The 83,213-nt window shown below is 63.2% G+C and carries 85 protein-coding genes and 1 pseudogene; 45 read left to right on the forward strand and 41 right to left on the reverse strand.

The annotated features are described in order from the left end of the window. Nucleotides 1-135 precede the first annotated feature (135 nt). A complete protein-coding gene (locus NKI49_RS24345; RefSeq protein ID WP_352606530.1) occupies nt 136-630 on the reverse strand; it encodes a YegJ family protein in 495 nt (164 codons plus the stop codon). Nucleotides 631-1,074: 444 nt separating this feature from the next. Here NKI49_RS24345 and NKI49_RS24350 point away from each other — a divergent pair, with 444 nt between their 5' ends. After that, nucleotides 1,075-1,317 carry a DUF1344 domain-containing protein gene (locus NKI49_RS24350; RefSeq protein WP_352606532.1) on the forward strand — a complete coding sequence of 81 codons (243 nt, stop codon included), beginning with the start codon at nt 1,075-1,077 and terminating at the stop codon, nt 1,315-1,317. Nucleotides 1,318-1,639: 322 nt separating this feature from the next. Continuing rightward, nucleotides 1,640-3,262, forward strand: coding sequence for an FAD-binding oxidoreductase (locus NKI49_RS24355; RefSeq protein ID WP_352606534.1), 1,623 nt, complete (start codon nt 1,640-1,642; stop codon nt 3,260-3,262). A 103-nt stretch (nt 3,263-3,365) separates the two neighbouring features. On the opposite strand, the gene NKI49_RS24360 is transcribed toward NKI49_RS24355, so the two are convergent. The 3 genes from NKI49_RS24360 to NKI49_RS24370 all read right to left on the reverse strand — a co-directional run bounded on the left by NKI49_RS24360 (nt 3,366) and on the right by NKI49_RS24370 (nt 5,591). Then, on the reverse strand, nt 3,366-3,872 hold the full coding sequence (locus NKI49_RS24360; RefSeq protein ID WP_352606536.1) for a hypothetical protein: 507 nt from the start codon (nt 3,870-3,872) through the stop codon (nt 3,366-3,368). Nucleotides 3,873-4,019: 147 nt separating this feature from the next. Beyond that, the gene (locus tag NKI49_RS24365; protein WP_352606538.1) at nt 4,020-5,150 is read right to left on the reverse strand and encodes a hypothetical protein; all 1,131 of its coding nucleotides are present in this window, start codon (nt 5,148-5,150) and stop codon (nt 4,020-4,022) included. A gap of 6 nt (nt 5,151-5,156) precedes the next feature. After that, a complete protein-coding gene (locus NKI49_RS24370) occupies nt 5,157-5,591 on the reverse strand; it encodes a hypothetical protein (protein WP_352606540.1) in 435 nt (144 codons plus the stop codon). 837 nt (nt 5,592-6,428) lie between these two features. Between NKI49_RS24370 and NKI49_RS24375 the strand changes: the two genes are divergently transcribed. Further along, nucleotides 6,429-7,367 (forward strand): diacylglycerol/lipid kinase family protein, encoded by a 939-nt coding sequence (locus tag NKI49_RS24375; RefSeq protein WP_352606542.1) that lies wholly within the window; start codon nt 6,429-6,431, stop codon nt 7,365-7,367. A gap of 90 nt (nt 7,368-7,457) precedes the next feature. Here the strand turns inward: NKI49_RS24375 and NKI49_RS24380 are convergent, their stop codons facing one another. Genes NKI49_RS24380 through NKI49_RS24390 form a run of 3 tightly spaced genes read right to left on the reverse strand, consistent with a single transcriptional unit; the run spans nt 7,458 to nt 11,196 of the window. Beyond that, the gene (locus NKI49_RS24380; protein ID WP_352606544.1) at nt 7,458-8,375 is read right to left on the reverse strand and encodes an NAD(P)-dependent oxidoreductase; all 918 of its coding nucleotides are present in this window, start codon (nt 8,373-8,375) and stop codon (nt 7,458-7,460) included. Next, a complete protein-coding gene (locus tag NKI49_RS24385) occupies nt 8,372-9,583 on the reverse strand; it encodes a mandelate racemase/muconate lactonizing enzyme family protein (RefSeq protein WP_352606546.1) in 1,212 nt (403 codons plus the stop codon). Before NKI49_RS24385 ends, NKI49_RS24380 begins: the two co-directional genes overlap by 4 nt. After that, a complete protein-coding gene (locus NKI49_RS24390) occupies nt 9,580-11,196 on the reverse strand; it encodes a GMC family oxidoreductase (protein ID WP_352606548.1) in 1,617 nt (538 codons plus the stop codon). Before NKI49_RS24390 ends, NKI49_RS24385 begins: the two co-directional genes overlap by 4 nt. A gap of 205 nt (nt 11,197-11,401) precedes the next feature. On the opposite strand from NKI49_RS24390, the gene NKI49_RS24395 reads away from it, so the two are divergent. The 3 genes from NKI49_RS24395 (at nt 11,402) to NKI49_RS24405 (ending at nt 13,133) form a co-directional block, all read left to right on the forward strand. Beyond that, nucleotides 11,402-12,343: a phosphoribosylaminoimidazolesuccinocarboxamide synthase gene (locus NKI49_RS24395; RefSeq protein ID WP_352606550.1), complete on the forward strand. Its 942-nt coding sequence runs from the start codon at nt 11,402-11,404 to the stop codon at nt 12,341-12,343. Nucleotides 12,344-12,430: 87 nt separating this feature from the next. Beyond that, entirely contained in the window at nt 12,431-12,826 is a 396-nt protein-coding gene (locus tag NKI49_RS24400) for an acyl-CoA thioesterase (protein ID WP_027024525.1), read from the forward strand. Nucleotides 12,827-12,929: 103 nt separating this feature from the next. Further along, on the forward strand, nt 12,930-13,133 hold the full coding sequence (locus NKI49_RS24405; protein ID WP_352606552.1) for a hypothetical protein: 204 nt from the start codon (nt 12,930-12,932) through the stop codon (nt 13,131-13,133). Nucleotides 13,134-13,268: 135 nt separating this feature from the next. On the opposite strand, the gene NKI49_RS24410 is transcribed toward NKI49_RS24405, so the two are convergent. Then, entirely contained in the window at nt 13,269-13,637 is a 369-nt protein-coding gene (locus NKI49_RS24410; RefSeq protein WP_027024527.1) for a winged helix-turn-helix transcriptional regulator, read from the reverse strand. Nucleotides 13,638-13,741: 104 nt separating this feature from the next. Here NKI49_RS24410 and NKI49_RS24415 point away from each other — a divergent pair, with 104 nt between their 5' ends. Together NKI49_RS24415 and NKI49_RS24420 are read left to right on the forward strand one after the other, a co-directional pair. After that, nucleotides 13,742-14,347: an NADPH-dependent FMN reductase gene (locus tag NKI49_RS24415; RefSeq protein ID WP_352606554.1), complete on the forward strand. Its 606-nt coding sequence runs from the start codon at nt 13,742-13,744 to the stop codon at nt 14,345-14,347. A gap of 319 nt (nt 14,348-14,666) precedes the next feature. After that, entirely contained in the window at nt 14,667-15,545 is an 879-nt protein-coding gene (locus tag NKI49_RS24420; RefSeq protein WP_502899600.1) for a DMT family transporter, read from the forward strand. 27 nt (nt 15,546-15,572) lie between these two features. On the opposite strand, the gene NKI49_RS24425 is transcribed toward NKI49_RS24420, so the two are convergent. Together NKI49_RS24425 and NKI49_RS24430 are read right to left on the reverse strand one after the other, a co-directional pair. After that, nucleotides 15,573-16,883: a hemolysin family protein gene (locus NKI49_RS24425; protein WP_352606558.1), complete on the reverse strand. Its 1,311-nt coding sequence runs from the start codon at nt 16,881-16,883 to the stop codon at nt 15,573-15,575. Nucleotides 16,884-16,958: 75 nt separating this feature from the next. Then, on the reverse strand, nt 16,959-17,873 hold the full coding sequence (locus NKI49_RS24430) for a LysR family transcriptional regulator (protein WP_352606560.1): 915 nt from the start codon (nt 17,871-17,873) through the stop codon (nt 16,959-16,961). 124 nt (nt 17,874-17,997) lie between these two features. Here NKI49_RS24430 and NKI49_RS24435 point away from each other — a divergent pair, with 124 nt between their 5' ends. Further along, complete coding sequence (locus tag NKI49_RS24435; protein ID WP_352606562.1) at nt 17,998-19,020, forward strand: zinc-dependent alcohol dehydrogenase family protein; 1,023 nt, start codon at nt 17,998-18,000, stop codon at nt 19,018-19,020. 6 nt (nt 19,021-19,026) lie between these two features. On the opposite strand, the gene NKI49_RS24440 is transcribed toward NKI49_RS24435, so the two are convergent. After that, on the reverse strand, nt 19,027-19,734 hold the full coding sequence (locus NKI49_RS24440) for an LssY C-terminal domain-containing protein (RefSeq protein WP_352606564.1): 708 nt from the start codon (nt 19,732-19,734) through the stop codon (nt 19,027-19,029). A gap of 268 nt (nt 19,735-20,002) precedes the next feature. On the opposite strand from NKI49_RS24440, the gene NKI49_RS24445 reads away from it, so the two are divergent. After that, complete coding sequence (locus tag NKI49_RS24445; protein WP_352606566.1) at nt 20,003-20,512, forward strand: SgcJ/EcaC family oxidoreductase; 510 nt, start codon at nt 20,003-20,005, stop codon at nt 20,510-20,512. Nucleotides 20,513-20,558: 46 nt separating this feature from the next. Here NKI49_RS24445 and NKI49_RS24450 read toward each other — a convergent pair whose 3' ends face one another. The 3 genes from NKI49_RS24450 to NKI49_RS24460 form a co-directional block, all read right to left on the reverse strand. Further along, nucleotides 20,559-21,365 carry an extensin-like domain-containing protein gene (locus NKI49_RS24450; protein ID WP_352695795.1) on the reverse strand — a complete coding sequence of 269 codons (807 nt, stop codon included), beginning with the start codon at nt 21,363-21,365 and terminating at the stop codon, nt 20,559-20,561. A 119-nt stretch (nt 21,366-21,484) separates the two neighbouring features. After that, the gene (locus NKI49_RS24455; RefSeq protein ID WP_352606570.1) at nt 21,485-22,609 is read right to left on the reverse strand and encodes an extensin family protein; all 1,125 of its coding nucleotides are present in this window, start codon (nt 22,607-22,609) and stop codon (nt 21,485-21,487) included. A 54-nt stretch (nt 22,610-22,663) separates the two neighbouring features. Further along, complete coding sequence (locus NKI49_RS24460; RefSeq protein WP_352606572.1) at nt 22,664-23,089, reverse strand: DUF3775 domain-containing protein; 426 nt, start codon at nt 23,087-23,089, stop codon at nt 22,664-22,666. 143 nt (nt 23,090-23,232) lie between these two features. On the opposite strand from NKI49_RS24460, the gene NKI49_RS24465 reads away from it, so the two are divergent. Next, nucleotides 23,233-23,766 carry a tetratricopeptide repeat protein gene (locus tag NKI49_RS24465; RefSeq protein WP_352606574.1) on the forward strand — a complete coding sequence of 178 codons (534 nt, stop codon included), beginning with the start codon at nt 23,233-23,235 and terminating at the stop codon, nt 23,764-23,766. A 275-nt stretch (nt 23,767-24,041) separates the two neighbouring features. Then, the gene (gene greA, locus NKI49_RS24470; RefSeq protein WP_008877613.1) at nt 24,042-24,515 is read left to right on the forward strand and encodes a transcription elongation factor GreA; all 474 of its coding nucleotides are present in this window, start codon (nt 24,042-24,044) and stop codon (nt 24,513-24,515) included. 251 nt (nt 24,516-24,766) lie between these two features. On the opposite strand, the gene waaC is transcribed toward greA, so the two are convergent. Genes waaC through rfaD form a run of 3 tightly spaced genes read right to left on the reverse strand, consistent with a single transcriptional unit; the run spans nt 24,767 to nt 27,677 of the window. After that, nucleotides 24,767-25,750, reverse strand: coding sequence for a lipopolysaccharide heptosyltransferase I (waaC, locus tag NKI49_RS24475; RefSeq protein WP_352606577.1), 984 nt, complete (start codon nt 25,748-25,750; stop codon nt 24,767-24,769). Continuing rightward, the gene (gene waaF / locus NKI49_RS24480; protein WP_352606579.1) at nt 25,747-26,754 is read right to left on the reverse strand and encodes a lipopolysaccharide heptosyltransferase II; all 1,008 of its coding nucleotides are present in this window, start codon (nt 26,752-26,754) and stop codon (nt 25,747-25,749) included. The genes waaC and waaF overlap by 4 nt, the downstream gene beginning before the upstream one ends. Next, the gene (rfaD, locus tag NKI49_RS24485; protein ID WP_352606581.1) at nt 26,727-27,677 is read right to left on the reverse strand and encodes an ADP-glyceromanno-heptose 6-epimerase; all 951 of its coding nucleotides are present in this window, start codon (nt 27,675-27,677) and stop codon (nt 26,727-26,729) included. Before rfaD ends, waaF begins: the two co-directional genes overlap by 28 nt. 143 nt (nt 27,678-27,820) lie before the next feature. Here rfaD and NKI49_RS24490 point away from each other — a divergent pair, with 143 nt between their 5' ends. The 5 genes from NKI49_RS24490 to gmhB all read left to right on the forward strand — a co-directional run bounded on the left by NKI49_RS24490 (nt 27,821) and on the right by gmhB (nt 31,908). Next, nucleotides 27,821-28,057 (forward strand): type II toxin-antitoxin system Phd/YefM family antitoxin, encoded by a 237-nt coding sequence (locus NKI49_RS24490; RefSeq protein WP_352606583.1) that lies wholly within the window; start codon nt 27,821-27,823, stop codon nt 28,055-28,057. Between the two features lie 355 nt (nt 28,058-28,412). Next, nucleotides 28,413-29,042, forward strand: coding sequence for a LysE family translocator (locus tag NKI49_RS24495; RefSeq protein WP_352606585.1), 630 nt, complete (start codon nt 28,413-28,415; stop codon nt 29,040-29,042). A 140-nt stretch (nt 29,043-29,182) separates the two neighbouring features. Next, nucleotides 29,183-30,676: a D-glycero-beta-D-manno-heptose-7-phosphate kinase gene (gene rfaE1 / locus NKI49_RS24500; RefSeq protein ID WP_352606587.1), complete on the forward strand. Its 1,494-nt coding sequence runs from the start codon at nt 29,183-29,185 to the stop codon at nt 30,674-30,676. Between the two features lie 7 nt (nt 30,677-30,683). Next, nucleotides 30,684-31,256 (forward strand): D-sedoheptulose-7-phosphate isomerase, encoded by a 573-nt coding sequence (locus NKI49_RS24505; RefSeq protein WP_352606589.1) that lies wholly within the window; start codon nt 30,684-30,686, stop codon nt 31,254-31,256. After that, entirely contained in the window at nt 31,249-31,908 is a 660-nt protein-coding gene (gene gmhB / locus NKI49_RS24510) for a D-glycero-beta-D-manno-heptose 1,7-bisphosphate 7-phosphatase (RefSeq protein ID WP_352606591.1), read from the forward strand. Before NKI49_RS24505 ends, gmhB begins: the two co-directional genes overlap by 8 nt. Before the next feature lie 4 nt (nt 31,909-31,912). On the opposite strand, the gene NKI49_RS24515 is transcribed toward gmhB, so the two are convergent. Continuing rightward, nucleotides 31,913-32,707 carry a glycosyltransferase family 2 protein gene (locus tag NKI49_RS24515; protein ID WP_352606593.1) on the reverse strand — a complete coding sequence of 265 codons (795 nt, stop codon included), beginning with the start codon at nt 32,705-32,707 and terminating at the stop codon, nt 31,913-31,915. Nucleotides 32,708-32,963: 256 nt separating this feature from the next. After that, on the reverse strand, nt 32,964-33,443 hold the full coding sequence (locus NKI49_RS24520) for an Lrp/AsnC family transcriptional regulator (RefSeq protein ID WP_352606595.1): 480 nt from the start codon (nt 33,441-33,443) through the stop codon (nt 32,964-32,966). A gap of 236 nt (nt 33,444-33,679) precedes the next feature. Between NKI49_RS24520 and trxB the strand changes: the two genes are divergently transcribed. After that, nucleotides 33,680-34,654 carry a thioredoxin-disulfide reductase gene (gene trxB / locus NKI49_RS24525; protein WP_352606597.1) on the forward strand — a complete coding sequence of 325 codons (975 nt, stop codon included), beginning with the start codon at nt 33,680-33,682 and terminating at the stop codon, nt 34,652-34,654. A gap of 81 nt (nt 34,655-34,735) precedes the next feature. Continuing rightward, the gene (locus NKI49_RS24530) at nt 34,736-35,632 is read left to right on the forward strand and encodes a LysR family transcriptional regulator (protein ID WP_352606599.1); all 897 of its coding nucleotides are present in this window, start codon (nt 34,736-34,738) and stop codon (nt 35,630-35,632) included. 39 nt (nt 35,633-35,671) lie between these two features. On the opposite strand, the gene NKI49_RS24535 is transcribed toward NKI49_RS24530, so the two are convergent. Both NKI49_RS24535 and NKI49_RS24540 read right to left on the reverse strand, forming a co-directional pair. Beyond that, on the reverse strand, nt 35,672-36,169 hold the full coding sequence (locus tag NKI49_RS24535; protein ID WP_352606601.1) for a methyltransferase family protein: 498 nt from the start codon (nt 36,167-36,169) through the stop codon (nt 35,672-35,674). A gap of 730 nt (nt 36,170-36,899) precedes the next feature. Beyond that, nucleotides 36,900-38,951 (reverse strand): elongation factor G, encoded by a 2,052-nt coding sequence (locus NKI49_RS24540; RefSeq protein WP_352606603.1) that lies wholly within the window; start codon nt 38,949-38,951, stop codon nt 36,900-36,902. Nucleotides 38,952-39,267: 316 nt separating this feature from the next. Here NKI49_RS24540 and NKI49_RS24545 point away from each other — a divergent pair, with 316 nt between their 5' ends. Continuing rightward, entirely contained in the window at nt 39,268-39,663 is a 396-nt protein-coding gene (locus tag NKI49_RS24545; protein WP_352606605.1) for a (R)-mandelonitrile lyase, read from the forward strand. Between the two features lie 60 nt (nt 39,664-39,723). Here NKI49_RS24545 and NKI49_RS24550 read toward each other — a convergent pair whose 3' ends face one another. Beyond that, nucleotides 39,724-40,926 (reverse strand): pyridoxal phosphate-dependent aminotransferase, encoded by a 1,203-nt coding sequence (locus NKI49_RS24550; RefSeq protein ID WP_352606606.1) that lies wholly within the window; start codon nt 40,924-40,926, stop codon nt 39,724-39,726. Between the two features lie 217 nt (nt 40,927-41,143). Between NKI49_RS24550 and NKI49_RS24555 the strand changes: the two genes are divergently transcribed. The 3 genes from NKI49_RS24555 to NKI49_RS24565 all read left to right on the forward strand — a co-directional run bounded on the left by NKI49_RS24555 (nt 41,144) and on the right by NKI49_RS24565 (nt 43,647). Further along, nucleotides 41,144-42,043, forward strand: a complete 900-nt coding sequence (locus NKI49_RS24555; RefSeq protein WP_352606614.1) for an EAL domain-containing protein — start codon at nt 41,144-41,146, stop codon at nt 42,041-42,043. Continuing rightward, entirely contained in the window at nt 42,040-42,891 is an 852-nt protein-coding gene (locus NKI49_RS24560; RefSeq protein ID WP_352606608.1) for an EAL domain-containing protein, read from the forward strand. Before NKI49_RS24555 ends, NKI49_RS24560 begins: the two co-directional genes overlap by 4 nt. 144 nt (nt 42,892-43,035) lie before the next feature. Further along, nucleotides 43,036-43,647, forward strand: a complete 612-nt coding sequence (locus NKI49_RS24565; RefSeq protein WP_352606610.1) for a glutathione S-transferase family protein — start codon at nt 43,036-43,038, stop codon at nt 43,645-43,647. A 375-nt stretch (nt 43,648-44,022) separates the two neighbouring features. Here NKI49_RS24565 and NKI49_RS24575 read toward each other — a convergent pair whose 3' ends face one another. Then, nucleotides 44,023-44,223 carry a hypothetical protein gene (locus NKI49_RS24575; RefSeq protein ID WP_352606612.1) on the reverse strand — a complete coding sequence of 67 codons (201 nt, stop codon included), beginning with the start codon at nt 44,221-44,223 and terminating at the stop codon, nt 44,023-44,025. Between the two features lie 270 nt (nt 44,224-44,493). Next, entirely contained in the window at nt 44,494-44,706 is a 213-nt protein-coding gene (locus NKI49_RS24580) for a cold-shock protein (RefSeq protein WP_015316174.1), read from the reverse strand. A gap of 273 nt (nt 44,707-44,979) precedes the next feature. Here NKI49_RS24580 and NKI49_RS24585 point away from each other — a divergent pair, with 273 nt between their 5' ends. Next, on the forward strand, nt 44,980-45,309 hold the full coding sequence (locus NKI49_RS24585) for a hypothetical protein (RefSeq protein WP_352606963.1): 330 nt from the start codon (nt 44,980-44,982) through the stop codon (nt 45,307-45,309). Nucleotides 45,310-45,373: 64 nt separating this feature from the next. Here NKI49_RS24585 and NKI49_RS24590 read toward each other — a convergent pair whose 3' ends face one another. Further along, nucleotides 45,374-46,264 (reverse strand): LysR family transcriptional regulator, encoded by an 891-nt coding sequence (locus NKI49_RS24590; protein WP_352606961.1) that lies wholly within the window; start codon nt 46,262-46,264, stop codon nt 45,374-45,376. A 166-nt stretch (nt 46,265-46,430) separates the two neighbouring features. Here NKI49_RS24590 and NKI49_RS24595 point away from each other — a divergent pair, with 166 nt between their 5' ends. Further along, nucleotides 46,431-47,333, forward strand: a complete 903-nt coding sequence (locus NKI49_RS24595) for an MBL fold metallo-hydrolase (protein ID WP_352606959.1) — start codon at nt 46,431-46,433, stop codon at nt 47,331-47,333. A 139-nt stretch (nt 47,334-47,472) separates the two neighbouring features. Here NKI49_RS24595 and NKI49_RS24600 read toward each other — a convergent pair whose 3' ends face one another. Next, nucleotides 47,473-48,042, reverse strand: coding sequence for a methylated-DNA--[protein]-cysteine S-methyltransferase (locus tag NKI49_RS24600; RefSeq protein WP_352606957.1), 570 nt, complete (start codon nt 48,040-48,042; stop codon nt 47,473-47,475). A 181-nt stretch (nt 48,043-48,223) separates the two neighbouring features. Here NKI49_RS24600 and NKI49_RS24605 point away from each other — a divergent pair, with 181 nt between their 5' ends. The 8 genes from NKI49_RS24605 to NKI49_RS24640 all read left to right on the forward strand — a co-directional run bounded on the left by NKI49_RS24605 (nt 48,224) and on the right by NKI49_RS24640 (nt 55,190). Continuing rightward, nucleotides 48,224-49,171: a transglycosylase SLT domain-containing protein gene (locus NKI49_RS24605; protein WP_352606955.1), complete on the forward strand. Its 948-nt coding sequence runs from the start codon at nt 48,224-48,226 to the stop codon at nt 49,169-49,171. Between the two features lie 5 nt (nt 49,172-49,176). Continuing rightward, complete coding sequence (locus NKI49_RS24610) at nt 49,177-49,665, forward strand: GNAT family N-acetyltransferase (RefSeq protein ID WP_352606953.1); 489 nt, start codon at nt 49,177-49,179, stop codon at nt 49,663-49,665. Between the two features lie 148 nt (nt 49,666-49,813). Beyond that, the gene (locus tag NKI49_RS24615; protein WP_352606951.1) at nt 49,814-51,082 is read left to right on the forward strand and encodes an ABC transporter substrate-binding protein; all 1,269 of its coding nucleotides are present in this window, start codon (nt 49,814-49,816) and stop codon (nt 51,080-51,082) included. A 56-nt stretch (nt 51,083-51,138) separates the two neighbouring features. After that, nucleotides 51,139-52,095, forward strand: coding sequence for a carbohydrate ABC transporter permease (locus NKI49_RS24620; protein WP_352606949.1), 957 nt, complete (start codon nt 51,139-51,141; stop codon nt 52,093-52,095). Nucleotides 52,096-52,112: 17 nt separating this feature from the next. Continuing rightward, nucleotides 52,113-52,937 (forward strand): carbohydrate ABC transporter permease, encoded by an 825-nt coding sequence (locus NKI49_RS24625; RefSeq protein ID WP_352606947.1) that lies wholly within the window; start codon nt 52,113-52,115, stop codon nt 52,935-52,937. A 159-nt stretch (nt 52,938-53,096) separates the two neighbouring features. Further along, nucleotides 53,097-53,522 (forward strand): lysozyme inhibitor LprI family protein, encoded by a 426-nt coding sequence (locus NKI49_RS24630; RefSeq protein ID WP_352606945.1) that lies wholly within the window; start codon nt 53,097-53,099, stop codon nt 53,520-53,522. 140 nt (nt 53,523-53,662) lie between these two features. Further along, entirely contained in the window at nt 53,663-54,406 is a 744-nt protein-coding gene (locus tag NKI49_RS24635) for a DUF899 family protein (RefSeq protein ID WP_352606943.1), read from the forward strand. 232 nt (nt 54,407-54,638) lie between these two features. Continuing rightward, complete coding sequence (locus tag NKI49_RS24640) at nt 54,639-55,190, forward strand: DUF4142 domain-containing protein (RefSeq protein ID WP_352606941.1); 552 nt, start codon at nt 54,639-54,641, stop codon at nt 55,188-55,190. Between the two features lie 255 nt (nt 55,191-55,445). Here the strand turns inward: NKI49_RS24640 and NKI49_RS24645 are convergent, their stop codons facing one another. Continuing rightward, nucleotides 55,446-55,766 (reverse strand): DUF1476 domain-containing protein, encoded by a 321-nt coding sequence (locus NKI49_RS24645; RefSeq protein ID WP_027026735.1) that lies wholly within the window; start codon nt 55,764-55,766, stop codon nt 55,446-55,448. Between the two features lie 79 nt (nt 55,767-55,845). Between NKI49_RS24645 and NKI49_RS24650 the strand changes: the two genes are divergently transcribed. The 4 genes from NKI49_RS24650 (at nt 55,846) to NKI49_RS24665 (ending at nt 58,781) form a co-directional block, all read left to right on the forward strand. Then, the gene (locus NKI49_RS24650) at nt 55,846-56,307 is read left to right on the forward strand and encodes a DUF6644 family protein (protein ID WP_352606939.1); all 462 of its coding nucleotides are present in this window, start codon (nt 55,846-55,848) and stop codon (nt 56,305-56,307) included. A 71-nt stretch (nt 56,308-56,378) separates the two neighbouring features. Then, nucleotides 56,379-56,771 (forward strand): RidA family protein, encoded by a 393-nt coding sequence (locus tag NKI49_RS24655; RefSeq protein WP_140721848.1) that lies wholly within the window; start codon nt 56,379-56,381, stop codon nt 56,769-56,771. Nucleotides 56,772-57,041: 270 nt separating this feature from the next. Next, nucleotides 57,042-57,260: a DUF262 domain-containing protein gene (locus tag NKI49_RS24660; RefSeq protein WP_352695797.1), complete on the forward strand. Its 219-nt coding sequence runs from the start codon at nt 57,042-57,044 to the stop codon at nt 57,258-57,260. 72 nt (nt 57,261-57,332) lie between these two features. Continuing rightward, nucleotides 57,333-58,781 carry a hypothetical protein gene (locus NKI49_RS24665; RefSeq protein ID WP_352606934.1) on the forward strand — a complete coding sequence of 483 codons (1,449 nt, stop codon included), beginning with the start codon at nt 57,333-57,335 and terminating at the stop codon, nt 58,779-58,781. Between the two features lie 123 nt (nt 58,782-58,904). Here the strand turns inward: NKI49_RS24665 and carB are convergent, their stop codons facing one another. The 4 genes from carB to NKI49_RS24685 form a co-directional block, all read right to left on the reverse strand. Next, complete coding sequence (gene carB / locus NKI49_RS24670; protein ID WP_352606932.1) at nt 58,905-62,408, reverse strand: carbamoyl-phosphate synthase large subunit; 3,504 nt, start codon at nt 62,406-62,408, stop codon at nt 58,905-58,907. Nucleotides 62,409-62,627: 219 nt separating this feature from the next. Beyond that, on the reverse strand, nt 62,628-63,416 hold the full coding sequence (locus NKI49_RS24675) for an SH3 domain-containing protein (RefSeq protein ID WP_502899606.1): 789 nt from the start codon (nt 63,414-63,416) through the stop codon (nt 62,628-62,630). Between the two features lie 287 nt (nt 63,417-63,703). Next, nucleotides 63,704-64,459 carry a metallophosphoesterase family protein gene (locus tag NKI49_RS24680; RefSeq protein WP_352606928.1) on the reverse strand — a complete coding sequence of 252 codons (756 nt, stop codon included), beginning with the start codon at nt 64,457-64,459 and terminating at the stop codon, nt 63,704-63,706. 108 nt (nt 64,460-64,567) lie between these two features. Further along, a complete protein-coding gene (locus NKI49_RS24685) occupies nt 64,568-64,924 on the reverse strand; it encodes an ArsR/SmtB family transcription factor (protein WP_352606926.1) in 357 nt (118 codons plus the stop codon). Nucleotides 64,925-65,126: 202 nt separating this feature from the next. Here NKI49_RS24685 and NKI49_RS24690 point away from each other — a divergent pair, with 202 nt between their 5' ends. After that, nucleotides 65,127-66,305: an MFS transporter gene (locus NKI49_RS24690; RefSeq protein WP_352606923.1), complete on the forward strand. Its 1,179-nt coding sequence runs from the start codon at nt 65,127-65,129 to the stop codon at nt 66,303-66,305. Nucleotides 66,306-66,453: 148 nt separating this feature from the next. On the opposite strand, the gene NKI49_RS24695 is transcribed toward NKI49_RS24690, so the two are convergent. After that, complete coding sequence (locus tag NKI49_RS24695) at nt 66,454-67,053, reverse strand: LysE family translocator (protein ID WP_352606921.1); 600 nt, start codon at nt 67,051-67,053, stop codon at nt 66,454-66,456. Nucleotides 67,054-67,173: 120 nt separating this feature from the next. Here NKI49_RS24695 and NKI49_RS24700 point away from each other — a divergent pair, with 120 nt between their 5' ends. Beyond that, a complete protein-coding gene (locus tag NKI49_RS24700; protein ID WP_352606919.1) occupies nt 67,174-68,040 on the forward strand; it encodes a LysR family transcriptional regulator in 867 nt (288 codons plus the stop codon). Between the two features lie 57 nt (nt 68,041-68,097). Here the strand turns inward: NKI49_RS24700 and NKI49_RS24705 are convergent, their stop codons facing one another. The 3 genes from NKI49_RS24705 to NKI49_RS24715 all read right to left on the reverse strand — a co-directional run bounded on the left by NKI49_RS24705 (nt 68,098) and on the right by NKI49_RS24715 (nt 71,121). Next, the gene (locus NKI49_RS24705; protein WP_352606917.1) at nt 68,098-68,748 is read right to left on the reverse strand and encodes a dihydrofolate reductase family protein; all 651 of its coding nucleotides are present in this window, start codon (nt 68,746-68,748) and stop codon (nt 68,098-68,100) included. 119 nt (nt 68,749-68,867) lie between these two features. After that, nucleotides 68,868-69,710 carry a protein-L-isoaspartate O-methyltransferase family protein gene (locus NKI49_RS24710; protein WP_352606915.1) on the reverse strand — a complete coding sequence of 281 codons (843 nt, stop codon included), beginning with the start codon at nt 69,708-69,710 and terminating at the stop codon, nt 68,868-68,870. Nucleotides 69,711-69,756: 46 nt separating this feature from the next. Then, nucleotides 69,757-71,121, reverse strand: coding sequence for an Nramp family divalent metal transporter (locus NKI49_RS24715; RefSeq protein WP_352606913.1), 1,365 nt, complete (start codon nt 71,119-71,121; stop codon nt 69,757-69,759). A gap of 230 nt (nt 71,122-71,351) precedes the next feature. On the opposite strand from NKI49_RS24715, the gene mntR reads away from it, so the two are divergent. The 3 genes from mntR (at nt 71,352) to NKI49_RS24730 (ending at nt 74,547) form a co-directional block, all read left to right on the forward strand. After that, nucleotides 71,352-71,804 (forward strand): manganese-binding transcriptional regulator MntR, encoded by a 453-nt coding sequence (gene mntR / locus NKI49_RS24720; protein ID WP_352606911.1) that lies wholly within the window; start codon nt 71,352-71,354, stop codon nt 71,802-71,804. A gap of 236 nt (nt 71,805-72,040) precedes the next feature. Next, nucleotides 72,041-72,967, forward strand: coding sequence for a KPN_02809 family neutral zinc metallopeptidase (gene ypfJ, locus NKI49_RS24725; RefSeq protein ID WP_352606909.1), 927 nt, complete (start codon nt 72,041-72,043; stop codon nt 72,965-72,967). 320 nt (nt 72,968-73,287) lie between these two features. Next, entirely contained in the window at nt 73,288-74,547 is a 1,260-nt protein-coding gene (locus NKI49_RS24730) for a TCR/Tet family MFS transporter (protein WP_352606907.1), read from the forward strand. Nucleotides 74,548-74,569: 22 nt separating this feature from the next. Here NKI49_RS24730 and NKI49_RS24735 read toward each other — a convergent pair whose 3' ends face one another. Both NKI49_RS24735 and carA read right to left on the reverse strand, forming a co-directional pair. Beyond that, nucleotides 74,570-74,893: a helix-turn-helix domain-containing protein gene (locus NKI49_RS24735; RefSeq protein WP_352606905.1), complete on the reverse strand. Its 324-nt coding sequence runs from the start codon at nt 74,891-74,893 to the stop codon at nt 74,570-74,572. Between the two features lie 43 nt (nt 74,894-74,936). After that, nucleotides 74,937-76,142 carry a glutamine-hydrolyzing carbamoyl-phosphate synthase small subunit gene (gene carA, locus NKI49_RS24740; RefSeq protein ID WP_352606903.1) on the reverse strand — a complete coding sequence of 402 codons (1,206 nt, stop codon included), beginning with the start codon at nt 76,140-76,142 and terminating at the stop codon, nt 74,937-74,939. 277 nt (nt 76,143-76,419) lie between these two features. On the opposite strand from carA, the gene NKI49_RS24745 reads away from it, so the two are divergent. Further along, the gene (locus NKI49_RS24745; RefSeq protein WP_027026753.1) at nt 76,420-76,869 is read left to right on the forward strand and encodes a GatB/YqeY domain-containing protein; all 450 of its coding nucleotides are present in this window, start codon (nt 76,420-76,422) and stop codon (nt 76,867-76,869) included. Nucleotides 76,870-77,324: 455 nt separating this feature from the next. On the opposite strand, the gene NKI49_RS24750 is transcribed toward NKI49_RS24745, so the two are convergent. Continuing rightward, nucleotides 77,325-78,251, reverse strand: coding sequence for a LysR family transcriptional regulator (locus NKI49_RS24750; protein ID WP_352606901.1), 927 nt, complete (start codon nt 78,249-78,251; stop codon nt 77,325-77,327). Between the two features lie 101 nt (nt 78,252-78,352). Between NKI49_RS24750 and NKI49_RS24755 the strand changes: the two genes are divergently transcribed. After that, entirely contained in the window at nt 78,353-79,144 is a 792-nt protein-coding gene (locus NKI49_RS24755) for an alpha/beta fold hydrolase (RefSeq protein ID WP_352606899.1), read from the forward strand. Nucleotides 79,145-79,169: 25 nt separating this feature from the next. Here the strand turns inward: NKI49_RS24755 and NKI49_RS24760 are convergent, their stop codons facing one another. Beyond that, nucleotides 79,170-80,171, reverse strand: a complete 1,002-nt coding sequence (locus NKI49_RS24760) for a hypothetical protein (protein ID WP_352606897.1) — start codon at nt 80,169-80,171, stop codon at nt 79,170-79,172. Between the two features lie 384 nt (nt 80,172-80,555). On the opposite strand from NKI49_RS24760, the gene NKI49_RS24765 reads away from it, so the two are divergent. Then, nucleotides 80,556-81,272 carry a DNA helicase gene (locus NKI49_RS24765; protein WP_352606894.1) on the forward strand — a complete coding sequence of 239 codons (717 nt, stop codon included), beginning with the start codon at nt 80,556-80,558 and terminating at the stop codon, nt 81,270-81,272. Between the two features lie 267 nt (nt 81,273-81,539). Here the strand turns inward: NKI49_RS24765 and NKI49_RS24770 are convergent. Continuing rightward, nucleotides 81,540-81,671: pseudogene (locus tag NKI49_RS24770) on the reverse strand (MerR family transcriptional regulator); the annotation flags it as partial. Between the two features lie 167 nt (nt 81,672-81,838). Further along, nucleotides 81,839-83,023 carry an MFS transporter gene (locus tag NKI49_RS24775; protein WP_352606892.1) on the reverse strand — a complete coding sequence of 395 codons (1,185 nt, stop codon included), beginning with the start codon at nt 83,021-83,023 and terminating at the stop codon, nt 81,839-81,841. Nucleotides 83,024-83,213: the final 190 nt, after the last annotated feature.

Here is an 83,213-nt window from a genome sequence, read left to right on the forward strand (position 1 = left end):
TGTTTGCATCGGGGAATACCTCTGCTCAAGGTAAGTCTTTGTCGCAGAAGCATTTTCCTTGATTCGGAGCCCCGATGCACTTCAACTGTGTGAGATATCCGGGTTAGAGCAATTCCAGGAGAACCGTGAAGCGGTTCAGCACTCGAAGCCGTATTTGTCGCGCATGTAGTCGGCCTCTTCGTTCGACATTCGCTTGAACATCACACAGACGGTGAAGCTGCCGACCTGGCGCCCGTCGCTCGTATATCCCCAATCGGAAATATCGTCCCGTTTGAATTTAAAATTCTGGCCGAGGACGACGGTGTGCACTTCCTCCGGCTGGTTCGCCAGAATACCGACAAATCCCGTTTCGGTGCGGCGGAATGGTATGACCCAGAAGTGTTCGGTGACGTTCCCGTCCCGCACCTTGACCTTCAATTTGAACCTGTCGGTGCCGGCTGGCGGCGCTTCGGACAAGGCCAGGAATTCGTCGAGGCTGGCGAGCGCCTGCGCCGTCGCCGCCGCCATGTCGGGATCTCCCGGAGCGAAGATCATCGTTTTGTCGTCATCCGGATCGACACCTTGCGCGCCGGCCAATCCCGGAGCAAGCGCCAGGATCAGGGACATCGCGGTCCGGACTGCAAGTTTCATGGAAGGCCCCCCTTCATCATAGCTGTCGATACCATCCTGCATCCATTCCGGGTTTGCAACCGGAACGCGAGTTTCGTCCATTTCGAGGCGACGGTTGAGATGACCGAGGAAACAAAATTTGTACCGACGACCAATCAGCAGGCTGTTTCGTGATGCCGCCCAAGGCGGATTGCGGCGGCTGCGTGGTGGTCGAAAGCGGCCCGCCGCAATCCCGCTAAGGGACTCTTTTCGTGGAAGGAAGAGCGCCTGTCGAGGGAACCGAAGCGGCTTGACTTTGCGTCGGCCGGAAGCAATGTGTCAGAATTAAGCCACTGATTTCCTTTGCGAAAATTCATTGAACGTGATTTGCGGACGCCAGGCGTTTCGTTCCAGTTTCGGGTCGTTCGGCGCTGTCGTTTCCCACGTCGGCAGCCCGAAAAACCGAAACAGCACGGAGTGCACTCGATGAAAAAGACCCTCGCAACCACCGCCGCTCTGCTCGCCTTTCTCGGCACGGCCTATGCCGCGACCGTTCAGGGCACCATCCAGTCCGTCGACCCGACAACCAAATCGATCACTCTCGATGACGGCAAGATCTACCAGCTGTCGCCGGAAGCGGCGGTCGGGAAACTGAAGGTCGGCGCCAAGGTGGCGGTGACGGTCGATGACAAGACCGGCTTGGTGACATCGATCAAGAGGGCTTCGTAGGCGCGAGCATAAGTTCTGGCGCGGGCCGCAATGGTCAAGATCGGCGCCGCCCCTCATCCGCCTGCCCGTCCTCCGCAGCAGCTGCGGAGGGTGGACCGGCACCTTCTCCCCGTGAAGGACGGGGAGAAGGGACAAGCTCCAGCGTTGGCGTGCCCCTCTCCCCGTTCTTCACGGGGAGAGGGTAAGGGTGAGGGGCAGCGCCGACATTTGAGATAATCCGCGTCGTGCCGCTTCGCCACGCCGATGCGGCGAAGGTGGCTCATGCCGCCGCTATGGTTTTTACCGAAAGCCCGCGCTATCCCTTGGCCAATGGGGGATATTCATGGCCGAGGAACAAAAAGGTTTTCGCCTGTCGCGGCGGCTGCTGCTGGGTGCGGCCGTGGTCGGCGGCGCGGTGTTGTGGGGCGGCACCACGATGGCGCGTCTGGCGCGCGGACCTTCGGGGCCGAAGGATGCCGGGCGTATCGCCGATGTCGATGGCATCGCCCTGCCGCTGAAGCCGATAGCCAACCCGCCGGCCTTTGAGCCTTCGCTGCCATGGTCGGCCAAGGGCGGCGACATCAACGATGCCAGCGGCCTCTCGAGAACGCCGGTCTATGGCGTCGTCGAAATCGCCGACGATGACCAGATCGCCAAGGCGCTGGCGTTCGCGCGCGCCAACGGCTTGAAAGTATCGCTGGCCGCCATCCGCCACTCGATGGGCGGGCATGCCTTCGATGACAACGCGCTGGTGCTCGACTTCAGAAAGTTCAACAAGGTCACCGTCGACGCGGCGGCAAAAACCATGACGTTGCAGCCGGGCGCGCGCTGGCACGACATCCAGAGCATGCTGCATCCGCGCTTCGCGGTGAAGGCGATGCAGTCGACCGACATCTTCTCCGTCGGCGGCTCGCTGTCGGTCAACGCGCATGGCATGGACCATCAGGCGGGCTCGGTAGCCGGCTCGATCCGCTCGATGCGGGTGATGCTGGCCGATGGCTCGGTGACCACTTGTTCAGCGAGCGAGAACACCGACCTGTTCCGTCACGTCGTCGGCGGCTACGGCCTGTTCGGCGTGGTGCTGGAGGCGACGCTCGATATCGTTGATAACGCAGTCTACCGGACCTCGCGCGAGATCATCAAATCGGACGATTTTCCAAAATTCTTCGCCGAGGTGCTGGAGCCGAACAAGGAGATCGGCCTGTTCTACGGCCATCTGTCGACGGCGCCGGGCAATTTCCTCGAAGACATGATCGTCTATCGCTACGACAAGGTGGCCGACCAGTCGCCGGCCGACCAGCCGTTGCTCGGCGAACCGGACGGTGTCGGCCTCAAGCGGGTGATCATGAACATGGCGAAATGGGGCAGCGCCTTCCAGGAGCTGAAGTGGTTCACCGAAAAGACGCTGGAGCCGAAATTCGAGAGCTGCACGGTGGCGCGCACCTCGGCCATGGCCGAGGGCGAGGCCTGCCTCGTCACCCGCAACAATCCGATGCACGATTCGGTGCCTTATCTGTTCAACGACCTGCCTGGCGAGACCGACATCCTGCACGAATATTTTATTCCGCGTGCCGCCTATAATTTATTCATCACGGAGGCTCGCGAGATCCTGCGCAACCAGGACTTGCCGGTGCTCAATGCCTCGGTGCGCATCGTCCACAAGGAGGATGTCGCGCTGACCTATGCGCCGGAACCTGCATATTCGCTGGTGCTCTACATCAACCAGCCGACCGATGCCGACGGCAATGCCAGGATGCGGGCGCTGACACGGGCGCTGATCGACGTCACGATCAAGCATGGCGGGCGGTTCTTCCTGCCCTACCAGCTGCACTACACGGCTAGCGAATTGCTGGCGTCCTATCCCGAACTGCCGGCCTTCCTCGCCGCCAAGCGCCGATATGACCCGACGGAACTGTTTTCCTCGACGTTCTACCGTGCCATCAAGGCGCTGAGCGGAGTGGTGTAGCGGGGGCAGAACTTCATACGGAGCAGGTGGCACTCCGTAGAGTGCTTCGTTGACCCGTTCTGCCTGTCGCGTCCGCAGCCAGTCTTCGAGCCTGATCCCGGTCTTACAGCACCAATCCGGCCAGCCAGTTGGCGGATCGTTTCGCCATGTCGGCGGTGGCCGACGCGGCACGGCCAAGATCGGTCTTGACCACGGCGTAACCGTTTTTCGTGCGGTAGAGCACGCCGGTTCCGCCCTCGACCATCTGTTCATAGGCGACGGGCCGGGCGGCTGCTGCTTCCATGGCCGTCGTCGGCGAGCCGACCGGAACGCTCGGCCGGCGGCTCAGTTCAGGCGGCAGAGGGTTTTCAACGGCCCGGCTGGCCGGCTTCAATTCGGGGCGGGACGCGGTCGCGGCCAGTTGCGAGGAGGATGACGAGCCCTTCGAGCGGCAGATGCCGGAGACGAGCGGATAGCTGAAATTGCGCTCGTGCAGGATCTGGCTCTTCATCGCCGCTTCGCACTCCGCGACGGTCGACCATTTGGCCGGCGTCTCGCCGATATATTCGCACAATTTGGCGTCGCAGTCGCAGCCGACGATGGTCATGGCGACAAGGGCGGTCTTGATCACGGTCTCGTCCCTTCGAGATGCCCCCCGGCAGCTTATTCATGCAATACGCCATCGCGCGCGAACAAGGCGGGATTTGGCCGCGATTGTGGAATGAGCGTGACTGTACGCTCCAAACGCATGATCTCCGCCAGGCGTGGCCGAAAGGTCTCAGTAATCGTAGACGTGTTCGAGCCTGGCGCCTGCCTTGATCAACGCCGCCAGCACCAGATGCAGCTTGCGTACGGCGACGACCATGCCGGTGCGGCGCGTCGATAGGTCCGCCGGGAGCGGATAGCTGAACAGAATACGCATGCCCTCGGGAACGGCGATCGAGTCCGTGGACAGCACGGTGATCATGATTTCGTCATTGCCGCCGATCTCGACGAAGGAAACGCCCTTGTCGATCAGGCGCGGGATCATGTCGGTGAACACCTGATAGCGCTTGGTGACGAAGATGACGCCGTCGACGCCGTAGTCACGTTCGAGCAAAGTGTCGGGCTCGTTGTGCGTCGCTTCGCCGACCGGTCCCTTGGCCCAGACATGAATGTCGAGCAAGGCTGGGTCGGAGGTGGCGGCAAGCGCCCTGGTGATCAGGTCGGCATAGCCCTGCTTGATGGTGTCGGCGAGACCGAAGGCGAGCTTGCGTTCACTGGTGCGGATGGCGCTGTCGCCCGGCGCCGGCTGTACGGCGAACAGGCCGGCGCACTTTTCGGCATAGGGGAACTGGTACCACGGCACCTGGTCGAGAAAGCCTGCATAGTCCGCCGCCACCTTGGCCTGATAGATGTCGGCGGCGGTACGCTTGCCCGATATCGCCTCGGTGATGCGGCCGACCGTGTTCTCATAGGCCCACTGCAATATGTGTTCGATGCTGTGGCTGGTGCCAATGACGACGAGCATCTGGTGGTTGGCGAAGTTGAAGTTGTAGGGAGAACTGGCGCGGATCACGGTTGCATAGTCCTGCCAGAAGCGGCCGACGTAAGCGAAGTAAGGGAAGCCGCTCGGCTGGTCCTTGTCGACGAAGCCGGCATATTCGCGCGCGGCATAGACGATCGCCCATTCGGGGTAAGTGAGGAAGGTCGATTCCTCCGGCCGCTGATAGCCGGGGAGTTCGGCGCGGACCTTGTCGGCCAGCGCCTTGGGCGGCGCACCGTCGGCGATGCCGGGCAGCGGCGCCTTGTCGAGCGACGGCGTGGTCAGGAAGCCATAGGTCAGCCCGACGACCGGGACCAGGATCGCGATGACGATCAGCCAGAGGATCGCCTTCATGATGCGCTTCAGCCAGCGGAACAGGAACATGGCCGGTCAGGCAGTGGCGAGGTGGTCGTAGATGCGCTTCGACAACCAGAAGCCGACATAGACGGCGACGCCGCCAATGACGATGTGCGGCAGGTTGGCGAAGAAGCGGGCGGGGAATTCGATATCGTTGAGGGAGCGGAAGCCGTTGATGAAGATGCCGGCATCGAGGCAGCCGGAGCCGGTGACCAGGCCGAGCACGCCGTCGAACAGGTAGACCGAGCCGAACAGCTTGAAATAGAACACCGCCTGGCGGTGCGAGGTGAAGGCGGCGGCCAGCGCCCAGACGCCGGAGAAGGCGTGCAGCAGGTCGTCATACCATTGCAGCGAGAACAGGCCGAACAGATTGCCATTGGCATCGTTGAAGGCCGGTATGTAGCCGATCGCGACGACGGCGAAGAACAGGAACGCATAGGCGACGGCAAGCTTCTGGATCAGCGTCATGAAGTATCCCCCCTCGAAGGGTCCGTTTGCAAACGCCACTCTGCCGGCCGCCTGACGCGATTTTCCGCGCTTGCCTAAGCCCTCGGACCCAAATGTCCGCTGCGCTTCGGTTCTCGAAAACCACGCCATCCGTCACGGCAGAGCGCGTTATCAAGCGGACTCTGACCGGGCGATACTAACCGATTTTAGCGCGCGGTGAAGCCGCGGCCCAAAGATCACCGGCACGGACATTCAAGGGCCAGAAAGACAGTCGGCGCCGGGATTTCTCCCAGCGCCTCCCTGTCAGATCAGGACACGGTCGCGGCAGCAACTTCCGTAAAGTCGTCGCGCCATGCCGGCCTTGATTTTGACGGTCCTGCCAGTCCGCCACCCGAGAGTGGCGTCCGTTCGGGACCACGCCGGTCTACACCCTTGCGGGCTTTGCCCTGCGTGCCATCGAAGGTTTTTGCCGTCCTTCATGGCAGCATCGGTCCGCCGTCGGCGTTGGCACGCTTTCCGCGGCCCCGTAGGTCTCGGCATCCGTCCCTCGAACAGGCAAGCCTGCTTCCGCTTCGGGCCGTACGGGCCTCAGGAAATCCGCCTTTCGCTTTCGCCTTTCGGCTGGGCGATCGGTAGCCGCCTGAGATGGGTTAAACCTACGCCGGGTAAGGACCCTGGGGAATGGCATGGGCCTGTGGATAGTGGGGTTATCGGGGATCGATTTCCGCGACTCCGGGAATTTCGTTGCCGGTTGGCTTAGACAGCCTGCCCCGCTTTTCGGTGCTCGACCCCGCACCGCCCCTTGCTCTGCGGATGGGCGCGGGCTTCAATGCCGGTGCTTTGCGGGGGAGGTGCGTCTTGAAAGTCGGGGTGGTTCTCAATCCGATTGCCGGTGGGGGCTGGCTGAAACGGCATTGGCCCGACGTCGCCGCTTCGTTGAAGAAGCATTTCGGCGACTTCGAGCTGCGCGAGACGCAGGCCGCGGGCGATGCCGAACGGTTGGCGATCGACCTTGCCGCCAGCGGCTTCGACCTGGTGATCGCGGCCGGCGGCGACGGTACGGCCAGCGAAGTGGCCGACGGACTGCTGCAAGCGTTCGAGGAGAGCGGCCGGGCGACCGAACTCGGTCTGCTGCCTTGCGGCACCGGCATCGATTTCGCGCGCGGGCTCGGCCTGCCGAAGGCGGTGGATGCGACGTTGAAACGGATTGCCGGGGCGAAGGCGAGGGCAGTCGATGCCGGCCGCATCAGCTACATCGACGACCGTGGCGCGCTGGCCAGCCGGCACTTCATCAACATCGCCAGCCTCGGCCTGTCCGGCGCCACCGATCGCGCGGTCAACGCCGACAAACGCAAGGGCCGAATGTCAGCCAAGGCGCTGTTTCTCTGGCGCACCGTGGTCGAGTTCATCCGCTACCGTTTCCAGCTTGTCAGCATAACCATCGATGACGGCGCGCCGGTCGAGGCGCGCATGGCGCTGGTGGCGGTGGCCAATGGAAGATTCTTCGGCGGCGGCATGATGATCGCGCCGGATGCCGATTTGACCGACGGCCAGTTCGACATCGTCATCCTGCGCGCTGCCGGCAAGCTGAAGCTGATCTGGGACATCCGCCTGCTCTATGGCGGGCGGCATCGCAATCATCCGGCCATCACCATCCTGCGCGGCAAGAAAGTGGTTGTCGAACCGCTCGGCGACGTGGAAAAGAACGGCGCGCTGGTCGACATAGACGGCGAGTCGCCCGGGCGCATACCGGCGACGTTCGAGATCCTGCCCGGCGCGCTCATGCTCAGATATTGAATCAAGCGGCTGCGGCGTTGGATCAGGTCGCTCCGGTCCTGATTCCGGAGGCGCGCTCAACTATCTGAAACCGCTTGAAGTTTCCCGGATTCAGATTTCCAGTTTGGACGGAAAACCAGGCGCGCGCAGGTCGGCGCCGACCTCATCCTCGAGCAATTTGACGATCTGGGTCGACCAGGCGCCGCCGCCGTAAGCAGCCTTGCCTTGCTCGAAAATCGCGTTGACACGCGATGCCAGTTCCAGCGGCACGCCGAAATCCCGGCCCATGCCTAGCGCGAAGCCGAGGTCCTTCAGCGCCAGGTCCATGGTGAAGCCGATATCGTAGGAGCCGTTCAGGATGAGCTGGCTTTCGGTTTCGTGGACGAAGCTGTTGCCGGAGGACGCGACGATGGCTTGATAGGATTGGGCGAGGTCGAGACCACCTTGCCTGGCCAGCATCAGCGCCTCGCCGGCGGCGACGAGATGAACGAAAGCCAGCATGTTGGTGATGACCTTGATCACCGCCGCCGAGCCGATCGGCCCCATCAGGAACGACTTCGCGCACATTGCTTCGATGGCAGGACGATGGCGCTCGTAGAGATCGGCATCGCCACCGACCAGCGCGGTGATCTTTCCAGCCGCCGCCAGATGCACGCCACCGGTGACGGGGCATTCCAGTGTCTCGATACCCTTCGACGAGGCGAGGCCCGCGAGGCGCACGATTTCGTCGCGGCCATTGGTCGACATCTCGATCCAGGTGCCGCCGGCGGGGAGGCCGTTGAGCAGTCCATCAGGACCGGCGAGTACCGTCTCGCTGATCTTCGGCGATGGCAGGCAGGTTATGGCATTGCCCGCTCGTGCGGCGGCCTCGGCGGGGCTGCGGGCAGCGGTGGCGCCCAGCGCCACGAGGCGCTCGACGGCGGTGGGCTCGCGGTCGAACACGGTGACGGCAAAACCGTTGCGGATCAGGCTGGCGGCAAGGTTGCCGCCGAGATGGCCAAGGCCGATGAAGGCGTAGCGTTCGCTCACGGCATCAACGGCGTTTGCATCATCTGCAAATGCAGCTCCTTGCCGGTGTAGGGATGGGCCTCGCAGACGGCTTCGTCGAGTTCGACGCCGAGGCCGGGTTCCTTCGATGGGATGACGTTGCCGTCCTGCCACTCGATCTTCTTCTTGAGCAGCTCCGCGTGAAAACCGTCCCACTGCTTCAGCGATTCCAGGATGAGGAAGTTGGGCAGGGTCACCGCCAGCTGGATGTTGGCCGCGCCAACGATCGGCCCGCAATAGCAGTGCGGGGCTATCTGGATGTGGTAGGCCTCCGCCATCGCGGCGATCTTCTTGGTTTCCAGAATGCCGCCGGAGCGGCCAAGATCGGGCTGTAATATGGTCGCGGCGCGGTTCTCGATGACGCGGGCGAATTCGGACTTGGTCGTCAGCCGCTCGCCGGTGGCGATCGGGATGGAGGTGCCACGGGCCACCTGCGCCATCACCTCGGGCATGTCAGGCGGCACCGGCTCTTCGAACCACAGCGGATCGTAGGGCTCGATGGCGCGCGCCATGCGCAGCGCGCCCGATGCGGTGAACTGGCCGTGCGTGCCGAACAGGATGTCGGCGCGGGTGCCGACCGCCTCGCGGATGGCCTTGATCATGCGGGCGGAAAGGTCGATGTCGACAAGGCGCGGCTGGTGGCCGTCGAAGGCGGTGTAAGGGCCTGCCGGGTCGAGCTTGACGGCATTGAAGCCCTGCTCGACATATTCGAGGGCGCAGGCGGCCGCCAGATCTGGATCGTTGTAGACATTCTTGCCGTGCGCGTCCTCGGAATGGACGCTGCCGGTGTGGGGATAGAGATAGGTGTAGGAGCGCAGCGTCTCGTGCACCTGGCCGCCGAGCAGCTTGTAGACCGGCTTGTTCGCCTCCTTGCCGACAATGTCCCAGCAGGCCATTTCCAGCGCCGAGAAGCAGCCCATGCCGGACACGTCGGGGCGCTGGGTGAAGCCGGAGGAATAGGCGCGGCGGAAGAAGTTCTCGATGTCGTGCGGATCGCGGCCGACGAGATAGCGCTCGGCCATGTCCTCGACCATGCTGGCCGTCACATGGGCGGAGAAGGTGGCGTTGTAGGCCTCGCCATAACCGACCACGCCGCCATCGGTGACGAGCTTGACGAAGATGAAATACTTGCCGCCGATGCCGGGAGGCGGGTTGCCGACAACCCAGGTCTTGACGTCGGTGATCTTCATTTTTGATCCTCCAGAACCAGTTCGGCGCCCTTCCATCCGGTCACGACCGAGGCGGCATTGGTGTTGCCGGTGATGTTGTCGGGAAAGATCGAGGCGTCGATGACGCGCAGGCCTTCGAGACCATGCACCTTGAGGCGCGGGTCGACCACGGCGCGCGAGGGATCGGATCCCATGCGGCAGGTCGAGACCGGGTGATAGACAGTGCCGGAGCGCTTCCTGAAATCCTGAATCAGATCGGCGTCTGATTGGATCGACGGTCCCGGCAGGACTTCTTCCTCGATGATCTCAGCCATGGCCGGCATCGAGGCGATCTTGCGCACGAATTTCACCGCCGCCAGCATCTCGTCGACATCGGCATTGGTGGAATAGGCATTGGCGACGATTCTTGGATAATCCAGCGGATTGCTGGAACGGATCATGATCTCGCCACGGCTCGACGGGCGGCAGTTGGACAGACCGATAGAAAAGCCCGGCCACGGATCGGGGGTCAGGATCGGGCGCTCGCCGCTCTTTGGGATAACGGTCGAGAACGCCTGGAAATAGAGCTGCATGTTGGGACGCGAGAACGCCGGGTCGGTGCGGAAGAAGCCGCCGGCATTGTTCATCGACAGCGACAGCGGGCCGGAGCGGGTCAGGATATACTGCATGCCGACCAGCAGCTTGCCCCACCAGGGTCGCAGGATCTGGTTGAGCGTCGGCAGCCTGCCCTTGAAGGTGTAGTTGATACCGACGTGGTCCTGCAGATGAGCGCCGACATTTTCGTTGGCATGGATGACGGGAATGCCAAGCCCCTTGAGCAGGGCGGAGGGGCCGACGCCCGATAGCTGCAAGAGCTGTGGCGAATTGATCGATCCGGCGGAAAGAATGATTTCGCGGCCGGCACGCGCCGTCTTCGTCTCGCCATTCCGTAGATACTCGATACCGACGGCGCGCTTGCCCTCGAACAGCACCCTGGTCGCCAGCGCATTCGTCTCGACACGGACATTGCCGCGCTTCATCGCCGGGCGCAGGAAGGCGCGGGCCGCCGACATGCGGCGGCCATTGCGGGTCGAGATCTGATAGACGCCGACGCCTTCCTGATTGGCACCATTGAAATCGGGATTGAGCGGCAGGCCAGCCTGCTGGCCGGCGGCGAGGTAGCGCCTGGTCAGCGGGTGGACGGCGTTCGAGCAGTCGGTGACATGCAGCGGGCCGCCTGTGCCGCGCCATTTGTCGGCGCCGGCCTGATTGTCCTCGAGCGCCTTGAAGGCCGGCAGCAAGTCGTCATAGCCCCAGCCGGAATTGCCGGCGGCCCGCCAGTCGTCGAAATCCTCGCGCGCGCCCCTGATCCAGACCATGGCGTTGATCGAGCTCGACCCGCCGAGCAGCTTGCCGCGCGGCCAATGGTCGGCATTGCCCGCCAGGCCGGGGTCCGGTTCGGCCTTGTAGTTCCAGTTCACCGCCGGATCGAAGAAGGTCTTGCCGTAGCCGAGCGGCATCTGCACGTAAAAGCGGCGGTCGGTGCCGCCGGCTTCCAGCACCAGCACCGAGAAGCGGCCCGAGGCCGAGAGCTTGTCGGCGAGCACCGAGCCGGCCGAGCCGGAGCCGACGATGATGAAATCATAGGTCTGCATGATGATAGGTACGGCTCCGGAAAACTGGCGCCAGCCTAGACGGACCGGGTCCGCCGCGTCGCCGCGCCTTCCGGCATCGGTTGTGAAAAAAGCGACCGCCGATGTGCGGTTCGAATTGAAGACAACCAGATGGTCCCGCTTGATATGCAAGGGGTCGAAGGCTTATGCGATGGTATCAGCCAATCTCCGCAAGGCGGGAAATCACATGCGTACCCTGTCGGATGCCTTCATTCCCGAATTGCCGGGCCACTACAGCGGCAAAGTCCGCGAAAACTACGATCTGGCGGACGGCAGGCGCATCATCATCGCCACCGACCGTCTCAGCGCCTTCGACACCATCCTGACGTCGATCCCGTTCAAGGGAGAGATCCTCACGCAGACGGCCCGCTACTGGTTCGAAGAAACTGCCGATATCTGCCCCAACCATGTTCTCGAATATCCCGACCCCAACGTCGTCGTCGGCACAAGGCTCGACATTCTTCCGGTCGAGATCGTCGTGCGCGGATACCTGGCGGGGACCACCAGCACCTCGATCCTGACCCGCTACCGGCGCGGCGAGCGTGACATGTACGGAATGAGCCTGCCGGACGGGCTGCGTGACAATGAGAAACTGGCCGAAGCTGTCATCACACCGACGAGCAAGGCGGCGCATGGCGGCCACGACGAGCCGCTGTCCAGGGCCGAGATCATCGAGCAGGGCCTTCTCACGCAGGCGCAGTGGGATACGGTCTCGGATTACGCCTTGAACCTGTTCGCCCGCGGCCAGGCGCGTGCCGCGGAGCGCGACCTGATCCTCGCCGACACGAAATACGAATTCGGCATCGACAAAAACAGGACGATCATCCTGGCCGACGAAATCCACACGCCCGACAGCAGCCGGTACTGGATCGCGGCGAGCTATGAACAGGCGCTTGCGAGTGGCACGCGGCCCGAGAGCTTCGACAAGGATTTCATCCGGTCGTGGGTGTCGGCGCGGTGCGATCCCTACAAGGATCCGATCCCCGCCATACCCGACGAGATCGTCGAACAGGCCTCGCGGATCTATGCGCAAGCCTATGAGGCGATCACGGGCAAGGCATTCGTTCCCGACGTTTCCGGGGATACCGTTCTCGATCGTATCCGTTCGAATTTGGCGCGCTACTTCTAGCGGCCAATCGAAACTTTGCCGCGTTGACCTGTTGGCGCCGTGACGATACGGGATCGAGGGGGCAACCGGTCTCGAAGGATTTCTCGCATGGTGCATTACGCGGACGGGCGGCCGATCGGCGATCTGACGCTGCGCACGCTCGCCATGCCTTCGGACGCCAACGCGGCCGGCGACATCTTCGGCGGCTGGGTCATGGCGCAGATGGACCTTGCCTGCGGCATCCGCGCCGCGGAGCGCGCCAGGGGCCGCGTGGTGACGGCGGCGGTGAAGGAGATGTCCTTCGCAAAGCCGATGAAGATCGGCGACACGCTGTGCATCTACACCCATGTCGAGCGCGTCGGCCGCACCTCGATGACGCTCAAGGTCGAGGCCTGGGCACAGCGCTATCTCTCCGACCTGATGGAAAAGGTTACGCACGCCGATTTCGTCATGGTGGCGCTGGATAGCGACGGCAAGCCGAAGGCGGTTCCAGCGGAAAGCTGACGGGAGCCAATTCTCCATTTGTAACACGGCTCGCGCGGGGCGATGCCTTTCGAGACATCCGCTGGTTGCCTCCGTGGCCGATTCTACCGGCGTGGAGAAGACAATGCGTCAACACATGCTGAACGGCTGCCTCGTGGCAGCCCTGGTCGCGCTGGTCTGCCTGCTCGGCATGACCGCTTACGCGGAGGTGACGAAGGATGTCTCCTTCGCGGCGTGCACGCATGACCATCGGGCCCGCGGCGAGCGGGTCGCGCGGTGTGAGATCTGCGCAGCCGTTCGATGCGACAACAGCATCTCAGGAGCTTGAAGCGGCAGCGGCTAGAGGATCGGCACGAGGCATGCGAGCCGCGCAACAAGGCCACGATCCGAGCGGCCGAATTGGAACCTCGAACCAGCTCCAGCTGAAGTCACGCCGGGTGGCATCCCTTGCGGCACAAGGGTTTCAGCCATGCATGACGTCGAATTTTTCGCGTGCAGCCCGCACGCGCTGCGTGTTCCTGCGCGCCCATTCGCCGAGCGCGCTGACCGGAATCAGCAATTCATGGCCGAGTTCGGTCAGTTCATAGTCGACGCGCGGCGGAATGGTCGGGAACACGGTGCGGGTGACGAAGCCGTCACGCTCCAGCCCGCGCAAGGTGGTGGTCAGCATCTTCTGCGAGATGCCGCCGACAGCCGCGCGCAGCTCGTTGAAACGCAGGGGTCCGTTGCCGAGCTTGCCGACCACCAGAACGGTCCATTTGTCGCCGACGCGCTGCAGAATTTCCGAAACGGCGCGGCAGTCCTCGGTGTTAAGCGGGTTCCTCAGTAACAAAAAGGTGCCTCCTTGCGCTGCGAGTTGACAGTATCTCATATAGCGCCGGTATCCAAACGATACCAGCTTTAACTTGCCCCGGAATCGCTTGCTAGGAGAGCCCCATGTCAAAACCCAAGATCGCCATCGTCGTCGGTTCGACCCGCGCCGCACGCTTCGCCGATGTGCCGACCCAATGGATCGCCAAGATCGCCAAATCGCATGCCGACATCAATGTCGAGATTGTCGACCTGCGCGACTTCCCGCTGCCGTTCTTCGACGAGGTCGCGTCCTCCGCCTGGGTGCCGTCGACGAACGAGGTGGCGCAGCGCTGGCAGAAGAAGGTCGCCGAATATGACGGCTTCATCTTCACCGCCGCCGAATACAATCACGGCCCGACGGCCGTGCTGAAGAACGCGATCGACTACGCCGCCAACGAGTGGAACAAGAAGCCGGCCGGCTTCGTCGGCTATGGCAGCGTCGGCGGTGCCCGCGCCGTCGAGCAGCTGCGCCTTCATGCAGTCGAATTGCAGATGGCGCCGGTCAAGTCGGCCGTCCACATCGCCTGGGGCGATTTCCTCGCCGTCCGCCAGGGCGAGAAGAAGCTCGAAGACCTCGAGCATCTGAACGAGGCCGCCACCGCGCTGGTCAACGACGTCGCCTGGTGGGCCAAGGCCCTCAAGACCGCCCGTCAGGCGGACGTTCTCGCCGAGGAAATCAAGGCGGCCTGATCTTCGAAATCATCCTCCCAAGGATACGGGGCGGCGCTTGCGCCGCCCTTTTCAATTATCAGAGGCGCCGACATCATCTACGATACGGTGGGCGATGCCTTGGCAGCCGCACCTACACCACCTACAAAAGCAGGCTTGCGGCCACTGCGCCGATCAGGCGGGTCTTGAGCGCATGGACAAGGCGCAAAGGCCGGTTGGACTGCCATATGGGCGCGGCTGCCATCTGGCCCCGCCGTTTTGCCCTGATATGTCGGGTTGCATCCGTCACCTCGAGTGAGCCCGCGTGAAATCATCCAGCCTGGCCGGCGCCGTCTCCCCCATGATCCCGGTGCTCGTCTGCGCGCTTGGCATCTTCCTGCTGTCCGGCATGGATGCGGCGATGAAGGTGCTGGTCATCGCGGTCGGCGTCTACAATACAGTGCTTTGGCGCAGCATGCTGGCGACCGTGGTCGCGGGCGCGGGCTGGTTGGCGGGGTCGCGCTCGCTTCCTGCTTCCTCGGTGCTGAGGCTGCATGCACTGCGTGCGGTGGTTGTCGGCATTGTCCTGCTGTGCTTTTTTTGGGGGCTCGCAAGGCTGCCGCTCGCGGAGGCGATCGGGCTCAGTTTCGTGGCGCCGCTGTTTGCGCTCCTGCTGGCCGCGCTGCTGCTGGGCGAGAGGATACAGCGCAAGGCGATCTGGGCCTCGCTGGCCGGCATTGCGGGCGTCGCAATCATCGTGGCCGGCCAGTTCGGGCACACAGACTATGCCGGGGATGCCTTGCTCGGCACGGTGGCGGTGCTGGTGTCGACGGTGTTCTATGCCTACAATCTGATCCTCGCGCGGCAGCAGGCGCTGGTGGCCAAGCCGATCGAAATCATGCTGTTCCAGAACCTTTGCGTTGCCATCATGCTCGGGTTTGCAGCCCCTTGGCTCGCCATTGCCCTGCCGGGCAATCTCTGGCTTCCTCTGGCCGGGGTGACAGCACTGTCGCTCGCCGGCCAGTTCCTGATGAGCTGGGCCTATGCTCGCGCCGAGGCGCAATATCTGATCCCGACGGAATACTCGGCCTTCATCTGGGCGATCGCGCTCGGCTTTTTCTTCTTCGACGAGGCAGTGACCTGGACCACGCTGGCGGGAGCGGGCCTGATCGTGGCCAGCTGCCTGATCGCCGCGCGGTCGAATCCCAGACTTGCCGAGCCGATCGAAGTCGCGATTTGATCAGCCCGAACACTTACTCTCGAAAACTCAGCGCACCATTTCGCGGTGGCCGCCGGGCAGGCGGGTGGCGATCAGCTTGTCGATGCGGCGGCCGTCGAGGTCGACCACTTCGAAGCGCCAGCCTTGCGCGTCGACGCATTCGCCGGTCGCCGGCAGATGGTGCAAGTGCGACAGCACATAGCCGGCGACGGTCTCATAGTCGCGGTTTTCCGGCAGGTCGAAGCCGAGAACTTCGGCCATCTCGTCGGCCTGCATGTAGCCGGCGAGCAGCCATGAGCCGTCCTCGCGCTTGACGGCGTTCTCCTCCTCGCCGGCATCGAGGTCGGAGCGGAACACGCCGGTGATGGCTTCGAGAATGTCGGCGGGAGTGACGATGCCTTCGAAGTGGCCGTATTCGTCATGCACCAGCGCCATCGGCACGTCGGATTCCTTCAGCTTCTGCAGCACATCCAGCGCGTCGGCCTGGTCATAAACAATGGGAGCGGCGCGCACATGCTTGCGTGGATCGAGCGCGCGGCCGGCAAGCAGCGCCGCAAGCACGTCGCGGGTCTGGACGACGCCGATCATGACATCGACGCCGCCATCGCCCGCCGGCAGGCGCGAATGCTGGGTGTCCACCAAGAGCTTGCGGATCGCTGCCTCGTCGGTCTGCAAATTGATCCAGTCGACCTCGGTGCGCGGTGTCATCACCGCCCGTACGGCGCGGTCGCCAAGCCGCATGACGCCGGCGATCATGCGCCGCTCGTCGGATTCGATGGTGCCGTGATGCTCGGCCTCGGCGACCAGCATCTTGATCTCCTCGTCGGTGACCTTCTCCTCGCTTTCGCCGCGCTGGCCGAGCAGCCACAGTATGGCGCGGCCGGATATGTCGAGCAGGAAAACCAAGGGGGCCGAAACGGTGGCAAGGATGGTCATGGCTGGCGCCGCTCGCACCGCGACCCGCTCGGGATCGCGCAGTGCGATCTGCTTGGGCACCAGTTCGCCGATGATCAGCGAGCCATATGTGATGATAGCGACGACGATGCCGACGCCGAGCGGGTCGGCGACGCTTTCACGGATGCCGGTCGATGCCAGGAACTGCGCTAGACGCTGCCCCAGCGTGGCGCCCGAAAAGGCGCCGGAGAGCACGCCGACCAGCGTAATGCCGATCTGCACCGAGGACAGGAACTTGCCGGGATTGGAGCCGAGCGCCAGGGCGCGTCCGGCGCCCTTGACGTTACGGTCGATCATCGCCTTCAACCGGGCTGGTCGCGACGAAACGATGGCGAGTTCCGACATCGCCAAAAGGCCGTTTACGCAGATGAGGACGACCACGATGGCAATTTCGACGTATAGCATGAGGGCTCAATAGCATTGTGGCGCGGTCTTCGAAAATAGTCCGCCGGCATTTTTAGACAATGAGGGTCGCCTCGCTCACGCGGCGTCCCAGGGCGGCGCCGAAAAGTGCTCGACCAGGGCGTCGACGACGACGCGGACCTTCGGTGTCACTGCCCGTGTCACCGGCCATACGGCGTGGACGGCAATGTTTTCGACGAGGCGGTCCGAGAGGACCATTTCGAGCGCGCCGCTCTTGAGGCTGTCCGCCGCCAGCCATGTCGGCAGGAAGGTGATACCGCAGCCGGCAAGGGCGGCGTCGAGCATCGGCTCGCCATTGTCGAGGACCAGCCTTGCTCGCGGTGTGAACTTTCCGATATGGCCGTCGGCCTGCCTTATGGTCCAGGGATGGGCGATGCCGTTGCGGGTGTAGCCGATCAGCTCGTGGCCGGCGAGTTCCTCGATCGTCCGCGGCCTGCCGTGCTCGTCGAGATAGGCGGGGGCGGCCAATACGGCCGAGCGCTGGATGTAGAGCCGCCGCGCCGCGAGCGACAGGCTGTCGTCGAGCTCGCCCATGCGAATTACCAGGTCGATGCCTTCTTCGATGAGATCAACGCGGCGGTCGTTGAAGGAGATCTCCATCGCCAGATCGGGGTAGCGCTTGGAAATGTCGAACAACACAGGGGCAACGCAGCGCTGGCCGAAGGCCGACGGCAGGTCGACGCGAAGCCGGCCCGAGGGCACCTGCCGGCGCGAGGCAAGCAGCGACTGGGCAGCTTCGATTTCGCACAGTGCCCTGACGCAGGCTTCGTAATAGCTCAAGCCTTCGCTGGTCGGGCTCAGGCTGCGGGTGGTGCGGTTCAGCAGGCGAACGCCAAGCCGCTGCTCCAGCTGTGCGATCGATTTGCCAACCGCCGATTTCGTCACACGCAGCCGTTCTCCGGCGCCGGTGAAGCTGCCGGCTTCGATCGTTTGAACGAAGGCGACGATGCCTTGCAGATCGGCGGATTCCATGGATGTGTTCCAATTGTAGAGTAATGATCTCCAATTCGTTTCCGATTATGCCGCATGGAAGCACTTTTTTCCATAGTGAAATGACGTAAATATCTCGCCAGCCACCCCATCCGGAGCAGACGAGATGAACAGCGACATCAACAGATCCTGGCAGATGACCGGTTTCGGCTTGCCCAAGCTGCAACCGGCGCAGGGAAAAGTACCCGCACCCGGGTCTCATGAGTTGCTGGTGCGGATCAAGGCGATATCGCTGAACTACAAGGACCGGATGATCGTCGACGGCGTGCTGATCCCGGACCTCGCCTTTCCCTTCGTGCCGACATCGGATGCGGTGGGCGAGGTCGTGGCGGTCGGCGGCGGCGTCAGCCGTTTCCAGGCCGGGCAGCGCGTGCTGGGCCAAGTGATCGCCGACTGGCCGGACGGCGACGCGCCGCCGGTGCTCCACCAGCACACTCTGGGATCGTCACTGCCCGGCACCTTGTCCGACTATGTGCTCCTTCACGAGGATGCCGCCGTGCTGGCGCCGCCCTCGCTCAGCGACGCCGAGGCTTCGACGCTGCCGATCGCGGCGCTGACGGCCTGGTTCGCGATGGCCGAGGCGACCAGGCCGGTGCCCGGCCAGACCGTTCTCATCCAGGGCACCGGCGGCGTATCGCTGTTTGCACTGCAATTCGCGGCCGCTTTCGGCCTGCGCGCCATCGTCACTTCGAGCAGCGACGACAAGCTCGAGCGGGCGAGGAAACTCGGCGCCTGGCGGGTGATCAACTATCGCACCCAGCCGGCATGGGATGAAGCCGCGCGTGACCTGACGGGTGGGACCGGCGTCAACCATGTCCTGGAAATGGTCGGCGGCGACAATGCGCGGCGATCGCTCGATGCGCTGGCCGCAGACGGCCGCCTGTCGGTCATTGGCCTGCTGGGCAGCATGGAACTCAGCTTTCCGATCGTGCCGTTCCTGCGCAATCGGATCGTCGTGCAAGGCATATCGATCGGCCACCGCCGCGCCTTCGAGCGGATGAACCAGGCGATCGAGGTGCTCGGCATCAGGCCGGTGGTGGACAAGGTCTTCGGCTTCGAAGAGGTAGCGCAAGCCTTCCAGCATCTGGAGAAGGGACCGTTCGGCAAGGTCGTGATCGCCACGACCTAGCCCGCGTCACGGCAGTTGTTTCAAGGCGCCGATTTCAGCCTCGCCGTCGGTGAAGTAGGGATCGCCACCGCCATTGCGGCCGGTAGTCGTTGCGCCGATGCCTGCTATGTCGCTGATCGAGATCAGCATTCCGGCGGTCGCCAAGTCGTGCATCAAAAAATCGCGTTCGGTGTCGATGTCGGGGCCGATGTGATGGGTGATGGCGCCGGTGTCGTGGCTAAGGCCAACACCGCGATCGAAGCTGGCCGACCCCAACCACAGCGGCCGGCCGTCATCGCCGGTCGCAGCGGTCTGCCAGAAGCGGACATGATGACGCCGGTCGGCGCTGCCGCCGACCGGCTTTTCGAAGGCGAGATCCTGGGCGCGGCCCTCGAACAGCAGCCGGCTGACCGGCGCGTCGGGGTAGGGGTGGTCGAACAGGACGCTTTCACCGATCTCGATCGCGGTTTTCAAAGTGACGGCGTCGGCGGTGTCCCAGCCGGCGACGGCGAAGGCATGGACCACCTCCTTCCGCGTGCCGAGAAGGCCGACATTGATGGGATCGCCGGGAATGCCTTGTGACGTGTGCGTGACCAACTCGAAGCGCTGGCCGCGAAAGCCGCGATCCCTGAATGTCCAGAATTCCGGCGCCGCGAAATAGGCGAGCGCCAGATAGGCGGCCAGCAAGGCGGCCATCAAGTTGATTGTGCGCCCTCGAAGGCTTCGTTGGCTCATGAATGCCGCTCGATCTGTGCGATATCTGTTGCCTGACAGATCCTGGAAATCAATGGCCATCCGCGCTCCGCAGGTCTATCGTCGGCCGTTGTTTGCGCGGAGGCAGCAATGAAGCGGGAGCCGGCAGGCCAGAGGTCAATGGCGCTGACCGCCGATCTTGTCGCGAGGGTCGAGCGTGTCGAGCCGGACCCCGGTCCCGAACCTCAGTTTGAAATTTGAGCGCGCCGTCGTCGCGATCCGGCCCGAACGCCTATGAAGGAGACGTAGCGTGACGATTAGCAAGCCCGAGCATGTCGCTACTGCTTTTGCGGACACTTGGAACCGGCATGATATGAATGAGTTCGCGTCTCTGTTCGCTTCCGATGCCAGTTTCGTCAACGTGGTAGGTGTTTGGTGGAAGAACCGATCCGAAATCGAAGCGGCGCACCGAGCTACTCATGCTACCATGTTTCGGGATAGCCGATTGGAAGGCGAAGTCTCTTCGGTTGTGGAATTGGCTCCTGGGCTTGCTGCCGTTCACTACACTTGGACCCTAACGGGAGCATCTGCCCCGGACGGGGCCCCGGCCGGAGTTAGGAAAGGCATATTGCTTCTGATTGTCCAAGAAGGGCAGTCGGGGTGGCGCATCAAGGTGGCTCAGAATACGGATATCGTTCCTGGCAATCGCCCCAGCCGGCTCGAAAAGCTAACCCACAACTTCATTCGCATCCGCAAGACGCTGAAAATGTCGCCTGCGATCGCCCCTTACAAAAAGTCGGGCGCCGATATTTCAAATTGAGACATTACTCTTCCACCAGTAGCACTCAGCCTGCCTGCTCTTTTTCCTAGCGGCAGGCGCGGTAGCCGTTCTTGCGGTTCTTGATGTCGAAATGAAAATGGTTGCGGTGGTCGTAGTTGTAGCCGGGGCCGAGCACCGTGGTGAAATACTGGCAGCCGTCGGCGCGCACATTGTTGAGGAAGCCGCGCGTGCGAAAGGCGAACAGGCCGGGCTTGCGCACGTCGATGTCGTCGCCATTGTTGAGCTCGATGCTCATGACGTCGAGCGCATTGCCCTTGCCGTGCTCCGAAAGCACCCCTTCGCCGGCGATTTTGCGGCAGGAATAGCTGGAACCCTGGTGGATGGTCCTGACGCCGGAGAAATAACGCCAGCGGGCGGAAGGAACGAGTTCGTTCTTCGTCCAGCCGGCAAAGGTGGCGGCCATGTCGCAGGTCAGCGTCGCGGCCGGCTTCATCTGGATGCTGCCGATGGCCGAGACCTTGACCGGATAATCGATGCCGCACTGGCCTTCATGGATCGGCGCCAGGTCGGTATAGGCGACGTCGAGGCGCTTCAATTGCTGGCGGCAATCGGTCTCGCTGGCCGGCATCTGCTCGACCGGCGACATCGGCTCGTCCATGCGCGGGTAGGCGGCCTGCGTCATATAGGGATTGGAAGGGACGAGCTGCTGCATGCCCGTATATTGCGGCACGGCGGCAGTCTGCGACCCGACGTCGACGGCGGGCTGCAAAGACAGCACGCTGCCGGTGTTGCAAGCCGAGACGGCCGCGAGGGCAAGCAGGCCCGCCATTATCGTGAAAGGCTTCGGTCGGCGCATGGCAGCGGAAAAGACGGCGCGAAATTTGCCGGCCATTGGCGGAATCCCTGTCCCCAGATGTCCGGCATTTTAACGATCAAGGGTAAAGGAAAACTCAGCGGCCGCGTTCACGCCTGCGGCTGAATTGAGGCAAGCATTCTTTCAGCGGCGATTGCTCACTGGCAGAAGGTGCCGCCATGGCGGCGCGGCTCGAGGTCGAGATGGAAATGCAGGGAATGATCGGCGTCGGCTCCGGGTCCGAGCACGGTCTTGAACGGCCCGCAGGCGGCCTTGCGCACGGCGTTTAGAAACCTGCCCTCCTTTTCGGGCGGTACGGGGCCGACTTCAATCTTTTTGCCGTCGGACAGCGTGAAACCGGCGATGTCGAGCGCATTGCCGAAGGCATGTTCCGATAGTTTCCCGGCGCCGTGGCGCGGCCGGCAGACAAAGGCCGAGGCCTGGCCGATCGACTTCAGGTCGGCGCCGAATTCGGCTTTCGCCGCCGGCTGGACGATATCGGCGGCAAAACGCGCCGCCGCCTCGGCCATTGCGCAATTGAGTTCAGGGCCGGGGGCGATATCGATCGACTTGCCGAGCGTCTTCAACACGATGGGGTAGGGGATGGAGCAGCCGATTTCGGGATTGCTTTCGGCCTTGTGCTCCTCGAACTCGACGCCGAGCGTTTTCAGCCGCTCGCGGCAGGCAACTTCCCCGTCGGGCATCTTGTCGCCGGGCAGATCGGCCGAGCGCGGATCGGCGAGCATCTTCCCGGCGCCTGTGTCCGCCGGCTTTCGCGGCGGCTGCGGGGCGACGGCAGGCGGCTCGACGTCCGGTTCCGTGATGTCCGGTTTTGGCGTCGGCGCGGGCGCTACGGCCGGAGGCTCGGGTTCCGCGCCATCGGCCGGTTCGGGGCGTGCTTGCATCGTGCGACCGGATTTTTCTTCGTCGAAGCGATCTGACGCGCCGTTGCTCCCTGGTGTTTGCGTCACCCGGTCTTGCGTGCTTGGAGCGTCCGTGGGACGCGGTTCGGGCACCGGAACGTCGGCAGGTGTCGGGTCCAACGCTTTCTGCCGAGCCGGCTTCCGCTTGAGCCGATGCTTGCCGCGCGCTTCCAGCGGCTGGTCGACCCGCGGTGTCAGGGGCTGTTCGACACGCGATGTCGGGGGCGCGTAATGCCTGTGACGATGTCTGGCATCGGCCGGCGTCGCCAGCAGAGCGGCGACGGCCATGGTGGCCCATGCGATTCTGCATTTTCGGGAAAAGCTCAGCGTCGCCATTGCCTCCGAAAACGGCGCGGCCATGCCGAAGTTGCCTGGCAAGGCATTTCGGAGCGATCACAATCGGTTACCACTGCGTTACGCGCCGATCGCTTCCAGTCCCTGTTCCAGCCAATCGGCAAGCAGCGGCATGCCGAGCAGATACTTCGCCGTGCGCTTGTTGGTGCGCTCGCGCGCCGCGGCAAGCGCGTCCTCCCATTCGGAGCCGTCATAGTCGCCGCGGCCGACCCAGGCGAGCGCGACCAGATCGGCGGCCTCGTCGACATTGAGGTCGTTGATCAGCTCGCGAAGTTCCTCTTCGGTCAGGTTTTCGGAACTTTCCTCGGCCAGCCCGTCGTGGTGATGGTTGGCATGCGCCAGCCCATCGAGTTCGACCTCGTGCTCGGCGCCGTCGGCATAGTCTTCGTTGAGGGCGGCGCTGACCGCCTTGGCCTTGAGGATGAACAGGCGTACGGTGTCGGGGCCGATCGAAAGTTCCCAGTCCTTTTCAAGTTGCCGCTGCACGGGCCGTCTCCGTCAGTCGTTTGCCCGATGATAGCGGATTTGCGGCATCCGTCACCTGATGTTCTGCCGCACGCGTTTTTTCCGGGACGAAAAGCAAGCCGTCCGCCGTTAGTGTTCTATTCTCACCCCTCCAGGAGGCTTTGATGCAAAAAAGAGTGCTGATCCAGGCGGCGAGCGCGCTTATCGCTCTGCAGTTCCTTGCTGTTCCGGTGTTTGCCGCCGGCAGCGGTGGCGACACCAACACGACGACCCAATGTAAGAAGGGCATGGTCTGGGATAAGAAGAAGAAGAAGTGCGTCGCACCCCAGGAAGGCATGCTGGACGACGACAGCATCTACTATGCGGGCCACGATCTCGCGATGGCCGGTCGCTATGACGAGGCGATCGCCGTGCTCAGCCTTGCCGCCGACAAGCAGGATCCGCGCATCCTCAACTATCTCGGCTATTCGCACCGACATTCCGGCCGCGTTGCCGTCGGCCTCGGCTATTACGAGGAAGCGCTGCGCATCGATCCGAATTACACGCTGGTGCGCGAATATCTCGGCGAGGCGCATCTCCAGATCGGCGATCTGGCCGGCGCCCAGCAGCAGCTGATGGAGATCGAGAAGCGGACCGGCAAGGGCTCGCGCGAATACGGCATGCTGGCCGAGCAGATCGATCATTTCATGAGAAGCTGATCCGGCTCCTCCCAAGACTCTCGAAACGGCCGCGAGCCAATCGCGGCCGTTTTTTTGTCGCCGACTGCCTCGCTGGCAGCTCCACCCGCTGAAAGCGGGGATGATTTTTGCAAAACCGATTTTTGAGCGTGAAAAACCCGCGGAGATTGCTATATTCAGGGAAATTGCGGTGAAACGGTTCCGTTAGCCCGAGGCTGCCGGACCGTTTTCTTTTTATACCCAACGACAAGGCTTCCCCCGAAACGCGGGGGCGGTGGCAGGAAAGGTCAGGCATCATGAACAAGGTCCCGATGACAGGCGAGGGGTTCGCGTCATTGAAGGAAGAACTGCGTTGGCGCCAGCAGGAAGAGCGGCCTCGCATTATCGAGGCGATCTCCGAGGCGCGCTCGCATGGCGACCTGTCCGAGAATGCCGAATACCATGCCGCCAAAGAGGCGCAGAGCCTCAATGAGGGCCGTGTCAACGAGCTCGAGGACCTTATTGCGCGCGCCGAGGTGATCGATGTCACCAAACTCAGCGGCGACAAGGTCAAGTTCGGCGCTACCGTGGTGCTGGTCGACGAGGACACCGAGGAGAAAAAAACCTATCAGATCGTCGGCGACCAGGAAGCCGACGTGAAGTCCGGCCGCATCTCGATCTCCTCGCCGATCGCCCGCGCGCTGATCGGCAAGGAAGTCGGCGACGCCATCGAGGTCAATGCGCCGGGTGGCGCCAGGGGTTACGAGATCGTCCAGGTGCAGTTTATTTAGGATTTGAGGGGCGCTGATCTGCGTTTTTCAAGCCTGGATTGCGCTGCCCCTCATCGCCCTGCCGGGCACTTCTCCCCGTATAGTGACGGGGAGAAGGATGCTTTCATTGATGATTTCGCTAATTTTCAGCTTTGCAAACCAGGCGCCGACTTTGCGTTCAGCGCTCTTCTCCCCGTCACTATACGGGGAGAAGGTGCCGGCAGGCGGATGAGGGGCAGCACAACCCTTTCCGGTTGAATTAATTGATAAAATCAACTCTTGTCAGTCTGGGCAACAGCTTGGCGCTCCAGCAGCCTCTCAGCTTCCGCCACCACTTCCGCCGGTGTCACACGCCCATCCGCTGTGGCCAAAAGCGTCGACGCATATTGTCCGCAGGGGCCGGTGAGACCCGGCTCGGTCGCCAGGAATACCGCGACCGTCGGCAGGCCGAAAGCGCTGGCGAGATGGGTCAGCCCCGTATCGGCGCCGATCACCAGCGTCGAGCGGCCGAGAATGGCGGCAATGTCGGCCAGCGGCGATTTGGGCACCACGATTGTCGACGGAACAGCCCCGGCGATCGCTTCGGCGACTGCCTTCTCGCTTGCGTTCGACCAGGTGGTGACCGGCGTCATTCCCCTTTCAACCAGCAGGCGGGCGGTTCCGATCCAGTCTCCGACCGGCCACTTCTTGTCCTCGCGGCTGGTGCCGTGCAGCAGGAAGGCGGCTTTTCCGGCAATGGCGGCCAAAGTGCCGGATGGCGGGACAATGCCGGAGTTGAGCGTCGAAAGGTCAGGCTGATAGCCGAGCGCCAGCCCGAACAGCCGCCGCGTCCGTTCGATGGCATGCAGATCGCGCGGTACGGCGTACGTGACATCGTAGAACAGCGTCGCCGAAGGTTCGCGCGCGCTCGATCGGTCGAAGCCGGCAATCGCCGCTCCCGCCTGCCGTGCCACCAGGGCCGATTTCAGCAGGCCCTGCGCATCGATGACCAGATCGTAGCGGCACGCGCGCAACGAGCGGCGCAAGGCGGCTGCCTCGCGCCAGGTGCCGCCATTAAACAGTGCCTTGCGCCAGCGCCTGATCGCGACGGTATGAATCCTGCCGATCGCCGGATGCAGCGCCACGATGCCGGCGAACGCCTCTTCGACGCACCAATCGAAAGACACGTCCGGTCGGTTGAGGCTTGCATCCTCGACGGCCGGGAAAGTGTGGATCACATCGCCCATCGACGAGGTCTTGACGATAAGGACTTTCATGCCGCGGCCGGGAGGTCCAGCAGCCGGTCCGCCGCCGCGGCGACCTGCCCGACCTCGAGCGTTTTCAGGCAATTGAGATGGCCGAGCGGGCAGACCTTCTGGTGACATGGCGAGCAGGAGAGGCCGAGCCAGACCAGTTCGCGCCGATCGGCCAGCGGTGGCGTGTTTTCAGGCGACGTCGAACCGTAGACGGCGACGATCGGCGTGCCGACGGCGGCGGCGACATGCATCAGCCCGCTGTCATTGGAGACGGCCAGCCTGGCGGCTGCGATCAGGTCGATGGCATCTTCCAGACGCGTCTGGCCGGCAAGATCGACAATGCCGGGGGCAAGCGCTGCGATCTCCGCGGTCACATCGCGATCGTTCTTCGAGCCGAACAGCGCGACCTTGAAGCCCTTTCCCATGAAATCGCGGGCAAGGCCGGCATAGCTTTCGCTGGGCCAGCGCTTGGCCGGGCCGAACTCGGCGCCGGGCATCAATGCCATGAATTTCTGTGGCGCCAATCCAAAACGGTCGAGCAGGGCAGTCTGGTTTTTCGCGTCCACGGTCAAACTGGGCGCGCGAAAGCTCCCGCCTTGGGCGAGGCCGAAATAGGCCTGCGCGGTGCGCCGCTTCACAGCCTCGGGCAGCGGCACGATGTCGGTAAGCAAGCCATAGCGCATTTCGCGCAGATGACCGAAACGGCGCGGAATGCGGGCAAAGAACGGGATCAGCGCCGATTTCCAGCTGCCCGGCAGGATATAGGCCATGTCGTAGCGGCCGCGCAGCAGGCGACCGAAGCGGCGGCGATGGGTGAATTCCAGCGCGCCGGGCTTCAGCGGAAAGTTGATCTGCTGGCGGATTTCCGGCATGCGCTTGACCAGCGGTGCCGCCCAGGCCGGCGCCAGCACGTCGATCGCGGCGTTGGGATAGAGCTGCTTCAGCGCCGAGAACAGGCACTGCGCCATCACCATATCGCCCACCCAGCGTGGGCCGATCACGAGGATCGTTGGGCTTTCAGCCATTCGACATAGTCTCTGACGCCGGTTTCGACGGTTCGGAATTGGCCATTGTAACCGGCCGCGCGCAAACGGGACATATCAGCTTGCGTGAAGCTCTGGTAGCTGCCCTTGAGGTGGTCGGGAAATTCGACGAACTCGATCTCGCCCTTGCCCAACGCATCGATGACGGTTTCGGCGATGGCGCGGAAGGGCTGGGCGCGGCCGGTGCCACAGTTGAAGATGCCGCTCGAGCCGCGTTTCCACAGCCAAAGATTGACGTCGGCGACGTCGCCGACATGGATGAAATCGCGGCTTTGTTCGCCCGGCCCGAAGCCGTCATAGGCACCGAACAGTTTCGGGTTCTCACCGCGTTCGACCTGGTTGAACAAATGAAAGGCGACCGAGGCCATGGCGCCCTTGTGCGCCTCGCGGGGGCCATAGACGTTGAAGTAGCGCAGGCCCGCGACCTGCGAATGATCGGTATCGAAGACGGTGCGCCTGATATAATCGTCGAACAGTTTCTTGGAATAGGCGTAGACGTTGAGCGGCCGTTCCAGCGCCGGATCCTCGCGAAACTCGGCGCCGCCGCCGTAGACGGACGCGGAGGAGGCATAGAGGAAGGGCACGCGCAGCGCCTGGCAGGCATGCAGCAGCCGCTTCGAATAAGCAAAATTCACCTCCATCATGAACTTGCCGTTCCATTCGGTGGTGGTCGAGCAGGCGCCCTGGTGGAAGACGGTCTCGATGCGGCCGAGCTCGCCAGCTTCAAGCCGGGCCAGGAAATCGTCCTTGTCGAGATAGTCGGCGATCCTGAGATCGGCGAGATTGACGATCTTGTGGCCGTCGGTGAGGTCGTCGACGACGAGAATGTCGTCATGCCCCTCGGCATTGAGCGCGGCGACGATATTGGAGCCGATCATGCCGGCGCCGCCCGTGACGATGATCATGAAGGCCTCTGGTTGCTTGCGATTCCGGTCCTTATAGGGGAGGCTGACCGGGCTGTCGACAAAGCAGGCGATTGCCTTGTGCCCTTGTTTCCGTGCTTGTCTATTTTGTCTGTTTTGTCTATTATGCACAAAACGGAGTGGCTATGAAACACTATCCATCCACCGATCTGAAACAGAATCTTGGAGACGTGCTTGCGGCCGCCAGCCAGCAGCCCGTCTCCATCACTCGTCACAACAAACCGAGATACGTCCTGATGAGCATCGAGGCCTACGAGGCTCAATTCGCCAACGACAGCCGCCGCGCCTACGCGGCTAAGGACGCCGCGTCCGAACATGTCGAGATGCTTGAAGAATACGCTGCCGAGTTGGATCGTGATTAAACCCAGGCTCCTTTCCTCTCCCTCCCAAGGGGGGAGAGGTGACTCGGCGAAGCCGAGACGGAGTGGGGGAACCACCTGGCAACCGCTGCGAACGGACATAAGAAGGGCACCAGGCGCAAGGATCGCCTCGCCTTGCGCCCAAGGGTCGACCCCCACTCCGTCGAGCTTCGCTCGACACCTCTCCCCCGATCGACGGGGGAGACGAAGGGCTCCCTTCCGCAACTGCCGCGGAGGACGGGCAAGGGGCAGCGCCAACGCCTCGAAAGGCGATAGGACGAATTCGAAGATAATCTGTGCTATCGCCAACATGGAGCAAAGCGCAGTCTGTCAGGGACGCAATTACTAGGGGACAAAAATGCCGTCGACCGAATTGCTCATCGCGTTTTTCGCCACTACGGCGATCTTCGCCTATATTCCCGGCCCGGCCATGCTCTATGCAGCCGCGCAGACGATGGCACGTGGGCGCTGGTCGGGGCTGACGGCGGCGCTCGGCATTCATCTCGGCGGCTATGTCCATGTCTTTGCCGCCGCTGCCGGCCTGTCCGTGCTGTTTCACGCGGTGCCGCCGCTTTACATGGCGGTCAAGCTGATCGGCGCGCTCTACCTGGTCTGGCTCGGGGTTTCCTTGTTCCGCAAGCGTGAAGGCGCCACGGCGCTGCCGATGATCGAGCGGAAATCGGCGCGCCGCGCGTTTTTCGAAAGCATCGCCGTCGAGGTGCTCAATCCCAAGACGGCGATTTTCTTCATGGCGTTCCTGCCTCAGTTCATCGACGCCTCGGCGGCATTCCCGATCTGGCTGCAATTCGTCGTGCTGGGCACCATCGTCAACCTGATGTTCTCTTCTGCCGACGTCGTCTGCGTGTTCCTGGCCGGCGCGGTGATCGGCCGGCTGCGGCGTTCCAGCCGCGCGCAGCGCCTGATGCAGCGGGCCGGCGGCGCGGTGCTGGTCGGGCTGGGCGTCCACGTTGCCCTGCAGAAGAGCTGACAGCTCAGTCGTCGTAGTCATGTCCTGCCGTTGCGCTGTATGGATTTGCGGTATATCGGCTTCGCCATGAACGATCCGGCCCGTCAATTGATGATGACCAGCAAGATTGAGATCGACCTTTCCCGCGCGTTGCCAGTGACATGATCAAGCACAATCCACCTTCTCCCGAACCCCTGCACCGCGCCATTGCGCGGTTCGGGCAGGCCACCGTGCTGGTGGTCGGCGACATCATCCTCGATCGTTTCGTCAACGGCGTGATCGAGCGGATCTCGCCGGAGGCGCCGATCCCTGTGCTGCATGGGCGCGGCGAAAGCTCGGCCATGGGCGGTGCCGGCAACGTCGTGGCCAACATCATCTCGCTTGGGGCGCGTGCCATTCCGGTCTCGGTGATCGGCACCGACACGGCCGGCGACAGCCTGATGCGGATGCTCGGTGATCTCGGCGCCGACACGGCAGGCCTGACGCGGGAGCGCGACCGCATGACGTCGTCGAAGAGCCGCTTCAGCGCGCTGAACCAGCAGGTGCTGCGCTTCGACGAAGAAGAAATCAAGCCGCTCGGCGCGGCGGAGCGAGCGGGCCTGGTGAGCCATTTCCGCGCGGCTCTGACGCGCGCCGACATCGTCATCCTGTCCGATTACGGCAAGGGCGTCCTGCTCGACGGCGTCGCCGCCGAGTTGATCGCCATTTGCCGCGAGGCGGGAAAGCCGGTGCTGGTCGACCCCAAGGGCCGCGATTATGCCCGCTATTCAGGGGCGACCGCCATCACGCCCAACCGCAAGGAGCTAGGCGAAGCTGTCGGCCATGCGGTGTTCGCCGATGACGAGATCGTGGCGGCCGCGCGGGAGTTGATCTCGGCGCATGGTTTCGAGTTCGTCGTTGCCACCCGCAGCGAAAAGGGCATGAGCGTGGTCGATCCGGCCGAAGCGCGCCACATCGCCACCCAGGCGCGCGAAGTGTTCGACGTCTCGGGCGCCGGCGATACGGTGATCGCGAGCTTCGCGCTGGCACTGGCGGCGGGTGCCGATCCCGTCGCGGCGGCCTCGATCGCCAATGCGGCCGGCGGCGTGGTCGTCGGAAAACGCGGCACTGCGCGGCTGACGGTCGAGGAACTCTCCGGCGCGCTGTTCCGCTCGCATGGACCGACCACCCACAAGGACGCTATCCTCGATGCCGCATCGGCCGCGCGCATGGTGGCGGCGTGGAAGGAGGAGGGGCTGAGCGTCGGATTCACCAATGGCTGCTTCGATATACTGCATGCCGGCCATGTCAGCCTGCTGCACGCGGCGCGCAGCCAGTGCGACCGGCTGGTGCTCGGCCTCAACAGCGACGCCTCTGTGCGGCGGCTGAAGGGGCCAGGGCGACCGGTCAACGATCAGCATGACCGCGCCTGCGTGCTCGCGGCGCTTGCCTCGGTCGACGCGGTCGTGGTGTTCGAGGAGGATACGCCGCTGGCACTGATCGAAGCGCTGCTGCCCGACATACTGGTCAAGGGCGCGGATTATACGGTCGACACCGTGATCGGCGCGGACGTGGTGCAGAAGGCCGGCGGGCGCGTCGTGCTGGTCGATCTCGTCGCCGGCAAAAGCACCACCAGCACCATCGGCAAATTGCGCGCCGGCGGCACCACCAACTGAGGGTTTCATGTCTGAACTGAACGATTACCTGGTCAGCTCGGCGGCCGCGATCACGGCCATGGCCGAGCGCAACCTGACCGGCGAGATGGAGCGGGCGGCGAGCGCCGTCGTGACGGCGCTTTCGCAAGGCAAAGCTTTGCTGATCGCTGGCAATGGCGGTTCGGCCAGCGACGCCATCCACATCGCCGGCGAGCTGGTCGGCCGCTTCCTCAAGGAGCGCAAGGCCTACAATGTCATTGCGCTGCCGGCCAATGCCGCAGTGCTGACCGCCTGGGGCAACGACTACGGCTTCGACACGGTGTTTGCGCGCCAGGTCGAGGCGCACGGCTCGGCTGGCGGCGTGCTTCTGGCGATCTCGACCAGCGGCAATTCGCCGAGCATCCTGGCCGCCGCCGAGCAGGCGCGAATGATGAGCATGTCGGTGATCGGTCTGACCGGCGACACCGGCGGCAAGCTGAAGCCGCTCTGCGATATCCTGCTCAATGTGCCCTCGACCTCGACGCCGATCATCCAGCAAGGGCACCTATGTCTCTACCATCATCTCTGCGAAGTGGTCGAAGCGCGCCTCTCAAATGGCTGACAAGGCAGGGATGCAGCACCCGCTGACCGAGCCGGGCCTGTGGGTCGAGCGGGTCGGCGACCGGGTTTTCCCGGGACGCAAGCCGGCGCTGTTCCTCGACCGCGACGGCACCATCAATGTCGATACCGATTACCCCAGCGACCCCGCCGAGATTGAACTCCGGCCGCAGATGGTGCCTGCAATCGCGGCCGCCAACCGGGCCGGGATCCCTGTGGTCGTGGTGACCAACCAGTCCGGCATCGCGCGCGGCTATTTCGACTGGAGCGTCTTTGCCGCGGTGAACGGCCGCGTGCTCGACCTGTTGCGCGATCAGGGGGTGTTCGTGGACATGGTGCTTGCCTGCGCGTATCACGAAGCCGGCGTCGGGCCGCTCGGCGCATCCGACCATCCGATGCGCAAGCCCAATCCGGGCATGCTGATCGAGGCGGGCAAGCGCCTCGGCCTCGATCTCCAGCGGTCCCTTATCGTCGGCGACAAGCTGGCCGACATGCGGGCGGGCCAACGCGCCGGGCTGTCGCAGGGCTGGCTGGTCGATGGGGACGCGGCGGGCCAACCCGGCTTCGCCATCAAGCCCTTGCGCGACAGCAGCGACCTCGGCGGCCTGCTCGCCGCCATCGAAAAGCTTGGCCCGGATCGTAGTTCCCAGGCCTGACAAGTCACGCCGGATCGTTGTCTTGGGAGGCTTCGTAGAGTTTGGCCTCGGTGGCGAACGAATAGATCATCACCGACATCGAATAGACGAAACCATGCCGGCCGCACAGGAAGTAGCGCTTGGCCAGATAGAATTTCAGGAAGTTGCCGAGCGGCGAGAGCACCAGCCGCACCAGGCCAGGCTTCTTGCCCTTCTCGACCAGCGTGGCGACCTTGAGGCTGGAGTAGGTGTTGGCTCTCGCCAGATCCTCCGCCACGGTCACTTCGCGACGATGCAGGAGAACCCCACTGTCGATCGTGCGAGTTTCGCCGGGGACTTCGAACGATTCATGCACCCGCAAACTGAGATCCATGGTGGCCTTGTCACGACGGAAAAGGCGCAGCAGCCGGTTGTGCAGCACCCAGCGGTGCGCATAGCCGTAACCTTTCAACTTGTCTCTGCGTCTGATGTACCATCCGTCGACGGCGTCGTTGCCGGGTTGCGTGACGGCGATGATCGACTGCCGGAGCGTGTCGTCCACGGCCTCGTCGGCTTCGATCGCAAGGCACCAGGGCTGGCTGGCGTGGTCGAGCGCGAATTGCCGCTGGCGCGGGAAACCCGGCCACGCATTATGCAGCAGCCTTATTGGATAGCCCTTGGCGATGTAGCTTTCCACACAGGCGAGGGTGCCGTCGGTGGAGCCGGAATCGACGATGATGATCTCTGCGCAGAAGTCGATGCTCTCCAGGCACTGGCCGATCATGTCGGCCTCGTTCATGCAGATGACCAGCGCCGAAACCGGGCTAGAAAATCGAGTCATGGTTCCCCTTCCCATGCCATGTCGTCCTCGGGATTTACGCTGGCTGCGTCATCCCTTTCCCCAATCCCGGACGGAAAACCGTTGCACATTTTTTCTGGAATTGCTTCAGAAACCAACCAGACTGCCCGATTGAGCGGTTAAAGTCCGGACAGAGCGGTCCAGCCTTGTATCTCAGCGTCTGTCGGATACCAACGCGGCGGCGGTGTGGCGAAAGTCCGAAATTCGCATGGGCAGGCGTGTTGAAGCCCGACCGACCTCAAGTCCGCTCGAACGAGACCTGGCCTTCATCCTTGACCCGGCGGATGGTGAGCGCGGTGCGCACCGTGTCGACATTCGGCGTCGAGGTCAGGTCTTCGATGACGAAGGTCTGGAAGGTGCCGAGGTCGCTTGCCACGCAATGCAGCAGGAAGTCGGATTCACCCGACACCATCCAGGCGTCGCGAACGATCGGCCAGCCGCGTGTGCGCTCGGCGAAGGTGCGAAGCTCGGCATCTGCCTGGTGATGCAGTCCGACCAGGCAGAAGGCGACGACGTCGAGGCCGAGCGCCGGCGCGTTGAGCAGGGCGCGATAGCCGCGGATGATACCGCTTTCCTCCAGCCGTTTGACGCGGCGCAGGCAGGGCGGCGCCGAAATGCCGACGCGGTTCGACAATTCGACATTGGTCATGCGGCCGTCGCTCTGCAATTCGCGCAGGATCTTCCAGTCGATGGCGTCGAGGTCGGCCTTGAGCGGCATTGCGGGCTCGCGATGATCAGGGTGACGAAAGAATCTTGCGCGATTTTGTGATTAAACGACTTCGCTGTCCATTCCATCCCTCGCCAGGAATATTTCGCTGCATCCGCCGCGGCAAAGCTTTCCGGGGACGAATGTCAACTTGCCTTGCTGGCGTCGTGGGCAACACTTACATTACGCGCGACATCGACGAGTTTTTCCATGCCGCAATCGCCCGGCAGCCCTCGCAGAGGCTTTTCATGAACACCAAGCACGCGCCTGTTCTCATCATCGGTTCCGGCCCGGCCGGCTACACCGCGGCGATCTATGCCGCCCGCGCCATGCTGAAGCCGATGCTCGTCGCCGGCCTGCAGCAGGGCGGCCAGCTGATGATCACCACCGATGTCGAGAACTATCCCGGCTTCGCCGATCCCATCCAGGGCCCCTGGCTGATGGAACAGATGCTGAAGCAGGCCGAGCATGTCGGCACCGACATCGTCAACGACATCATTACCGAGGTCGACCTCAACGTGCGGCCGTTCCGCGCCAAGGGCGATTCCGGCACCACCTACACGGCCGACGCGCTGATCATCGCCACCGGCGCGCAGGCCAAATGGCTGGGCATTCCAAGCGAGCAGACCTTCATGGGCTTCGGCGTGTCCGCCTGCGCGACCTGCGACGGCTTCTTCTATCGCGGCAAGGATGTGGCGGTGGTCGGCGGCGGCAATTCGGCGGTGGAAGAGGCGCTTTATCTGTCGAACCTCGCCAAGAGCGTGACTGTCATTCACCGGCGCAGCGACTTCCGTGCGGAGCGCATCTTGCGCGAGCGGCTGTTGAGGAAGGACAATGTCCACGTCATCTGGGACACGGTGATCGACGAGATCACCGGCCGTCCCGGCAAGACGCCTTTGCCGCCCTCGGTCGAGGGGTTGAAGTTGCGCAACGCCGTGACCGGACAGGAAACGCTGCTGAAGGTCGACGGCGTATTCGTGGCGATCGGCCATGCGCCGGCGGTCGAGCTGTTTGCCGGCAAGCTGAAGCAGAAGCCGAACGGCTATCTGTGGACCGCACCGGATTCGACGCGCACCGACGTGCCCGGCGTGTTCGCGGCCGGCGACGTGACCGACGACATCTACCGGCAGGCGGTGACGGCGGCGGGGCTCGGCTGTATGGCCGCGCTCGAAGCGGAGAAGTATCTGGCCGGCATCGAGGTGCATCGTGAGGCAGCGGAATAGGGGCCGCTTGTGAAACGGCTTAGAAACGCCGTGTAAAAGCCTGATTTTTCATTCAGACGCCAAAGCGGAACGAGGGGTATCATGGCGTTGGACTGGGACAAGCTACGCGTGTTTCACGCTGCGGCGGAAGCGGGATCGTTTACGCATGCGGCCGAGACCTTGCATCTGTCGCAATCGGCGATCTCGCGGCAGGTCAGCGCTCTCGAGCATGACGTCGGCGTGCCGCTGTTCAACCGTCATGCCCGCGGCCTGGTGCTGACCGAGCAGGGCGAAATGCTGTTCCGCACGGCGCACGACGTGCTGATGAAGCTCGAGACCATCAAGTCGCGCCTGACCGAGACCAAGGACCGGCCGTCCGGCGTGCTCCGGGTGACCACGACGGTGGGGCTTGGCGCCGGCTGGCTGACCGAGCGGGTGCAGGAATTCATCGAGCTTTACCCCGAAATCAGCCTGCAATTGATCCTCGCCAATGAGGAACTCGACCTCACCATGCGCCAGGCTGATTGCGCCATCCGGCTGCGCCAACCGCAGCAGCCGGACCTGATCCAGCGCCGCCTGTTCACCGTGCATTTCCATCTTTACGCCGCCCCTTCCTATGTCGCCAAGCATGGCAAGCCGGCTTCGGTGGCAGAGCTGAAGGCCCATCGCATCGTCACCTTCGGCGTGCCGGTGCCGTCGCATCTGTCGGAGTTGAACTGGCTGGAGACGGTCGGCGATTTCGAGGGCGGCCAGCGCGTGCCGACCTTGCAGATCAACGACATCCTGTCGATCAAGCGGGCGGTGGAGGGTGGCGCCGGCATCGCCATGCTGCCCGATTATGTGATCTCCAAGGATTCCGGCCTGGTGCAGTTGCTGCCGGAGACGGAAGTGCCGTCTTTCGACACCTACTTCGCCTATCCGGACGCGATGAAGAACCAGGCGAAGCTGCATGTGTTCCGTGATTTCATCATCGCGAAGGCGCGTAGCTGGTCGTTTTGACCAGGCTGGCGCGGCCTTGCCTGTTCCTGACGTGTGTCTCTATCCCCGCCAGGGCGTCAGCCGCGGCAGCCAGCCGGGCACGTTGCGTCGATAGGTCTCGTATTCGGCGCCATAGCGGCTGGCGAGCGTCGGCTCCTCGTAGAGCCTGACGAAAGACCCCATGGCGATCGCACCGATGATGGCATAGGCGACCAGCGTCCAGCTCGAAAACAGCAGCGCCTGGCCGAGGATGATCGACGACACGGCGACATACATCGGGTTGCGGACATGGCGGTAGATGCCGCCGATCACCAGCCGCTCGGTCGGCGCGACCGGGGCGGGCGTCCCCAGCCCTTCCAGCGCGAATCGGGCGAAGGCATGCAGCAGTACGGCGCTCGCGGCGGCGACAAGGAGGCCGCCAGCGAGGACAAAGCCCGGCACCTGCGACCAAGGCAAGCTCCAGCGGTCGCTGAGCAGCCAAGGTACAAGTCCGGCGACCACGCCGGGTGCCGCAATCAGGAAAATGGCACTGCCGGCAATCGCTGAAAAAGGACGCATTGGCTATCTCTTGCGTGGATGCCTCACAATTGAACGGCTGTTGCCCGATTCCACGTCATTTGGTGTTTTGAATGTTTTGGAGCAAACTCGGCTGCGATTTGCATTTTAGCAGCCACAAATGTCCCATCGTGCCGCCCATTTTCCACGATTTTGCTGGTCCTATAGGCTCTCGAAGCGGGTTAGACCACAGCCTGCGTCTTTTTGCATGCGTGTGTTGCAAAATAGATGCTTGTTTCTTGGGCATGGTGAGCACATATATAGACCATCTCCTGGGCGCGTTCTCCTCCCATTAGCGCCCTAGAGTGTTCCCCTCTGGAGGTTAGCCTTAACAGGCACTTCCAATCAAACTCAGCCGGATCTTCATTGATCCGGCTTTTTTGTTGCCCGGATCCAGCCGGGCCAGCCGAAAAATTCACATGAATAGCCGCGTAACAGTGTCATGTAACATTTGGTAACATGACAAATGGCTCTTCCACTGGTAAGCAGACAGTAGGACGCGGTGTGGTTCGGACGGGAGATGGGGGCATCACTCGGACGACCCGGGCTCAGGCGGCTACCGCGTCCGAACCTTTTTTCGCCGAAGCTCGGCGACTGTGCATGCGGCGGACCTGCCGTTTCTCCTCCCAAGAAAACGGTCCGCAAACAAAAACGACGCCCGGCTCTCCGGGCGTCGTTTTCATTTTCGCCCGCCCTCGAACCAAGATTCGAGGCGGCATTGCACCGATGGCGATCAGGCTGCCTTGCCGCTGGCATTCAGCGCCTCGTCGGCGAGACGGCCGGTGAGTTCCGCCATGTGGTCGAAGACGGCGCGATAGCTGGCCACGCCCGCGGTTGCCGAACGCAACTCGACGATCAGGTCGCCGATCTCGGCCTGCGGCATGGTCGCCTCCACGACATCCCATCCCGGCCAGTCGGGCCGCGCGTCATAGCCGAGAATCTGGCCGCGCCGCTGCGGGATCAACGCGATGATCTTCGACGTCGCGTCGGAGGGCGTGACGATCTCGACCTTCATCACCGGCTCCAGAAGCACCGGCGAGCACGCCGCCATGCCTTCCTTCATCGCCAGCTTCGCCGCCATCTGGAAAGCCATGTCGGAGGAATCGACCGCATGGTAGGAGCCGTCCGACAGGTTGACGGCGACATCGACGACAGGAAAGCCGAGCGGGCCGGACTTCAGGTAATCGCGCACGCCGGTCTCGACCGACTGGATATAGGTCTTCGGTACGACGCCACCGGTGATGGTGTCGGTGAACTGAAAGCCGGAGCCGCGGGGCAACGGCTTGATCTCGATCACCACGTCGCCGAACTGGCCGTGGCCGCCGGACTGTTTCTTGTGGCGGCCGCGCTGCTGCACGGATTTGCGGATCGTCTCGCGATAAGGCACCGCCGGCGCATGGCCCTCGACCGGGATCTGGTTCTTGCCCTCCAGCCGCTCGCGCACGACGCGCAGGTGCATCTCGCCATGGCCCGACAGCACGGTCTCGGCCGAATCCTGGTTATGGTGCAGGCTGAGCGAGGGGTCTTCCTCGGCCAGGCGCTGGATGGCCGCCGACATCTTCACCTCGTCCTTGCGCTCCTTGGGGCGCAGCGCGAAGGCGAAGACCGGTTGCGGCGGTGCGCCATCGAACAACTGCTTGGTGCCGCCCTTGGCCGAAGTCAGCGTCTGGCCGGTCTTGACGTCGTCCAGCTTGCCGAGCGCCACGGTGTCGCCGGCTTTCGCGGCGGTAAGCTTGACCTGGTCCTTGCCGAGCATCCTGTAGATGCCGGAGACCTTGGCGGAACCGCCGCCGGGCAGCCAGAGTTCGGAGCCGTCGGCGACCTGACCGGACAGGATACGCGACACCGACAGCTTGCCGCCATGAGGCGTGTGGATGGTCTTCATCACCTGGACCACGGTGGCGTTGCCGTCGGCCGCGCCGAGCCGCTTGCGGGTCGCCTCGATATCGGGCGCGTCGTGGCGGATCGCTTTCAAGAGGCGCAGCACGCCGTTGCCCTTTTCGGCGCTGCCGATCAGCACCGGCGTCACCGCGCCCTCGCGCAGATCGGCGGCAAGATCGTCGAAGATGGCGTCCTTCGGCGGCTCGATCTCTTCCAGCAATTGTTCCATCAACTGGTCGTCATGGTCGGCCAGCGTCTCCAGCATGGAGAAGCGTGCCTCCAGCTCCCGCGCCTTATCGTCGCCCGGTATCTGGGCCACCTCGCTTTCGGCATACTCGCGGTAGATGTAGGCGCGCTCCAGCGCCAGGTCGATCGAGCCGATGACGACGCCGTCCTTGCGCAGCGGAATCTGGCGCAGGAGCAATGGCACCGAGCTTGCCGGCTGCAGCATCTTCAGTGTGTCGCGCACGCCCGCTGTCGCCTTGTCGACCTTGTTGAGGAACAGCAGGCGCGGCACGCCGAGATCGTCGAGCTTGCGCATGATGAGCTGCAGGGCGGGAATCTTCTTTTCGTCGGCCTCGGCCACGACAACGGCGAGGTCGCAGGCGGCCAGAACCGGTTCGGCTTCGAAGGAAAATTCGATAGAGCCTGGACAATCGAGGAAGGAGAACGGCTCGCCCATGAATTCGGTGGTGGCGATTGTCGCCTCGACGCTCATGGCATGGGCGCGCGCCTCTGGCGAATGATCTGAAACGGTATTGCCTGATGAAACGGGATTTTGTCGGGGAATTGCGCCCGTGCGGGCCAATATGGCTTCGAGAAGTGTCGTCTTACCGCTTGCGAAGGGACCGACTATGGCAATGCATTTCGGTCCCGTGCGTCGTCCTCCGGCGCGAGTACCCATGACTGACCTCCACTCAGGCGTTTCCCGTAGGACCGACTGGCATTCATGGTTCAGGCGTGGTCAATCGGTCCTGAGCGGCGGCCGGCCTGTTCGACCGTCGCGGGCGGGGTTCTTTTTCATGTCGCCACCTGCCCGAAACCATCGTCCCACTTGTTTGCCGGCAGGGCAAGGAAAATAGAAATCGGTCGCCGTGGCGTCATGCGTCGATCGGATGCGGAGCCACCGGCCGGAACCTGTTGCGCGTTGGCCGACATCGGTCGAAACTGAGGGCGAGCGATTTTATCCCCCATCTGCTTACGGCTTCGGGATCACCAGCATGAAGATCATTGCCTGCGGCAGCGTGCCGACCATCATAGCGCCGGAAAAATACTTCACCGGCCGGGTTCAGCAGACGCCGATCATCGAGAAGGAGGCACCGGCGCGGCTGCGGGCGACGCTGGTCAGTTTCGAGCCGGGCGCGCGCACGCATTGGCACACGCATCCGTTGGGCCAGACGCTCTATGTCACCTCAGGCGCAGGCCTTGCCCAGACTTGGGGCGGTCCGGTGCAGGAGATCAGGGCCGGCGATGTCATCTCGTTCGAGCCCGGGGAGAAGCATTGGCATGGCGCGGCGTCGAAAACGACGGTGACCCATATCGCCATGCAGGAGGCACTGGACGGCGTGCATGTCGACTGGCTGGAAGCGGTCACGCCGGCGCAATATGGCGGCTGAGCGCTGGGTCGAGCCCGTCAAAAACCCGGCGCTTGGCCGGGTTTTGACGATGAGTTCTGATCAGGTCAGCGATGCCGTGAAGCGCTGGATGCGCGTGCAGGCCTCCTCCAGCAGGGCCTCCGAGGTGGCGTAGGAGATGCGGAAGTTGGGGCCGAGGCCGAAGGCCGAACCGAAGACGACCGCGACGCCCTCGGCCTCGAGCAGTTCCGAACAGAAGACCTCGTCGTTGTCGATGACCTTGCCGGTTTTCGTCTTCTTGCCGATCAGCTGGGCGCAGGACGGGTAGACGTAGAATGCGCCTTCCGGCGACGGGCATGTGATGCCGCGCGCCTGGTTGAGCATCGACACGACGAGGTCGCGCCTGCCTTGAAAGATCGCCTTGTTCCTGGCGATGAAGTCCTGCGGGCCGTTGAGCGCTTCCACCGAGGCCCATTGCGCGATGGTGCAGGCCCCCGATGTCTGCTGGCCCTGGATCATGTCCATCGCCTTGATCAGCTGGACGGGACCGGCTGCATAGCCGATGCGCCAGCCGGTCATGGCATAGGCCTTCGAGACGCCGTTCATGGTCAGCGTGCGCTCATAGAGTTTCGGCTCGACCTCGGCGATGGTCTTGAAGACGAAGTCGCCATAGGTCAGGTGCTCGTACATGTCGTCGGTCAGCGTCCAGACATGCGGATGCTTCAACAGCACGTCGGCCAGCGCGCGCAATTCGGCTTGCGTGTAGGCGGCGCCGGACGGGTTCGACGGCGAATTCATCAGCAGCCATTTGGTCTTCGGCGTGATGGCTCTTTCGAGCACTTCGGGGGTCAGTTTGAAACCATTGTCGATCGAGGTGTCGGCGAACACCGAGTTGCCGCCGCAGATCGCTACCATTTCGGGGTAGCTGACCCAGTAGGGGCGGGGAATGATGACCTCGTCGCCGGGGTTCAGCGTCGCCATGAAGGCGTTGAACAGGATCTGCTTGCCGCCGGTGCCGACAATGGTCTGCTCGGGCCTGTAGTCGAGATTGTTCTCGCGCTTGAACTTTTTCGCGATCGCCTCGCGCAGCGGCGCGATGCCCGAAACCGGCGGGTACTTGGTTTCGCCGCGGCGGATCGCCTCGATCGCCGCGTTCTTGATGTTGTCGGGCGTGTCGAAATCCGGTTCGCCGGCGCCCAGGCCAATCACGTCACGGCCGGCATTTTTCAACTCGCGCGCTTTCTGCGTCACCGCGATGGTGGCGGAGGGCTTCACGCGGGAAAGTGTGTCGGCAAGAAAGGCCATGACCTTTTGTCTCTCCTGAAAGGATCGGCGCGGCCAGCAGCGGCCGCGGCGCTTCTCATGTCGCAACATTCCCGCCAGTGCAAGCTTTGTCGGCTGGGCCAGATCGGCGATGCGGTCAATGAGCCGTGATCGGCAACGATAAGTTTATTAACGGGCGGTAGAGGCTTGCATGGCAGGATCGCAGTCCATTTCCGCCAATTCGCGGAAGCGAGGAACCGTGTCGCGCAGCATCGGGCTTGCCCATATCATCCGTCATGATGACGGCACCTCCACAGGTGTCTGGGGCATCTACACGCTGCAAAGCGCCTTCCAGCCGATCTTCGCCTTCAAGGAAGGCAAGCTGTCGGTTGTCGCCTTCGAAGGGCTGATTCGGCCGTTTCGGGACGGCGAGCCGCAATCGCCGATGAGCTTCTTCAGCACGTGCCCGGCCGCCGATCGCCTGCATGTCGAGGCGCTGACCAGGACGCTGCATCTGCTCAATGCCGGCGCCTGCTTGCCTGAGGAGGCGTCGGTCTTCGTCAATTTCGACCCATCGGTGTTCACCGAGCGGGCCGTTGCCGACAATGCCTTGCGCGAAATGCGGCTGGTGCTGCATGAGGCCGGCATCGATCCCGGTCGCGTCGTGTGCGAGGTGACCGAGCAGAAATCGGCATCGCAGGAGACCCTGTACGGTTTCGTCGCCGCGCTCAGGGGCAATGGCTTTCGCATCGCCGTCGATGACTATGGCGCCGATGATTCCGACATCAGTCGTGTCAAGGAATTGAAGCCCGACATCGTCAAGTTCGACGCCTACTGGATTACGCAGCTGATGGAGTCCGGCGCCGGGTTCGCGCTGCTGACCACGATGGTGAAAAGCTTCGAGGAGCAAGGCATCCGCACGGTGTTCGAAGGCATCGAGGAAAGCTGGCAGCTGGAGCTCGCCGAGAAATCGGGGGCTTCGATGGTGCAAGGATTCGTGCTGGCACGGCCGGAACTGGCGCCGACCAGCTTCCGGGTTTTCGGCAACAGCAAGTCGGAGTCCGCCCCAGCTGCCGCCGGCAACGCGCCTGCCCATCTCTCCACCGCGCCGCATGGCGCGCGGCCGGTGAAAGCCTTCGGCCGCAAGGTAACGCCATGAGGGCCGAGCGGCGGCGCAATGTCGGCGATGCGATTTTCACCGACGAGATCGGCATCGTATATGGCGTCCATGGCGACTTCCGCCTGCGTAGCGCTTACCAACCGATTTTCGCCCCACGCGGCCGGGCCTTGCACGCGGTCGCGGTGGAAGCCCTGATCGAGCCGCACCGCGCCGGCCGACCAACGGCGCCGAGAACATTCTTCGAAGGCATCGCCGCGGCGGACCGGCTGTTTGTCGAGACCATGTGCCGGGTTCTGCATTTGAGAAATTTTGGCAACATCGGGGTCGACGACGGGCTCGACCTGTTCTTCAACTATAACCCGATGATCAACGACCATGCCGGGCGGGCGCTGGCCGAAATCCGGATGATGAGCAGACATCTCGGCGAGCTTGGCCTCGCTCCCGCCATGCTGGTCTGCGAAATCACAGAACAGGCGGCCGACGACGCGCTGCTTGCCCGGCTGGCGCGTGAAATGCGGCGCGACGGCATCCGCATCGCCATCGACGACTTCGGCACCGGCCACTCGACCGAGGAGCGGGTGAGCCTGCTCAAGCCCGACATCGTCAAGATCGACGGCGGCTGGTTCGCTGAGTTCTGCCGTCACGCCGCCGCCGAACGGTTCTTTCGCCCGCTGGTTTCCAGCCTGCACGACCGTGGCGCCAAGGTGTTGGTCGAAGGCATCGAGCAACCCACCCATCTGCGCGTCGCGCTCGAAGGCGGCGTCGACCTGCTGCAGGGTTTTCTTCTCGCCCGCCCGGCGCTGGCCGGCACGATTTTCGAGGAAAAGCCGTTGTCGGTCGACGCTCTGCTCGGCAGGGACAGCAAGGTCATTCCGCTGTTCGGGTAATTTCTACCGCGCCGTCACCGATGCTTCGCGATCGCCGCGCGCTTGTTATATATCAGCGGCGCTGATGGTCGCGCCAAAACAAATCATTGGTTGAGGACGCCACCGCTGCGATAATCGCCTCGGCCAATGCTCCGGGGAACATCAATGACCATACTGTACGGCATGATCGACAGCGGCAATTGCTATAAGCCGCGCCTGCTGATGGCCAAGCTTGGCCTTGCCTTCACCAATGTCGAGGTCAGCTCGCACACTGGCGACACGCGAAAAGCCGATTTTATCGCCAAGAACCCGAACGCCATGGTGCCTTTGCTCGAGCTCGACGACGGCCGGCGGCTGGCCGAATCCAATGCCATCCTGCTCTATCTCGCCGAAGGAACGCGGTTCCTGCCGGCGGACAGATATGAGCGGGGGCTAGCCTATCAATGGCTGTTCTTCGAGCAATACAGCCACGAACCCTACATCGCCGTGCGCAAGGCGCTGCTGACCTTTCCCGAAAGAGCCGGGGATGCGACGCCGGAGCGGTTGGCGGTGACGCTGGAGCGCGGCAACAGGGCGCTCGGCGTGATGAACAAATATCTGGAAGACAACGCCTTCTTCGCCGGCGGCGCGCTCAGCGTCGCCGACATCGCGCTCTATGCGTATACGCACACCGCGGAGCAGGGCGGCTTCCAACTCGACGCTTATCCCGCCGTCGTGGCCTGGCTAGAGAGAGTGGAGGCGGATCCGGGGCATGTGCCGATAGAGTGGTTGCCTTAATTTTGTCCTCACGCCGCCGCCGCTTCGCAGGCTGCTCCGGACGGGGCGCGCCAACAGGCGCGATGCCCCCGGGGTGGCTTGCGGCCTTCGGCCGGTGGCATGAATAGGCTGCCTGGGTGAGATTTGCTACTTCAAGAGATGGTCGTAGTCGGAATGGGTGCCGATCCAGAACCAGATGACATCATCATTGTCGCGGACCGCAACAGCCGATAGCTTTCGTCAACTGCGCCGACCAATAGCGTCCGACCTGCTTGAAATGCAATGATGGATGAAAAGGGTCGGAGTACAGTCTGGCAAAACGCCTGTCGGCCTTTGCTCTGATTGACGATGGTAGTTTTTCATAAGCCTCCCAGAATGATCGAGAGGCGACGTGATTCACAGCGGCCGGGTCTGGCCAGCGCGATGGTCGGCCAGTGCCTGTTCGGCGAGCTTGTCCAATCGGCCCAACTTCGCGTCGGCCTCGATCTGCCGATCCCACATGTCCGCCTGAAGTGCCTCGAACCAGGCGGCGAACGCCTTCAGTTCCTCGGGACTCAATTCGGCGACGGATTTTTCGATTTGCTCAAGCTTGCTCATAACTCAATAATACCACTACTCGGCCAAAAGTACCATGAGCGGTACCATTGGTCCGGCGGCATCTGAACCCCAGACAGCAAAAAGGCGGGACAAAATCCCGCCTTCCCATGCTTGGTAGCCTGATCGGGAGCGTCCGGTCCGGGCTGGCAGCTATCTGCTGATCCAGCTTGTCGGGTCTTTCCGCTCCGGCGCGCTTCTCACGCGACCGTCAGTACATCCGTGACTTGCCGCGCGCCCCGGGCTGTCGCCCGGCGCGCGCCATTCGCAAAATCAGGCTGCCTTGCTCAGAGACCCAGCGGACGACTTGCCGGTGCGGCGGTCCTGCTCGATCTCGAAGTTGATCTTCTGGCCTTCGACCAAGGTCGACAGCCCAGCGCGCTCAACTGCGGAGATGTGGACGAAAACGTCCGCGCCGCCGCTGTCAGGCTGGATGAAGCCGAAGCCCTTGGTGGCGTTGAACCACTTGACCGTTCCTGTTGCCATTTTGATAATCCTTCACATTTGCTTTAGTTTGACTGGACCGAAGTCCAGCCGGTTTGTATCGAGATTTTGGAGATAGACGTCAGCAAACGCGATTATCGCGAGGCCCGGATCGATCGGCCGAAATATCAATGAACCAGATATAGGCTGCTTCCGCACAAAAAACAAGACTGCGTGAGAAAGCCGTGATCGGAGGCCGCCAAACGGCCGCCCCAATCTGGTGAAACCACTATGGCAGATCGCGCTGTCCTTGGATAGCGGATCAGGGAGGGAAACATGAAAACCATTCTGCTTGCGGCCTGCCTGACGCTGGTGGCCGCCGAGGCGCAGGCGATCTCGCGCTACGACCCGACGCGCATGAGCTGCGATCGCGTCCAGGCGACGATCGCACGCCAGGGCGCCGTAATCCTGCGCTATCAGTCGACACGGGTAGCCGGTCTGCCGCTCTACGACCGCTATGTGCAGAGCCAGCAGTTCTGCACCATGGGCGAGGTGAGGACGCGCGCCTATGTGCCGAGCGCCGATACCAGGTCCTGTCCGGTCTATATCTGCAAGCGCCCGGACAATGACCGGCGTTTCCGCCGCCGGTTCTTTCACAACAACTAGGCCAGACATCGGCCACACACCGTTCGTTCAACTGAACAGCCGCGCCGCTCGGCGGCATGCGCTTTCATTCGCGGATCTGTTCCATGAGCATGGACACGAACCGCGTCACCTTCTGCGGGCGAAAGCGCCCGGGCGGGTAGACCACGTGAATGCCGCCGGAGGGCAGCGCCCAGGCAGGGAGCATATGGACGAGACGGCCCTGCGATAGATAGTCGGCGGCCAGATAGTCCGGCAGAACCGCCAGTCCGCCGCCGGCGAGCGTCGCTTCCAGTACGGCCGGTGTCGAGTTGATGCAGAAGGTCTCGCGCATGGTGACGGTGCGCCGCTCGAAATCACCTCGGGTGAAGCTCCAGGTGAACGGCTTGCGAAGGCCGGAATTGGCAACGAGCGGCAAGGAAGAGATATCTTCCGGTTGGTCCATCGTGACCTTGGCGGCAAAATCCCGCGAAGCCACCAGGATTTGCCGGAAGGTGCCGATGCGGCGCGCCTGCAGGCTGGAGTCCTCCAGCCAGCCGACCCGAATGGACAGGTCCATCTTGCTGCCGATCAAATCAATTATGGCATCGGAAATGGACAGTTCGACGCCGCAGGCCGGAAATTTCTGCCGAAAACGGGCGGCGATCGGAGCCACCACGATCGCTCCATAATCATTGGACGCGGAAACGCGCAGTACACCGGCCACTTCGGTGTTGCCCTCGCCGACCTCGGCGACTGCCTCCTCGACATCCCGCAGGATCATGACGCAACGTGCGTGCAGAAGGCGGCCTGCCTCGGTCGGCTCGAGCCTCCGCGTCGTGCGCACGACGAGCGTGGTCTGCAATTCGGCTTCAAGACGGGCGACCTGCTGGCTGACGACGGCCTTCGTGATGCCAAGCCACTGGGCTGCCCGCGTAAACGAACCCGCGTCGATGACGGTGGAAAAATAGGCGAGGCGGTTGAGGTTGATTGGCTCCACGGGAATGCCTTCGGTTGATTGTAAGCTTGCAGCATACAGTCTGTATTATTACAGGCAATTTATCAATCAATCCGGCGAGGCTACCTTCCCCACTGTTCTCTCAATCAGCGGTGGACCCGCGGATTGCCACCGCGACCCAATTCCATTCCATTCGAGGAGCTATTCCATGTTCACGAGAAGACAGATCATGAAGACCTCATTGGCCATCGGCGCAATCGCCGTCCTCGCTTCCGCCGGGCGCGGCCAGGCCGCCGGCAGCAAGCTTGACTGGAAACATTTCCCAGCGGGTCCGAACGGCTTCTTCCGCGCGCCGGTGCTGCTGTCCGGGCCGAGCGAGGCCCTGTTGATCGATGGCGGCTTCACCTATCCGGACGGCAAGGCGCTCGCGGACGCCATCAAGGCCACCGGCAAGAAGCTGACCACTATCCATGTCAGCCAGTCCGATCCCGATTACTACTTCAGCTTGAAGCCGGTGCGGGAAGCCTTCCCGGAGGCAAGGGTGATCGCCGCTTCAGCCACCCTGGAGGCCATCAAGGACAGTGTGGAGAAGAAGCTCGCGGTCTGGGGCCCGCAATTGAAGGAAAACGGCCCTCAGGCGCTGACCGACATCGTCCTGCCCGAGGCGTACGACGATGCAACGCTCACGATCGACGGCGAGACGATCGAGATCGTCAATGCAGAGGATGGACTCGCCAATCGCCGGTACCTGTTCGTGCCGTCGCTCAATGCCGTGTTCGGCGGCGTGATGATCTTCGCGGGTGTTCATGTCTGGACCGCCGACACGCAGACCAGGGAAAGTCGTGCCGCCTGGGTCAAGACGCTGGATGCCGTTGCCGCCCGCCACCCGGCCGTCGTGGTGCCTGGCCATATGACGCCCGATGCCGAGACTGGTCCTTCGGCCGTGGAATTCACCAAAACCTATCTCCTCGCCTTCGAGGAAGAGCTGAACAAGGCAGCCGACAGCGCGGCGCTGAAAACTGCCATGGAGGCGCGGTTCCCCGGCCTCGGCATGGGGGTCGCCCTCGACGTTGGATCCAAGGTCGCCAAGGGCGAGATGAAGTGGGGCTGACAAAGCGCCGACCCTCGATCCGATCCGCTAACCTTACGAAGGTACCTCCGAGGAGGGCGGCCGGGGATGCGCGATAGCCGATGCTCGCGCGCCTCACAACCCATGATCCAGGCCCCTGGCGCGCTGGCCCAACGCTGGTTCAGAACCCGAAGGAAACCTGCGCCGGCGGCGGCGGGCCGACGCGCACGCCTTCCATGGCCAGCATCTTTTCCTTGGTGACGGAGCCGCCCGGCGCCGAGAAACCGCCGATCTTGCCGCCGGCGGCAAGGATGCGGTGGCAAGGGATGACCAGCGGCACCGGGTTGGCGCCAAGGGCGGCCCCGGTTTCGCGCGGCAGGCCGGCATGGCCGGCTCGCTTGGCGAGTTCGCCATAGGTGGTGGTTTCGCCGAAGCCGAGTTTTCGCGCCTCGCCGTAGATGGCGAGGCGGAAATCGTCCACGCCGTCGAGATCGACCGGAAAGCCGGTGAAGTCGACGTCCTCGCCAGCGGCGTAAGCCTTGATCGCGGCGATCAGCTCGACCACCCATGGCGGCTGCGCGGTGGAGGCGGAAACACCGGCATGGCGCATCAGCCGCCGCTCCACCGCCTCGCGGCTGCGTTCGGGCAGGCAGAGCCGGATCAGCCCCTTTTCGCTCCAGGCGATGCCCATGAATCCGATCACTGTTTCTAACACTGTGTGGCCAGCTGTGATCGAAGACCTCGTTTCCATGATGCGCTCCTTTCCGCAAAGTGGCGAAAACCGGGATTCGCGCCGGTACATATCCGGAACAATATGGCATCAGGCCTCGAGCCTCGCCACCCGAAAACCACCTGGTGGCCCTGATTGCCGGTCATGAATCGCTGGTGTAAGGGAATTCTTAACGACCCGACAAACCGGACCCGAGCGCGGCTTGCCAGCAAAACAAACCCTTATCGCGATCGGCGTGATCGTGGCGACGGCCGGCATCAGCGGCTGTACCTCGACCTCGCAGATGAAGGCGGCGCCATCCCTGACCGAAACCGCGACTGTCGCCGGCGCAGACGCCGGCTTCACGTTGCCGCTGCCGGAGACGGTTGCGGTGCTGCCGGAATCGTCAGGCGTCGCACCTGTCCAGACGGCCGAGCAGGCGCCCGGCCCTGCCGGGCCGGCACTCGATCCGGCCGCGCAGCCGGCCGCAGTGACCGCCGCCTTTGCCGGATCGACCCCGGCTGCACCGGCTACATCCGCCGTGATGACCGCCAACGCCTGGCAGGCGCCGCCGCCAGCTAGGGCAGGTCTGCCGGCCAAGTCGGCCGAGACATATGCGACCGCGACCTATACGGAGGCCGGGCTTGTCGTGCCGGCAACCGCAAAGGGCGACATGAAACCCATGCCCGGTGTGCAGCAGGCCGCCTATGTCGTGCCGCGCAATCCGGCTGCCCTTGTGCAGTTCCCGGCTGCACCGGCCGAAGAGGAGCATGCGACCGGCGTGCGCGGCGACATCGACCGGCTGATCCAGAAATACGCCGCGCTCTACCAGGTGCCGGTGGATTTGGTGCGCCATGTCGTCAACCGCGAAAGCACCTACAATCCCAAGGCCTACAACAATGGCCATTGGGGGCTGATGCAGATCAAGCACGCGACCGCGCGCGGCATGGGCTACGACGGACCGGCGAGGGGCCTGTTCGACGCCGAGACCAATCTCAAATACGCGGTCAAATATCTGCGCGGCGCCTGGCTGGTGTCGGACGGCAATGCCAAGCGCGCCGACTGGCTTTACCAGACCGGTTACTACTTCGACGCCAAGCGTAAAGGCTTGCTCGATGCGACCGGCCTCGGCACGGACCGCCAGCGCCGCCGTCTGCAGCCCGACGCCTGAGCGCAATGTCTGAACCGCGCCCGCCGGCTCCGAATGACATCCGGCTGCGCAAGATCCTCGACGAGACGCTTGTCGCGCCGCATTGGCCGGAGGGCTTCGTCATGCGTTGCTTCGAGCCCGGCGACGCACTGCCCCTGCACGCGCTTTTGACCGAAGTTTTCGACGATGGCGCCGACGGCCCGTTCGACGAATGGTGGCCGCGTATATCAGGCGACCCCGAATTCGACCCAACGCTGTATTTCCTCGTCATCGACGCCAAGGGGCGGCTGGCGGCGGCGGCGCTGTGCCGGGCGAGCGCCTTCGTCAGGGATCTCGCCGTTCACCCCGAAGCACGCGGTCGAGGCGTTGCGGAAGCGCTAATGTGGCATGTCTTTGCCATCTTTCGCGAACGAGGCGCCGAGCGTGTCGATCTCAAGACCAACACGGTTGAGAACGCCGCCGCCGTCAGGCTCTACGAGCGGCTGGGGATGCAGCCCGTCGCCTGGGAAGGCTGAGGCCGCCGAGGCCCGGTCCATCGCTGCTCACCGGCTTGGTTCGGGAACCCAGAGCGCCGCTCCGCATTCAATGAACGGTGGAGGGGTCCGACGAGCTTCCGGCGCTTGGAAGGCTTGCGTCGCCGTTCCAGAGGAGATCCTCCGCGCCATGAGGCTCTTTCACGCATTTGCCGCGTTGGTTGCTGCCGCGATGATTGCGGCCGCCCCGGCGCGAGCCGTCGAGCTGTCGATCGTCTCGGGCGACACCGGCATCGGCATCAAGGTGCTGCGTGAAATCCTCGACCGCTATGAGAAGGACAGCGGCAACACGGTCAGCATCGTCGTCATGCCAGCATCCGGGACCGACCAGTTCGGCCAGTACCGGCTGTGGCTTGCCGCCGGCAACAGCGACATCGACGTCTACCAGACCGACGTGATCTGGGCGCCGCAGCTAGCCAGCCAGCTCGTCGACCTGACCGCGGCAACCAAGGATGTCGTCGGCGCCCATTTCCCCTCGATCATTCAGTCGCAGACTGTCAACGGCAAGCTGGTGGCGCTGCCGATCTTCACCGATGCGCCGGCGCTCTACTACCGCAAGGACCTGCTCGACAAATACGGCGCCAAGGTGCCTGCCACCTGGAAGGAGCTGACCGAGACCGCCAGGCTGGTCATGGACAAGGAGCGGGCTGCCGGCAACAAGGATATCTGGGGCTTCGTCTTCCAGGGCAATGCCTATGAGGGGCTTACCTGCAATGCGCTCGAATGGGTGATGTCGAACGGCGGCGGCCAGATCATCGAGCCGGACGGCACCATCTCCATCAACAATTCAAAAGCGGCGGCAGCGCTCGACATGGCCAGGGGCTGGGTCGGGACCATCGCGCCGCCCGGCGTGTTGGCCTATCAGGAAGAGGAATCGCGCGGCGTGTGGCAGACCGGCAATGCGGTCTTCATGCGCAACTGGCCCTACGCTTATGCGCTCGGCAATTCAGAAGGCTCGCCGATCAAGGGCAAGTTCGACGTCGCGCCGCTGCCGGCCGGCACCGGCGAAGGCGCGCGGGCGGCAGCAGTGCTGGGCGGGTGGAACCTCGCTGTGTCCAAATATTCCAGGCACCCGGATGCGGCGATCGGGCTGGTCAAGTTCATCGCCTCGCCCGCGATGCAGAAATACCGCGCGCTGAGGAACTCCAGCCTGCCGACCATCCAGGCGCTCTATGACGATGCCGACATCGCCAGGCAACAGCCGATCGTTCCGCGCTGGAAGCAGATTTTTCTCAGTGCGGTGCCGCGTCCCTCGGCCGCGGCCAAGATCAGGTACAACGAGGCGTCGAGCCAGTTCTGGAACGCCGTCCACAACACGCTGTCGGGCGATGGCGCCGCCGGCGACAATCTGGCCGACCTCGAGGCAATGCTGACCAGGCTGAAAGGTCGCGGCTGGTGACGCCACAACACGCCTCCATATCCCGCCCAGCGGGAGGGATGACAGAAGCGGAGCCGATGCCTGAAACCGCCGCGACGCGCCGCCCGCGCTCGCGGCTGATGCGCCAGCGCGTGCGCTCGGCCTGGCTGTTCCTGACGCCGATGCTCTTGGTGCTCGCCGCCGCCGCCGGCTGGCCGCTCGCCCGCACCGTCTATTTCAGCTTCACCGACGCTTCGCTGGCCGACCTCGACGCCCGCCAATGGGCAGGCTTGGCCAATTACTTCTCGGTGCTCCGCATGCCGAGCGGCCGCGTGCTCTACGACGGCGTGCTGGCCGACCCGGTCTGGTGGAACGCCGTGTGGAACACGGTGCGTTTCGCGGTGATCTCCGTGACCTGCGAGACGATCTTCGGCATGATCGTCGCGCTGGTGCTCAATGCCGATTTCCCGGGCCGCGGCATCGTCAGGGCGGCGATCCTCATCCCATGGGCGATCCCGACCATCGTCTCGGCCAAGATGTGGCAATGGATGCTCAACGACCAGTTCGGCATCATCAATGTGGTTCTGCTCAATCTCGGCCTGATCGACGACAAAATCGCCTGGACGGCCAACGCCGACACGGCGATGGCGGCGGTGCTGATCGTCGACATCTGGAAGACGACGCCGTTCATGGCGCTGCTCATCCTGGCGGCGCTGCAGATGCTGCCGCGCGAGATCATCGAGGTGGCGAAACTGGACGGCGCCAACCCGTGGCAGATCTTCTGGCGGGTGACCTTGCCGCTGATCCGCCCGGCAGTGATGGTGGCGGTGATCTTCCGCGCGCTCGACGCGCTGCGCATCTTCGACCTGATCTATGTGCTGACACCCAACAATGTGCATACCAAGTCGATGTCGGTGTTCGCGCGCGAGAACCTGTTCGAGTTCGACAAGTTCGCCTATGGCTCGGCCGCTTCGACGCTGCTGTTCCTAATTCTTGCCCTTCTCACCATGGCCTATATCCGGATCGGCCGGGTCAGCCTGGACGGAGGACGCTGAATTGGGGGGCCGCTGACATGTGGATCCTGAGGCGCGCGGCCTTCTACCTGCTGGTGCTGGCGATCGTCGTCGTCGCGGTGTTCCCGTTCTACTACGCCATCGTCACCAGCCTGAAATCGGGCACCGAGCTCTTCCAGCCCGACCTGTGGCCGCAGACGTTCAGCCTCGGCAATTACAGGAACGTGCTGACGGAAGGCGCCTTCGCGCACAACCTCGTGAACTCGCTGGTGGTCTCGGGCGCGGTCGTCGCGCTCTCGCTGTTCCTCGGCGTCACAGCGGCCTACGCGCTGGCGCGCGTGCGCTTCCGCGGCCGCTCGGCGCTGCTCTTCGCCATCCTGTCGGTGTCGATGTTCCCGCAGGTGGCGGTGCTGGCCGGGCTGTTCGAACTGGTGCGGACCTTCGGCCTCTACAACTCGCTGTTCGCGCTGATCTTCTCCTATATGATCTTCACCTTGCCGTTCACCGTCTGGGTGTTGACGGCGTTCGTGCGCGACCTGCCGGTCGAGGTCGAGGAAGCGGCGATCCTCGACGGCGCGACGCCGTGGATCATCATCACGCGCATCTTCCTGCCGCTGATGTGGCCGGCGCTGGCGACCACCGGAATCTTGGCCTTCATCGGCGCCTGGAACGAGTTCCTCTTTGCCCTGACATTCACCTCCAACAACGCGCAGCGGACCGTTCCGGTGGCGATCGCTCTGCTCTCCGGCAATTCGCAGTTCGAGATCCCGTGGGGCAACATCATGGCCGCATCGGTGATCGTCACGGTGCCGCTGGTGGTGCTGGTGCTGATTTTTCAGCGCAAGATCGTCTCCGGCCTTACCGCCGGCGGGGTCAAGGGCTGAGGCGCCTGTACTATGGACTGACATCCCAGGCCTGCTCCGGCAAGTAAAGGAAACGTCCACCAAGGCGGCAGGCCTGGTCTTGCCGGCAATAGTTCTGGCGTTAAGCTTCGGCCCCACAGCCTCGTGGGCGAGGGCTCGACCGAAACCGGAGAAAAAATCATGCGGCTGTTGCTTTCCAGAACCGGCCTGGCCACCTTGATCCTCGCCGTTCCGCTTTTTGCCGGCGCGGCAAGGGCCGATGACTGCGCCAACGCGCAGGACCAGACGACCATGAACGAGTGCGCGGGCAAGGCGTTCGAGGCAGCCGACAAGAAGCTCAACAATGCCTACAAGCAGATCGAGGGCCGGCTGAAGGGCGACGCGGCGTCGAAGAAGCTGCTCGTCGATGCGCAGCGCGCCTGGGTCGCCTTCCGCGACGCCGAATGCAGTTTCCAGGGCGGCCCGCGCGATGCAGCCGGGAGCATGTATCCGATGGTCGTTTTCGGTTGCCAGGAGACCCTCACCGATATCAGGCTGAAGGATTTTCAGCGCTACCTCGATTGCAAGGATGCCGACACGGATTGCCCGGTGCCGGCGGCGCAGTAGTTTTCTCGGCGCCTCTTCGGGAAAGGCGTGCTGCTTCATCGCCGCGCTGTGTGCGAAATGTCGGAGCCGGCCGTCGCGAACCGTCCTTGGGTCGTAGAGCAACCGCGCCGGGACGCCGGCCGTGACCCAGGGAGCCGATCATGATCACCTTTCCCAACGAATCCGCCAGATACCGCACCGCCCGCGAAAAGCTGCTGAAGAAGGAAATCGCGCTACGCCGCGCCATGGAGGACGTCGCCGAGGCGCGGCGCGCGCTGCCGCCGGGCGGGCTGGTGCCACAGGATTATGCGTTCGACGGGCTGGATGCCGATGGCAGGCCGGCGAAGATAAAACTGTCGGAGCTGTTCGCGCCCGGCAAGGACACGCTGATCCTCTACCAGATGATGTTCCCGCGCCATCCGCTGGAGAAGCGCGACGTGGCGACCAGCGGCGCCACGGCGAAGCTGGCGCGGCAGGACCAGCCATGCCCGTCCTGCACGGCGCTGCTCGATCAGTTCGACGGGGCCGTCGGACATCTGGAAGCCGCCGGCTTCAATTTCGCCGTGGTGGCGAAAACCGCGCTCGAAAACCTGGTTGCGTTCGGCCGCGACCGCGGCTGGAAGAACATGCGGCTGGTGTCGTCTGCCGCCAACGGCTTCAAGCGCGACTATAATGCGGAGGCGCCTGACGGTGCGCAGATCCCGCTGCTGTCGGTATTCCATCGCGATGGCGACGGCATCCGCCATTTCTGGTCGTCGGAACTGGGCTTCGCGCCGGCCGAGCCCGGGCAGGACCCGCGCGCCATCGGCACCTGCGAGATCCTGTGGAACCTGATGGATTTCACCCCGCAAGGCCGGCCGAACTGGAACGAGCAGCTGCAATATGGCGAGGCCTGCTGCCATTAGAGCGGTTCATCGTTTCACGGAAACGGTGAACCGCTCTAACTCTTTGTTTCAACGCAATTCCCAAGGGAAAGCGCTGTGCGCTTTTCCCGGGAAAACCGTTTCACACTTTTCCTGGAATTGCTCCAGGGTGCATGCATCGTCTCCCACGACGACAAGAGAGGGAAGCGCAACCTCGCCGCATCTGCCGCGTTTGCCTATCCGAGGGAACATGATCCGATCGGAGGATATGGAGATGAAAACGCTTCTGACCATGACAGCCGCGGCCTTGCTCGCCGGCGCGCCCGCCGCGCTTACCCAATCCACCGCCCAAACGACGCCGTTGGCGACCGACAGCAAGGTCGACACCCAGACCTTCGTCAAGACGGTGCCCAGCGCCAACGAGTTCGAGATCGAGTCGAGCAAGCTGGCCGAGCAGAAATCCGCCTCGGCCGACGTCAAGGCCTTCGCCAAACAGATGATCAAGGACCACACCAAGGCCGGCGAGGACTTCAAGGCGGCACTCGCCCAAGGCCAGACCACCGCCTCGACCAAGCCGGCCGGCCCCGCGCTGCAGGCGAATGAGCAGGGCCAGCTCGATGAACTCAAGGCCGCCAGCGGCAAGGACTTCGACGGCAAATACATCACCATGCAGGCCGAAGCCCACAAGGATGCCGTCGCCTTGTTCAGCACCTACGCCAAATCGGGCGACGACCCGGCGATGAAGGAATTCGCCAAGAAGACCCTGCCGACGCTGAAGATGCACGAGAAGCACGTGAAGGAACTGGGTGCCGCGCATCAGGGTTGAGGGGAGCCTGCTTCCGTTGAGATACGGCGCGCGCGTCAAAATAGCGGTGTTGGCGCCGCCCCTCATTGCCCTGCCGGGCATTTCTCCCCGTATAACGACGGGGAGAAAAAAGCCTGCGCCGATGATTTCGCCAATCTCCTACGTTGCAGAACCAGCGCCTGCGTAGCGGCCAAGTCCCTTCTCCCCGTCACTATACGGGGAGAAGATGGCGGCAGCCAGATGAGGGGCGGCACCGGCCTATCCAGGAACGCTTGCTCAGCTCGTTCTGATTTGCTCGACCGCGGTTGCCAGCAGGTCTTCCATGGCGGCGCGTATCTGGGAATCCGACTGGGCGATGCCTGCCGCGTCGAAATCGGCGCGTACCTTGCGGAACACATCGTTGTCGCCTGCCTCTTCGAAGTCCGCGTGCACCACTTCCTTCGCATAGGCGTCGGCGTCCGCACCGGATTTGCCGAGCTTTTCGGCGGCCCACAGGCCGAGCAGCTTGTTGCGGCGCGCCATGGCCCTGAACTTCGTTTCCTCGTCCATCGCAAACTTCTTTTCGAAACCTTCCTGACGGTCTTTCATACTGCTCATCGTCTGCCTCGGGATGTTCGGGTCCATCTTCAGCCGATTTCCGCGGGAGGAGCGGCCGGGAGAGGCAAGAGTGGCGCGCATGGATGTCATTAACAAGGCCGCCGGCATCGAGCAACTCGCCGTGGCGCGGTGGCTGAAGGGCTCGTCCTTCGCCTACCCGATCGTCAATGCGCTCCACATAATGTCGATCGGGGCGCTGCTGACCAGCGTCCTCCTCATGGATCTCAGGATCTGCGGCGCCTTCCGCTCGCTGCCGCGCGCGGCGTTCGTCGCGCTGCTGCGCCGCACCGCGCTGGTCGCGTTCGCGGGCGCGCTCGTCACGGGCTCGCTGCTGTTCTCAGTCAAGGCGAGCACCTATGCGGCGATGCCGATTTTCCTCGCCAAGATGGTGCTCATCCTTGTCGCCGGCGTCAACTTCCTCGCCTTCACGCGCTTCCGGCCCGTGACAGGCGGCGACGAGCCGGCAGGCGGGACCGTTCTGCTTTCGATGCTGCTGTGGACCTCCGTGCTTTTCGCCGGACGGTTCATCGGTTTTTTCTGACCAAACCACGCGCCGGCACTGGCCTTCCCAAGCCGGGCGGATAAGCTCCCCCAAACCCAGGGAGCATCACCATGAAAAAGGAAGTCATCGAAGTGCCCGTCATGTCGGACAAGGTGCGGGCGCTCGGCCTGCCCTGTTCGACGGCGGTAAGGGCCAACGGCTTCGTGTTCATCTCGGCGACGCCGCCGGTGGACATGGTGACCGGCGAGATGGTGCGCGGCGACATCGAGGTGCAGACCGAGGCGTCGCTGAAGGCGCTGAAACATTGCCTGGAAGCGGCCGGCACCTCGCTGGAAAACGTGGTGATGGTGCGCATCTACGCCGTCAATTCCGGCTTCTACAACGCGATCAACCGGGTTTATGCCAGGTACTTCAGCGTCAACCCGCCGGCGCGGAGTTTCGTGCCGGTGGCTTCGTGGCCGATGGAGTTTGATATCGAGATCGAGTGTGTCGCGGTGGGGTGAGGGCTGGGCTCTTCCTTGTTCTCTTATGGAGCAAGGTGTTGCCGGAGGTGGCGGATTGGCAGAACGCTTCGTTTCCTCCAGCCCCCGATCTCGTTACGCTCTACAAACGGAGGAGGTACTTCACGCCTTCCAGCGTAGACCGTACGATCTCCGCGCGCTTTTACAAATTTCAGAAAGCGCCTATCAATAAGAAAGTACAAGCAAATCGGGAGGCGCGGTCGCGTGGTTGAGAAAGCAGAAAAATGGGATTTGACAGTACGCGGAGATACCGTGGAGCGTCTGTTTGCAAATTATCGTGACAGGCAATTTCTGGTAAATAGGTCATACCAGCGTAAGCTAGTTTGGACCTTAGATGAGAAGCAATTCTTTGTAGATTCCATATCCAATAGATACCCTGTACCTATCATACTCCTGGCTGAAAAATCATCGAAAGACGCTAAGGGATACGAAATAATAGATGGTCTTCAACGACTGAATTTCATATTTTGATTCATTGAAAATGAATACCAAATCCCAGATGGCTATTTCGATCTTTCGTCAACTGCCTTTACTAAACAATTGATGGATGAAGGCGTTATTAATCAAAACGAGCCTATACTTGCACGTCAGACGAGTGTGAATATTGCATCGTATGATATTCCGCTGTCGATATTTGAGGCGGAAAGCGATGAGCAAATTGAAGAGGTATTTCGTCGGATCAATTCTGGGGGGCGAAAACTGTCGAGGCAAGATTTGCGGACAGCAGGCGCTCTAGGAAAATTTGCCGAGGTTGTGCGGCGTATATCGATCGAAGTTCGAGGTGATGTATCTAGCGAAGTCCGTTTACCTTTGAATGACATGAAACAGATCAGCATCAACTCAAAAGGTTTGAGTTACGGCCTAGCTATTGAAGATATTTTTTGGGTTAAAAATGGAATACTGACAAAAGACCAAATTCGAGAGAGTCGAGACGAAGAGATTGTTTCTGATCTTATTGCGTACATGATATCGGATAACCCCCCTCCGTCAAGAAGCGAGTATATTGACGATTATTTCTCTCCTAGAGACAATGAAGCTTCTAAGACGCGCTATAGCGACATGGAAAACTCCATCCTAAAGTATGGAGATGACAATATAGTTTCGGATTTTATTTTAGTTCTAAATGATATTAGGACTTTGATGGAAGATGCCGGACTCACGTTTTCAGAAATGATTTTTGGAAAATTCACAGAGAGGGCGCCTAGGTATTTCCAGGTTCTGTTTCTGGCCTTTTTCCAATTGTTGATTAAAAACAACAAGAAAGTTTCTAGCTACGCAGACCTAGTTGGCCGGCTTAAAGGCATAGGGGAGAAGATCAATATTCCTGAAGGAGGGCGCTGGGGAGCTGAGGACCGTCACAACGAGGTCGTGCGTCAAGTAGCTGTTCTTGAAAAATCCTTTGTCGATTTGGAAGAGGGCGATCCTACCCGCAGTCGCTGGCTTACGCAGTTTGAGGGTATCCTAACGGCTTCGAAAACAGAGCAAGCCGCCTACGACTTCAAAATAGGCTTCATCCGCCTGAATGGAGAGGACAAATGTGATGAAGGAAGTTTCGACAAGGTGATGGAGACCTTGGTGGCCATGGCCAATAACGCCCCGAACAAGAGGGGATATGTTATTATTGGTGTTGCGGATAAGGATGCAGACGCGGCTAGAGTTCTGGAATTGTATGGGGTTAAAGCTATCGAATTTGCCAATTTTAAAATTACCGGAATAGACCACGAACAGGGGTTTGTTGGAGGTAATTTAGACAAGTACCTGATGACAATAACCAATAAAATAAAGCAGTCCGGCCTGTCGGAGCCTTTGAAGACGTATGCTCAAAAGAATATTCGGCTTATATCATACTACAGTAAGCATATAATTGTTTTAACTTCTTCTGGTCAATCTGAAGTAAGTAACTTTAATGGAAATTATTTTGTAAGAGAAGGCAACAAGAATTCTTTGGTAGACCCAAAGTCGCTGGCTACATTTATTCGCGCGTATGGGTAGTCAGCGCGACGGATGAGGGATATCGGCCGGATCGCCAACGCTTCGTGCTTCCAGTACTCCTCATCCGTCGCGGCGCTAGCTCGACGATGCACCTTTTCCCACGAGAAGAGAGGGAAGTAGACTTCAAGCAAAATACTCCTGCAACGGCCTGACCTCCAGGCTCCCCGCCTTCAGCGCGGCAATCGCTTCCGCCACCGCGGCCGCACCCGACAGCGTCGTGTAATACGGCACTTTCTGCATCAGCGTAGCCCTGCGCAGCGACTTCGAGTCCGACACGGCTTTCTGGCCATCCGTGGTGTTGAAGACGATCTGCACCTGGCGGTTGCGGATGGCGTCTTCGATGTGGGGCCGGCCTTCGAGCACCTTGTTGATCTTTTCGGCGACGACGCCGTTTTCGGCGAGGAAGCGGGCGGTGCCTGAGGTGGCCATCACCTTGAAGCCGAGGCCGGCGAGGCGCTTGACCGCCGGCAAGATGCCTTTCTTGTCTTCGTCGCGCACCGAGACGAACAGCGTGCCGGAGCGTGGCAGGTCGACGCCGGCCCCTAACTGGCTCTTGGCGAAGGCAAGCGCAAAATCGCGGTCGAGGCCCATGACCTCGCCGGTGGAGCGCATTTCCGGGCCGAGCAAAATGTCGACGCCGGGGAAGCGGGCGAAGGGGAAGACGGCTTCCTTGACCGCGATATGGCCGGGGTTCCTGGGGTCGGGCATGGCGCCGTAATGGGCGAAGGCGTCTTCCAGGCTCTCGCCGGCCATGATGCGGGCGGCGATCTTGGCAATGGGCCGGCCGATGGTCTTGGCGACGAAGGGCACCGTGCGTGACGCCCGCGGGTTGACCTCCAGCACGTAGACCGTGCCGTCCTTGATCGCATATTGCACGTTCATCAAGCCGCCGACATTGAGCGCGCGGGCAAGGCTGGCGGTCTGGCGCTCCAGCTCGTCAACCAGATCGGAAGGCAGCGAGTGAACGGGGAGCGAGCAGGCGCTGTCGCCCGAATGGATGCCGGCTTCCTCGATGTGTTCGAGAATGCCCGATACGAAAGTCGCCTTGCCGTCGCAGAGGCAGTCGACATCGACCTCGATGGCGCCCGACAAATAAGTGTCGAACAGCAGCGGGTTCTTGCCCAGCAGCGTGTTGATCTGGCCGGTCTTGTCGTTGGGGTATTTCTGCTTGATGTCCTCCGGCACCAGGCCGGGCACGGTGTCGAGCAGGTAGGATTGCAGCATGCCCTCGTCATGGATGATCTGCATGGCGCGGCCGCCGAGCACATAGGATGGGCGCACCACCAGCGGGAAGCCGAGCTCGCCGGCGACGAGGCGGGCCTGCTCGACCGAATAGGCGATGCCGTTCTTGGGCTGGCTGAGGTTGAGCTTGTGCAGCAGCTTCTGGAAGCGGTCGCGGTCCTCGGCCAGGTCGATCATGTCGGGCGAGGTGCCGAGGATCGGGATGCCGGCCTTCTCCAGCGCGTCCGCCAGCTTCAGCGGCGTCTGGCCGCCGAACTGGACGATGACGCCGACCAGCTCGCCCGAGGCCTGTTCGGCACGCAGGATCTCCAGCACGTCCTCGGCCGTCAGCGGCTCGAAATAGAGCCGGTCCGAGGTGTCGTAGTCGGTCGAGACCGTCTCCGGGTTGCAGTTGATCATGATCGCTTCATAGCCGGCGTCGCGCAGCGCGAAGGCGGCGTGGCAGCAGCAATAGTCGAACTCGATTCCCTGGCCGATGCGGTTGGGACCGCCACCGAGGATGACCACCTTCTTGCGCGACGAGACCTGCGCCTCGTTTGCCAGCGCGCCGGCGAACGGCACTTCATAGGTCGAATACATGTAGGCGGTGGGCGAGGCGAACTCGGCGGCGCACGTGTCGATGCGCTTATAAACCGGATGAACGTCGAGCTTTTCGCGAGCCTTCTGAATCACTTCGGCGTCTGTCTTCGTCAGCGACGCGAGGCGGGCGTCCGAAAAGCCCATCGCCTTCAGCATGCGCAGATTGACGGCATCCTCGGGGATGCCGTGCTCGCGGATACGAGCTTCCATGGCCAGGATGCCGGCAATCTGCTCGAGGAACCACGGGTCGATCTTGCACATGGCGTGCACGTCTTCCAGCGAGGTGCCCATGCGGATCGCCTGCGCCACCATGCGCAACCGGTCGGGCGTCGGCGTGCCCAGCGCGGCGCGAATGGCGTTGCGGTCGTCGGCATGGCTGGCGATCGCTGTCCCATGGCCGAGGCCGGGGATCTCGATCTCGTCGAGGCCCGTCAGGCCGGTTTCCAGTCCACGCAAAGCCTTCTGCAAGGATTCCTGGAAGGTGCGGCCGATGGCCATGACTTCGCCGACCGACTTCATGGCGGTGGTCAGCACCGGCTCGGCGCCGGGGAATTTCTCGAAGGCAAAACGCGGGATTTTCGTGACGACGTAGTCGATCGACGGCTCGAAGGAGGCGGGCGTCGCGCCGCCGGTGATGTCGTTCTCCAGCTCGTCCAGCGTATAGCCGACGGCGAGTTTCGCGGCGATCTTGGCGATGGGGAAACCGGTCGCCTTCGAAGCCAGGGCGGACGAGCGCGAAACGCGCGGGTTCATCTCGATGACCACCAGGCGGCCGTCGGCCGGGTTGACGGCGAACTGCACGTTGGAGCCGCCGGTCTCGACGCCGATCTCGCGCAGCACCGCGATCGAGGCGTTGCGCATCATCTGGTATTCCTTGTCGGTCAGCGTCAGGGCAGGGGCGACGGTGATGCTATCGCCCGTATGCACGCCCATCGGGTCGATGTTCTCGATCGAGCAGACGATGATGCAATTGTCCGCCTTGTCGCGGACGACCTCCATCTCATACTCCTTCCAGCCGAGCACGCTTTCCTCGATCAGCACTTCGGTGGTCGGCGAGGCGTCGAGGCCGGACTGGACGATGTCGTAGAATTCGGCGCGGTTGTAGGCGATGCCGCCGCCGGTGCCGCCCATGGTGAAGGACGGGCGGATGATGGCCGGCAGGCCGACATGGTCGAGCGCCTGGGCCGCGATCGCCATGCCATGGCTGATGTAGCGCTGCTTGCGGTCGCCTTCGCCGAGGTTCCAGCGCGTCTCCAGCGCGTCGAGCGCGGCGTCGAGATTTTCCGGCTTCTCGGCTTTCAGCGCGGCGCGCTCGGCCTCGTGCGTCTTGCGGTCGGCGTTCTTGACGTCGGTGGCGTTGGCCAGCATCGACTTCGGCGTCTCCAGGCCGATCTTCTTCATCGCCTCGCGAAACAGCGCGCGGTCCTCGGCCTTGTCGATGGCATGCGCGTCGGCGCCGATCATCTCGACATTGTAGCGCTCCAGCACGCCCATGCGGCGCAGCGACAGGGCGGTGTTGAGCGCGGTCTGTCCACCCATGGTCGGCAGCAGTGCGTCCGGCCGCTCCTTGGCGATGATCTTGGCCACCACTTCGGGCGTGATCGGTTCGATATAAGTGGCGTCGGCCAGTTCCGGGTCGGTCATGATGGTGGCCGGGTTGGAATTGACCAGGATGACGCGGAACCCTTCCTCCTTCAGCGCCTTGCAGCCCTGGGTGCCGGAGTAATCGAATTCGCAAGCCTGGCCGATGACGATGGGGCCGGCCCCGATGATCAGGATCGACTTGATGTCGGTGCGTCTTGGCATGTCGAAAAGTTCCGTTCGGCGGGCGGCTTGCACAAAAAACCGGGACGGGAAGACCCGGCCGGTTGTGCTCGCGATTCTGGTATCAGGCTAGGAGGGCCTTATAGGGAAGAGTTTTGCCCGATGTAACCCCGAAAATGAATGGGAGTAGGGGAGTAGGGCAGTAGGGCAGTAGGGCAGTAGGGCAGTAGGGCAGTCACTCCAGGCACTTCACATACTGCCTTACTGCCCTATTGCCCTACTGCCTTGCAAACCAAACGCCACGGCATCCGTGATCTCGAAGCGCTCTGAGACGCCGACGCGGATCATGCTCAGGCTGCCCTCGCGGGTGAAGCGGAACTCGCTGCCGGCGTCCGAGCCGGCCGGCAGGCCGCCATCGAAGGAGATGACGCGGGTGCCGCCATCGGGCCAGGTCACGGTGATGTCGGCCTTGTCCGAGCCCTTGTGCACGACGCTTGCCGCGCAAAGGGTCATGGGTTGGCCGACATTGCGTGCGCAGGGAATTTCGATAGCGCCGGGGACAAGAGCGGCCGGCGGGGGTTCAGCCGCCGCCAGCGCCAGTCCGTAGGCATCCAGCATGGCTGTGACGGCGGCGGATTTCATGGATTTTTCGGGGGCGGCCGGATCAGCCGCGCCGAGGCGCGCGGTGAGGTCGGGCGGCGGCGCCGGCGGCGGCTGGGCGGGAGCTTCGCCGGCATCGGTCGCGGCGGCTGCGTCCGCCGGCTGGTCGGGCACGGTCGCCGGATTGACAGGCAAGAGATAGCGCGCCGGCGTCCAGCCGATGGCCTTCGGATTGTCGGACTCGATCTTGCACCATTGACGCCCGCCAATATCGTTGCAGCCGAGGTTTCTCACGCTGGCGCCAGCGGCCAGACGGGCTTCGGTCTTGCCGATCGGCGATGGCTCGCTGCGGACGTTGAGCAGGTCGTCCGGCGCCAGCCCGGTGACGATGGAGATGAAGGGCGCCTCTTCGGCATGGAGCGCCGTCAGCAGCAACGGAACGGCGATCAATGCGTAGAGCGCTTTGCGAAGTGTAATTCGGCGCCCTGTCAGGCCGTGGCAGATAGATTGTATTCCCAAAGGCACCGCCAGACCCAAAACGCTGCCGCACACGAAGCCGGTTTTATAAGCGACGGCGCGGCGCCGTGTCTACAACCGAGATGATCGGGCCTTCTCGAAGCGCTGTGGAACGCCGGCGTTCAGCCCGGCATGAGCAAAGCTGGGTGTATGAATGCAAGTGCATTCAACTGGCGTTGAATGCAAGAGCGTTCAGCTTGACGGCACGAATGCAAGTGCATTCAGCCTGGCATGAATCCGGTGCGCAGTCCGTGGGCCCATTCGGGTCGCCCCGCCTGTTCGGCCTGGCGCGCGGCGGCCTCATGGTCGTAGTCGACCGCGATCGTTTCGAAACGGTCGGGCCGTCCGGCGCTGCCCAAGGTGATGATGCCGTAGCGCGCGTGCGGCGAGCCCTGTTCGGAAACATGCGCCGGCGGCGTCGAATCGTCGTAGGCGGGACAGCCGATGCTGCCCGGGTTGAAGATGACCGGGCCGTCGGGGATGCGGATCAGCTCGGCGCGGTGGCTGTGGCCGCACAGCGCGATGCGGCAGGGGTCGAGCGCCTTCAGCCGCCGCCGGATCGCAGCCAGCGGCGCGCGCATCAGACGGCCATCGGCGATCGTATCGAGCAGGTATTTCTCGTCATGGTCGGGGCGGGCGTGGAAGGCGATCACGCCGGGCGCGATCTCCAGCGTCAGCGGCTGGGCGAAGAGCACCTGGCGCTGCGCCTCCGTCAGGCGTTCCTGCGCGTAGACGTCGGAAGCCCACATGGTCTCGTCGGCCGGATCCACGGCGACGCGGCGGTCATGGTTGCCGCGCACCGTTGGCAGGTTCAGCGCTTGCAGCCGGTCAAACGTCTCGCGCGGCCATAGCGGGCCGGAAACGCTGTCGCCGAGATTGACGGTCAGGTCGGCACCGCCGCGTTGGCGCAGATCGTCAAGCACGGCGTCGAGGGCGAGCACGTTGCCATGGATATCGGCGAGGACGGCAATGCGCATTTTTGGGAGGCTCCGTAGGTTCACAAATGGCTGGTCAGAAAAGCAAACCTATCGGGACTTGGGTTCCTCGCCCTACGGGAGTGTCGCTTCGCGAGGGAGAGGACAGCTTTAAACCGGCACTTCCAAATCATGGCCGCCAACCGCCGGCAGCGCGGGGTCGTCGCCGGCAGCGGCAATGACGCTGTCGAGCAGGCCGGGGAAGCGGGCGTCGAGGTCGGCGCGGCGCAGCGTGATCATGCGGTTGGTGCCGACCACCTCGGCGCGGGTGACGCCGGCCTCGCGCAATTTGGCCAGGTGATAGCTCAGATTGGTCTTCGAGCCGAACTCGAGGAACTGGCTGCAGTTCAACGGCACGCCCTGCTTGCTGGCGAGATAGCGCACGATGGCGAGCCGCGTCGGATCGCCGAGCACGCCAAGCACGACCGGCAGGCTGATCTGGTCCGTATTGGGGTGGGGCAAGGTCATGGCTGGAACCTAAGCGCAGTTCCGACCGATTTCAACGCGTCTGTCCCGTCCCGGCCGTACATCGTTCCTCCGTTTCGCGGCCGCGCTGGCCCAGCTGCTGACACAGTGCTGTCAGGATGGTTCTGCTATTTTTCCCTGGCTCATTGACAGGATGCCTTGTTATGTCCAATTGTTCAATAACCTTTGAACTAAGGACATTCCCATGGACAAGCGTCTCTTCTGGCTTGCGCTCGGATCGTTCACGATCTCGACCGAAGGTTTCGTCATCTCCAGCCTTCTGCCCGACATCGCCCGGGATGCCGGCATTTCCATCCCGCTCGCCGGCACGCTGATCACCGCTTTCGCGCTCGCCTATGCGATCGGCACGCCGGTCCTGGCGACGCTGACCGGCGAATGGGACCGGCGCCGTGTCATCCTGTGGACGCTGGTGTTTTTCGTCATCGGCAACATCGCAGCGGCGATGAGTTCTTCCTTCGAGATCTTGCTGATCGCGCGCATCGTCATGGCGCTGTCGTCGGGCCTGTTCGCGGCGACCGCGCAAGGCACCGCGGTGGCGCTGGTCGACGACCATCACCGGGCCCGCGCCATTGCCGTCGTCGTCGGCGGAACCACGGTGGCGGTCGCGGTCGGTGCGCCGCTCGGCGCGCTGATCGCGGCGATCGCCGGCTGGCGCGGCACGTTCTATGCCATTGCCGGCCTTGGCGCGCTGGCCGGCGCCATCCTGTGGTACCGGCTGCCGCGCGGCATCGTCGGCACAAAGCTGCCCTTGAAGCGCCGGCTGGCGGCGGCGATGCGGCCCGGCGTGATGCCGATCCTGGTGACGACATTGCTGGCGCTGATTGGCGCCTTCAGCGTCTTTGCCTATGTCGCGCCGCTCGCCATCGAGGGCGGCGGGCTGAGCCAGATCGCGCTGCCCGGCATGCTGCTCGCCTTCGGCATCGGCGCCGTTATCGGCAACATTGCCGGCGGCCAGGCGGCGGACCGTTTCGGCGCCACCCGCACCGTCGGCTGGTCACTGGTGCTGAGTGCCGCCATGCTGGTCATGCTGTCGGTCATCCCGACCTTCCTCCCGCGACACATCGCCGGACCGGCGCTGATGGCGATGATGGTGCCGTGGGGCATCGTCGGCTGGGCCTTCCCGCCGGCGCAGGCCAGCCGCATCATCAAGCTCGCCCCGGACGCTGCCCCGATCGTGCTGTCGCTCAACGCCTCGGCACTCTATCTCGGCGTGGCGCTCGGCGCGGTGGTCGGCGGCGTAGTGCTTCGCTTTGGCGCGCCGGCCGATCTCGGCCTGGTCGCGGCAGTTTTCCCGATCATCGGGCTCGGCATCATACTGGCCGGCCGGATGCTGGCGAGGCCAGTTGCCATGCCTGCCGAGTAGACCTTGCTGAAGCCGTCGGCCAGCTCAGGCCGGCGGCCGGTCGAAATCCAGCGCGGCGATCTCGTCCAGTGCGGCGGGAGCGCCGACCCAAGCTCTGCAAGGCGCGCTGTTCTCGTTCAGGACAAAGAAGCTGCCGCGGCGTTTGCCTCTACGCCGACCGCCACATCGGAATGATCGATGCGGCAAGCACCAGGCCAAGCACGATGTTGAGCGCGCGCCATTGCCACTCGGTCTTGAGCAGGCGGGCAAGCAGCATGCCGGCCACGCACCACAGCGACAGCGAGGCAGCCGCCGCAAGGCCAAAGGTGGCGCCGAGCAGCAGTGCAAGCTGCATCGGTCCGCTGGCCAGTGCCGCGAACGAGGCCGCGGCGCCCAACCCCATGGCCCAGCCCTTCGGGTTCATCCACTGGATGCCGGCGCCGCCGAGAAAGCTATTCGGCTTGGCCATGGTCACCTCCAGATCGGGCGGCCCGCTGCGGCCGATCTTGATCGCCAGCCAGACGAGATAGAGCGAGCCGGCGATCTTCATCGCCAGTTGCAGCGAAGGCAGGGCAAGCAGCAGGCCGGCAAGCCCGGCGGCGGCGGCGGCCGTCACGGTGGCGAGGCCGGCGGCGCTGCCGATCAGCAAGGGAACGGATCGGCGAAAACCGAACTGCGCGCCGGACGCCGTCGACAGTGTCGTGGCGATGCCGGGCGTGGTGGTGGCAACGATCGCAAACAGGACGAGTGGAATGATGGGCTCGATCATGCGGCTTCCTCTGAAGCGTCGATGCGCTTTTGTTCATGCGAAGGCTGCATCGTAGCCACATGCTAACTTCAGTAAATGCAATGTTTGCCATGGTCGGCATTAGCAAGCATAATGCCGGCTATGCGAAATCTCGATATGGCGCTGATCCGTACCTTCGTCACCGTCGCCGACAAGGCCAGCATGACGGCGGCTGCCAACGCGCTGCACCTGACGCAGGGCGCCGTCAGCCAGCAGGTCAAGCGGCTGGAGGAGGCGCTCGGCTCCAGCCTGTTCGAGCGCGACCGGCGCGGCCTGCGGCTGACCCGCGCCGGCGAGCGCCTGTTCGGCAAGGGCAAGCGGCTGCTTGGCCTCAATGACGAGATCTGGACCGAGATGGCGGGCACCGCGGTGGCCGGCCAGGTGCGGCTCGGCGTGCCCTACGACCTTGTCGGCACCTTGCTGGCGCCGGTGCTGAAGGCCTATGCCGAGACCTATCCGCAGGTCGAGATATCGCTTGTCTGCGCCTCGTCACCGGAGCTGACGGCGGCGCTCGCGGCCGGAACCATCGACCTTGCCGTGATCGAGGAACCGGTCGGCCCGACGGCCGGCGAGTGCCTTGCCGTCGACCGGCTGGTGTGGGTAGGCGCCAAAGGCGGCGTTGCCCGGGCCAAGCGGCCACTGCCGGTCTCGATCGTCGCCGACACCTGCGCTTTCCGCCCGGCGGTGCTTTCGGCGCTCGGCGAGCATGGACTGGAATGGCGCACGGTGTTCGAGAACGGCAACATCGATGCGACGACGGCGACGGTCCGTTCGGACCTTGCCGTCACCGCCTGGCTGGCCTCCACTGTACCGCCCGATCTCGACATATTGCCGTTCGAGACCGGCCTGCCACCGCTGCCGAATTTTTCGATCAATTTGCACCTGCCAGGGCATGGCGCGGCGCCGGCCGTGAAGGAATTCGCACGGCATATACGCGACGGGCTGGCGCGGCGGCCACAGGCGGCTTGAGAGGCAGGATCTGGGTTCCTCTCCCCGCCCCGGGCAGGGCGAGGAACCCAGGTCGTGCTACTTCCAGTTCTTGCGCCGCTCGAGCTCGGCATCCGACGGCTTGTCCTGGGCGAATGACCCCGTCTTGATCTCGCCCGCGCGCTCGTATGTCGCCATGATGACGCCGGTGCTGGAAGTCTGCGACTTGGTAAGCTTGAAGGCGGCCGGCATCGCGTCATCGCCGAACAGCCGCTTGCCCTTGCCCAGCAACAGCGGGAAGATCATCAGCCGGATCTCGTCGATCAGCCCGTTGGCGAGCAAGGTCTGGATCAGATTGCCCGATCCCTGGATGAGCAGGTCAGGTCCATCTTCCTGCTTGAGGCGGCGCAATGTCGCGACGATATCCGGCCCAAGCGATTGCGTGTTCTGCCAGGTGAGTGAATCCGGCCGATGCGTCGCCACATATTTGGTCGCAGGGTTGAAGGCATCCGCGATCGGATCTTTCTGGTACGGCCAGTAAGCGGCGAAGATGTCGTAGGTTCTGCGGCCGAGCAGCAGGGCAAAGGGCTTGGAGAATAATTCATCCATTGCCGCGCCCGCCACCTCGTCAAAGTAGTGGAACGTCCAGCCGCCGAATTTGAAGCCGCCGACCGGATCCTCTTCCGGGCCGCCCGGCGCCTGCATGACGCCGTCGAGGCTGACGAATGTCGCGGCGATGATCTTTCTCATTTGTGCTCTCCTGTTGTGTCCATCCACGCCGTCGCGGCCGGACTATGGCCCAAGGACGGACGGCCCGCACCGGTTCCGACAGGGTCCAGGAAATTTTGGGCAAGCACGCCATTGCCGCGTCAGTTGCCGGGTTTGGCGCCAAGGGCTTTCGACGAGAACCAGACGTCGCCGAAGATGGCGGTGGCGGTGTGGTCCGGCGCCCTGTCGCTCGTCAGCCAGATCGAACGGCTGCGTACGGCCTGCCCGCGTGTCGGGATTTTCGCCGCGAGATCCGTGACCGAGGCACCGAAGCATGGAATGAACCAGGAGCGCATGAACGGGTCGCAGGCAAAGCCCTTTTCGGTGCGGGTCACCATCACCGCCAGCGGCACGCGTTCGGCCGGACGCCAGGGGAAGATCATGCGGCCGCCGGGGCGCAACGCCTTCAGCCATGCGGCCGGGGGTGCCGCGACGCCGGCGTTGACATACACAATGTCGGACGGCGGCAACGACGCCGTGACGGCATCGCCATGGACGACGGTCGCATTGGCGTAGGGTTCGAGATTTTTGCGCGCGAGGCCGGCCAGGTCTTCATCGAGTTCCAGGGCGGTCACAGTGCCGCCGGGTGAAACCAGCCTGGCCAGCAAAGCGGTGTAGTAGCCGGTGCCGGCGCCGATATGAGTGACGGCCTCGCCGGGTTCCGGTGCCAGTTTTCCGATCCACATGGCGTGCAGGAACGGCTCGCCATTGTTGATGCCCTTGTCGGTGTCGAGCGCCACCAGCACGTTCTGGTAGATGTGGACCGGATCGGCGCTTGGCGTCGTGACCACGCCTCTGCCGGCAATCACCCTCCATGGCCCGGGGCCAAGAAAGGCTTCGCGCGGCACCTCGGCGAAAACCTCCTCCAGGCGCGGATCGGGTGAGCCGGCATTGGCGGCCATGAGCCGCGCGTAGAAGCTCCTGATGTCTTCGATCCTGGCCATGACGGAGGAAGATAGCGCGGATTGATTTGCCGCGGAAACTACCTCCTCAGCTGACCCCGAACATCGTGTCGTAGAGCAGCTTGAAGTTGAGCACGAGGATGACCGCGGCGACGATCCAGGCCAGTGCGGCGACGCCGCGCGGAATGGCAAGGCTGCCCATCTTCTTCCTGTCGGATACGAACTGCACCAGCGGGACGACCGCGAAGGGCAGTTGCATCGACAGGATCACCTGGCTGAACACCAGCAGCTGGCCGGTGCCCTTTTCGCCATAGAGCGCGGTGACGATCACCACCGGGATGATGGCGAGGCCGCGCGTCAGCAGCCGGCGCGCCCATTGCGGAATGCGCAGCCGCAGGAAACCTTCCATGACGATCTGACCGGCCAGCGTCGCGGTCACCGTCGAGTTCAGGCCCGACGCGAGCAGCGCCACGGCGAACAGGATCGAGGCGATGCTGAGGCCCAGCAGCGGCGACAGCAGCTCGAAGGCCTGGCCGATCTCGGCGACATCGTGATGGCCGGTGTCATGGAAGGCGACGGCCGACACGATCAGGATGGCGGCATTGACGAACAAGGCCAGCATCAGGGCGATGGTGGAGTCCGTGGTTGCCCATTTGATGGCGTCGCGCTTCCCGGCTTCGGTGCGTTCATAGGCACGGGTCTGCACGATGGAGGAGTGCAGATAGAGATTGTGCGGCATGACCGTGGCGCCGATGATGCCGATGGCGATGTAGAGCATCGCCGGATTGGTGACGATTTCGGACGACGGCACGAACATGGCGTGCAGGATCGTGCCGGCGGGCGGGGCGGCGACGAATATCTGGATGGCGAAGCAGCTGAAAATGACGATCAGCAGCGCGATGACGAAGGCTTCCAGATAGCGGAAACCCTTGTTCATCAGGAGCAGCACGAGGAAAGCATCGAGCGCGGTGAGCATGGCGCCGCCGATCAGCGGAATGCCGAACAGGAGCTGCAGCGCGATCGCGGTGCCGATCACCTCGGCGAGGTCGCAGGCGATGATGGCGAGTTCGCAGGCGATCCACAGCACGAAATTGACGGGACGGGGATAATAGGCACGGCAGGCCTGGGCGAGGTCGCGGCCGGTGGCGATGCCGAGCCGGGCGGCCAGCGCCTGAAGCAGGATCGCCATCAGGTTGGACAACATGATGATGAACAGCAACGTGTAACCGAACTGGGCGCCGCCGGCGAGGTCTGTCGCCCAGTTGCCGGGATCCATATAGCCGACCGAGACCATGTAGCCCGGACCCATGAAGGCGAACAGGCGACGGAACCAGACGCCCGAACTCGGCACCGCGATGGAGGAATTGACCTCGCGCAGGCTGGGCTGGTCGTCCTCGTCCCGTCTGGCGAAATGCCAAGCGGACCGGGGGGCTGTGACTTCTGCTTCTGACATGGAAGGGCTTTCCGCGGCCTTTGGAGATGCCTTTAATCTACGCTCGGGCTCAACATTATGCAATATGCTATATTTCATTGTGTATGCTTTTTGCCGAGGCGGACCAATCCTGCCAAACGCACAATTGCGGACGCCGGTTGCACCTCTCGTGGAATGCAAATAAACGGCCTGAAGAATCAGAGCCCGTGCTATGAAAGCGTGGACGGCCAAACTCCCGGAAGGATCGCGCATTGGCGCTGAAGAACAGACCGGTCCCGCGCGAAAAGCCGCTGCCTGACGCCGACGTTCATTCGGAAGGCTTCCGGCACACGCGCGAAGCGCGCCGCAGTGCGCTCGTCGAGGACTATGTCGAGCTGATCGCCGACCTGATCGAGGACGGCAACGAGGCGCGGCAGGTCGACATCGCCGCACGGCTCGGCGTCGCCCAGCCGACGGTGGCCAAGATGCTGACCAGGCTGTGCGCCGACGGGCTGGTGTCGAGGAAACCCTATCGCGGCGTGTTCCTGACCGATGCCGGCCGCAAGGTCGCCGAGGAAAGCCGCATCCGCCACCAGACGGTGGAAGCCTTTTTGCGTTCGCTCGGCGTCAGCGCCGAGACGGCGCGCATCGATGCCGAGGGCATCGAACACCATGTCAGCGCCGAGACGCTGGAAGCGTTCCGCAAGGCGATGACGGCGCGCTGAGGACTTTGCCAGGCTCGATTCCTCACCCACGGGCGGAGCGGCGCTTCGCGTTCGTTTCGCCCGTGGATGACGAAGACCGTTGGTCTACCGGAACGCAGTCTCGGCCAGTGCGCTGAAACCGCCATGCCAGCGCGGCGGCGGCCGCGAAAAATGCTGTGACTTGGGATTGTCGTTGGGATAATTGTTTTTCGGGTTGAACCGGCCTTACCGGAACAACGGAAGCGCGAGGAGTTGCCATGCTCTGGAGAGGCCGTCGTCAGAGTGACAATGTCGAGGACGCCCGCAGCGACAGCGGCGGTGGGCTGGGCGGTGGCAGCCCCGGCCAGTTTCGCATCCCGATCGGCGGTCGCGCCGGTGGCGGTTCGAGCATCTTCCTGGTCATCCTGGTGGTGCTGGCCGGCTGGTATTTCGGCTTCGATCCGTCGACGATCCTGGGCGGTGGCGACGGCGGACTGCTGCCAGGCGGCGGCGGCCAGATCACCGACAACAGCGGCGGTCAGGACGGCGGCACGGGTACACCCGCCAGCGACGAGATGAAGCAGTTCGTGGCGACCGTGCTGGCCGAGACCGAAGACACCTGGACCGGCATCTTCAAGTCGCAAGGCTTGACCTATGAGGACCCGAAGCTCGTGCTGTTCAGCGGCCAGGTTCGTTCGGCCTGCGGCTTTGCCTCGGCGGCCGCCGGACCCTTCTATTGCCCAGGCGACCACAAGGTCTATCTCGACATGACCTTTTTCCAGCAGCTCGACCAGCAGTTCGGTGCCTCGGGCGAGTTCGCGCGGGCCTATGTCATCGCACATGAGATCGGCCACCACGTGCAGAACCTGACCGGCATCATGTCAAAGTTCAACCAGATGCGGCAAAGCATGGGCGAGGCCGAGGCCAACCAGATGTCGGTGCGCATCGAGCTGCAGGCCGACTGTTTCGCCGGTGTGTGGGCGCACTACACCGGGCAGAAAGGCATATTGGAGCAGGGCGACATCGAGAGCGCGCTGAACGCCGCCAAGCAGATCGGCGACGACACGCTGCAGAAGAAGATGCAGGGCTATGTCGTGCCGGAAAGTTTCAACCACGGCACCTCGCAGCAGCGGCAGACCTGGCTGGCGCGCGGCTACAAGAGCGGCAAGCTCTCGGACTGCAACACGCTGAGCGGGCCGATCTGAGAGACTGTTTGGAAATTCCACTCAGGCGGCTATCCGATGGCGTTCTGCGCGCTCCCGCGGTGCCGCGCGTCCTTCGGACCGCAAGGCTGATCTGACCGCGAGGGCGTCGTCAGGGAATGTCAGGATGATGAACATCTTGGTTGTTCCCGTATTGTTCTCTGCGCTGGGATCGCGTATAAGGTGGGTCCCCTAAAGCGCGTCACGTTGAAACGAATTTGGTCGACGCGCTTTAGGTCTTTGTTTTTGTGCATGTCGTTGTCCCAAATCGCTACGCATTTTTTGGGCGACAGCCCAGGGCGGTCAGAGGAGCTTGACCCATCATGATCGACCCCAGAACCGCCAGGCGGGGCCTTGCGCTCGTTTTCACCACGCTGCTGCTCGACATTATCGGCTTCGGCATCATCATGCCGGTGCTGCCGGCCTATTTGCAGGAATTGACCGGCGTCGGCATCAGCGAGGCGGCGATCGAGGGCGGCTGGTTGTTCTTCGTCTATGCGGCGATGCAGTTCTTTTTCGCGCCGATCATGGGCGGCTTGAGCGACCGGTTCGGACGGCGGCCGATCCTGCTCGCCTCGGTGCTGACCTTCTCCATCGACAATTTGATCTGCGCCGTCGCCTGGTCCTACCCCATGCTGTTCATCGGGCGCGTACTGGCCGGCATTTCCGGCGCCAGCTATTCGACCACATCGGCCTTCATCGCCGACATCTCGAACGATGAGAACCGGGCGAAGAATTTCGGCCTGCTCGGCATCGCCTTCGGCGTCGGCTTCGTCATCGGGCCAGTGCTCGGCGGGCTGCTCGGCACGTTCGGACCGCGGGTGCCGTTCTATTTCGCCGCCGGCCTTGCCTTGGTGAATTTCCTCATCGCGCTGTTCCTGTTGCCGGAAACGCTCGATGAAAAGCACCGCCGCCGCTTCGAGTGGAAGCGCGCCAATCCGGTCGGCACGCTCCTCCAGATGCGCCAATACAAGGGCATCGGCTGGATCGGGCTTGTCTTCTTCCTGATGACGCTCGGCCACATGATGTATCCGGCGGTATGGTCGTTCGTCTCCAGTTACCGCTATGGCTGGAGCGAGCAGCAGATCGGCTTCTCGCTCGGCGCGTTCGGCCTGTGCGGCGCGATCGTCATGGCGACGGTCCTGCCGCGCGTGATCCCCAGGCTTGGCGAGTGGAGGACGGCGGTGATCGGCCTTGCATTCACCGCGCTCGGTGCCTTCGGCTACGCCTTCGCGTCGCAAGGCTGGATGATCTACGCGGTGATCGTCGTCGGCTGTCTCGAAGCGCTGGCCGACCCGCCGCTCAGGAGCCTCGCCGCCGCCAAGGTGCCGCCTTCGGCACAGGGCGAACTACAAGGCGCCATGACGTCGATCTTCTCGATCACCTCGATCGTCACGCCGCTGCTCTACACCGCGATCTTTTCCTGGTTCACGGGGCCGAACGCGCCCGTGACCTTCGGCGGCGCGCCCTATCTGGTCGGCGCGGTTTTCCTGACGCTGGCGCTCATCGTCTTCGTCACCAAAGTGGCAAGGCCCGTGACACGCGCAAGCGTCACGACCTCGGACGATCGAGTACAGGTATGAGCCGTGGCGGGCCGGGAGCAGACTAGAATTCGATCCATTCACCGGGAACATCCAGCGCCTTCGCCAGCATCGCGCTTGTCTGCGCCGAGGGTTTGCGGCGATTGGACTCGAGGTCCGACAGGAAACCCTGGCTGACATCAATGGCAGCAGCCAATTCGGCTTGCGTCAGCTGGCGCCAGTTGCGCAGCGCCTTGAGCCGGCTGGAGCCACGCAAGATGTCCATGGTCACGTCAGCGGGCAGGGCTTTTTCGGTTTGAAACTCGGCCTTGCGTTCATCGTAGATCGCCGCATCCGCGGCGTCTTGGAGGGCTTCTTCCGCTACATGGACGTCTATCTCTTTGCGCATGTCGCCGCCCCTAAAACCGCGTGGCGCTATTGCGCGACGCCTCCTAAGCCCGCTCCGCCAGCAATTCCTCGCCGCGCTTTTCGCGGATCAAATTGACGAAGCGGCGGAACAGATAGTGCGAGTCCTGCGGGCCGGGCGAGGCCTCGGGGTGATGCTGGACCGAGAACACCGGACGGCCGGTGAGCGTGATGCCGCAGTTCGAGCCGTCGAACAGCGAGACATGGGTTTCCTCGACACCGACCGGCAGCGAGTCGGCGTCGACGGCAAAGCCATGGTTCATCGACACGATCTCGACCTTGCCGGTGGTGTGGTCCTTGACCGGATGGTTGGCGCCGTGATGGCCCTGATGCATCTTGGCGGTCTTGCCGCCGAGCGCCAGCGCCAGCATCTGGTGGCCGAGGCAGATGCCGAACACCGGAATGTCTGTCTTCAACAGGTCCTGGATGACCGGCACGGCATAGTCGCCGGTGGCTTCCGGATCGCCGGGGCCGTTGGAGAGGAAGATGCCGTCCGGACGCATGGCGAGGATCTCCTCGGCGCCGGTCTTGGCCGGAACCACGGTCACCTTGGCACCAAGACCCGCAAGCAGGCGCAGGATGTTGCGCTTGACGCCATAGTCGATGGCGACGACATGCATGGAGGGCTGGTCCTGTTCGCCAAAGCCTTCGTCCCAGACCCATGGCGTCTCGCGCCAGACCGAGGATTGGCCTGACGTGACTTCCTTGGCGAGATCGAGCCCGACCAGCCCCGACCATGCGGCGGCGCGCTGCTTCAGGTCGTCGAGGTCGAACACGCCGTCCGGCGCATGCGCGATGACGGCGTTGGGCGTGCCCTTTTCGCGGATCAGCGCGGTCAGCGCGCGGGTGTCGATGCCCGACAAAGCGACAATGCCGCGCTTCTTCAGCCACTGGTCGAGGTGGCCGGCGGCGCGGTAGTTGGATGGGTTGGTGACGTCGGCCTTGAACACGGCGCCGACGGCGCCGGCACGGGCGACCGGATTGAGGTCCTCGATGTCCTCGTCATTGGTACCGATATTGCCGATATGCGGGAAGGTGAAGGTAACGATCTGGCCGGCATAGGAGGGATCGGTGAGGATCTCCTGATAACCGGTGAGCGCGGTGTTGAAGCACACCTCGGCGACGGCGGAGCCGGTGGCGCCCAGGCCGCGACCCTCGATGACGGTACCGTCGGCCAGCACCAGAAGGGCGGTCGGCTTTTGCGTGGCCCAGGCGGGCGTCATCTCGGCCATGGCGGCACTCCTATCAGGCTGCGCGCTTCATCCGGCCCGGCGGGCCGTCCGCGCAGCAAATGGCGCAAAGCGGCGAATTCGCGGCTTCCACGCACTCAAGCTTCAGTTCATGCAAGGCCCAGTACATAGGGGAAGGGGGCAGAGCGGTCAATGACGATGCGAAATGCGGCCGCGATTTATTTCATCAAGCAATATCATGGGCTTGGGCCATAACATCAGGGTTTGCGTTGGCTTGGCCCCGGCGCTATTGTCCGCGCCGACCGAAGGAGAATGCACGATGCGCGGAAAAATCGCCGAATCCCTGAAGAGCGCGATGAAGGCTCAGGACAAGCACCGGCTGCCGACATTGCGGCTGATCCAGGCCGCCATCCACGACCGCGACATCGCCAATCGCGGCGCCGGCAAGGAGCCGGCCAGCGACGAGGAGATCCTGCAGATCCTGGCCAAGATGGTGAAGCAGCGCGAGGAGTCCGCCAAGGCGTTCGAGGACGGCAAGCGGCCGGAACTCGCCGCGCAGGAGCGCGGCGAGATGGAGATCATCCGCGATTTCCTGCCGACCCAACTGGACGACGCCGCCATCGCGGCGGCGGCGCGCGAAGCGATCGCGGCGACGGGTGCGGCCAGCCAGAAGGACATGGGCAAGGTGATCGCCGCGCTGAAGCAGAAATATGCCGGCCAGATGGACTTCGGCAAGGCAAGCGGCATCGTCAAGGGGTTGCTGCAGTAGGGCCTTTCCTACCACGTGTAGCGATGCTCAGAAGTCTGACTCGTTTCCCGGAAGGAGCCTGACTCTGCGAGGTGTCACGACCATTCGCGCATGCATTATCAAAGTTGAATGCGAACGGTCGCGGACAGTGATATCAAGATCCCGCGGGAGGCGTCTTTGGGAGGAGACGTCGTTGGAAATCCGAAAGCTGCTCACAGAAATGTCGGCCGCGCTGTTCGCTAGGCGCGCGGCCGCTCAACACACTATTGCCATCAAGCCGATCCGACCCTCGCTCGCCGACGTTCCGGTCAGACGCCAAATGGCGCCATACAAGCCAAAATCGCCGGTCCGGCCGTGTAGCAATATGTAGCAAGGGGGCCTCCGCCACCGGCGCCACCACTCGCGTCCAGCATGTCGACGCTTGGGTTGCACGTCGAAAGCTTACGACATGCCAAGCAGGCTGGCTGGTTGGTGGTCTACGAAGCCGGCGTCTTGGGTTCCAACGCGCGGCGCAATGCAGGCGCTTCCTGCTGGATATGATCCCACAGCCGGTTCGCGATCGGTCCGTGCGGGCGATCGCGGCGGCGGGCGACCACCAGCTCGTCGGTGCGGCCCGGCATATGTGGGCCGGCGATGGAGTGCAGGCGCCCGTCGCGCAGCTCTTCCTCGATCAGGAAGCGGGGCAGGTGGCCCCAGCCGAGGCCTTGCAGGATGATCTCCTTCTTCATGCCCTGATCGGCCACCATGCATTGCGGCGCGCCTTCGATCATGAAGTAATTCCGCCGTGGCGAATGGCGGGCGGTGTCGCGCATGACGCATTGAGTGAATGCGTGCATCCCGTCCGGCGTGATGGGCTGTTCGATGCGCTCGGGCAGAAAGCCCGGCGCCACCACGGGAATGAACGGCACTTTGCACAAATCGACCCACTCCACCCGTGCATCGCCCTTGTCGACCCAGTGCAGGATCAGATCGGCTTCGCCGTCGAAGAGGCGCTCCCATGGGCCGCCAACCGCCTCGAAATGCAGATGCAGGCGCGTGCCTGGGCATTGGGCGAAGAACCGCCCGAGCATCCCCAGCACCTGCGGGCGCGGGCAGAGGTCGCCAATCACCACATGGATCTCGCTTTCCTCGCCCATCGACAGCTGGGCGGCATGCACGCGCAGGCCCTCCAACTCGCGCAGCAGCTGATATGCCCGGCGGTGGAAGGATAGTCCCGCCTCGGTCGGGCGCACGCGATAGCCGCTGCGATCCAGCAGAACGAGGTCGAGCTGCCGTTCCAGCTTCGCGACGGCGGCGAACACCGCCGGGTGCGAGCGATGCAGCTTGGCCGCGGCGGGTTGAAAGCCGCCGGTGCGGACCACGGCATCGAAGCATTGCAGGTCGTGCAAGGTGAATTCGGCCATGTCAGCTTTTACTACAGAGATTGTCCTACCTTTGTAATATCAACAAAAACGCGACGTGGCTACGCTCTGCCTCATTCAACGTTCCAGAAGGAAGCTTCACCATGAATGAGCTGAGTTTCGTGACCACGGGCGACGGCACGCGCATTGCCTATCGCCTCGACGGCGATGCCGGCAAGCCGGTGCTGATGCTATCGAACTCCATCGCCACCACGCTGCATATGTGGGACGGGCAGGTCCGCGAGCTGTCCAGGCATTTCCGTGTCCTGCGCTACGACTTTCGCGGCCATGGCGGATCGAGCGTTCCGGCCGGCGCCTATTCGCTCGACCGGCTCGGCCGCGACGTGATCGAGCTGCTCGACGCGCTCGCCATTGAACGCGTGCATTTCCTCGGCCTGTCGCTGGGCGGCTTCGTCGGGCAGTGGCTCGGCATCCACGCGCCGGAGCGGATCGACCGGCTGATCGTGAGCAACACCTCGTCGCATCTTGGACCGGCAAGTTATTTCGACGAGCGGATTGCCGCCGTGCAGCAGGCGCCGGACATGTCGGAAACCGCCGAGACCTTCCTGGCCAACTGGTTCCCGGCGAAAATGGTGGCGGCCAACGAGCCCGTCATCGAGGAATTCCGCGCCATGCTGCTGACCGTCGACAGGCACGGCCTGGCCGGTCTGTTCGCGGCGGTTCGCGATGCGGACCTTCGCCGCACCATAGCGCTGATCTCCCGGCCGACGCTGGTGATCGCCGGCCGGCACGACACGGTGACATCAGCCAGCCATGGCGAATTGATCGCGGCGACCGTGCCCGGCGCGAAGCTGGTTGTCCTGCCCTCCGTTCACCTGTCGAATGTCGAATACCCCGCCGAGTTCATACAAGCGGTGCTTGGCTTTCTGCGTTGAGCGGAGGCACAATGAGGATCGCCTGTCACGGCTCCTTGCATATCGGCACTGGCTGCGGCGGCGGTGCCGGGTTATCCTTCCTGTATTGGGCGATGATCGGCTCGAGGGTTTTCTTCGGCCAGAATTTCGGAGCGCCGATTTCCTTCAGGCAGGAAGCGTTCCAATACAGGCTGGAGCCAGGCAGCGAGTGCCCTTTCGCCGCCTTCTGCGCGACGGCGGCGATATCGCGCGATTCAGGGTAGATGTAGAGCGTCGTCGGATTGTCCTTCACCATCGGGATGATCTGCCGTGCGTCGGCCGGCGACCAGCTGGTGCAGCCATTGCTGCGGCCGCCGGCGTAATCCACCAGCTTGCCGAACGGCACCAGACCGTCATGGTCGGCGTATGAGCTGTTCGGGTTTTTCCGCATGCACATGCCGCGCAGCACCTGGGCCGCGTGGCCGCCGATCACGCGCTGCCTTGCATTCGCGGCTTCGCCTTCGCCGTCGAACTGGATGAATGTGCGCAGGAAAGCCGAATCCTGTTTCGCGCCGATGCGATAGAAGCCCTTGAACGATGTCTTCGCCTCGCCGGTCATGTATTCGCCGCCAGCCGTCAGTTCCGAATCCATGGCATTGCCGAAGTTCTTCGCGCACCGTCTGCCGTTCGAAAAATCGGCAACGCCTTTCAGATTCCGGCCGCCGCCGTGGCCCGACGAAATCGCGCGGAACGACTGGCTGGCTTCGCAGACGACATAGTACCGGCGCCCCGGCACGCCATTGCCCAGATCGCCGGGGCGTGTCGCATCCATGGCGAAGTAGCAGGGATTCTTGACCGCGCCTTGCGCCACTTTCTTCAGGTAGAGCGCGCGGGCCCGCTCAAGGACTACTTGCGATATCTGACCGTCGCTGTCGCCGACATGGGCCCGCAACCAGGCCGGGATATCAGACGCCTGGGTTGCGCCAAAGGAGCGGGCCGACGTGGTCAAGGCGATGACGACGAGAAGAAGGCCGGCGACGACACCCAGAGGGACAGATTTCAACCGCACGGTATCAATTCTCCTGACGAAGCCGCTTTGTGACTCCTTACGGCGTTGCCGTCGGGAATCAATCCTAAAAGACCTCGCGCCAACCGGCGAAACACATCTTGTTTAGCGGAACTGCAAGGAAGGGGCGAGGACTCGGTCCGGCGCAAGACGTTCATAAGGCGACATGCGGGTTCAAGGCTTGCGGCGGACGTCTCCGCATCCGCGGACATCCCGCGATTTTCGGTCCGCTGCGATTGTAGTATGATCTGATTCCGGCGCGCCCACGCCTCCTCCCTCCACCGGGAAAGCATTCGTCATGCGGGGCAATCCGATCACCGAACCGACTGTTCGAGCACCAGGCATAAGGAGGGGTTGCGAAGACTGCTCGCACCGGGAGGTTTTGCGATGAGGTTGTCTACGCCCGTCTATCATCTGAAGCGTCAAGCCAGGCTGTTGTCCCGCGACGGGAAAATCCCGCTCCACCAGGCGCTTGATTGCATCGCCGTGCAGCAAGGTTTCGCCAGTTGGAGCCTGCTTGCGGCAAAGCTGTCCGAAACGACCGCCGCCGGCAAATTGTTTGCGCGGTTGGAGCCCGGCGACATGGTTCTGGTCGGTGCCCGGCCGGGCCATGGCAAGACCTTGATGAGCCTGGAACTCGCGGTCGAAGCGATGAAATCCGGCCATCGCAGCGCGTTCTTCACGCTGGAATATACGCAACAGGACATGCTCGACCGATTTCGCGCCATCGGCGTCGAGCCGCAACGGTTCGATGGGCTGTTCGAGTTCGACAATTCGGATGCCATCAGTGCGGGTTACATCATCAGGGCGTTGGGCTCGGCGCCGCGTGGCACGCTGGCGGTGGTAGACTATTTGCAACTGCTCGATCAGAGGCGGGAGAACCCTGAATTGATGGACCAGGTTCGCACGCTGAAGATTTTCGCGCGCGAGACGGGTGTGATCCTGGTTTTCATCTCGCAGATCGACCGGGCCTACGATCCCTCGAAAAAGCCGATGCCCGATATCGGCGACGTCCGCCTGCCCAACCCGGTGGATCTGTCGCTGTTCAACAAGACATGCTTCCTGAATAAGGGCGAAATCCGCTTCCAGACGGCACAGGCTTGAGCGTTGGACGAGGCGAGGGCGGTCGGCCCTATGTCGAGATCACCGCCAAGCCGGGCAATCCGGCAGGTTGTGCGGCGGTCTCGCTTTTAACGTCTGCGCTGCCCCTCATCTGGCTGCCGCCATCTTCTCCCCGTATAGTGACGGGGAGAAGGGCGCCTTGGCTTGGATTTCGCCAATCACCAGCGGTGCAGAAAAAGGCGCCGACGGACAGGCGGATGAGGGGCGGCGCCGATCGAACAATGTTCAATGCGCAGTCGCGCCCCGTCCTCACCCGTGCTCGTCGCCACAGAGCGCGTGGTCGGACAGGGCGGGGATGACGTAGCAGTCGCCGACCGTCTTGCCGGCGCAGCACGTGGCGATACGTTCGAGTTCCGCCTCCAGCCGTTTCAGCTGGGCGATCACTGTCGTACTCGGCCTGAAGACGGTGTTCCTGGTCACCACCATTGCCGGTATCACGGGCCTGTGGCCGGCGATCCTCGCCGATACCGGCGCCACTGTGCCGGTCACCGCCAACGCCACGCGCCTTTATCGACGTGTTGAAGCAGACGAAGGACGACTGAGATCCGCTATTCGGCGGCGGCCGTCAGCGGCGGCGTGGCGTTGCTGCGCGCTTCCCAGATCTGGGAGACAACCGCGACGACCACGGCGGCCACCATTGCAAAAGCGCCAAGCAGCGGCAGGCTGCGATAACCGTAGCCGGCATTGAGCATGGCTGCCCCCAGCGATGCGGCGAGCGCGATGCCGACGTTGAAGCCGGACGGGATAAGCGAGGAAGCGAGGTTGGAAGCGTCGGCGGTCCAGGCCAGGATGCGGGTCTGGATCGGCGTGCCGATGGCAAAGTTGAGACCGCCCCAGATGACGATGGCGACGACCATGGGCACGGGGTAGGGACTGGCGATGTAGATGACGGCGAGCGTCACCGCCTGCAAAGCAAGCATGGTGATCAACGACGGCATCAGCTTCCAATCGGATAGCTTGCCGCCGAGGAAGACGCCCAGCGTCGCGCCGACGCCATTGAGCAGCAGCACCCAAGGCACGAGGTCGCCGTCGAGGCCGGTGATCTCCAGCAGGGTCGGGGTGATGTAGGTGAACAGGCCGAACTGGCCGATCATCAGCATCAGCATCAGGATCAGCGAGGTCCAGACCTGCTGGCGCGCCAGCACGCGAACCTCGCGGGCAAAGCCGGCGGGCCTGGCCGACGATCCGGTGCCGCGCGGCAGCAGCGCCGCCATGGCAAGCGTTGCCACCACGCCCAGCGCGCACATCACCCAGAAGGTCGCCCGCCAACCCCAGATGTTGCCGATCGCGGTGCCGGCTGGCACGCCGATGACATTGGAGACGGTGAGACCGGACAGGATAACGGCGACCGCCATGCCGCGCTGGTCCTCGCGCACAAGGCCGACCGCAACCACCATGGCGACGCCGAAATAGGCGCCGTGCGCGACGGCGACGGCAATGCGCAGAAGCAGCATCGAGATGAAGTCGGGTGCCAGCGCGCAGGCTGCCTGGCCGATGGTGAAGGCGATGGCGAGGGCCAGCAGCAAGGTCTTGCGCGACAGCGATTTGGTGGCAAGCGCCAGCAGCGGGCCGCCAATGGCGATGCCACAGGCATAGCCGGAGACGAGATAGCCGGCGGAGGGAACCGAAACGCCAAGCCCTTGCGCCACCTGCGGCAGCACGCCGGCGATGACGAATTCGGTGGTGCCGAAAGCGAAGGCGGCGATGAACAGGGCGATGAGCGGAAGCGACATGGGAAACGCCTTGGCTGCAACGGCCTCAAACCACGGATGGGCTCAGCGGGCAATCCAGAAATTTTTGTCGCGAGTTTAGGTTTTCTTGAGTGAGGGTGCGAGGCGGTCGACCCCCCCAACCGCCCCCGGGGCGGGCCCCCACAACCCCCCGCGCCCCGGGGGGGGGGAGGGGGGGGCGTATTTTAAAAAT

This window comes from Mesorhizobium sp. M0587 (assembly GCF_040320945.1).
Classification (GTDB): Bacteria; Pseudomonadota; Alphaproteobacteria; order Rhizobiales; family Rhizobiaceae; genus Mesorhizobium.

Bases quoted from the DNA above. Each gene is read 5' to 3' on its own strand.
- NKI49_RS24665 (WP_352606934.1), top strand. From the start codon at position 57,333: ATGGATGAAGGCGTTATTAATCAAAACGAGCCTATACTTGCACGTCAG.
- NKI49_RS24640 (WP_352606941.1), top strand. From the start codon at position 54,639: ATGAAAACGCTTCTGACCATGACAGCCGCGGCCTTGCTCGCCGGCGCG.
- waaF (WP_352606579.1), bottom strand. From the start codon at position 26,754: ATGGCTGAAAGCCCAACGATCCTCGTGATCGGCCCACGCTGGGTGGGC.
- ypfJ (WP_352606909.1), top strand. From the start codon at position 72,041: ATGCTCTGGAGAGGCCGTCGTCAGAGTGACAATGTCGAGGACGCCCGC.
- NKI49_RS24345 (WP_352606530.1), bottom strand. From the start codon at position 630: ATGAAACTTGCAGTCCGGACCGCGATGTCCCTGATCCTGGCGCTTGCT.
- NKI49_RS24370 (WP_352606540.1), bottom strand. From the start codon at position 5,591: ATGACGCTGATCCAGAAGCTTGCCGTCGCCTATGCGTTCCTGTTCTTC.
- NKI49_RS24395 (WP_352606550.1), top strand. From the start codon at position 11,402: ATGCGTACCCTGTCGGATGCCTTCATTCCCGAATTGCCGGGCCACTAC.
- NKI49_RS24350 (WP_352606532.1), top strand. From the start codon at position 1,075: ATGAAAAAGACCCTCGCAACCACCGCCGCTCTGCTCGCCTTTCTCGGC.
- NKI49_RS24520 (WP_352606595.1), bottom strand. From the start codon at position 33,443: ATGCCGCTCAAGGCCGACCTCGACGCCATCGACTGGAAGATCCTGCGC.
- trxB (WP_352606597.1), top strand. From the start codon at position 33,680: ATGAACACCAAGCACGCGCCTGTTCTCATCATCGGTTCCGGCCCGGCC.
- NKI49_RS24450 (WP_352695795.1), bottom strand. From the start codon at position 21,365: ATGGCCGGCAAATTTCGCGCCGTCTTTTCCGCTGCCATGCGCCGACCG.
- NKI49_RS24540 (WP_352606603.1), bottom strand. From the start codon at position 38,951: ATGGGTACTCGCGCCGGAGGACGACGCACGGGACCGAAATGCATTGCC.
- NKI49_RS24615 (WP_352606951.1), top strand. From the start codon at position 49,814: ATGAGGCTCTTTCACGCATTTGCCGCGTTGGTTGCTGCCGCGATGATT.
- NKI49_RS24710 (WP_352606915.1), bottom strand. From the start codon at position 69,710: ATGGCCAGGATCGAAGACATCAGGAGCTTCTACGCGCGGCTCATGGCC.
- NKI49_RS24435 (WP_352606562.1), top strand. From the start codon at position 17,998: ATGAACAGCGACATCAACAGATCCTGGCAGATGACCGGTTTCGGCTTG.
- NKI49_RS24775 (WP_352606892.1), bottom strand. From the start codon at position 83,023: ATGTCGCTTCCGCTCATCGCCCTGTTCATCGCCGCCTTCGCTTTCGGC.
- NKI49_RS24650 (WP_352606939.1), top strand. From the start codon at position 55,846: ATGGATGTCATTAACAAGGCCGCCGGCATCGAGCAACTCGCCGTGGCG.
- NKI49_RS24595 (WP_352606959.1), top strand. From the start codon at position 46,431: ATGTTCACGAGAAGACAGATCATGAAGACCTCATTGGCCATCGGCGCA.
- NKI49_RS24560 (WP_352606608.1), top strand. From the start codon at position 42,040: ATGAGGGCCGAGCGGCGGCGCAATGTCGGCGATGCGATTTTCACCGAC.
- NKI49_RS24585 (WP_352606963.1), top strand. From the start codon at position 44,980: ATGAAAACCATTCTGCTTGCGGCCTGCCTGACGCTGGTGGCCGCCGAG.
- gmhB (WP_352606591.1), top strand. From the start codon at position 31,249: ATGGCTGACAAGGCAGGGATGCAGCACCCGCTGACCGAGCCGGGCCTG.
- waaC (WP_352606577.1), bottom strand. From the start codon at position 25,750: ATGAAAGTCCTTATCGTCAAGACCTCGTCGATGGGCGATGTGATCCAC.
- NKI49_RS24455 (WP_352606570.1), bottom strand. From the start codon at position 22,609: ATGGCCGCGCCGTTTTCGGAGGCAATGGCGACGCTGAGCTTTTCCCGA.
- greA (WP_008877613.1), top strand. From the start codon at position 24,042: ATGAACAAGGTCCCGATGACAGGCGAGGGGTTCGCGTCATTGAAGGAA.
- NKI49_RS24755 (WP_352606899.1), top strand. From the start codon at position 78,353: ATGAATGAGCTGAGTTTCGTGACCACGGGCGACGGCACGCGCATTGCC.
- NKI49_RS24625 (WP_352606947.1), top strand. From the start codon at position 52,113: ATGTGGATCCTGAGGCGCGCGGCCTTCTACCTGCTGGTGCTGGCGATC.
- NKI49_RS24420 (WP_502899600.1), top strand. From the start codon at position 14,667: ATGATCCCGGTGCTCGTCTGCGCGCTTGGCATCTTCCTGCTGTCCGGC.
- NKI49_RS24580 (WP_015316174.1), bottom strand. From the start codon at position 44,706: ATGGCAACAGGAACGGTCAAGTGGTTCAACGCCACCAAGGGCTTCGGC.
- NKI49_RS24425 (WP_352606558.1), bottom strand. From the start codon at position 16,883: ATGCTATACGTCGAAATTGCCATCGTGGTCGTCCTCATCTGCGTAAAC.
- NKI49_RS24530 (WP_352606599.1), top strand. From the start codon at position 34,736: ATGGCGTTGGACTGGGACAAGCTACGCGTGTTTCACGCTGCGGCGGAA.
- NKI49_RS24645 (WP_027026735.1), bottom strand. From the start codon at position 55,766: ATGAGCAGTATGAAAGACCGTCAGGAAGGTTTCGAAAAGAAGTTTGCG.
- NKI49_RS24440 (WP_352606564.1), bottom strand. From the start codon at position 19,734: ATGAGCCAACGAAGCCTTCGAGGGCGCACAATCAACTTGATGGCCGCC.
- NKI49_RS24735 (WP_352606905.1), bottom strand. From the start codon at position 74,893: ATGCGCAAAGAGATAGACGTCCATGTAGCGGAAGAAGCCCTCCAAGAC.
- NKI49_RS24550 (WP_352606606.1), bottom strand. From the start codon at position 40,926: ATGGCCTTTCTTGCCGACACACTTTCCCGCGTGAAGCCCTCCGCCACC.
- NKI49_RS24365 (WP_352606538.1), bottom strand. From the start codon at position 5,150: ATGTTCCTGTTCCGCTGGCTGAAGCGCATCATGAAGGCGATCCTCTGG.
- NKI49_RS24400 (WP_027024525.1), top strand. From the start codon at position 12,431: ATGGTGCATTACGCGGACGGGCGGCCGATCGGCGATCTGACGCTGCGC.
- NKI49_RS24495 (WP_352606585.1), top strand. From the start codon at position 28,413: ATGCCGTCGACCGAATTGCTCATCGCGTTTTTCGCCACTACGGCGATC.
- NKI49_RS24490 (WP_352606583.1), top strand. From the start codon at position 27,821: ATGAAACACTATCCATCCACCGATCTGAAACAGAATCTTGGAGACGTG.
- NKI49_RS24705 (WP_352606917.1), bottom strand. From the start codon at position 68,748: ATGAGAAAGATCATCGCCGCGACATTCGTCAGCCTCGACGGCGTCATG.
- NKI49_RS24610 (WP_352606953.1), top strand. From the start codon at position 49,177: ATGTCTGAACCGCGCCCGCCGGCTCCGAATGACATCCGGCTGCGCAAG.
- NKI49_RS24715 (WP_352606913.1), bottom strand. From the start codon at position 71,121: ATGTCAGAAGCAGAAGTCACAGCCCCCCGGTCCGCTTGGCATTTCGCC.
- carA (WP_352606903.1), bottom strand. From the start codon at position 76,142: ATGGCCGAGATGACGCCCGCCTGGGCCACGCAAAAGCCGACCGCCCTT.
- NKI49_RS24685 (WP_352606926.1), bottom strand. From the start codon at position 64,924: ATGACCTTGCCCCACCCCAATACGGACCAGATCAGCCTGCCGGTCGTG.
- NKI49_RS24390 (WP_352606548.1), bottom strand. From the start codon at position 11,196: ATGCAGACCTATGATTTCATCATCGTCGGCTCCGGCTCGGCCGGCTCG.
- NKI49_RS24535 (WP_352606601.1), bottom strand. From the start codon at position 36,169: ATGCGTCCTTTTTCAGCGATTGCCGGCAGTGCCATTTTCCTGATTGCG.
- NKI49_RS24430 (WP_352606560.1), bottom strand. From the start codon at position 17,873: ATGGAATCCGCCGATCTGCAAGGCATCGTCGCCTTCGTTCAAACGATC.
- NKI49_RS24765 (WP_352606894.1), top strand. From the start codon at position 80,556: ATGAGGTTGTCTACGCCCGTCTATCATCTGAAGCGTCAAGCCAGGCTG.
- NKI49_RS24700 (WP_352606919.1), top strand. From the start codon at position 67,174: ATGCGAAATCTCGATATGGCGCTGATCCGTACCTTCGTCACCGTCGCC.
- NKI49_RS24695 (WP_352606921.1), bottom strand. From the start codon at position 67,053: ATGATCGAGCCCATCATTCCACTCGTCCTGTTTGCGATCGTTGCCACC.
- NKI49_RS24575 (WP_352606612.1), bottom strand. From the start codon at position 44,223: ATGAGCAAGCTTGAGCAAATCGAAAAATCCGTCGCCGAATTGAGTCCC.
- NKI49_RS24635 (WP_352606943.1), top strand. From the start codon at position 53,663: ATGATCACCTTTCCCAACGAATCCGCCAGATACCGCACCGCCCGCGAA.
- NKI49_RS24680 (WP_352606928.1), bottom strand. From the start codon at position 64,459: ATGCGCATTGCCGTCCTCGCCGATATCCATGGCAACGTGCTCGCCCTC.
- NKI49_RS24355 (WP_352606534.1), top strand. From the start codon at position 1,640: ATGGCCGAGGAACAAAAAGGTTTTCGCCTGTCGCGGCGGCTGCTGCTG.
- NKI49_RS24515 (WP_352606593.1), bottom strand. From the start codon at position 32,707: ATGACTCGATTTTCTAGCCCGGTTTCGGCGCTGGTCATCTGCATGAAC.
- NKI49_RS24385 (WP_352606546.1), bottom strand. From the start codon at position 9,583: ATGAAGATCACCGACGTCAAGACCTGGGTTGTCGGCAACCCGCCTCCC.
- rfaD (WP_352606581.1), bottom strand. From the start codon at position 27,677: ATGATCATCGTCACGGGCGGCGCCGGCATGATCGGCTCCAATATCGTC.
- NKI49_RS24690 (WP_352606923.1), top strand. From the start codon at position 65,127: ATGGACAAGCGTCTCTTCTGGCTTGCGCTCGGATCGTTCACGATCTCG.
- NKI49_RS24405 (WP_352606552.1), top strand. From the start codon at position 12,930: ATGCGTCAACACATGCTGAACGGCTGCCTCGTGGCAGCCCTGGTCGCG.
- NKI49_RS24565 (WP_352606610.1), top strand. From the start codon at position 43,036: ATGACCATACTGTACGGCATGATCGACAGCGGCAATTGCTATAAGCCG.
- carB (WP_352606932.1), bottom strand. From the start codon at position 62,408: ATGCCAAGACGCACCGACATCAAGTCGATCCTGATCATCGGGGCCGGC.
- NKI49_RS24730 (WP_352606907.1), top strand. From the start codon at position 73,288: ATGATCGACCCCAGAACCGCCAGGCGGGGCCTTGCGCTCGTTTTCACC.
- NKI49_RS24620 (WP_352606949.1), top strand. From the start codon at position 51,139: ATGCCTGAAACCGCCGCGACGCGCCGCCCGCGCTCGCGGCTGATGCGC.
- NKI49_RS24505 (WP_352606589.1), top strand. From the start codon at position 30,684: ATGTCTGAACTGAACGATTACCTGGTCAGCTCGGCGGCCGCGATCACG.
- rfaE1 (WP_352606587.1), top strand. From the start codon at position 29,183: ATGATCAAGCACAATCCACCTTCTCCCGAACCCCTGCACCGCGCCATT.
- NKI49_RS24750 (WP_352606901.1), bottom strand. From the start codon at position 78,251: ATGGCCGAATTCACCTTGCACGACCTGCAATGCTTCGATGCCGTGGTC.
- NKI49_RS24415 (WP_352606554.1), top strand. From the start codon at position 13,742: ATGTCAAAACCCAAGATCGCCATCGTCGTCGGTTCGACCCGCGCCGCA.
- NKI49_RS24600 (WP_352606957.1), bottom strand. From the start codon at position 48,042: ATGGAAACGAGGTCTTCGATCACAGCTGGCCACACAGTGTTAGAAACA.
- NKI49_RS24655 (WP_140721848.1), top strand. From the start codon at position 56,379: ATGAAAAAGGAAGTCATCGAAGTGCCCGTCATGTCGGACAAGGTGCGG.
- NKI49_RS24465 (WP_352606574.1), top strand. From the start codon at position 23,233: ATGCAAAAAAGAGTGCTGATCCAGGCGGCGAGCGCGCTTATCGCTCTG.
- NKI49_RS24545 (WP_352606605.1), top strand. From the start codon at position 39,268: ATGAAGATCATTGCCTGCGGCAGCGTGCCGACCATCATAGCGCCGGAA.
- NKI49_RS24630 (WP_352606945.1), top strand. From the start codon at position 53,097: ATGCGGCTGTTGCTTTCCAGAACCGGCCTGGCCACCTTGATCCTCGCC.
- NKI49_RS24745 (WP_027026753.1), top strand. From the start codon at position 76,420: ATGCGCGGAAAAATCGCCGAATCCCTGAAGAGCGCGATGAAGGCTCAG.